Origin of the sequence: Streptomyces sp. NPDC048479, assembly GCF_040651435.1 — a bacterium.
Classification (GTDB): domain Bacteria; phylum Actinomycetota; class Actinomycetes; order Streptomycetales; family Streptomycetaceae; genus Streptomyces.
Genome location: NZ_JBEZKA010000001.1, coordinates 1 through 115,343, shown reverse-complemented (window position 1 = coordinate 115,343; position 115,343 = coordinate 1). Strand labels below are relative to the sequence as shown.

99 protein-coding genes, 1 tRNA gene and 4 pseudogenes (1 of these 104 running past the window's edge) are annotated in these 115,343 nt (G+C 70.3%); 70 read left to right on the top strand and 34 right to left on the bottom strand.

From position 1 onward, the window contains the following. From AB0D12_RS00520 to AB0D12_RS00455, 14 genes are all read left to right on the top strand, one after another. Positions 1 to 794, top strand: the 3' end of a protein-coding gene (locus tag AB0D12_RS00520; protein ID WP_362675409.1) for a penicillin-binding protein 2. 1,141 nt of this gene lie to the left of the window's left edge; 794 of the gene's 1,935 nt are visible here — the last part of the coding sequence; the start codon falls outside the window, past its left edge; its stop codon occupies positions 792 to 794. 16 nt (positions 795 to 810) lie between these two features. Then, on the top strand, positions 811 to 2,478 hold the full coding sequence (locus AB0D12_RS00515) for a UDP-N-acetylmuramoyl-L-alanyl-D-glutamate--2,6-diaminopimelate ligase (RefSeq protein ID WP_362675407.1): 1,668 nt from the start codon (positions 811 to 813) through the stop codon (positions 2,476 to 2,478). 4 nt (positions 2,479 to 2,482) lie between these two features. Then, a complete protein-coding gene (murF, locus tag AB0D12_RS00510) occupies positions 2,483 to 3,898 on the top strand; it encodes a UDP-N-acetylmuramoyl-tripeptide--D-alanyl-D-alanine ligase (protein ID WP_362675405.1) in 1,416 nt (471 codons plus the stop codon). Then, a complete protein-coding gene (gene mraY / locus AB0D12_RS00505) occupies positions 3,895 to 4,965 on the top strand; it encodes a phospho-N-acetylmuramoyl-pentapeptide-transferase (RefSeq protein ID WP_362675403.1) in 1,071 nt (356 codons plus the stop codon). The genes murF and mraY overlap by 4 nt, the downstream gene beginning before the upstream one ends. Next, the gene (gene murD / locus AB0D12_RS00500) at positions 4,962 to 6,389 is read left to right on the top strand and encodes a UDP-N-acetylmuramoyl-L-alanine--D-glutamate ligase (protein ID WP_362675401.1); all 1,428 of its coding nucleotides are present in this window, start codon (positions 4,962 to 4,964) and stop codon (positions 6,387 to 6,389) included. The genes mraY and murD overlap by 4 nt, the downstream gene beginning before the upstream one ends. 91 nt (positions 6,390 to 6,480) lie before the next feature. Then, positions 6,481 to 7,998 (top strand): putative lipid II flippase FtsW, encoded by a 1,518-nt coding sequence (gene ftsW, locus AB0D12_RS00495; protein ID WP_362675399.1) that lies wholly within the window; start codon positions 6,481 to 6,483, stop codon positions 7,996 to 7,998. 6 nt (positions 7,999 to 8,004) lie between these two features. Then, a complete protein-coding gene (gene murG, locus AB0D12_RS00490; RefSeq protein ID WP_362675398.1) occupies positions 8,005 to 9,099 on the top strand; it encodes an undecaprenyldiphospho-muramoylpentapeptide beta-N-acetylglucosaminyltransferase in 1,095 nt (364 codons plus the stop codon). Positions 9,100 to 9,114: 15 nt separating this feature from the next. Continuing rightward, positions 9,115 to 9,921, top strand: a complete 807-nt coding sequence (locus AB0D12_RS00485) for an FtsQ-type POTRA domain-containing protein (protein WP_362675396.1) — start codon at positions 9,115 to 9,117, stop codon at positions 9,919 to 9,921. A gap of 274 nt (positions 9,922 to 10,195) precedes the next feature. After that, on the top strand, positions 10,196 to 11,407 hold the full coding sequence (gene ftsZ / locus AB0D12_RS00480) for a cell division protein FtsZ (protein ID WP_362675394.1): 1,212 nt from the start codon (positions 10,196 to 10,198) through the stop codon (positions 11,405 to 11,407). After that, positions 11,404 to 12,147, top strand: a complete 744-nt coding sequence (pgeF, locus tag AB0D12_RS00475; RefSeq protein WP_362675392.1) for a peptidoglycan editing factor PgeF — start codon at positions 11,404 to 11,406, stop codon at positions 12,145 to 12,147. The genes ftsZ and pgeF overlap by 4 nt, the downstream gene beginning before the upstream one ends. 22 nt (positions 12,148 to 12,169) lie before the next feature. Next, entirely contained in the window at positions 12,170 to 12,889 is a 720-nt protein-coding gene (locus AB0D12_RS00470; RefSeq protein ID WP_362675390.1) for a YggS family pyridoxal phosphate-dependent enzyme, read from the top strand. Between the two features lie 129 nt (positions 12,890 to 13,018). Continuing rightward, positions 13,019 to 13,624 carry a cell division protein SepF gene (gene sepF, locus AB0D12_RS00465; protein ID WP_326649338.1) on the top strand — a complete coding sequence of 202 codons (606 nt, stop codon included), beginning with the start codon at positions 13,019 to 13,021 and terminating at the stop codon, positions 13,622 to 13,624. A gap of 69 nt (positions 13,625 to 13,693) precedes the next feature. Then, on the top strand, positions 13,694 to 13,990 hold the full coding sequence (locus tag AB0D12_RS00460) for a YggT family protein (protein ID WP_362675388.1): 297 nt from the start codon (positions 13,694 to 13,696) through the stop codon (positions 13,988 to 13,990). Positions 13,991 to 14,039: 49 nt separating this feature from the next. Then, complete coding sequence (locus AB0D12_RS00455) at positions 14,040 to 15,140, top strand: DivIVA domain-containing protein (RefSeq protein ID WP_362675386.1); 1,101 nt, start codon at positions 14,040 to 14,042, stop codon at positions 15,138 to 15,140. A 432-nt stretch (positions 15,141 to 15,572) separates the two neighbouring features. Here AB0D12_RS00455 and ileS read toward each other — a convergent pair whose 3' ends face one another. Continuing rightward, positions 15,573 to 18,710, bottom strand: a complete 3,138-nt coding sequence (gene ileS / locus AB0D12_RS00450) for an isoleucine--tRNA ligase (RefSeq protein WP_362675384.1) — start codon at positions 18,708 to 18,710, stop codon at positions 15,573 to 15,575. 570 nt (positions 18,711 to 19,280) lie between these two features. Between ileS and AB0D12_RS00445 the strand changes: the two genes are divergently transcribed. From AB0D12_RS00445 to AB0D12_RS00430, 4 genes are all read left to right on the top strand, one after another. Then, the gene (locus AB0D12_RS00445) at positions 19,281 to 20,297 is read left to right on the top strand and encodes a TraR/DksA C4-type zinc finger protein (protein WP_362675382.1); all 1,017 of its coding nucleotides are present in this window, start codon (positions 19,281 to 19,283) and stop codon (positions 20,295 to 20,297) included. Positions 20,298 to 20,369: 72 nt separating this feature from the next. Next, the gene (lspA, locus tag AB0D12_RS00440) at positions 20,370 to 20,930 is read left to right on the top strand and encodes a signal peptidase II (RefSeq protein WP_362675381.1); all 561 of its coding nucleotides are present in this window, start codon (positions 20,370 to 20,372) and stop codon (positions 20,928 to 20,930) included. Between the two features lie 17 nt (positions 20,931 to 20,947). Next, positions 20,948 to 21,889: an RluA family pseudouridine synthase gene (locus AB0D12_RS00435; RefSeq protein ID WP_362675379.1), complete on the top strand. Its 942-nt coding sequence runs from the start codon at positions 20,948 to 20,950 to the stop codon at positions 21,887 to 21,889. Next, positions 21,886 to 22,359, top strand: coding sequence for a GNAT family N-acetyltransferase (locus tag AB0D12_RS00430; protein WP_362675377.1), 474 nt, complete (start codon positions 21,886 to 21,888; stop codon positions 22,357 to 22,359). The genes AB0D12_RS00435 and AB0D12_RS00430 overlap by 4 nt, the downstream gene beginning before the upstream one ends. A 94-nt stretch (positions 22,360 to 22,453) precedes the next feature. Here AB0D12_RS00430 and AB0D12_RS00425 read toward each other — a convergent pair whose 3' ends face one another. Continuing rightward, positions 22,454 to 24,760, bottom strand: coding sequence for a glycoside hydrolase family 95-like protein (locus AB0D12_RS00425; RefSeq protein ID WP_362675375.1), 2,307 nt, complete (start codon positions 24,758 to 24,760; stop codon positions 22,454 to 22,456). Positions 24,761 to 24,943: 183 nt separating this feature from the next. Here AB0D12_RS00425 and AB0D12_RS00420 point away from each other — a divergent pair, with 183 nt between their 5' ends. Continuing rightward, positions 24,944 to 26,530: a Na+/H+ antiporter gene (locus tag AB0D12_RS00420; protein ID WP_362675373.1), complete on the top strand. Its 1,587-nt coding sequence runs from the start codon at positions 24,944 to 24,946 to the stop codon at positions 26,528 to 26,530. A 116-nt stretch (positions 26,531 to 26,646) separates the two neighbouring features. On the opposite strand, the gene AB0D12_RS00415 is transcribed toward AB0D12_RS00420, so the two are convergent. Next, positions 26,647 to 27,795: a mechanosensitive ion channel domain-containing protein gene (locus AB0D12_RS00415; protein WP_362675371.1), complete on the bottom strand. Its 1,149-nt coding sequence runs from the start codon at positions 27,793 to 27,795 to the stop codon at positions 26,647 to 26,649. A 40-nt stretch (positions 27,796 to 27,835) separates the two neighbouring features. On the opposite strand from AB0D12_RS00415, the gene AB0D12_RS00410 reads away from it, so the two are divergent. Next, positions 27,836 to 28,417, top strand: a complete 582-nt coding sequence (locus tag AB0D12_RS00410; protein WP_362675369.1) for a dienelactone hydrolase family protein — start codon at positions 27,836 to 27,838, stop codon at positions 28,415 to 28,417. 37 nt (positions 28,418 to 28,454) lie between these two features. Here AB0D12_RS00410 and AB0D12_RS00405 read toward each other — a convergent pair whose 3' ends face one another. The 5 genes from AB0D12_RS00405 to AB0D12_RS00385 form a co-directional block, all read right to left on the bottom strand. Continuing rightward, positions 28,455 to 29,417 carry a zinc metalloprotease gene (locus AB0D12_RS00405; protein ID WP_362675367.1) on the bottom strand — a complete coding sequence of 321 codons (963 nt, stop codon included), beginning with the start codon at positions 29,415 to 29,417 and terminating at the stop codon, positions 28,455 to 28,457. A gap of 346 nt (positions 29,418 to 29,763) precedes the next feature. After that, positions 29,764 to 31,416, bottom strand: coding sequence for an alkaline phosphatase D family protein (locus AB0D12_RS00400; protein ID WP_362675365.1), 1,653 nt, complete (start codon positions 31,414 to 31,416; stop codon positions 29,764 to 29,766). Between the two features lie 258 nt (positions 31,417 to 31,674). After that, on the bottom strand, positions 31,675 to 32,496 hold the full coding sequence (locus AB0D12_RS00395; RefSeq protein ID WP_362675363.1) for a DsbA family protein: 822 nt from the start codon (positions 32,494 to 32,496) through the stop codon (positions 31,675 to 31,677). 57 nt (positions 32,497 to 32,553) lie between these two features. Next, positions 32,554 to 33,240, bottom strand: a complete 687-nt coding sequence (locus tag AB0D12_RS00390) for a hypothetical protein (protein ID WP_362676345.1) — start codon at positions 33,238 to 33,240, stop codon at positions 32,554 to 32,556. Positions 33,241 to 33,318: 78 nt separating this feature from the next. Further along, the gene (locus tag AB0D12_RS00385; RefSeq protein ID WP_362675361.1) at positions 33,319 to 34,653 is read right to left on the bottom strand and encodes a DUF2252 domain-containing protein; all 1,335 of its coding nucleotides are present in this window, start codon (positions 34,651 to 34,653) and stop codon (positions 33,319 to 33,321) included. Positions 34,654 to 34,823: 170 nt separating this feature from the next. Between AB0D12_RS00385 and dnaE the strand changes: the two genes are divergently transcribed. Beyond that, positions 34,824 to 38,363 carry a DNA polymerase III subunit alpha gene (gene dnaE, locus AB0D12_RS00380; RefSeq protein WP_362675359.1) on the top strand — a complete coding sequence of 1,180 codons (3,540 nt, stop codon included), beginning with the start codon at positions 34,824 to 34,826 and terminating at the stop codon, positions 38,361 to 38,363. 120 nt (positions 38,364 to 38,483) lie between these two features. On the opposite strand, the gene AB0D12_RS00375 is transcribed toward dnaE, so the two are convergent. After that, complete coding sequence (locus AB0D12_RS00375) at positions 38,484 to 38,669, bottom strand: hypothetical protein (protein WP_362675358.1); 186 nt, start codon at positions 38,667 to 38,669, stop codon at positions 38,484 to 38,486. 243 nt (positions 38,670 to 38,912) lie between these two features. On the opposite strand from AB0D12_RS00375, the gene AB0D12_RS00370 reads away from it, so the two are divergent. The 4 genes from AB0D12_RS00370 (at position 38,913) to AB0D12_RS00355 (ending at position 42,776) form a co-directional block, all read left to right on the top strand. Further along, complete coding sequence (locus AB0D12_RS00370; RefSeq protein WP_362675356.1) at positions 38,913 to 40,157, top strand: NYN domain-containing protein; 1,245 nt, start codon at positions 38,913 to 38,915, stop codon at positions 40,155 to 40,157. Positions 40,158 to 40,238: 81 nt separating this feature from the next. Continuing rightward, complete coding sequence (locus AB0D12_RS00365) at positions 40,239 to 41,213, top strand: ABC transporter ATP-binding protein (RefSeq protein WP_362676343.1); 975 nt, start codon at positions 40,239 to 40,241, stop codon at positions 41,211 to 41,213. Between the two features lie 110 nt (positions 41,214 to 41,323). Beyond that, positions 41,324 to 42,052 carry an ABC transporter permease gene (locus AB0D12_RS00360; RefSeq protein ID WP_362676341.1) on the top strand — a complete coding sequence of 243 codons (729 nt, stop codon included), beginning with the start codon at positions 41,324 to 41,326 and terminating at the stop codon, positions 42,050 to 42,052. Between the two features lie 34 nt (positions 42,053 to 42,086). Then, the gene (locus AB0D12_RS00355; RefSeq protein WP_362675354.1) at positions 42,087 to 42,776 is read left to right on the top strand and encodes an ABC transporter permease; all 690 of its coding nucleotides are present in this window, start codon (positions 42,087 to 42,089) and stop codon (positions 42,774 to 42,776) included. A gap of 442 nt (positions 42,777 to 43,218) precedes the next feature. On the opposite strand, the gene ybaK is transcribed toward AB0D12_RS00355, so the two are convergent. The 4 genes from ybaK to AB0D12_RS00335 all read right to left on the bottom strand — a co-directional run bounded on the left by ybaK (position 43,219) and on the right by AB0D12_RS00335 (position 47,237). Next, positions 43,219 to 43,722, bottom strand: coding sequence for a Cys-tRNA(Pro) deacylase (gene ybaK / locus AB0D12_RS00350; protein ID WP_362675352.1), 504 nt, complete (start codon positions 43,720 to 43,722; stop codon positions 43,219 to 43,221). Between the two features lie 15 nt (positions 43,723 to 43,737). Beyond that, entirely contained in the window at positions 43,738 to 44,478 is a 741-nt protein-coding gene (locus AB0D12_RS00345) for an LON peptidase substrate-binding domain-containing protein (RefSeq protein WP_362675350.1), read from the bottom strand. Between the two features lie 11 nt (positions 44,479 to 44,489). Continuing rightward, positions 44,490 to 45,512, bottom strand: a complete 1,023-nt coding sequence (locus AB0D12_RS00340; protein WP_362675348.1) for a hypothetical protein — start codon at positions 45,510 to 45,512, stop codon at positions 44,490 to 44,492. Positions 45,513 to 45,629: 117 nt separating this feature from the next. Further along, a complete protein-coding gene (locus AB0D12_RS00335; protein ID WP_362675346.1) occupies positions 45,630 to 47,237 on the bottom strand; it encodes an oxidoreductase in 1,608 nt (535 codons plus the stop codon). Positions 47,238 to 47,415: 178 nt separating this feature from the next. Between AB0D12_RS00335 and hisD the strand changes: the two are divergent. From hisD to AB0D12_RS00290, 9 genes and pseudogenes are all read left to right on the top strand, one after another. Beyond that, positions 47,416 to 48,714: pseudogene (hisD, locus tag AB0D12_RS00330) on the top strand (histidinol dehydrogenase); the annotation flags it as partial. A gap of 128 nt (positions 48,715 to 48,842) precedes the next feature. Further along, positions 48,843 to 49,988: a histidinol-phosphate transaminase gene (locus AB0D12_RS00325; RefSeq protein WP_362675344.1), complete on the top strand. Its 1,146-nt coding sequence runs from the start codon at positions 48,843 to 48,845 to the stop codon at positions 49,986 to 49,988. Beyond that, a complete protein-coding gene (gene hisB, locus AB0D12_RS00320; RefSeq protein WP_362675342.1) occupies positions 49,985 to 50,578 on the top strand; it encodes an imidazoleglycerol-phosphate dehydratase HisB in 594 nt (197 codons plus the stop codon). Before AB0D12_RS00325 ends, hisB begins: the two co-directional genes overlap by 4 nt. 4 nt (positions 50,579 to 50,582) lie before the next feature. Further along, positions 50,583 to 50,750, top strand: a complete 168-nt coding sequence (locus AB0D12_RS00315; protein WP_327322992.1) for a hypothetical protein — start codon at positions 50,583 to 50,585, stop codon at positions 50,748 to 50,750. Then, on the top strand, positions 50,747 to 51,388 hold the full coding sequence (gene hisH / locus AB0D12_RS00310; protein WP_362675340.1) for an imidazole glycerol phosphate synthase subunit HisH: 642 nt from the start codon (positions 50,747 to 50,749) through the stop codon (positions 51,386 to 51,388). Before AB0D12_RS00315 ends, hisH begins: the two co-directional genes overlap by 4 nt. After that, positions 51,388 to 52,113 (top strand): bifunctional 1-(5-phosphoribosyl)-5-((5-phosphoribosylamino)methylideneamino)imidazole-4-carboxamide isomerase/phosphoribosylanthranilate isomerase PriA, encoded by a 726-nt coding sequence (priA, locus tag AB0D12_RS00305; protein WP_362675338.1) that lies wholly within the window; start codon positions 51,388 to 51,390, stop codon positions 52,111 to 52,113. Before hisH ends, priA begins: the two co-directional genes overlap by 1 nt. Further along, positions 52,110 to 52,526, top strand: coding sequence for a RidA family protein (locus AB0D12_RS00300; protein ID WP_327322989.1), 417 nt, complete (start codon positions 52,110 to 52,112; stop codon positions 52,524 to 52,526). The genes priA and AB0D12_RS00300 overlap by 4 nt, the downstream gene beginning before the upstream one ends. After that, positions 52,523 to 53,278, top strand: a complete 756-nt coding sequence (gene hisF / locus AB0D12_RS00295; RefSeq protein WP_362675336.1) for an imidazole glycerol phosphate synthase subunit HisF — start codon at positions 52,523 to 52,525, stop codon at positions 53,276 to 53,278. Before AB0D12_RS00300 ends, hisF begins: the two co-directional genes overlap by 4 nt. 87 nt (positions 53,279 to 53,365) lie before the next feature. Beyond that, positions 53,366 to 54,571: a cytochrome P450 gene (locus AB0D12_RS00290; protein WP_362675334.1), complete on the top strand. Its 1,206-nt coding sequence runs from the start codon at positions 53,366 to 53,368 to the stop codon at positions 54,569 to 54,571. A 710-nt stretch (positions 54,572 to 55,281) separates the two neighbouring features. Here AB0D12_RS00290 and AB0D12_RS00285 read toward each other — a convergent pair. Next, positions 55,282 to 55,914: a TIGR03085 family metal-binding protein gene (locus AB0D12_RS00285; protein ID WP_362675332.1), complete on the bottom strand. Its 633-nt coding sequence runs from the start codon at positions 55,912 to 55,914 to the stop codon at positions 55,282 to 55,284. A gap of 84 nt (positions 55,915 to 55,998) precedes the next feature. Between AB0D12_RS00285 and hisI the strand changes: the two genes are divergently transcribed. The 11 genes from hisI to lgt all read left to right on the top strand — a co-directional run bounded on the left by hisI (position 55,999) and on the right by lgt (position 65,122). Continuing rightward, a complete protein-coding gene (hisI, locus tag AB0D12_RS00280) occupies positions 55,999 to 56,364 on the top strand; it encodes a phosphoribosyl-AMP cyclohydrolase (RefSeq protein ID WP_327322984.1) in 366 nt (121 codons plus the stop codon). A gap of 11 nt (positions 56,365 to 56,375) precedes the next feature. Beyond that, a complete protein-coding gene (locus AB0D12_RS00275) occupies positions 56,376 to 57,878 on the top strand; it encodes an anthranilate synthase component I (RefSeq protein WP_362675330.1) in 1,503 nt (500 codons plus the stop codon). Continuing rightward, positions 57,878 to 58,522 carry a TIGR02234 family membrane protein gene (locus AB0D12_RS00270; RefSeq protein WP_362675328.1) on the top strand — a complete coding sequence of 215 codons (645 nt, stop codon included), beginning with the start codon at positions 57,878 to 57,880 and terminating at the stop codon, positions 58,520 to 58,522. Before AB0D12_RS00275 ends, AB0D12_RS00270 begins: the two co-directional genes overlap by 1 nt. 106 nt (positions 58,523 to 58,628) lie before the next feature. Then, the gene (locus tag AB0D12_RS00265) at positions 58,629 to 58,901 is read left to right on the top strand and encodes an HGxxPAAW family protein (RefSeq protein ID WP_362675326.1); all 273 of its coding nucleotides are present in this window, start codon (positions 58,629 to 58,631) and stop codon (positions 58,899 to 58,901) included. A 105-nt stretch (positions 58,902 to 59,006) separates the two neighbouring features. Next, positions 59,007 to 59,444, top strand: coding sequence for a DUF2752 domain-containing protein (locus tag AB0D12_RS00260; RefSeq protein WP_362675324.1), 438 nt, complete (start codon positions 59,007 to 59,009; stop codon positions 59,442 to 59,444). 114 nt (positions 59,445 to 59,558) lie between these two features. Then, positions 59,559 to 60,368 carry an indole-3-glycerol phosphate synthase TrpC gene (gene trpC / locus AB0D12_RS00255; protein ID WP_362675322.1) on the top strand — a complete coding sequence of 270 codons (810 nt, stop codon included), beginning with the start codon at positions 59,559 to 59,561 and terminating at the stop codon, positions 60,366 to 60,368. Between the two features lie 148 nt (positions 60,369 to 60,516). Next, complete coding sequence (locus tag AB0D12_RS00250; protein WP_327328275.1) at positions 60,517 to 60,723, top strand: hypothetical protein; 207 nt, start codon at positions 60,517 to 60,519, stop codon at positions 60,721 to 60,723. A gap of 300 nt (positions 60,724 to 61,023) precedes the next feature. Next, positions 61,024 to 62,322, top strand: coding sequence for a tryptophan synthase subunit beta (gene trpB, locus AB0D12_RS00245; RefSeq protein ID WP_362675320.1), 1,299 nt, complete (start codon positions 61,024 to 61,026; stop codon positions 62,320 to 62,322). Then, positions 62,319 to 63,134, top strand: a complete 816-nt coding sequence (trpA, locus tag AB0D12_RS00240; RefSeq protein WP_362675318.1) for a tryptophan synthase subunit alpha — start codon at positions 62,319 to 62,321, stop codon at positions 63,132 to 63,134. The genes trpB and trpA overlap by 4 nt, the downstream gene beginning before the upstream one ends. Positions 63,135 to 63,197: 63 nt before the next feature. After that, positions 63,198 to 64,034, top strand: a complete 837-nt coding sequence (locus tag AB0D12_RS00235; protein WP_362675316.1) for a thioredoxin domain-containing protein — start codon at positions 63,198 to 63,200, stop codon at positions 64,032 to 64,034. Between the two features lie 98 nt (positions 64,035 to 64,132). Next, on the top strand, positions 64,133 to 65,122 hold the full coding sequence (gene lgt / locus AB0D12_RS00230) for a prolipoprotein diacylglyceryl transferase (protein ID WP_362675314.1): 990 nt from the start codon (positions 64,133 to 64,135) through the stop codon (positions 65,120 to 65,122). A 119-nt stretch (positions 65,123 to 65,241) separates the two neighbouring features. Here lgt and AB0D12_RS00225 read toward each other — a convergent pair whose 3' ends face one another. From AB0D12_RS00225 to AB0D12_RS00195, 7 genes are read right to left on the bottom strand one after another with little or no spacing between them, the layout of a single operon-like run. Further along, positions 65,242 to 66,042 carry an aldolase/citrate lyase family protein gene (locus AB0D12_RS00225; RefSeq protein WP_362675313.1) on the bottom strand — a complete coding sequence of 267 codons (801 nt, stop codon included), beginning with the start codon at positions 66,040 to 66,042 and terminating at the stop codon, positions 65,242 to 65,244. Then, the gene (locus tag AB0D12_RS00220) at positions 66,039 to 67,229 is read right to left on the bottom strand and encodes a CoA transferase (RefSeq protein ID WP_362675311.1); all 1,191 of its coding nucleotides are present in this window, start codon (positions 67,227 to 67,229) and stop codon (positions 66,039 to 66,041) included. Before AB0D12_RS00220 ends, AB0D12_RS00225 begins: the two co-directional genes overlap by 4 nt. Beyond that, complete coding sequence (rbsK, locus tag AB0D12_RS00215; RefSeq protein WP_362675309.1) at positions 67,226 to 68,110, bottom strand: ribokinase; 885 nt, start codon at positions 68,108 to 68,110, stop codon at positions 67,226 to 67,228. The genes AB0D12_RS00220 and rbsK overlap by 4 nt, the downstream gene beginning before the upstream one ends. Continuing rightward, positions 68,107 to 69,699 (bottom strand): ADP-ribosylglycohydrolase family protein, encoded by a 1,593-nt coding sequence (locus AB0D12_RS00210; protein WP_362675307.1) that lies wholly within the window; start codon positions 69,697 to 69,699, stop codon positions 68,107 to 68,109. The genes rbsK and AB0D12_RS00210 overlap by 4 nt, the downstream gene beginning before the upstream one ends. Continuing rightward, the gene (locus AB0D12_RS00205; RefSeq protein WP_362675305.1) at positions 69,696 to 70,865 is read right to left on the bottom strand and encodes an ADP-ribosylglycohydrolase family protein; all 1,170 of its coding nucleotides are present in this window, start codon (positions 70,863 to 70,865) and stop codon (positions 69,696 to 69,698) included. Before AB0D12_RS00205 ends, AB0D12_RS00210 begins: the two co-directional genes overlap by 4 nt. Then, the gene (locus AB0D12_RS00200) at positions 70,825 to 72,195 is read right to left on the bottom strand and encodes an ADP-ribosylglycohydrolase family protein (RefSeq protein WP_362675303.1); all 1,371 of its coding nucleotides are present in this window, start codon (positions 72,193 to 72,195) and stop codon (positions 70,825 to 70,827) included. Before AB0D12_RS00200 ends, AB0D12_RS00205 begins: the two co-directional genes overlap by 41 nt. Then, positions 72,192 to 73,229: an ADP-ribosylglycohydrolase family protein gene (locus AB0D12_RS00195; RefSeq protein WP_362675301.1), complete on the bottom strand. Its 1,038-nt coding sequence runs from the start codon at positions 73,227 to 73,229 to the stop codon at positions 72,192 to 72,194. Before AB0D12_RS00195 ends, AB0D12_RS00200 begins: the two co-directional genes overlap by 4 nt. Positions 73,230 to 73,546: 317 nt before the next feature. Here AB0D12_RS00195 and AB0D12_RS00190 point away from each other — a divergent pair, with 317 nt between their 5' ends. The 6 genes from AB0D12_RS00190 (at position 73,547) to AB0D12_RS00165 (ending at position 82,745) form a co-directional block, all read left to right on the top strand. Then, positions 73,547 to 74,275, top strand: a complete 729-nt coding sequence (locus tag AB0D12_RS00190; RefSeq protein ID WP_362675299.1) for a VIT1/CCC1 transporter family protein — start codon at positions 73,547 to 73,549, stop codon at positions 74,273 to 74,275. A 428-nt stretch (positions 74,276 to 74,703) separates the two neighbouring features. Next, on the top strand, positions 74,704 to 79,263 hold the full coding sequence (gene gltB, locus AB0D12_RS00185; RefSeq protein WP_362675297.1) for a glutamate synthase large subunit: 4,560 nt from the start codon (positions 74,704 to 74,706) through the stop codon (positions 79,261 to 79,263). Continuing rightward, the gene (locus AB0D12_RS00180; RefSeq protein WP_362675296.1) at positions 79,256 to 80,716 is read left to right on the top strand and encodes a glutamate synthase subunit beta; all 1,461 of its coding nucleotides are present in this window, start codon (positions 79,256 to 79,258) and stop codon (positions 80,714 to 80,716) included. The genes gltB and AB0D12_RS00180 overlap by 8 nt, the downstream gene beginning before the upstream one ends. A gap of 229 nt (positions 80,717 to 80,945) precedes the next feature. Continuing rightward, positions 80,946 to 81,665, top strand: coding sequence for a VWA domain-containing protein (locus tag AB0D12_RS00175; RefSeq protein WP_362675294.1), 720 nt, complete (start codon positions 80,946 to 80,948; stop codon positions 81,663 to 81,665). Then, positions 81,662 to 82,267, top strand: coding sequence for a HutD family protein (locus AB0D12_RS00170; protein ID WP_362675292.1), 606 nt, complete (start codon positions 81,662 to 81,664; stop codon positions 82,265 to 82,267). The genes AB0D12_RS00175 and AB0D12_RS00170 overlap by 4 nt, the downstream gene beginning before the upstream one ends. A 4-nt stretch (positions 82,268 to 82,271) precedes the next feature. Beyond that, a complete protein-coding gene (locus AB0D12_RS00165; protein ID WP_362675290.1) occupies positions 82,272 to 82,745 on the top strand; it encodes a pyridoxamine 5'-phosphate oxidase family protein in 474 nt (157 codons plus the stop codon). A 7-nt stretch (positions 82,746 to 82,752) separates the two neighbouring features. On the opposite strand, the pseudogene AB0D12_RS00160 reads toward AB0D12_RS00165, so the two are convergent. The 3 genes and pseudogenes from AB0D12_RS00160 to AB0D12_RS00150 form a co-directional block, all read right to left on the bottom strand. Then, positions 82,753 to 83,283, bottom strand: a pseudogene (locus AB0D12_RS00160) (acyl-CoA dehydrogenase family protein); the annotation flags it as partial. A gap of 573 nt (positions 83,284 to 83,856) precedes the next feature. Beyond that, positions 83,857 to 84,309 (bottom strand): annotated as a pseudogene (locus AB0D12_RS00155) (acyl-CoA dehydrogenase family protein); the annotation flags it as partial. Then, on the bottom strand, positions 84,309 to 85,526 hold the full coding sequence (locus AB0D12_RS00150; RefSeq protein WP_362675288.1) for an acyl-CoA dehydrogenase family protein: 1,218 nt from the start codon (positions 85,524 to 85,526) through the stop codon (positions 84,309 to 84,311). The pseudogene AB0D12_RS00155 and the gene AB0D12_RS00150, both read right to left, overlap by 1 nt. Before the next feature lie 46 nt (positions 85,527 to 85,572). On the opposite strand from AB0D12_RS00150, the gene AB0D12_RS00145 reads away from it, so the two are divergent. The 5 genes from AB0D12_RS00145 to AB0D12_RS00125 all read left to right on the top strand — a co-directional run bounded on the left by AB0D12_RS00145 (position 85,573) and on the right by AB0D12_RS00125 (position 90,243). Then, positions 85,573 to 86,361, top strand: a complete 789-nt coding sequence (locus tag AB0D12_RS00145; RefSeq protein WP_362675286.1) for an SDR family oxidoreductase — start codon at positions 85,573 to 85,575, stop codon at positions 86,359 to 86,361. 15 nt (positions 86,362 to 86,376) lie between these two features. Next, positions 86,377 to 86,994: a TetR/AcrR family transcriptional regulator gene (locus AB0D12_RS00140; protein ID WP_362675284.1), complete on the top strand. Its 618-nt coding sequence runs from the start codon at positions 86,377 to 86,379 to the stop codon at positions 86,992 to 86,994. A 17-nt stretch (positions 86,995 to 87,011) separates the two neighbouring features. Beyond that, positions 87,012 to 88,169, top strand: a complete 1,158-nt coding sequence (locus tag AB0D12_RS00135) for an acetyl-CoA C-acetyltransferase (protein WP_362675283.1) — start codon at positions 87,012 to 87,014, stop codon at positions 88,167 to 88,169. A gap of 196 nt (positions 88,170 to 88,365) precedes the next feature. Beyond that, positions 88,366 to 88,569 carry a cold-shock protein gene (locus AB0D12_RS00130; RefSeq protein ID WP_003969786.1) on the top strand — a complete coding sequence of 68 codons (204 nt, stop codon included), beginning with the start codon at positions 88,366 to 88,368 and terminating at the stop codon, positions 88,567 to 88,569. 93 nt (positions 88,570 to 88,662) lie between these two features. Then, positions 88,663 to 90,243, top strand: a complete 1,581-nt coding sequence (locus tag AB0D12_RS00125) for a DEAD/DEAH box helicase (protein WP_362675281.1) — start codon at positions 88,663 to 88,665, stop codon at positions 90,241 to 90,243. Positions 90,244 to 90,419: 176 nt separating this feature from the next. Here AB0D12_RS00125 and AB0D12_RS00120 read toward each other — a convergent pair whose 3' ends face one another. The 4 genes from AB0D12_RS00120 to AB0D12_RS00105 are packed head-to-tail and all read right to left on the bottom strand — an operon-like array spanning position 90,420 to position 93,830. Beyond that, positions 90,420 to 91,490, bottom strand: a complete 1,071-nt coding sequence (locus AB0D12_RS00120; RefSeq protein ID WP_362675279.1) for a nitronate monooxygenase — start codon at positions 91,488 to 91,490, stop codon at positions 90,420 to 90,422. Beyond that, on the bottom strand, positions 91,490 to 92,221 hold the full coding sequence (locus AB0D12_RS00115) for a CoA-transferase (RefSeq protein ID WP_362675277.1): 732 nt from the start codon (positions 92,219 to 92,221) through the stop codon (positions 91,490 to 91,492). Before AB0D12_RS00115 ends, AB0D12_RS00120 begins: the two co-directional genes overlap by 1 nt. Further along, positions 92,218 to 93,069, bottom strand: coding sequence for a CoA-transferase (locus AB0D12_RS00110; protein WP_362675275.1), 852 nt, complete (start codon positions 93,067 to 93,069; stop codon positions 92,218 to 92,220). Before AB0D12_RS00110 ends, AB0D12_RS00115 begins: the two co-directional genes overlap by 4 nt. Then, entirely contained in the window at positions 93,066 to 93,830 is a 765-nt protein-coding gene (locus tag AB0D12_RS00105) for an enoyl-CoA hydratase family protein (protein ID WP_362675273.1), read from the bottom strand. Before AB0D12_RS00105 ends, AB0D12_RS00110 begins: the two co-directional genes overlap by 4 nt. A 56-nt stretch (positions 93,831 to 93,886) precedes the next feature. Between AB0D12_RS00105 and AB0D12_RS00100 the strand changes: the two genes are divergently transcribed. The 4 genes from AB0D12_RS00100 to AB0D12_RS00085 all read left to right on the top strand — a co-directional run bounded on the left by AB0D12_RS00100 (position 93,887) and on the right by AB0D12_RS00085 (position 96,491). Then, positions 93,887 to 94,639 (top strand): SDR family oxidoreductase, encoded by a 753-nt coding sequence (locus AB0D12_RS00100; RefSeq protein ID WP_362675271.1) that lies wholly within the window; start codon positions 93,887 to 93,889, stop codon positions 94,637 to 94,639. Between the two features lies 1 nt (position 94,640). Then, complete coding sequence (locus AB0D12_RS00095) at positions 94,641 to 95,531, top strand: SDR family oxidoreductase (RefSeq protein ID WP_362675270.1); 891 nt, start codon at positions 94,641 to 94,643, stop codon at positions 95,529 to 95,531. A gap of 165 nt (positions 95,532 to 95,696) precedes the next feature. Continuing rightward, on the top strand, positions 95,697 to 96,086 hold the full coding sequence (locus AB0D12_RS00090) for a ribonuclease (RefSeq protein WP_362675268.1): 390 nt from the start codon (positions 95,697 to 95,699) through the stop codon (positions 96,084 to 96,086). Between the two features lie 18 nt (positions 96,087 to 96,104). Further along, positions 96,105 to 96,491, top strand: coding sequence for a barstar family protein (locus AB0D12_RS00085; RefSeq protein ID WP_362675266.1), 387 nt, complete (start codon positions 96,105 to 96,107; stop codon positions 96,489 to 96,491). A gap of 6 nt (positions 96,492 to 96,497) precedes the next feature. On the opposite strand, the gene AB0D12_RS00080 is transcribed toward AB0D12_RS00085, so the two are convergent. Continuing rightward, complete coding sequence (locus AB0D12_RS00080; RefSeq protein WP_362675264.1) at positions 96,498 to 98,102, bottom strand: ankyrin repeat domain-containing protein; 1,605 nt, start codon at positions 98,100 to 98,102, stop codon at positions 96,498 to 96,500. A gap of 23 nt (positions 98,103 to 98,125) precedes the next feature. Continuing rightward, positions 98,126 to 99,025: a hypothetical protein gene (locus AB0D12_RS00075; protein WP_362675263.1), complete on the bottom strand. Its 900-nt coding sequence runs from the start codon at positions 99,023 to 99,025 to the stop codon at positions 98,126 to 98,128. A 236-nt stretch (positions 99,026 to 99,261) separates the two neighbouring features. Between AB0D12_RS00075 and AB0D12_RS00070 the strand changes: the two genes are divergently transcribed. Then, positions 99,262 to 100,020: a serine protease gene (locus tag AB0D12_RS00070; protein WP_362676338.1), complete on the top strand. Its 759-nt coding sequence runs from the start codon at positions 99,262 to 99,264 to the stop codon at positions 100,018 to 100,020. 94 nt (positions 100,021 to 100,114) lie between these two features. Here AB0D12_RS00070 and AB0D12_RS00065 read toward each other — a convergent pair whose 3' ends face one another. Further along, on the bottom strand, positions 100,115 to 101,863 hold the full coding sequence (locus AB0D12_RS00065) for a beta-galactosidase (protein ID WP_362675261.1): 1,749 nt from the start codon (positions 101,861 to 101,863) through the stop codon (positions 100,115 to 100,117). Positions 101,864 to 102,171: 308 nt separating this feature from the next. On the opposite strand from AB0D12_RS00065, the gene AB0D12_RS00060 reads away from it, so the two are divergent. From AB0D12_RS00060 to AB0D12_RS00035, 6 genes are all read left to right on the top strand, one after another. After that, a complete protein-coding gene (locus AB0D12_RS00060) occupies positions 102,172 to 103,050 on the top strand; it encodes an AraC family transcriptional regulator (RefSeq protein WP_327322945.1) in 879 nt (292 codons plus the stop codon). A 20-nt stretch (positions 103,051 to 103,070) separates the two neighbouring features. Continuing rightward, positions 103,071 to 103,376 (top strand): chorismate mutase, encoded by a 306-nt coding sequence (locus AB0D12_RS00055; RefSeq protein ID WP_362676336.1) that lies wholly within the window; start codon positions 103,071 to 103,073, stop codon positions 103,374 to 103,376. Between the two features lie 64 nt (positions 103,377 to 103,440). Then, positions 103,441 to 103,842, top strand: a complete 402-nt coding sequence (locus tag AB0D12_RS00050) for a type II toxin-antitoxin system VapC family toxin (RefSeq protein WP_362675259.1) — start codon at positions 103,441 to 103,443, stop codon at positions 103,840 to 103,842. Between the two features lie 70 nt (positions 103,843 to 103,912). Beyond that, the gene (gene pepN, locus AB0D12_RS00045) at positions 103,913 to 106,402 is read left to right on the top strand and encodes an aminopeptidase N (protein ID WP_362675257.1); all 2,490 of its coding nucleotides are present in this window, start codon (positions 103,913 to 103,915) and stop codon (positions 106,400 to 106,402) included. A gap of 294 nt (positions 106,403 to 106,696) precedes the next feature. Further along, entirely contained in the window at positions 106,697 to 108,097 is a 1,401-nt protein-coding gene (locus AB0D12_RS00040) for an aminotransferase class V-fold PLP-dependent enzyme (RefSeq protein WP_362675255.1), read from the top strand. Continuing rightward, positions 108,094 to 109,506, top strand: a complete 1,413-nt coding sequence (locus AB0D12_RS00035) for a SidA/IucD/PvdA family monooxygenase (RefSeq protein WP_362675253.1) — start codon at positions 108,094 to 108,096, stop codon at positions 109,504 to 109,506. The genes AB0D12_RS00040 and AB0D12_RS00035 overlap by 4 nt, the downstream gene beginning before the upstream one ends. Before the next feature lie 19 nt (positions 109,507 to 109,525). Here AB0D12_RS00035 and AB0D12_RS00030 read toward each other — a convergent pair whose 3' ends face one another. Beyond that, positions 109,526 to 111,331 (bottom strand): 5'-nucleotidase C-terminal domain-containing protein, encoded by a 1,806-nt coding sequence (locus tag AB0D12_RS00030; protein WP_362675251.1) that lies wholly within the window; start codon positions 111,329 to 111,331, stop codon positions 109,526 to 109,528. Positions 111,332 to 111,499: 168 nt separating this feature from the next. Between AB0D12_RS00030 and AB0D12_RS00025 the strand changes: the two genes are divergently transcribed. Together AB0D12_RS00025 and pyk are read left to right on the top strand one after the other, a co-directional pair. Beyond that, on the top strand, positions 111,500 to 112,213 hold the full coding sequence (locus AB0D12_RS00025) for an SIMPL domain-containing protein (RefSeq protein WP_327322937.1): 714 nt from the start codon (positions 111,500 to 111,502) through the stop codon (positions 112,211 to 112,213). A gap of 144 nt (positions 112,214 to 112,357) precedes the next feature. After that, on the top strand, positions 112,358 to 113,791 hold the full coding sequence (gene pyk, locus AB0D12_RS00020) for a pyruvate kinase (protein ID WP_362675249.1): 1,434 nt from the start codon (positions 112,358 to 112,360) through the stop codon (positions 113,789 to 113,791). 28 nt (positions 113,792 to 113,819) lie between these two features. On the opposite strand, the pseudogene AB0D12_RS00015 reads toward pyk, so the two are convergent. Together AB0D12_RS00015 and AB0D12_RS00010 are read right to left on the bottom strand one after the other, a co-directional pair. Further along, positions 113,820 to 114,340 (bottom strand): annotated as a pseudogene (locus AB0D12_RS00015) (hypothetical protein). 86 nt (positions 114,341 to 114,426) lie between these two features. Beyond that, positions 114,427 to 114,509 (bottom strand) — tRNA-Leu (locus AB0D12_RS00010). Between the two features lie 94 nt (positions 114,510 to 114,603). Here AB0D12_RS00010 and AB0D12_RS00005 point away from each other — a divergent pair. Further along, positions 114,604 to 115,257: a response regulator gene (locus AB0D12_RS00005; RefSeq protein ID WP_327322934.1), complete on the top strand. Its 654-nt coding sequence runs from the start codon at positions 114,604 to 114,606 to the stop codon at positions 115,255 to 115,257. Positions 115,258 to 115,343: the final 86 nt, after the last annotated feature.

The following is a 115,343-nucleotide window of genomic DNA, read 5'->3' as shown; positions in this document are numbered from 1 at the left end:
GCGACCGGCTCTTCAAGGACGACATCGACCACCCCACCTGGAACCTCACGCTCAACGGCGTACTGGCCAAGTCCAGCAACATCGGAACGATCCTGGCGACCGGCCAGCTCGGCAAGACCCAGCCCGCGGCGAATCAGGTGCTCTACACCTATCTGCGGAAATTCGGCCTGGGCAGCCCGAGCGGGATCGGCTACCCGGGCGAGACGCCCGGCATCCTTGCCAAGCCGCAGAAGTGGTCCACCTCGCAGCAGTACACGATCCCTTTCGGCCAGGGCCTCTCGCTCAACGCCATGCAGGCGGCCTCCGTCTACTCGACGATCGCCAACGGCGGCGTACGCGTCGAGCCCACCCTGATCCGCGGCACCAAGGGGCCCGACGGGCGCTTCACCCCCGCCCCCGCCCCCAAGAAGACCCGGGTGGTCAGCGAGCAGACCGCCAGGACGCTGGCCACCATGCTGGAGTCGGTCGTCGGTGACGAGGAAGGCACCGGCAGCAAGGGCCGTATCCCCGGCTACCGCGTCGCGGGCAAGACCGGAACGGCCAACCGTGTCGACCCGGAACTGGGCCGCTACAAGGGCTACACCGCCTCCTTCGCCGGCTTCGCGCCCGCCGACAAACCGCGGATCACCGTCTACTGCGCCATCCAGAACCCCACCAAGGGCAGCTACTTCGGCGGCCAGATCTGCGGGCCGATCTACCGGAAGGTCATGGAGTTCGCCCTCAAGACCCTCCAGGTCGCACCGACCGGCAGCGATCCCGCCCGGCTGCCCGTCACCTTCCAACCCGGCGAGTGACCCGGAGGAACAACCAGTGACAACCATCACCTCCGATTCCGGGAACCATCCGGAGAACCGCGCCGCAGCAGCCACCTCACTTCGCCCCGGGCCGGGTGCGCCCGGTACGCTCACCGCCGTGTCACACGCTGATCAGTACCGAACCACCGAGCCGGACGCCCCCGCGAAACACCCGGGAGCGCCCCGACCGGACCGGCCCCGCCCGACACCCCTGGGGAAGCTGGCCGCCCGGCTGGGTGTGAAGAGCCCTGGCGCCGGTGAGGTCACCGGCATCACCCACGACTCCCGGGCGGTACGCCCCGGTGACGTGTACGCCGCCCTGCCCGGCGCCCGCCTCCACGGCGCCGACTTCGTGGCGCAGGCCGCGGACCTCGGGGCGGCCGCGATCCTCACCGACCCGACCGGCGCCGAGCGCGCCGCCGAGACCGGCCTGCCGGTCCTGGTCACCGAGAATCCGCGCGGCCGCATGGGCGAACTCGCCGCCGAGATCTACGGCCGTCCCGGCGAGGACCTGCTCCAGATCGGCATCACCGGCACCTCCGGCAAGACCACCACGGCGTACCTCGTCGAGGGCGGGCTGAAGGCGGCGGGCCGCTCTACCGGCCTGATCGGCACGGTCGAGATGCGGATCGGCGAGGAGCGCATCAAGTCCGAGCGCACTACCCCCGAAGCCACCGACCTCCAGGCTCTGTTTGCCGTCATGCGCGAGCGCGGCGTCGATTCGGTCGCCATGGAGGTCTCCAGCCACGCCCTCGTGCTCGGCCGGGTCGACGGCTGCGTCTTCGACGTCGCCGTCTTCAACAACCTCAGCCCGGAGCACATGGAATTCCACTCCGACATGGAGGACTACTTCCAGGCGAAGGCGCAGCTCTTCACGCCGAGGCGGAGCAGGCTCGGAGTCGTCAACTTCGATGACGAGTACGGCCGCAGGCTGCTCAAGGAGGCGTCGGTCCCCGTTACCACCTTCTCCGCCGAGGGCCACCCGGACGCCGACTGGCGGGCCGAGAACGTTGAAATCAGCGCCGTCGGATCGACTTTCACCGCGGTCGGCCCCAAAGGCGAGCGCGTACGCGCCGAGGCCCCGCTGCCCGGACCGTTCAACGTCGCCAACACCCTGGCGGCTGTCGTCACCCTCGCCGTCGCCGGTCTCGACCCGCAGACCGCCGCCGACGGCATCGCCGCCGTCCCCGGCGTACCGGGCCGCCTCGAGCGCGTCGACGCGGGCCAGCCGTACCTCGCCGTCGTCGACTACGCCCACAAGACGGACGCCGTCGAATCGGTCCTGCGGTCCCTGCGCAAGGTCACCGAGGGCAAGGTGCACATCGTGCTCGGCTGTGGCGGCGACCGCGACCAGACCAAGCGCGGTCCGATGGGCGCCGCCGCCGCACGCCTCGCCGACACCGCCGTACTGACCTCCGACAACCCCCGGTCCGAGGACCCGCTCGCGATCCTCGCCGCCATGCTCGCGGGCGCCGCCGAGGTGCCGATCCACGAGCGCGGCGACGTCCTGGTCGAGGCCGACCGGGCCGCGGCCATCGCCGCGGCCGTGGCCCGCGCGCAGCCCGGTGACACCGTGCTGATCGCCGGCAAGGGCCATGAACAGGGACAGGACATCGCCGGAGTGGTCCGCCCCTTCGACGACCGTCAGGTACTTCGCGCAGCTATCCAGAACAGTCAGGGATGACCAAGTGATCGCCCTCCCTCTCGCCGAGATCGCCGAAATCGTCGGCGGGCAGTCGTACGACATACCGGATCCGGCCGTACGGATCAGCGGTCCCGTCGTGATCGACTCCCGCGCGGTTCAGCCCGGCAGTCTCTTCGCCGCCTTCGCCGGCGAACATGTCGACGGCCACGACTACGCACGGAGCGCCGTGGCGGCGGGTGCGGTGGCCGTGCTGGCCACCCGCCCCGTCGGGGTGCCCGCGATCGTCGTGCCGGACGTCACCGCCGCGCTCGGTGCCCTCGCGCGCACCGTCGTCGAACGCCTCGGCGCCACCACGGTCGCGCTCACCGGCTCGGCCGGCAAGACCAGTACCAAGGACCTGATCGCCCAACTCCTGGAGCGCAAAGGCCCCACGGTCTACCCGGCAGGCAATCTGAACAACGAGATCGGCCTGCCCCTGACCGCGTTGCGGGCCGGAGAGGACACCGAGCACCTCGTCCTCGAAATGGGCGCCCGCTACATCGGCGACATCCGCTACCTCACCGGCCTGGTCCCGCCGAAGGTCGGTCTCGTACTGAACGTCGGCACCGCCCACATCGGAGAGTTCGGCGGCCGCGAGCAGATCGCCGAGGCCAAGGGGGAGATCGTCGAATGCCTGCCCCCGGCGTCAGCGGGCGGCATCGCCGTACTCAACGCCGACGACCCTCTCGTACGCGCCATGTCCTCCCGTACCAAGGCCCGCGTGGTCCTGTTCGGCGAGGCCCAGGACGCCGACGTACGTGCCGAAAATGTCCGGCTCACAGCGAACGGACAGCCCGCTTTCAGGCTCCACACACCCTCCGGGTGCAGCGACGTGACCATGCGGCTGTACGGTGAGCACCACGTGTCGAACGCGCTCGCCGCGGCCGCCGTCGCCCATGAGCTGGGCATGTCCGTCGACGAGATCGCCCGCGCGCTCTCCGAGGCGGGCTCCCTCTCCCGCTGGCGCATGGAGGTCACCGAGCGTCCGGACGGCGTGACGATCGTCAATGACGCCTACAACGCGAACCCCGAGTCCATGAGAGCGGCGCTGCGTGCGCTGGCGGCCATGGGCCAGGGGCGGCGGACCTGGGCGGTGCTCGGCCATATGGCCGAGCTCGGCGACGAAGCGCTCGCCGAGCACGACGCTGTCGGACGGCTCGCCGTCCGACTCAACGTCAGCAAGCTCGTCGCAGTCGGGGGCAGGGAAGCGTCCTGGCTGCAACTGGGCGCATATAACGAGGGTTCGTGGGGTGAGGAGTCGGTGCACGTGTCCGACGCGCAGGCGGCGGTCGACCTGTTGCGCAGTGAGCTGCGTCCGGGAGACGTCGTGCTGGTGAAGGCTTCCAGGTCGGCCGGGCTCGAGCGGGTCGCCCAGGCACTGCTCGAGAACACCACCGAGGGTGAGGTCGCCGGCCGATGAGGCAGATCCTCTTCGCGGGAGCCATCGGGCTCTTCCTGACCCTGGTCGGTACCCCGCTGCTGATCAAACTCCTGGCCCGCAAGGGATACGGGCAGTTCATCCGGGACGACGGCCCGCGCAGCCACGGCAGCAAGCAGGGCACGCCCACCATGGGTGGTATCTCCTTCATCCTGGCCACGCTCATCGCATACGCCCTCGCCAAGGTGATCACCGGCGAAGACCCGACGTTCTCGGGTGTGCTGGTGCTCTTCCTGATGGCGGGCATGGGCCTGGTCGGCTTCCTGGACGACTACATCAAGATCGTCAAGCAGCGCTCACTCGGTCTGCGCGCCAAGGCGAAGATGGCCGGACAGCTGATCGTCGGCATCGCCTTCGCCGTGCTGTCACTGCAGTTCGCCGACAGCCGTCACCAAACCCCCGCCTCCACCAAGCTGTCGTTCATCACGGACTTCGGCTGGTCGATCGGCCCGGTGATCTTCGTCGTCTGGGCGCTGTTCATGATTCTCGCGATGTCCAACGGCGTGAACCTGACGGACGGTCTGGACGGCCTGGCCACCGGCGCGTCGGTGATGGTCTTCGGCGCGTACACCTTCATCGGGCTCTGGCAGTTCCAGGAGTCCTGCGCCAACGCGGTGACGCTGACCAACCCCAACGCCTGCTTCGAAGTGCGGGACCCGCTCGATCTCGCGGTCGTCGCCTCCGCCCTGATGGGCTCCTGCTTCGGCTTCCTGTGGTGGAACACCTCGCCCGCCAAGATCTTCATGGGTGACACAGGGTCGCTCGCCCTCGGCGGCGCGCTCGCGGGTCTGGCGATCTGCTCCCGTACAGAGCTCCTGCTGGCCCTTCTCGGCGGACTGTTCGTCCTGATCACCATGTCCGTGGTCATCCAGGTCGGTTCCTTCAAGATGACCGGCAAGCGTGTCTTCCGGATGGCTCCGCTCCAGCACCACTTCGAACTCAAGGGGTGGTCCGAGGTCCTTGTCGTGGTCCGCTTCTGGATTATCCAGGGCATGTGCGTGATCGTGGGTCTGGGGCTCTTCTATGCGGGCTGGGCGGCCGAGAAGTGAGTGCGCAGGACTGGCAGGGCAAGCGGGTCACGGTCGCCGGTCTCGGCGTCTCCGGGATCCCGGCCGCCCGGGTGCTGCACGGCCTCGGCGCCGTCGTCACGGTCGTCAACGACGGCGACGACGAGCGCTCCCGTACGCAGGCGGCCGAGCTGGAGGCGGAGGGAATCACCGTGCGCCTCGGCGACGGCGCGACGCTGCCCGCCGGCACCGAGCTCATCGTCACCGCGCCCGGCTGGAAGCCGGACAAGCCGCTCTTCCTGGCCGCCGCCGAGGCGGGCATCGAGGTCTGGGGCGACGTCGAACTGGCCTGGCGGCTGCGCGGGCGGGACGGCAGAAAAGCAGCGCCGTGGCTCACGGTCACCGGCACCAACGGCAAGACCACGACGGTACGGATGCTGGCCTCGATCCTTCAGGCCGCGGGCCTGCGCACGGCGGCCGTCGGCAACATCGGCGTCTCGCTGCTGGACGCGGTCCTCGGCGAGGAGACGTACGACGTACTCGCCGTCGAGCTCTCCAGCTACCAGCTGCACTGGGCGCCCTCGCTACGCGCCCACTCCGCCGCCGTGCTCAACCTGGCGCCGGACCACCTCGACTGGCACGGCTCCATGGAGGCGTACGCCGCCGACAAGGGCCGTATCTACGCAGGCAACACGGTCGCCTGCGTCTACAACGCCGCCGACAAGGCCACCGAGGACCTGGTGCGCGAGGCCGACGTGGAGGAGGGCTGCAGGGCCATCGGCTTCACCCTCGGTACGCCTGGGCCCTCCCAACTCGGAGTCGTCGAGGGCCTCCTGGTCGACCGCGCCTTCGTCGACAACCGGCAGAAGCAGGCCCAGGAGCTCGCCGAGGTCGCGGACGTCAATCCGCCGGCCCCGCACAACATCGCCAACGCCCTCGCGGCTGCCGCGCTGGCCCGCGCCTTCGGCGTCGCGCCCGCCGCCGTACGCGACGGACTGCGCAACTTCCGCCCCGACCCCCACCGCATCGAGCATGTCGCCGATGTCGCCGGCGTCTCGTACATCGACGACTCCAAGGCCACCAATACGCATGCCGCGGAGGCGTCCCTGGCCGCCTATGACCCGATCGTGTGGATCGCGGGCGGTCTGGCCAAGGGCGCGAGCTTCGACGAACTCGTCGAGAAGTCGGCAAAGCGACTGCGGGCTGTCGTTCTGATCGGCGCGGACCGAGCCCTGATCCGTGAAGCCCTCGCGCGACACGCCCCCGAGGTCCCGGTCGTCGACCTCGACCGGACAGACACTGGGGCGATGTCGGCGGTGGTCCAGGAAGCAGCACGACTCGCCCGGCCGGGGGACACGGTTCTGCTGGCCCCGGCCTGCGCCTCGATGGACATGTTCGCCAACTACAACAAGCGAGGCGAGGCGTTCGCGGACGCGGTCCGCGCACTCGCCGCCGAGCGCGCCTGAGCCCGACCCCGACCCCTGCGCCGTGCCGTGCACCGGGGCCGCCCCGGGACCGCGGCAGCCGCGCCAGGCACGACTGGAGGGGACAGCGACCATGCCGGCCGATGACACCGCCGCCGCGCGGAGCGCGGCCCGCCCGAAGCAGCGCACGGCTGAAATTCAGCCCCGCCGGCGTTTCAGGCGCGGAGTCCGGGGCGGAGCCCCGATCGGGCTCGGGCCTGCCTTTCTGCCCGCGGCCGTCCCTGCTCTCGCGGGCCCGGCGCCGGCCCGCACCGGACTCGCGCTGCGCAGCCGAGCCGCCGGGGGCGCCGTCCGCCGTCCGCCCGTCGGCCGTGGCGGAGGCCGCAGGCCGGCGGGCGCGTCGCGCCCGCCGCGGAGCAGGCGGCCACGGCGGCTGTACGAGCAGGCGCGCCGGGCCTGGGACCGGCCGCTGACGGCGTACTACCTGGTCCTCGGCAGCAGTCTCCTGATCACCGTGCTCGGCCTGGTCATGGTCTACTCCGCCTCGATGATCAAGGCGCTCGAGCTCTCGCTCCCTGCCTCGTACTTCTTCCGCAAGCAGTTCATCGCCGCCGTTCTCGGCACCTGTCTGCTGCTGGTCGCCTCACGGATGCCGGTCAAGCTCCACCGGGCACTGTCCTACCCGCTCCTGATGGGCACCGTCTTTCTGATGGTGCTCGTCCAGATCCCCGGGATAGGGCATGCGGTCAACGGCAACCAGAACTGGATCTATCTGGGCGGCCCGTTCCAGCTCCAGCCCAGTGAGTTCGGCAAGCTGGCGCTGATCCTCTGGGGCGCCGATCTGCTCGCCCGTAAGCAGGACAAGCGGCTGCTTACCCAGTGGAAGCACATGCTGGTGCCGCTCGTCCCGGTCGCCTTCCTGCTGCTCGGCCTGATCATGCTCGGCGGCGACATGGGTACGGCGATCATCCTCGCTGCGATCCTCTTCGGGCTGCTGTGGCTGGCCGGAGCCCCGACCCGGCTCTTCGCGGGTGTGCTCGGCATCGCCGGCTTCGTCGGCTTCGTGCTGATCAAGACCAACGAGAACCGCATGTCACGGCTCTCCTGCATCGGCGCCATCGACCTCGGCCCCCAAGGCGAGTGCTGGCAGGCCGTGCACGGCATCTATGCTCTAGCCTCCGGCGGATGGTTCGGTTCCGGCCTCGGTGCAAGTGTGGAAAAATGGGGTCAACTCCCCGAACCGCACACCGATTTCATCTTCGCCATCGCCGGGGAGGAACTGGGCCTGGCGGGGACGCTGTCGGTGCTCGCCCTCTTCGCGGCTCTAGGCTATGCGGGTATCCGCGTGGCCGGACGCACGGAGGACCCCTTCGTGAGGTACGCAGCGGGAGGTGTGACCACCTGGATCACGGCCCAGGCCGTGGTCAATATCGGTGCGGTGCTCGGTCTGCTGCCGATCGCCGGTGTCCCGCTCCCGCTGTTCTCCTACGGAGGGTCGGCCCTGCTGCCGACCATGTTCGCAGTAGGGCTGCTGATCGCCTTCGCGCGAGAGGATCCCGCCGCGAAGGCGGCCCTGGCCATGCGGCGGCCCGGGGTGAGATGGAAGACGATGAGACGGCGCGTCAAGAAGCGTCCGTCCGGAGAGCGGTGAATTTCGGTGCATGTCGTACTCGCCGGTGGGGGGACCGCCGGCCACATCGAGCCCGCGCTCGCCCTCGCGGACGCCCTGCGCAGGCAGGACCCGGCCGTGGGAATCACGGCCCTGGGCACGGAGAAGGGGCTCGAGACCAGGCTCGTACCCGAGCGGGGTTACGAGCTGGCGCTCATCCCCGCCGTTCCGCTGCCGCGCAAGCCCACCCCTGAGCTGATCACCGTCCCCGGACGGCTGCGCGGCACCATCAAGGCCGCCGAGCAGATCCTGGAGCGTACGAAGGCGGACTGCGTCGTCGGCTTCGGCGGCTATGTCGCGCTGCCCGGCTATCTGGCCGCCAAGCGGCTCGGTGTGCCGATCGTCGTGCACGAGGCCAACGCCCGTCCGGGCCTGGCCAACAAGATCGGTTCGCGGTACGCGGCCGGGGTCGCCGTTGCCACGCCGGACAGCAAGCTGCGCAACTCCCGCTACATCGGCATTCCGCTGCGCCACACCATCGCCACCCTCGACCGCGCCCGGGTGCGCCCCGAGGCGCGTGCCGCCTTCGGTCTCGACCCCAACCTGCCGACGCTGCTGGTCTCCGGCGGCTCGCAGGGTGCTCGCCGCCTCAATGAGGTGATCCAGCAGATCGCTCCGGTGCTGCAGCGCTCCGGTATCCAGATCCTGCACGCGGTCGGTCCGAAGAACGAACTGCCGCATGTGGACAACATGCCCGGTATGCCGCCCTACATCCCGGTACCGTACGTGGACCGGATGGATCTCGCGTACGCCGCGGCCGACATGATGCTCTGCCGCGCGGGCGCGATGACCGTCGCCGAACTCTCCGCCGTCGGGCTGCCCGCCGCATACGTACCGCTGCCGATCGGCAACGGCGAACAGCGGCTGAACGCTCAGCCGGTGGTGAAGGCCGGCGGCGGACTGCTGGTCGACGACGCCGAACTGACCCCCGAGTGGGTCCAGGGCAACGTCCTTCCGGTGCTCGCCGATCCGCACCGGCTGTACGAGATGTCCCGTGCGGCCGCCGAGTTCGGCCGCAGGGATGCCGACGACCTGCTCGTCGGCATGGTGTACGAGGCGATCGCTGCACACCGCAGGGCGTGAGAAGGGCAGGGGAGCGTGGCCGGACCGACCACCGCTGAACGCGGGGCAGGCAAGTCCCCCGGCGGGTACGCGGGGCCGGCCCGCCCCCGCGGCCAGGGCTCTCCTGGCCGCCGGCTGCGCATCCCCGGCCGCCGTTTCCTGCTGATCGTCGCTGCCTCGGTGCTGGTCGTCGCGGCCGGAATCTGGGTGCTCTACGGCTCCCACTGGCTGCGCGTGGAGAGCGTGACGACCACCGGAACCAAGGTTCTGACGCCGGAGGAGGTGCTGGCCGCGGCGGCGGTTCCGGTCGGAGCGCCACTGATTTCCGTCGATACGGACGCCATTGAGACCCGGCTGCGGCATAAGCTGCCCCGTATCGACTCGGTTGATGTCGTCAGGTCATGGCCCGACGGGATCGGACTGAATGTGACCGAGCGAAAGCCAATCCTGCTTATCGAAAAGGGCGCAAAGTTCATCGAAGTGGACGCGAAGGGCGTCCGGTTCGCCACGGTGGACAAGGCTCCCAAGGCTGTTCCGCGACTGGAATTGACCGTGGAACAGTCCCCGAGTCTGCGGCGCTTCGGCATGGACCGGCTCCTTGCGGAGGCGGTACGGGTCAGGGGTGAACTCCCTGGTGAAGTCGCGGCGGACACCAGAGTTGTGACAGTGCGCTCATACGACTACATCTCCTTGGAGTTGAGCCGGGACCGTACGGTGGTCTGGGGCAGCGCCGAGGAGGGGGAGGCCAAGGCGCGCGCACTCACCGCACTGATGAAAGCCGCGCCGAAGGCCCGGCACTTCGATGTGAGTGCTCCCACCGCCCCTGCCGCGGCAGGGAGTTGACGCACATTTGCGCTGGCCAGCACCCTGGTTGGTCATCGCTATGGGTGATCACATAGGGTGAAAAGAAAAACGGGAGGTTCGGCGTGTTCGTTGAACGTGCGCCACTTGTCGACTTAGTGTCCTGTTCGGAGAGTCCAAGAAGCAGACACACTGGTAACCCTAAACTTCAGCGTTAGGGTTTGGGTCGGCGTTCGGACCGTCCCATCGGCATCCGTCGTCGCGCCGCGACAACCGCGAAGCGACGACACGTAACTCGAGGCGAGAGGCCTTCGACGTGGCAGCACCGCAGAACTACCTCGCAGTCATCAAGGTCATCGGTGTCGGCGGCGGTGGTGTCAATGCCATCAACCGAATGATCGAGGTCGGTCTCAAGGGCGTCGAGTTCATCGCCATCAACACTGATGCGCAAGCACTGTTGATGAGCGACGCCGACGTCAAGCTCGACGTCGGCCGCGAACTCACCCGAGGCCTCGGCGCCGGAGCGAATCCGGCAGTCGGTCGTAAGGCGGCAGAGGACCACCGCGAGGAGATCGAGGAGGTCCTCAAGGGGGCCGACATGGTCTTCGTCACCGCCGGCGAAGGCGGCGGCACCGGCACCGGCGGCGCACCCGTCGTCGCCAATATCGCGCGCACGCTCGGCGCCCTGACGATCGGTGTGGTCACCCGGCCGTTCACCTTCGAGGGCCGCCGACGCGCCAACCAGGCGGAGGACGGAATCGCCGAACTCCGCGAAGAGGTCGACACCCTCATCGTCATCCCCAACGACCGGCTGCTGTCCATCTCGGACCGACAGGTCAGCGTGCTGGACGCATTCAAGTCCGCGGACCAGGTACTGCTCTCCGGTGTCCAGGGGATCACCGACCTCATCACCACGCCCGGTCTGATCAACCTCGACTTCGCCGACGTCAAGTCCGTGATGTCCGAGGCCGGATCCGCGCTCATGGGCATCGGCTCGGCCCGCGGCGACGACCGCGCGGTGGCCGCGGCCGAGATGGCGATCTCCTCGCCACTGCTCGAGGCGTCCATCGACGGCGCCCGAGGTGTGCTGCTCTCCATTTCCGGTGGCTCGGACCTCGGCCTCTTCGAGATCAACGAGGCCGCCCAGCTGGTGAGCGAAGCCGCGCACCCCGAGGCCAACATCATCTTCGGCGCGGTCATCGACGACGCTCTCGGCGACGAGGTACGGGTCACGGTCATCGCGGCGGGCTTCGACGGCGGACAGCCGCCGGCCCGCCGGGACAGGGACAATGTCCTCGGCGCCGGTGCGGGCAAGCGCGAGGAGCCGGCGACCTCGTCCCGTGGCACGGAGACCCAGCGTGCGGCCGGCGGACTCGGCACCGTACCGGCGCGCGAAGAGCCCTTGGCCCCGGCCGAGCCCGCTCCCGTGGCGAACGACCTGAACTCCGGGTCCGCGCAGGTTCCGCCGGCCCGCCCGTACCAGGACAGCCAGGCCGAAGAGCTGGACGTTCCGGACTTCTTGAAGTGACAGTGCGGCACGACGCGATACACGCGAGCGGCGCGCACTTCGCCTTCACCGACAGGTGGGGCGGGGTGAGCGCCGTTCCGTACGACGAGCTCAACCTCGGCGGCGCGGTCGGCGACGACCCCGCGGCCGTACTGACCAACCGCAAGATCGCGGCGAAGTCGTTCGATCTCGACCCGGACCGGGTCGTCTGGATGAACCAGGTTCACGGCAGGGACGTCGCCAAGGTGGACGGGCCGTGGGCCGCCGGGCCGACTCCGCCGGTGGACGGTCTGGTCACCGCGCGGCGCGAGCTGGCCCTCGCCGTACTGACCGCGGACTGCACCCCCGTACTGCTGGCCGACCCGGTCGCGGGTGTCGTGGCCGCCGCGCACGCGGGCCGTCCCGGGATGGTCGCGGGCATCGTGCCCGCCGCCGTCGAGGCGATGAAGACGCTGGGCGCGGAGCCGGCTCGCATCATCGCCCGTACCGGCCCCGCCGTCTGCGGACGCTGCTACGAAGTTCCCGAGCAGATGCGGGCCGAAGTGGCCGCGGTCGAGCCGGCCGCCTGGTCCGAGACCAGCTGGGGCACCCCGGCCGTCGATGTCACCGCCGGAGTCCATGCCCAGCTCGAAGCGCTCGGCGTGCGGGACCGGCAGGCTTCGCCGGTCTGCACAATGGAATCGGGCGACCACTACTCGTACCGTCGCGACCGCACCACCGGGCGGCTCGCCGGATACGTCTGGCTGGACGGACAGGAATGACGGACAGGAATGACGGACGGCAATGACGGACCGTAAGAGCGAACTCGCCAGGGGGCTGGCGATGGTGGAGGAACGTATCGCCTCAGCCTGCGCGGCCGCCGGCCGTAAGCGGGAGGAGGTGACCCTCATCGTGGTCACCAAGACCTACCCCGCGAGCGATGTGCGGCTCCTGCATGAACTCGGCGTGCGCCATGTCGCCGAGAACCGTGACCAGGAGGCGGCCCCCAAGGCCGCGGCCTGCTCGGATCTGGACCTCATCTGGCACTTCGTCGGACAGTTGCAGACGAATAAGGTCCGTTCTGTGGCGGGATATGCCGATGTGGTGCAGTCCGTCGACCGTCTCAAGCTCGTCTCGTCGCTCTCCGCCGCCGCTGTACGAGCGGAGCGTGAGCTCGGCTGCCTGATCCAGGTCGCGCTCGACGCGGAATCGGGCGAGCGCGGGGAGCGGGGCGGTGTCGCGCCCGACGGAATCGAGGAGTTGGCCGCGGCGGTGGCCGAATCACCAGGGCTGCGGCTCGACGGACTGATGACCGTCGCGCCGCTCGCCGGACCGTACGCGGGACGGCAACAGGCGGCGTTCGAGCGGCTGGTGGAATTCTCATCCAGCCTGCGCGCCGGGCATCCGGCTGCGAACATGGTGTCAGCAGGGATGAGTGCGGACCTTGAAGAAGCCGTGGCGGCCGGAGCGACACATGTACGCGTCGGCACTGCGGTACTCGGAGTCCGACCCCGGCTCGGGTAGCGTCGCTAAGCAAGTCGGACCACAGCAGAAAATATGGTCATTCCCGCCACAAAGCGGGCGGGCCGAGTGGATCGCGGGCACTTGGTCACGATGCCGATCCGATCCACCACAGAGCGGAGGACCCAGAGAATGGCCGGCGCGATGCGCAAGATGGCGGTCTACCTCGGCCTCGTGGAGGACGATGGCTACGACGGCCGGGGTTTCGATCCCGATGACGATTTCGAACCCGAGCCGGAGCCCGAGCGGGATCACCGGCGGCACCAGCCCCCGCACCAGGTGGAGCGGGAAGAGCCGGTGAGGATGGTGCAGCCGCCCGCGCAGCGCGAGCCGGTTCCGCTTCCCGCTGAAAGCGGACGTCCGGCACGAATCGCCCCCGTGGCATCCATCACACCTGAACGTCCGAGTCTGGAGAAGAACTCACCGGTGATCATGCCCAAGGTTGTGTCCGAGCGGGAGCCCTACCGCATCACTACGCTGCACCCGCGGACCTACAACGAGGCCCGTACCATCGGGGAACACTTCCGCGAGGGCACCCCGGTGATCATGAACCTCACGGAGATGGACGACACGGACGCGAAGCGACTTGTCGACTTTGCCGCGGGACTGGTATTCGGTTTGCATGGCAGCATTGAGCGGGTGACGCAGAAGGTGTTCCTGTTGTCGCCTGCTAACGTCGATGTCACGGCGGAGGACAAGGCCCGCATCGCAGAGGGCGGGTTCTTCAACCAGAGCTGAGAGACACGACACCGGAACGACCCGGCCGCAGGGCCGGATTATGAGAGCCAGGGGAGAGGGAAGCGCGGGATGGGCGTCGCACTACAGGTGGTCTACATCGCGCTGATGTGCTTCCTCATTGTGCTTATTTTCCGGCTGGTCATGGACTACGTCTTCCAGTTCGCCCGCTCATGGCAACCCGGCAAGGCGATGGTGGTCGTTCTGGAGGCCACCTACACTGTCACCGATCCACCGCTCAAGGTTTTGCGGCGGTTCATTCCGCCGCTGCGTCTCGGGGGCGTGGCACTCGACCTGTCCTTCTTCGTTCTGATGATCATCGTCTACATCCTGATCAGCATCGTGAACAACTTTGCGAGCAGCGTGTGAACGATACGGTCTTGCCGACTGCCGACGACTACGTAGAGGTGAAGAAGAGATGCCGCTGAGCCCCGAGGACGTGCGGAACAAGCAGTTCACGACCGTCCGCCTCCGAGAAGGCTATGACGAGGACGAGGTCGATGCCTTCCTCGACGAGGTCGAGTCCGAGCTGACCCGCCTGCTCCGTGAGAACGAGGACCTGCGCGCCAAGCTGGCCGCGGCGACCCGTGCGGCGGCGCAGAACCAGCAGCAGCAGGGCATGCGCAAGCCGCCGGAGCCGCAGGACGGCCGTGGACCGGGTGCGCCGGTGCCCGCCGCCATATCCGGACCGCCGGTCCAGCAGCAGCCCCCGCAGATGGGTCCGCCCCAGCTGCCCGGTGGTGCCCCGCAGCTGCCCGCCGGCCCCAGCCACGGTGGCCCGCAGGGTCCTGGCGGCCCGATGGGCCCCGGCCCGATGCAGGGCGGTCACATGGGTGGCCCGATGGGCGGCCCCATGGGCGGTCACGGCCCGCAGATGCCGCAGCAGGGCCCCGGCGGCGACAGCGCCGCGCGCGTGCTCTCGCTGGCGCAGCAGACCGCCGACCAGGCGATCGCGGAGGCCCGTTCCGAGGCCAACAAGATCGTCGGCGAGGCGCGCAGCCGCGCCGAGGGTCTGGAGCGCGACGCCCGTGCCAAGGCCGATGCGCTGGAGCGGGACGCTCAGGAGAAGCACCGCGTCGCGATGGGCTCGCTGGAGTCCGCGCGTGCCACGCTGGAGCGCAAGGTCGAGGACCTGCGAGGCTTCGAGCGCGAGTACCGGACCCGGCTGAAGTCCTACCTGGAGAGCCAGCTGCGTCAGCTGGAGACCCAGGCGGACGACTCCCTGGCCCCGCCGCGGACTCCCGCGACCGCGTCGCTGCCGCCGTCCCCGTCGATGGCTCCGGCCGGTGCGGGTGCGATGGGTCACACCATGGGCGGCAACCCGTCGATGGGTCAGTCCATGGGACAGCCGATGGGTGGCAACCCGTCCATGGGCGGTGGCCCGTCCTACGGCGGCCAGCAGCAGATGTCGCCGGCGATGACCCAGCCGATGGCACCGGTGCGGCCGCAGGCGCCGCAGCCGATGCAGCAGGCGCCGTCGCCGATGCGCGGGTTCCTGATCGACGAGGACGACAACTGACGGCGGGTCGCGCGTATCGCGCGTAGCCGTCGGCAGGCTGAAGGGCCGGGCCCGGGACATGACGTCCCGGGCCCGGCCCTTTGTTGTGCCCTGCGTGCGGCTCCGCCGCGTGTGGGGCTCCGCCCCAGCCCCGCGCTTCAATCGCCGGCGGGCTTGTTTGGGGGTTCTGTTCCGGGCCCTGTGCCTCGATCGCGGGCGGGGCTTGTTTCGGGGCTCCGCCCCGGACCCGCGCCTCAATCGTCGGCGAGGCTGAATCGTCCGGTCGGCGGGGCTGGACTTTGCCGCCGGACGGGCGGGAAAATCCAGCCCGTCCGGCGATTGAGGACACGCCCGAAGGGCGTCCGGGGCCTGGGGGCCTGCCCCCCACGCGGCGGAGCCGCAAAACCGGCACCGCGGAGAAGTGGCGGGCAGGGAACCCGCAGGCGGAAGGCGTTACACCTTGCGGAGGCGGAACGTCAGGGACAGGCCCTCGTCCGTGAAGGGGGCGCCGAAGCCGGCGTCCGCCTCGTCCGGTGTGAAGCTCGTCGCCAGAACCTCGTCCGCGATCAGAGCCGCATGCTCCGTCAGGGCCTCCGTCGTGGACGGGTCCGCCGAGGACCAGCGCACCGCGATCCGGTCCGCCACGTCCAGGCCGCTGTTCTTGCGGGCCTCCTGGATCAGCCGGATCGCGTCACGGGCCAGGCCCGCCAGGCGCAGCTCCGGAGTGATCTCCAGGTCCAGCGCGACCGTCGCGCCCGAGTCCGAGGCCACCGACCAGCCCTCGCGCGGGGTCTCCGTGATGATGACCTCCTCCGGAGAGAGGGACACCGTCTCGCCGTCGGCCTCGACCGTCGCCGTGCCCTCGCGCAGGGCCAGCGACAGCTCCGCGGCGTCCGCCTCGGCGACCGCCTTCGCCACCGCCTGGACGCCCTTGCCGAAGCGCTTGCCCAGCGCACGGAAGTTCGCCTTGGCCGTCGTGTCGACCAGGGAGCCGCCGACCTCGGAGAGGGAGGCCAGCGATGAGACGTTCAGCTCCTCCGTGATCTGGGCGTGCAGCTCGGGCGACAGGGCCTCGAAGCCCGCCGCCGCCACTAGCGCGCGGGAGAGCGGCTGGCGGGTCTTCACACCCGACTCCGCACGCGTCGCGCGGCCCAGTTCCACCAGGCGGCGGACCAGCGCCATCCGGGAGGACAGGGTCGGGTCGATGGCGGCGAGGTCGGCCTCGGGCCAGGTCGAGAGATGGACCGACTCCGGGGCGTCCGGTGTGACCGGGGCGATCAGGTCCTGCCAGACCCGCTCCGTGATGAAGGGGGTGAGCGGGGCCATGAGGCGGGTCACCGTCTCGACGACATCGTGCAGGGTGCGCAGCGCCGCCTTGTCGCCCTGCCAGAAGCGGCGGCGCGATCGGCGTACGTACCAGTTGGACAGATCGTCGACGAACGAAGACAGAAGCTTGCCGGCGCGCTGGGTGTCGTACGACTCCAGGGACGAAGTGACCTGGTCCACCAGCGCGTTGAGCTCGCTCAGCAGCCAGCGGTCCAGGACCGTGCGCTCCGCCGGCGCCGGATCCGCCGCGGACGGCGCCCAGTTGGACGTACGGGCGTAAAGCGCCTGGAAGGCCACCGTGTTCCAGTACGTCAGAAGGGTCTTGCGGACCACTTCCTGGATCGTGCCGTGGCCGACCCGGCGGGCGGCCCACGGGGAGCCGCCGGCCGCCATGAACCAGCGGACCGCGTCCGCGCCGTGCTGGTCCATCAGCGGGATGGGCTGAAGGATGTTCCCCAGGTGCTTGGACATCTTGCGGCCGTCCTCGGCGAGGATGTGGCCCAGGCAGACCACGTTCTCGTACGAGGACTTGTCGAAGACCAGCGTGCCCACGGCCATCAGCGTGTAGAACCAGCCGCGCGTCTGGTCGATGGCCTCCGAGATGAACTGCGCCGGGTAGCGCTTCTCGAAGAGCTCCTTGTTCTTGTACGGATAGCCCCACTGCGCGAACGGCATCGAACCCGAGTCGTACCAGGCGTCGATGACCTCGGGAACACGCGTCGCGGTCTCCTGGCAGGTCGGGCACGGGAACGTGACATCGTCGATGAAGGGACGGTGCGGGTCCAGCGCCGACTGGTCCGTGCCGGTCAGCTCGGTCAGCTCGGCGCGCGAGCCGACGCACGTGAGGTGGTTCTCCTCGCAGCGCCAGATCGGCAGCGGCGTCCCCCAGTAGCGGTTCCGCGACAGCGCCCAGTCGATGTTGTTGTTCAGCCAGTCGCCGTACCGGCCGTGCTTGACCGAGTCCGGGAACCAGTTGGTGTTCTCGTTCTCCTCGAGCAGCCGGTCCTTGACGGCGGTGGTGCGGATGTACCAGGACGGCTGCGCGTAGTAGATCAGCGCGGTGTGGCAGCGCCAGCAGTGCGGATAGCTGTGCTCGTACGGGACGTGCCTGAAGAGCAGACCGCGGGACTGCAGATCGTCCACGAGGGTCTCGTCGGCCTTCTTGAAGAAGACGCCGCCGACCAGCGGGACGTCCTCCTCGAAGGTTCCGTCCGGGCGGACCGGATTCACGACCGGCAGGCCGTACGCGCGGCAGACCTTGAGGTCGTCCTCGCCGAAGGCGGGGGACTGGTGGACCAGACCCGTACCGTCCTCGGTCGTCACATACTCGGCATTGACGACGTAGTGCGCTTCCGAAGGGAACTCGACGAGAGCGAAGGGACGGTCGTACGTCCAGCGCTCCATCTCGGCGCCCGTGAAGGACTGCCCGGTGGTCACCCAGCCCTCGCCCAGCGCCTTCTCGAGCAGCGGCTGCGCGACGACGAGCTTCTCCTCGCCGTTCGTCGCGACGACGTACGTGACATCGGGGTGCGCGGCGACGGCGGTGTTGGAGACCAGGGTCCAGGGAGTCGTCGTCCACACGAGGAGGGCCGCTTCGCCGGCCAGCGGGCCGGAAGTCAGCGGGAAGCGCACGAAGACGGACGGGTCCACGACCGTCTCGTAACCCTGCGCCAGCTCATGGTCCGAGAGGCCGGTGCCGCAGCGCGGGCACCAGGGGGCGACGCGGTGGTCCTGGACCAGCAGGCCCTTGTTGAAGATCTCCTTCAGCGACCACCAGACCGACTCGATGTACGACGGGTCCATGGTGCGGTACGCGTCGTCGAGGTCGGTCCAGTAACCCATGCGGGTCGTCAGCTCGGCGAACGCGTCCGTGTGCCGGGTCACCGACTCACGGCACTTGTCGTTGAACTCCGCGATGCCGTACGCCTCGATGTCCTTCTTGCCGGAGAAGCCGAGCTCCTTCTCGACGGCGAGCTCGACCGGCAGACCGTGGCAGTCCCAGCCGGCCTTGCGGGCGACGTGGTAGCCGCGCATGGTGCGGAAGCGCGGGAAGACGTCCTTGAAGACGCGGGCCTCGATGTGGTGTGCGCCGGGCATGCCGTTGGCGGTCGGCGGCCCCTCGTAGAACACCCACTCGGGGCGGCCCTCGGACTGCTCGAGGCTCTTGGCGAAGATCTTGCTCTCGCGCCAGAAGTCGAGCACGGCGTGCTCGAGCGCGGGCAGATCGACCTGGGCGGGCACCGGGCGGTACTGGGGTGGTGTCATCGACGAGCTCCTCCAACGGACAGGGTCTGTTCCGTCGGAGGGACGAGAGCGCGAGCTCCCGCGGTACCACCCTCCTTGGCCCGCCGGCCGTGGCCGGTGAGCCCCCTCATTGGGGTCGCGATGCCGGGTCTAGTCGCCCGCGGTCGTGCTGCGGGCTTTCTTCCGACGGCTCAGGGGTGATCCTTCACCTCGTGCTCGCCCCCGGGCTCTCACCGTCCCCGGGTCGCTCATGGCCGCGTACGAAGCTACTCGTCCCCATCCACGCCTTTCGCTCCGCCCAGTGTACGGGCCCGTACGGCGGGGGGCCGACCGCATTTCCCCGGGTCTTCCCCCGGGTCGCCCGCGGGCCGCGCCGTTGACCCGAATGGCCATACGGGGGCCGGCGGACTCCGGCTCCGCCCGGCCGGCGGATTACCGGGCGGGGAGCTGGGCACAACGGATGCAGGTTCGTCTTGCCCCGGCCGGGGCGGGCCGGACCGGCGGCGTGCCCCGTTTGCCGCGGGGCTGGGGTCGATTTATCGTCCCAGCACGATTCGCGCGCAAGATCACAGTATGTGAAGGGGCCGCGGCATGGTGGCGAAGAAGACTGCCGAGAAGTCGGCGTCCGCACGATCCACCGCCGCTGAGGCGGCGGCCAAGCACACGAGCGGGAAGAACAACGCCGTCGCGAGGAAGGCTGCGGCAGGTACCGGTGAGGGGGCCGCGAAGAAGACCGCGGCGGCGGAGAAAGCGGTGACGAAGAAGGCGTCGGCGGGTAAGGCACCCGCGAAGGAGGCGCCCGCGGAGAAGACGACGTCGGCGAAGAAGGCGACCGGGAAGAAAGCCGCGGCCAGGAAAGCGTCCGCCAGGAAGACGTCCGCCAAGAAGACGTCTGCGAAGAAGACCACCCCCAGCAAGACGACTGCGAAGAAGGCGACTGCCGTGCAGGAGACGGCCGCATCGGTGCCTCAGACAGCGCCGGTGAAGAAGGCACCTGCGAAGAAAGCCGCGGCCAGGAAGGCGGCGCCCGCTGGGGCGACCACCAAGAAGGCCGCCAAGAAGGCCGCACCTGCGGCCAAGGGGGCGGCCCAGGCCGCCGAGCAGACAGGAGCCAGAACGGTGGGAGCGAAGAAGACCGCGGGTGCGGCATCAGCTGCCGGCAAGAGCGCGACAGCGATGCCCACGGCCCGTACAGCGGCCGCGACACCGCCGGAGGAGCTCGCCGTACGGCCCGGCGAGGACCCGTGGACCCCGGAAGAGGTCGCCGAGGCGCGCGCCGAGCTGGAGAGCGAGGTGACTCGGCTGAACAGTGAGCTCACCTCCTCGGAGGCGGCGCTGGCCGGGCTGATGCGGGACTCCGGGGACGGTGCGGGCGACGACGACGCCGACACCGGCACAAAGAACATCACGCGCGAGCACGAGATGTCGCTCGCCGCCAACGCCCGGGAGATGCTGGAGCAGACCGAGCGGGCGCTGCTACGGCTCGACTCGGGGACGTACGGGCTCTGCGAGATCTGCGGCAAGCCGATCGGAAAGGCCCGTATGCAGGCGTTCCCACGCGCCACACTCTGCGTGGAGGACAAGCAGAAGCAGGAGCGGCGGAGCTGACCGCGGGCTGAGACTCCGCATGTGTGTGCCGTACCCTCGTGCTCAGTCAGGCACCTAGGTTGAGGGACTCACGTGGCAGAGGCGGAGCGCATCATCGGTACGCCAGATGTTGACGACGAGGCTGCGGCGCCCGCCGAGCAGCCCAAGGGCAGCCGCAAGATCGCTGTGCTGTTCGGCGTGGCGGTCGTGGCCTACCTGATCGACCTCGTCAGCAAGATGCTCGTGGTGGCCAAGCTGGAGCACCACGAGCCGATCAAGATCATCGGCGATCTGCTGAAGCTCGCGGCGATCCGGAACCCCGGCGCGGCCTTCGGCATGGGCGAGGCCTTCACCGTGATCTTCACCTGCATCGCGGCGACGGTGATCATCGTGATCGCCCGGCTGGCGCGCAAGCTCTACAGCCTGCCCTGGGCGATCGCCCTCGGGCTGCTGCTCGGCGGTGCGCTCGGCAATCTCACCGACCGGATCTTCCGTGCGCCGGGCGTCTTCAAGGGCGCGGTCGTCGACTTCATCGCGCCCGCGCACTTCGCCGTCTTCAACCTCGCCGACTCCGCGATCGTCTGCGGCGGCTTCCTGATTGTGATCCTGTCCTTCAGGGGGCTGGACCCCGACGGGACAGTCCACAAGGACTGACAAGGCATACTCGTCGGGTGAGTACAGTTCCCGAGATCCGCACCCTGCCCGTACCCGATGGCCTTGAGGGCGAGCGCGTCGACGCCGCCATCTCCCGGATGTTCGGGTTCTCCCGTACGAAGGCGGCCGAACTGGCAGCTGCCGGGAAGGTGCAGGTCGACGGTTCGGTCGTCGGAAAGTCAGAGCGTGTGCACGGCGGCGCGTGGCTCGAGGTGGAGATGCCTCAGGCGCCCGCGCCGGTGCAGATCGTGGCCGAGCCGGTCGAGGGCATGGAGATCGTGCACGACGACGACGACATCGTCGTGATCATGAAGCCGGTGGGCGTGGCCGCGCATCCGAGCCCGGGCTGGACCGGGACGACGGTGATCGGCGGTCTTGCGGCGGCCGGGTACCGGATCTCGACGTCGGGCGCGGCGGAGCGGCAGGGGATCGTGCACCGGCTGGACGTCGGCACGTCCGGGCTGATGGTCGTCGCCAAGTCGGAGCGGGCGTACACGCTGCTGAAGGCGCAGTTCCGGGACCGGGTCGTGGACAAGCGGTACCACGCGCTGGTGCAGGGGCACCCGGACCCGATGAGCGGGACGATCGACGCGCCGATCGGCCGGCACCCGAACCACGACTACAAGTGGGCGGTCACGGCGGAGGGCAAGCCGTCGGTGACGCACTATGACCTGATCGAGGCGTACCGGGCGGCGTCGCTGCTGGACATCAAGCTGGAGACGGGGCGTACGCACCAGATCCGGGTGCACATGGCGGCGCACAAGCACCCCTGCGTGGGCGATCTGACCTACGGCGCGGACCCGACGCTGGCGAAGCGGCTGGGACTGAGCAGGCAGTGGCTGCACGCGGTGCGGCTCGGCTTCGAGCACCCGTCGGACGGGCAGTGGGTCGAGTTCGGGAGCACGTACCCGGACGATCTGCAGGAGGCGCTGGACAAGATCGCGGCGGAGAGCGCGTGAGCGTTTTCCTGGTGCGGGAGGCGGTCGGCCCGGCCGACCGTGAGGCGTGTTTCGCGGTCCGGAAAGAGGTCTTCGTCGTCGAGCAGGGGGTGCCGGAGGAGATCGAGTACGACGCGTTCGACGCGGAGGACGCGGCCACGGTGCATGTCCTCGCGGTCGGCGCGGACGGGGTCTCGCTGGGCACGGGCCGCCTGCTGCACGGCCCGGCCGCGGCGGGCAGGACCGGCGGCGACGATTCGGTGGGCTCGCTGGGCCGGCTCGCGGTGAACAAGGCGGCGCGGGGACTCGGCGTGGGCGTGGCGCTGGTGCGGGGCATCGAGGAGGCGGCGCGGGAGCGCGGGCTGGCGTCGGTGGACCTGCATGCGCAGACGCAGGCGGTGGGGTTCTACGAGCGGCTGGGGTATCTGGCCTACGGGGCGGAGTTCTTGGACGCGGGGATCGGGCATCGGGCGATGCGGCGGGCGCTGTAACTGAGGCCGTTGCTCCCCTGGCCCGCCCCTTCCCGTTGTGTCGATGTGCGGCTCCGCCGCTGGTGGGGGCAGACCCCTCTGGGTGCCCCGCCCTTCAGCGCGGTAGGCCCCAGCGCGTCCAGGTGCCCAGCGGTGGGACCTCTCTCGGTGGGGACGGGTGCGTGTCCTTCGTCGTGATCACCGCCGTTGCGTGGCGCGGGAGTTGGATGGCTGCGCGAGTCGGTGTGAGGGCCCGCCAGGGCAGGGGACGGTCGTGTTCGTCGCGGACCGAGAGCATGCCCTTCATTCCGTGGTCCACCACCAGCGGTGCGCCCGATTCGCTGTGGATGCGGATCCAGCGGGTCGCGCCGGCCGCGCGGTCCGCGTCGATCAGGAACGCGCCCTGGGTGCGGAGGTTCGCGATCGAGGCGTCGGGCCAGCGTGTGGAGACCGACGGGAAGACCTTGACCACGCCCTCGTGGCTCTGGACCACCATGTCCAGCATGGACTGTGCGCCGGTCAGCGGGCTCTCCAGGGCGAAGTTATTGCCCTCGCGGTACATGGTGTTGACCGTCATCCGGCAGTTGTCGACGACGCCGAGGTCGGTGAAGAAGGTCAGCGAGTCCAACGCCTTCTCCGGGGCGTCCATCACCGAGTACATCGAGGACGCGACCGCGTAGCTGTAGCCGTGCCAGCGCTGCTGCATGTTCACCCAGTGGTCCACGCTGCGCCGCATCACGTCCCGGTCGCCCGCACGGTCCCAGCTCCGTTCGCGCAGCGGATAGAGCCACAGCAGATGGGAGTGGTGCCGGTGCGAGTCGGCGAGCGGGACGTCCTTGCCGATCATGACTCCGGCCGCCGGATCCTCCGCGTACGGCGTCAGACGCGCCCCGATGTCGCGCCAGCGCGGCGCGCGCGGATCGTCGATGTGCAGCAGTCGGGCCGACTCCAGCAGTGTGCGTACGCCCCAGCGGATGAGCGAGAGATCGTACGTACAGTCCGCGGCGTCCGCGTACTCGGGCGAGCGGGTCTTCAGCAGATGCAGCCGGCCGTCGCCGCCCTCGTGCAGGAAGTGGTCGTAGAAATGGATCGCCTTGGCGAGGATCGGGAACACGACGTCGCGCAGGATCGCGCGGTCCATGGAGTGGCGGTAGGCGAGCCAGACATTGTGCAGGGCCCAGGTCAGATTGCCGAAGTTGTCGGAGATCCGGCCCGAGCCGGGGATGCCGACGTCGTATGTGTCACCCGCGCGCAGCTGCCAGTCCGATGGGTGGCCCAGTGCGTAGCCCTTGCCGTCCCGGTAGTCCACGGGCACGGACAGCGGCAGATTCTGCTCGAAGCGGCGGAACGCGCCCGTCACCGAATCGAGTTCGGGGTGGTTGGAGCCATGGATCGGAGCCATGCCGATCTGGACGTTGAGGTTCCACCAGACCGCCGTCCAGTTGTTGCCGACCTCCGGGAACCACGGGCCCCACTCGGAGATCGTCGGACCGTCGGCGCGGGTGGCCGAGGCCAGTTTGTAGAGCTGGATGAGGTAGAAGGCCTGGAGGCGTTTGTCGGGTACGGAGAGGAAGCTGCGCCGGTAGTAGCGGTGCCACCAGTCGCGGTGACGGGCGATCAGGTGGCCGGTGTCGGTGGCGAGGGTGCGTTCGACGTTACGTATCGCCTGGTCCGTCGCCTCGGACAGCCGGCCGGGGAACCGGTACACCAGATGCGCGGCGAGCAGCCGGCCGGTGCCCGCGCGCCGTTCGCGCCAGGCCGTCGTCCAGCCGCCGCCCGCGAGCAGCGGCTGCTCGACATAGCCGTCGCCGACAACCGGGTCCGGGTTCGGGGTGTACTCGGCGGGCTTGCCGCTCGTGCGCGTGGTGGCCGCCTGCAGCCACTGGAAGGACCACGCGGCCTCCTCCTCGCCGGCGCTCGGCCGGGTCGAGACCAACAGTGCCGAGGTCTCGCTGTGGACGAGGGCGGAGAAGGTGACGCTGCCGCGAGTGGTGGTGATGGTGCCGCGCAATTCGGCGTCGTACAGCTCAAGGGTCCAGTCGACGGCCGTGATCCCGCCGGCGAAAGTGAGGGTGAAATAGCCGATGGGCAGGCGGGAGTAGCCGATGCCGCCGCGCCACTGGCCGCGCTGGTCCTGGACCTCGGAGTGGCTGAGCATCAGCTTCAGGGTGTTCGCCGTCCTGCCGGCGTAGAGCTGGGCGCCGAGGCGGCCGTTGGCGAAGAAGGGGCCTTCCTGCCAGGACGTGGGGAGCCTGCGCCAGACCATGGCGGCCGCCCTGACCGTCTCCTCGTACGGGTCGGCCTCCGCGGAGGAGTTGCGGTGGGGCGCGGATGCGGATGCGGGCGCGGCCCAGGCAGTGGGGGACGCCGCCAGCCAGAGAGCGGTGCCGGCCGCGGAACCGAGTACGTCACGTCGTCTCATGCCCGCATGGTGCCCGTGCCCCAGCAGAACCGGAAGGCCTCTCGCGTCACTAAACATCCGATGGCTGTTCAGGATGGTGAATCAGAGATCTTTGCCATAGGGGATGTTGGGAAGGTTGAGGTGCTTTGCGTGGCAGGCTTGAGGATCTGATCGTCGAGGTTTCCCACCGCCGGAGGGCACACCGTGGACCAATTGGCGCTGCTGTTCGCGCTGTTGCTGGGGGCCGTGGTGACGGTGCCGCTGGGCGAGCGTCTCGGCCTGCCCGCGCCCGTGCTGATGACACTGGCCGGGATCGGCCTGGCCTTTGTGCCGATCGTGCCGAACGTCGACCTGCCGCCGGATCTCATCCTTCCGCTCTTGCTGCCGCCGCTGCTGTACGCCTCGGTACAGCGCACCTCCTGGCGGCAGTTCACGGCCAACATCCGGCCGATCCTGCTGCTCGCGGTCGCTCTGGTGTTTGTGACGACGGCGGCGGTGGCGGCCGTCGCCAACGCGATCGTGCCGGGGCTGCCGATCGCCGCGGCGGTCGCGCTCGGCGCGCTCGTCGCGCCGCCGGACCCGGTCGCCGCGACCGCCGTCGCCGGGTCGCTCGGACTGCCACGGCGGCTGACCTCCATCCTGGAGGGCGAGGGGCTCTTCAACGACGTCACGGCCATCGTGCTCTACCACGTGGCGATCGCCGCCGCGGTGAGCGGGACGTTCTCCTGGCCGGCCGCGGTGGGGGAGCTGGTGCTCTCGGGCGTGGTGGCCGTGGCGGTGGGGCTCGCCCTCGGCTGGCTCTCCAACAAGCTGATGAGCATGCTCGGCGACGCCACACTGCAGATCGGCCTCTCGCTGATGGTGCCGTTCGTCAGCTATGTGCTCGCGGAGGAGCTGAAGGGGTCGGGCGTGCTCGCCGTCCTCACCACCGCGCTCTTCCTGGCCGAGCACACCGCCGACGCCGACGACGTGATGGGGCGGCTGGCCGGAAACACCTTCTGGCAGGTCGTCGACATGCTGGTGACCGGAGTCGCGTTCGGTCTCATCGGACTTGAACTGCACCATGTCTTCGGCACGGCCAACGGGCGCGAGGCGCAGATGCTGGAGTGGGGCGCGGTGATCGTCGCGGTCGTCGTGGTGGTACGGCTGCTGTGGCTGATGCCTGCGACCTGGCTCGCCAAAAGACTGCACAACCTGCGGGACTACAACGAGGAAATCCCCGTGAGCTGGCGGGAGACCGTCGTCATGTGGTGGTCGGGGATGCGCGGCGTGGCATCGGTCGCGCTGGCGCTCGCCATTCCACGGAAGACGGACAGCGGGGCGGACTTTCCGGCGCGGGACGAGATCATCTTCATCGCGTTCGCGGTCATCCTGGCCACGCTCGTTCTCCAGGGGCTGACGCTGCCAGGGCTGGTACGGCGGCTCGGCGTACGCGCGGACGCGGACGCCGAGCGGGAACTGGAGCGGAGCCTGGCCCGCCGCGCGGCGAAGGCGGCCAAGCACCGGCTGCGGGAGATCGAGGCGGTGGAGGAACTGCCGGAGGACATCAGCGATCGGCTGCTGCGCGGGGCGTACGACATGGGGGCGAGGATCAGCCCGGACATCGTCGACGACGAGCGGCGCGAGTGGTTCGCGAAGCGGGAGGAACGCCTCAGGACAGTGCAGCGGATCCAGCGGGAGATGATGTCGGCGGCGCGCCACGAGGTGCTCTCGGCCCGCAATGAACCGGGCGCGAACCCGGAGGTGGTGGACCGGGTCCTGCGACACCTGGACGTACGCAGCATGCGGTGACGGGGTGGTCGCGGCTCGCGGTGCGGTGCGTGGCGGTGCGTGGCGGTGCGTGGCGGTGCGTGGCGGTGCCTCGCGGTACATGGCGGTGCCTCGCGGTACATGGCGGCGACCGGACGTCAGCCCCGGCCCGTCCGCGGCTGCGTTTCCCCGTCGTGGTCTCCGTCGCCCTGCTCGGGCAGGTCCACACCTGGTGCGGGCTCCGCGCCCGCCGGCCACGATCCGTCCGGCGGCAGCACACCCGGCGACGTCGCGATCCGCGGCAGCGCGTACGGATGCTTCTCGGACAGCCACGCGATCATCTGCTCCCGTACGGCACACCGTGCCGTCCAGATGTCGTCGGCGTCCTTGGCCGTGACCACCGCCCGTACCTGCATCGTGGTGGGCGTGGTGTCCGTCACCGCCAGGCTCCAGTCCCGGCCGTCCCACGCCTCGCACTCCCGCAGAATGTCCTGCAGCTTCTCGCGCATCAGGGCGACCGGCGCCGAGTGGTCCAGATGGAAGAAGACCGTTCCGGTCATCTGCGCCCCGCCTCGCGACCAGTTCTCGAAGGGCTTGCTGGTGAAGTACGACACCGGCATGGTGATCCGCCGCTCGTCCCAGGTCCGCACCGCCAGAAACGTCAGCGTGACCTCCTCGATCACACCCCACTCGCCGTCCACGACCACCGTGTCGCCGATCCGCACCATGTCGCCGAAAGCGATCTGGAAACCGGCGAAGAGATTGCCGAGCGTGGACTGCGCGGCGACACCGGCGACTATGCCGATGATGCCCGCGGAGGCCAGCATCGAGGCGCCGACCTTCTCCATACCGGGGAAGGTCAGCAGCATCGCGGCGACCGCCACCACCACGACGACCGCGATGACGATCCGCATGATCAGCGTGACCTGCGTTCGCACCCGGCGTACCCGGGCCGGATCGCGGGTCGACGACGCGTAGCGGGCGTACGAGGACTCCACGGCGGCGGAGACCATCCGTACCACCAGCCAGGAGCCGGCACTGATCAGCACCAGCGACAGGGCATGTCCGATGCCGGCTTCGTACTCCTCGATGAGCTGCCACTTCGTCTCGCGGTAGGTCCCTCTCAGCAGGGCGGTGAGCAGGACGACCTGGAGGGGCAGCCGGCAGCGGCGCAGCAGCCCCCACAGGGGGGTCTCGGGGTGGCGGGCGTCCACGCGGCGCAGCAGCAGGTCGACGGCCCAGCCGAGCAGCAGGGTGAGCACGACCGAGCCACCGACCACGGTCAACGGGCGCAATGCGTTCTCCATGACTTCGATTGACTCCGACAGCAACTGGCAGGATGGCCGAATGAACATCATGCTCTTTCATTCGGTCTACGGTCTGCGTCCGGCCGTGCACGCGGCAGCCGAGCGGCTGCGCGCCGCCGGACACCAGGTTCGCGTGCCCGACCTCTTCGAGGGACAAACCGTCGAGACCGTCGAGCAGGGCAGGGAGCTCAAGGACAAGATCGGCCAGGAGGAGCTGCTGCGCCGCGCGATCCTGGCCGCCGCGCCCCACTCCGACGAGGGGCTGGTGTACGCGGGCTTCTCCCTCGGTGGCTCGATCGCGCAGAACCTCGCGCTGGGCGACGAGAAGGCCCGGGGGCTGCTGCTGATGCACGGCACGTCCGACATCGCGGAGGGTGCGAGCGTGGACGAGCTGCCCGTACAGCTGCATGTCGCGGACCCCGACCCGTTCGAGCCGCACGACTGGCTGAGCGCCTGGTATCTGCAGATGCAGCGGGCGGGCGCGGATGTGGAGATCTACCGCTATCCGGGGGCCGGGCATCTGTACACCGACCCCGATCTGCCGGACTACGACGAGGAGTCGGCCGAGCGGACCTGGCGGATCGCGCTGGGGTTCCTGGAGACGCTCCAGCAGGACCAGTGAACGGCTGCCCGCCGCGGGTGCGGCGGGCAGCGTGGCGTCAGCCCGCCCGGTAGGCGGTCCAGCTGTCCTTCATCCGCTGCACCTGACCCGCGGTGAACTGGTACATGCACGGGTCGTAGGTGTAATCCATGAAGTTGTGGATCGGGTCCACGCCGGTCTTGTTGGTGCAGCTGTCACGGCCGGTCGGGCAGGCGGTCGCGGCGGTCTTCTCGGCCGGGGTGTCCGAGACATAGTCGCCGCTGCCGGTGCAGCCGCCCTGGAAGGTGTGGTACAGCCCCATCCAGTGGCCGATTTCGTGGGTGGCGGTGTCGCCCTCGTTGTAGTTGGTCGCGGAACCGCCGGGCAGCGAGGTGTCGAGGACCACCACACCGTCGTCGGACGCGTCGGAGGCATACGAGGAGGGGAAGGTGGCCCAGCCGAGCAGGCCGTCACCGAGGCTGGCGGTGTAGAAGTTGAGCGCGCCGGCGCCGCCCTTGCGCAGCTGCGACTTCATGGCCGTCTCGGCGGAGGAGTCCGGCTGGATGCCGTTGTACCAGGTGGCGTTGTCCGTGTAGTCCGTGCCGGCCAGCGAGAACTGGAAGCTCGAGTTGGTGTTGCCGGTGCCCTGGCCTGCGTAGGCCGTGTTGAGGACCGAGATCTGCTTGGCGATGTCGGTGGCGGTGAGCTTGCCGGTCGAACCGCTGTGGATGACGTGGAAGTAGACCGGAATGGTGGTCGCGGCGGCGACCGACAGTCTGCGGCCGTCGGTCCGGGCCGCCTCGACTCTCTTCTTCAGATCCGCGTCCATGGCCTTGGCCTTGGCGGCGGTGACCTCATTGGGCTCGTGGGCCTGGACGCCGCCGATGGGGCGGGCCTTGCGGGCGGCGGCGCTCGTGCCGGTGTCCTCGGCACACTCGTCGGAGGCGTTGGACACGTTGGAGACGGCCTTGGCGGCGGGTGCCTTGGTGGCGGCGATCCCCGTGGGGGCGGAGAGCGGCGAGAGGGCCAGGGTTCCGGCCATGATTGCTGTACCGAGTACGCGGTTACGCAAAAGCGGCGATATTCGGGCAAGAGTCCGCACGGTGTCTCCTCGCGTGGGGGTGGGGGAGTGGCCTTTTTCTGGCCACCGCGGGGAGATTACGGGTGCATGACAGGGCTTGATGAGAGGCGATCAAGCCCAATCAACCCGCGTAGAACTGCGGACAACCGGGATAAACGCCCGCGCCCTGTTCGGGGGTTGAGATCCTCACGTAACAAGTGGGGCTACAGAGACGGGTGGTGTGTCCGCTTTCAAGCCACGGATCACACCACCCGTCGTCTCGATGTGATCACTGGTTAACACATCGCGGAGTGGCTGAAATTCGGCGTCAGCGCACCGGCTGGTTCACCCGCTCGACCTTCTGCGTCCCGCTGAGCGTCCGGTAGGAGCGAGCCCACTTCGAGGTCGCGTCCTGCTTCGTCTTGTCGGACAGGACGTAGTAGTCCATCTGCGAGCGCTCGGCGGTGACGTCGAGGACGCCGTAGCCGTGGTTGTCCATGTCGATCCACTTCACATGGCGGTTGGCCGCCTTGACGGCGGCGGAGGCCACCAACGAGACCGTGCCCGGCGCGACATGGAGGATGTCGTCCAGGTTGTCGGAGGTCACCGACGTCACCACGAACTCGGTCGCGGCGGACTCCGAGAAGGGATACGTCGCGGCCTTGACCGGGACGTCGTTGGCCCAGGCCATGTGGATGTCGCCGGTGAGGAAGACGGTGTTCTCGATGCCGCGCTGCGTCAGATGCGCGAGCAGTTCCTTGCGGTCGTCCGTGTAGCCGTCCCACTGGTCGACGTTGACCGCGAGGCCCTCCTTGGGCAGGCCGAGCAACTCCGCTATCGGCTCCAGCAGATGGGCCGGTACGGAGCCGAAGGCGACCGGCGAGATCATCACCGAGGTGCCGACCAGCTTCCATGCCGCGTCGGATCCGGCCAGGCCGGACTTCAGCCAGTCCAGCTGGGCGCGGCCGGTGATCGTACGCTCCGGGTCGTCCACGCTGCCGTTGCCGACCTTCGTCTGCTGCGAGCGGAAGGACCGCAGATCGAGCAGGTGCAGATCGGCGAGCTTGCCGAAGCGCAGCCGGCGGTAGACGGTGCCCTCGGTGGAGGCACGTACGGGCATCCACTCGAAGTAGGCCTGGCGGGCGGCGGCGGCGCGGGCCGCCCACTCGCCCTCGGTGCCCGGGGTGTGGTTCTCCGCGCCGCCCGACCAGGCGTCGTTCGCGAACTCGTGGTCGTCCCAGATCGCGATCACCGGATGCGCGGCGTGCAGCGTCTGCAGGTCGGTGTCCGTCTTGTACGTGGCGTGGCGGGTGCGGTAATCGGCGAGTGTGGTGATCTCGTTCTTCGGCGAGTGCTGCCGTACGACGTACTTCGGCTCCGGGTAGCCGCCGGTGGCGTACTCGTAGATGTAGTCGCCGAGATGGAGGATCGCGTCGAGGTCGGCACGGGCGGCCAGATGCCGGTACGCGGAGAAGTAACCGGACTCCCAGTTGGCGCAGGAGACCACACCGAAGCGGACACCGGGTGTGGCGGCGTCGGTGGCCGGGGCGGTGCGGGTGCGGCCGACGGGGGAGAGGGCGGTACCGGCGGTGAAGCGGAAGTAATAGGCGGTCGCCTGGCGCAGGCCCCTTACGTCAACCTTGACGGTGTGGTCGGAGGCGGCCTTCGAGGTGGTGGTGCCGCGGGCGACGACACGGGTGAATCCCTTGTCCTCGGCGACCTCCCAACCCACCGCGGTGTCCGGGCCCTTGCCCGAGCCGGGCACGGCATCGGGGGTGGGCGTGATGCGTGTCCACAGCAGCACGCCGTCGGGCAGCGGGTCGCCGGAGGCCAGGCCGTGCAGGAAGGCGGGGGCCTCCTGGGCGGAGGCGGCGTTTGCGGAGGTGGCGGCCGCGAGGGCGGGAGCGGCGACGGCAGCGGTGGCGGCGACGGCCTTGACGACCGTGCGGCGGCTGGGAGTTGAGGAGAGTCGACTGGTCACGGCCGATCAGACTACTGATCGGTAAGGCGAATGGGTGAGCGAACGGGGAAAGTTCGCCGGGTGATGGGGAACGGTCTACCGGGGTGTTGCTTGTGGGTCGGGTGGGGGCGTGGTGGTAACCGGGCGGAATTGGGCGAAGGGGGGTGTTCCCCCCACTCCGCCCCTTCCCTGAACTGAGGGCGAGCCCCCCCAAAAAAGAGGTGGGGTGTGGGGGCTGCCCCCCACACCCCACGCTCGCGCCGTCAGGTCGTCAGGTCGTCAGGCCTTCAGCGCCTTGGTGATCGCCGCGTTGAACTGTTCCACCGTCATCGGCGGGTTCTTGCTGCCCTGCGCCGTGACCGTCTTGCCGTCCATCTTCAGCGTCGGCGTGCCCGTGACCCCGCTCTTGCTGAACGCGTCCGTCATCTTCATCGCCCAGCCGTCGAACGTCCCGTCCTCCACGTTCTTCTTGAACTCGCTGTTGCCCTTCAGCGCCGGCACGGTGTCCGCGATCTCGAGCAGGTACGAGTCCTTGGAGAACTTGTCGTCCGTCTCGTTCGGGTGGAACTTCGCCGAGTACAGCGCGGTCTTGTACTCGGCGAACGCCTCCGGGCTCACATTCAGCGCCGCGCCCAGCGCGCTCAGCGCGTTCTTCGAGCCCTGGCCGTTGATGGACTTCTCGCCGTCGATGAACGTGGCGCCGATGTACTTGATCTTGTACTTGCCGGCGTCGACGTCCTTCTTCACCGTCGCGCCCACCGTCTGCTCGAAGCTCGCGCAGACCGGGCAGCGCGAGTCCTCGTACAGCTCCAGGGTCTTCTTCGCGGTCGGCTTGCCGATGACGACGGTCGTCCCGTTCTCGCCCTCGGTGTTCTTCGGCGCGGTGACGTTCTTCTCGTCCTTCACCGACTCCCAGTGGGTCGGCTTGTTGGCCTGCATGATCGCGTAACCGATGCCACCCGCGATCGCGAGAACCACGACCGTCGAACCGATGACGATCAGCTGCCGGCGGGTCTTGTCCTTCTTGGCCTGGCGCTCACGCTCCTGGCGCAGCCGCTCGCGGGCCGCCGCCTTGTTGGCCTGGCTGTTGCGTGCACTCATGCTGATTCACTCCGTGTGATGTCGTATCAGGAGATACGGAAAATGGGGACTGCGGGCTCAACCGAAAACTGCGGCCGAGCGCGGCGGTCCTCGCCGTCCGACGGAGTGCACCAGCAGACACGTGCGGGAGGTACGGGGCCGGCGGGGCGCGGGGCGCGCTCCGCGGCCCACCGAACGGTGGGCCGTGCCCACCGCGATGACCGCGAGCAGCAGCGGCCGGAACGCGAACGCGCCGACCGCCCGCACCAGTGCGGCCAGCGCCGACTCGCCGCGCCGCAGCCAGGCCGCGGCGAGCAGCCCGAGCGACACATGCGCGGCGAGCAGCAGCCAGGGCAGGGCAGGGTCCGTGGAGTGCAGCAGAGTTGCCGCGCCCCGCTCGGGGACGGCCACCCCGGGCAGCGCCGTGCCGACACGGCCGCCGCACAGCACATCGAAGCCGACCGAGCGCAGCGAACCGGCGACCGGTCCGCCGCCTGGGCCGTAACAGACGTCCTGACCGGTGGTGAAGACGGTGTCGGCGGCCAGCTCCAGCGGAACGAGCAGACCCGCGATCCGCCAGAAGCCGCGCTCCCGACGCGACAGCGCGTACGCCACGGCGAAGACACCCGCCGCGAGTCCGGCGACGGTCGTCAGCGGAAGCGGGACCCGCGACAGCAGGACATGGGAGGCAGCGGACAGCGTCACGACCAGTGCCGTGAAGATCGCTGCCCGCAGCCCCCTGAGCCGCGCCTCGCTCATGTCCATCACCGGGGAGTGTCCCATGCGTCTCTATAAGCGATACCTAAGGATCCTGCCCGGCTCCCGGCCCGGCTCCGGCCGACCCTAGAGACCCGGAATCCTTCCGTTACGGAAGAGGTCCACGAAGATCTGGTGGTCCGCCCGCGCCCGCGTGCCGTAGCAGTGCGCGAACTCCACCAGCAGCTCGCCGAAGCTGTCCTCGTCGGCCGCGATCGCCGCGTCGATGGCCCGCTCCGTGGAGAACGGCACCAACGAGTGACCGCTCTCGTAGTCCGCCGCGCCGTGCATCGTGGCCGTCGCCCGGCCGAGGTCGGCGACGACCGCCGCGATCTCCTCCGGATCGTCGATGTCCGACCAGTCCAGATCCACCGCGTACGGCGAGACCTCGGCCACCAGCTGGCCCGAGCCGTCCAGCTCGGTCCAGCCCAGCCACGGGTCGGCGTGGTCCTGGAGCGCGCGCTGCGAGATCACCGTGCGGTGACCCTCGTGCTGGAAGTAGTCACGCACGGCGGCGTCGGTGATGTGCCGGGAGACCGCCGGGGTCTGCGCCTGCTTCATATAGATCACGACATCGTTCTCGAGGGCGTCGCTGTTGCCCTCGAGCAGGATGTTGTACGAGGGCAGGCCGGCCGAGCCGATGCCGATGCCACGCCGTCCCACGACGTCCTTGACCCGGTACGAGTCGGGCCTGGTCAGGCTGGATTCGGGCAGGGTCTCCAGATAGCCGTCGAAGGCGGCGAGCACCTTGTAGCGGGTGGCCGCGTCCAGCTCGATGGAGCCGCCGCCGGGCGCGAAGCGCCGCTCGAAGTCACGGATCTCGGTCATCGAGTCCAGCAGCGAGAAGCGGGTGAGCGAGCGGGCGTCGCGCAGCGCCTCGAGGAGCGGGCCCTCGGCGGTGTCCAGCGTGAAGGGCGGCACCTCGTCGTTCTTGGCGCCGGTGGCCAGGGCGTGGATGCGCTCCCGGTAGGCCGCGGCGTAGATCCGCACCAGCTCGGTGATCTGGTCGTCGCTGAGCGCCTTGGTGTAGCCGATCAGCGCCAGCGAGGCGGACAGCCGCTTCAGGTCCCAGGTGAAGGGGCCGACGTACGCCTCGTCGAAGTCATTGACGTTGAAGATCAGTCGGCCGTTGGCGTCCATGTACGTGCCGAAGTTCTCGGCGTGCAGATCGCCGTGGATCCACACCCGGCCGGTGCGGTCGTCGAGGAACGGCCCGCCGTGCTGCTCCCGCTCCAGGTCGTTGTAGAACAGGCAGGCCGTGCCCCGGTAGAAGGCGAAGGCCGAGGCGGCCATCTTCCGGAACTTCACCCGGAACGCGGCCGGGTCGGCGGCCAGAAGCTCGCCGAACGCGGTGTCGAAAACGGTGAGAATCTGCTCGCCGCGCTCTTCAGCTGTGACCTCGGCGGGTCGCGGTACCGACATCGCTGGGTGCCTCCTGGTGCATGACAAATGGGGCGGGCAGTTCCGCCCCTTCAACGGACGAAGGTACTCGGGAGTGCCCGCCGACTGTCAGCGCGGAGACGTAGACTTCCACGCTGTCCCCCCAGACTGCCCGCAGCCTGCCGCCCACCGTTCTCCGGAGGCATTCCGCCGTGACCAAGCCGCCTTTCACGCACCTTCACGTCCACACCCAGTACTCCCTGCTGGACGGTGCCGCGCGGCTCAAGGACATGTTCGATGCCTGCAACGAGATGGGCATGTCGCACATCGCCATGACCGACCATGGCAACCTCCACGGCGCGTACGACTTCTTCCATCAGGCCAAGAAGGCGGGCGTCACACCGATCATCGGCATCGAGGCGTACGTCGCCCCCGAGTCCCGGCGGAACAAGCGGAAGATCCAGTGGGGCCAGCCGCACCAGAAGCGGGACGACGTCTCCGGTTCCGGTGGCTACACCCACAAGACGATCTGGGCGGCCAACAGGACCGGTCTGCACAACCTCTTCCGGCTCTCCTCCGACGCGTACGCCGAGGGCTGGCTGCAGAAGTGGCCGCGGATGGACAAGGAGACCATCGCCCAGTGGTCGGAGGGGCTCGTCGCCTCCACCGGCTGCCCCTCCGGCGAGCTCCAGACGCGGCTGCGCCTCGGCCAGTTCGACGAGGCGCTCAAGGCGGCCTCCGAGTACCAGGACATCTTCGGCAAGGACAAGTACTTCCTGGAGCTGATGGACCACGGCATCGAGATCGAGCGCCGGGTCCGCGACGGCCTCCTGGAGATCGGCAAGAAGCTCGGCATCCCGCCGATCGTCACCAACGACTCGCACTACACCTACGCGCACGAGGCCGGCGCCCACGACGCCCTGCTCTGCATCCAGACCGGCAAGAACCTCTCCGATCCGGACCGCTTCCGCTTCGACGGCACCGGCTACTACCTGAAGTCCACGGACGAGATGTACGCAGTGGACTCCTCGGACGCCTGGCAGGAGGGGTGCGCCAACACCCTCCTGGTCGCGCAACAGATTGACACCGAGGGCTGGTTCGAAGAGCGCAACCTGATGCCGAAGTTCGAGGTGCCCGAGGGCTACACCGAGGTGACCTGGTTCCGCGAGGAGACCATGCGCGGCATGGCCCGGCGCTACCCCGGCGGCATCCCGGACGACCGGCTCAAGCAGGTCGAGTACGAGATGGGCATCATCATCGACATGGGCTTCCCGGGGTACTTCCTCGTGGTCGCCGACTTCATCATGTGGGCCAAGAACAACGGCATCGCGGTGGGCCCGGGCCGAGGCTCCGCGGCCGGCTCGATCGTCGCGTACGCCATGGGCATCACCGACCTCGACCCGATCGAGCACGGCCTGATCTTCGAGCGCTTCCTCAACCCCGAGCGCATCTCCATGCCCGATGTCGACATCGACTTCGACGAGCGCAGGCGCGGTGAGGTGATCAGGTACGTCACCGAGAAGTACGGCGCCGACAAGGTCGCCATGATCGGTACGTACGGCAAGATCAAGGCAAAGAACGCCATCAAGGACTCCGCGCGAGTGCTCGGCTACCCGTACGCGATGGGCGACCGGCTCACCAAGGCGATGCCCGCCGACGTCCTCGGCAAGGGCATCGACCTCAACGGCATCACCGACCCGAAGCACCCGCGCTTCAGCGAGGCCGGCGAGATCCGCGGGATGTACGAGAACGAGCCGGACGTGAAGAAGGTCATCGACACCGCCAAGGGCGTCGAGGGCCTGGTCCGGCAGATGGGCGTGCACGCGGCCGGCGTGATCATGTCCAGCGAGACGATCACCGACCATGTCCCGGTCTGGGTCAGGCACAGCGACGGCGTGACCATCACGCAGTGGGACTACCCGAGCTGTGAGTCGCTCGGCCTGCTGAAGATGGACTTCCTGGGCCTGCGGAACCTGACCATCATGGACGACGCCGTCAAGATGGTGAAGGCGAACAAGGGCGTCGAGCTCGACCTGCTCGCTCTCCCGCTGGACGACCCCACGACGTACGAACTGCTCTGCCGCGGTGACACGCTCGGCGTCTTCCAGTTCGACGGCGGCCCGATGCGTTCGCTGCTGCGGCTGATGAAGCCCGACAACTTCGAGGACATTTCCGCCGTTTCGGCCCTGTACCGGCCAGGCCCGATGGGCATGAACTCCCATACGAACTACGCGCTGCGCAAGAACGGGCAGCAGGAGATCACGCCGATCCACCCGGAGCTGGAGGAGCCGCTCAAGGAGGTCCTCGGCCTCACCTACGGCCTGATCGTCTATCAGGAGCAGGTGCAGAAGGCCGCCCAGATCATCGCCGGGTACTCACTCGGCGAGGCCGACATCCTCCGCCGCGTGATGGGCAAGAAGAAGGCCGACGAGCTGGCGAAGAACTTCGTCCTCTTCCAGGCCGGTGCCAAGAAGAACGGCTTCAGCGACCAGGCCATCCAGGCGCTGTGGGACGTGCTGGTCCCCTTCGCCGGATACGCCTTCAACAAGGCGCACTCCTCCGCGTACGGGCTGGTCACCTACTGGACCGCATATCTCAAGGCCAACTACCCGGCCGAGTACATGGCCGCGCTGCTCACCTCGGTCAAGGACGACAAGGACAAGTCCGCCGTCTATCTGAACGAGTGCCGCCGCATGGGCATCAAGGTGCTGCCGCCCAATGTGAACGAGTCGCAGTCCAACTTCGCGGCCCAGGGCGACGATGTGATCCTTTTCGGTCTCTCCGCCGTGCGGAACGTCGGCACGAACGTCGTCGACTCGATCATCCGCTGCCGTAAGTCGAAGGGGAAGTACGCGACCTTCCCGGACTTCCTCGACAAGGTCGAGGCGGTCGTGTGCAACAAGCGGACCGTCGAATCGCTCATCAAGGCCGGCGCCTTCGACGAGATGGGCCACACCCGTAAGGGGCTGGTCGCGCACCACGAGCCGATGATCGACAACGTGGTCGCGGTCAAGCGCAAGGAGGCCGAGGGCCAGTTCGACCTCTTCGGCGGGATGGGCGAGGAGGACAGCACCGAGCCGGGCTTCGGGCTCGACGTCGAGTTCTCCGACATCGAATGGGACAAGTCGTATCTGCTCGCGCAGGAGCGCGAGATGCTCGGTCTCTACGTCTCCGACCATCCGCTCTTCGGTATCGAACACGTCCTGAGCGACAAGACGGACGCGGCGATCTCCCAGCTCACCGGCGGTGAACATGCGGACGGCGCGGTCGTCACCATCGGTGGCATCATCTCCGGCCTGCAGCGGAAGATGACCAAGCAGGGCAACGCCTGGGCGATCGCCACCGTCGAGGATCTGGCCGGCTCCATCGAGTGCATGTTCTTCCCGGCGACGTACCAACTGGTGTCGACACAGCTCGTCGAGGACACCGTGGTGTTCGTCAAGGGGCGGCTCGACAAGCGCGAGGACATCCCGCGCCTCGTCGCCATGGAAATGCAGGTCCCTGACATCTCCTCGGCAGGCACCAACGCCCCGGTGGTCGTCACCATCCCGACGGTGAAGGTCACCCCGCCGATGATCAGCAGGCTCGGTGAGATCCTCAGCCATCACAAGGGCAACACCGAGGTGAGGATCAAGCTGCAGGGCCCCCGCAAGACCACGGTGCTCCGGCTCGACCGGCACCGCGTCCAGCCGGACCCGGCTCTCTTCGGCGATCTGAAGGTGCTGCTCGGCCCGTCCTGCCTGGCCGGCTAGTGCCCGTGTGCTCGTGAGCCGTAAGTCGGTGGGCCCGTAAGTCCGTCGGCCTGTACGCACAAACGCCGCAAGGGGCGCGCCCGTCGTCACGGGCGCGCCCCTTGCGTCTTTACGGTGCGATCAGTTGTGGCCGAAGCGCCGCTGGTGTTTGCGGGCAACATCCGCCGGACTTCCCTGGGCCTGCGACTGAGGCTGCGCCTGGGACTCGTAGGCGGTGGACTTGGCCTGCTCGCCACCGCGCTCGGCGGCGGAAGAGGAGCGGTCCTGCTGCTGGGTGCTCTGCTTGCGGTTCTTGTTCTTGGCCATGGTGATGCCTCCTGTGGGATTTCTCGGGGCCAGGGCCGCTGTCAGACTCACATACCCGCAGAACTGCCGCATTTTGGATCATTGCGGTGGGTAAAGGGCCCATGTCGCGCCCTGTGCCGGGCCTCCGCCACGCCGATGATCGAGTTCCGGCCGTTAACCCTCTTGCGGTCGGGCAGACTCGAAGGAAACCCGGAACAATCCCCGATCCGGAACATTCCCCGATCCCGAAGTTCCCGAAAGAGGGTGGAACGCGTGGACCGCTGCGTTGTCCTGGTGGACGCCGGATATCTGCTGGGCGCCGCCGCGAGCCTTCTCGCCGGAGAACCGGCGCGTTCCCGGATCACCGTCGACCACGCCGCCCTCATCCAGGGCCTTCGCGACCTCGCCGAAGCCGATACGGAGCGACCGCTGCTGCGTATCTACTGGTTCGACGGCGCCCCCGACCGCGTACCGCAGCCCGAGCACCGGCGGCTGCGCGTCATGCCGCGGGTGACGGTCCGGCTCGGCGCACTGACCCGGAGCGATGGCCGCTGGGCGCAGAAGGGCGTGGATGCGGCGATGCATGCCGAGCTCACCGAACTGGCCAGAAATCGCGCTTGCTCGGACGTCGTGCTGGTGACCGGCGACGGAGACCTGCTCCCCGGGCTGATGTCCGCCAAGGAGCACGGCGTCGCCGTGCATCTCTGGGCGGTGCAGGCCGCCGACGGTGACTACAACCAGTCCGAGGACCTGGTTGCAGAGGCCGACGAGCGGCGGGTGCTCGACCGGGTGTGGATCACCCGGGCCGTGCGGCCCAAGGAGCTCACCGGCATCTGCGCGCCACCGCCCGTGCCGCGCCCCGAGATCGCGGCGATTCTCTCCGCGCCGCTGCCCGAGTCGGCGCTCGCCGCGTCGCAGGAGCGGGCGGCCGAGGCCGTACACAACGGATCGCCCGCGACCTCCGAGAACGGGGTCGAGGCCGTCCCCGTCCCCGCCTCCACCAAGGGCGTCCCCACCCCCAAGGATCTGGCGGGCCTGCGCGCCCCCGGCCCGCACACCGGTCCGCACCCGACGAGTGCCACCCTGCGCTGGTCCTCCGACAAGGGCTGGGTCGAGCGCCCCGGCGGCAACGGCGGGGCGCTGGGCGAACCGCCGGAGACCGCGTCGCTGCCGACACTGGCTCAGCTCACCAGCGCCGAGCAGCGCTGGGCCGACCGCGAGGAGGACATCACCACGGTCGGCGGCGACTCCTTCGAGGTCGGCCAGGTCTTCGCCCGCCGCTGGATGGAACGGCTGCCGGAATCCAGCCATGTGCAGAAGCTGTCCACCATGTACCCGCGGATCCCGCACCGCATCGACGGTGAACTGCTGCGGTACGCGGCCCGCTTCGGGCTGCTCGCGCACAAGGACGATCAGATCGACGAGCACGACCGCTATGCGATCCGGGCGGGATTCTGGCGCGAGATCGACGTACGGGCGGCCGCCGAGCAGGCCCCGGCCGGTGAGTAGAGCGGCAACAGCAAGGGAGTAGCCGGGGCCCGAGGGCATTCCGGGCGTCCGGACCCCGTAGTCTCGTACCTCGTGAGTACGGTGTGCGTGGTGCGGGATCTCGTCAAGACGTACCCCGCCGTGCGCGGCAGGCGGGGGACGCCGGGGACCCCTGAGGTGCGTGCCACCGACGGGATCGGTCTCGATGTCCGACGCGGGGAGATTTTCGGCCTGCTCGGGCCCAACGGCGCCGGTAAGTCCACCCTCGTACGACAGCTCACCGGGCTGATGCGCCCGGATGCCGGCAGCGTCGAGGTGCTCGGCCACGATCTCGTACGTCATCCGGAGCGGGCCTCCCGGCTCATCGGCTATCTCGGGCAGGAGTCCACCGCGCTCGACGAGCTGACCGTCGCACTTGCCGCCGAGACGACGGGGCGGCTGCGCGGACTGTCCGTACGGGACGCACGGGCCGAGCGTGACGCCGTACTGGAGGAGCTCGGGCTGACCGGGCTCGCCGCACGCCCCCTGAAGAAGCTGTCCGGCGGGCAGCGACGGCTGGCCTGCTTCGCGACGACACTGGTCGGAGAGCGGCCGGTTCTGGTACTGGACGAGCCGACCAGCGGCATGGACCCCGTCGCACGGCGCGCGGTATGGGCCGCGGTCGACCGGCGGCGCGCGGAGCACGGGGCGACCGTGCTGCTCGTCACCCACAACGTCATCGAGGCCGAGACCGTCCTCGACCGGGTTGCTGTACTGGAACGGGGCCGCGTCATCGCCTGCGACACCCCGACCGGGCTGAAGGAACGGGTCGCGGGCGAGGTACGGGTCGAGCTGGTGTGGCGCGAGCGGGCACCGCTGGATGTGCCCGAGGTCGCCGCGCTGTGCGGGTCCGCGCAGGAGTCCGGGCGCCGCTGGGTGCTCAGGCTCGCACCGGACGAGGCACGGGCGGCGGTCGCGGCGGTGACGGGTGGCGCGGCGTTCGCGGCTCTCGACGACTTCACGCTGGCCACGCCCAGCCTGGAGGACGTGTACTTGGCACTCGGCGGGAACGCGACGAAGGGGCTGGTCAAGGCGTGAGCACCGTGCCCGCGGAGGCGGTGGCCGAACAGGCGGGACGGGCCGGACGGGCCGGAGCGGATGGCGGGGCCGAGGCTGCGGCCGCCGCGCCGCTCGCGCCGCGGGCGCGGCTGCTGCCGGCGCTCGGCGCCGTGTACCGCGCGCAGCTGTCCCGGGCACGGGTCGCCCGGATCCCGCTGCTCTTCGTGGCGACCTTCCAGTCGATCGGGATCATGGTCCTGATGCGCGGGGTCGTCGACGGGGGCGCGGAGGCGCGCGCTGTCGTCGCGGGGTCGAGTGTGCTCGTCGTCGCCTTCGTCGCGCTCAATCTGCTCGCCCAGTACTTCGGGCAGCTGCGGGCCAGCGGCGGCCTCGACCACTACGCCACGCTGCCGGTGCCGCCGGCCGCGGTGGTGCTCGGCGCTGCCGGTGCGTACGCCTCCTTCACCGTGCCCGGCACGGTGGTCACGGCGGTCGCGGGCAGCGTGCTGTTCGAGCTGCCGCTGACGCATCTATGGGTGCTGGCCGCGGTGATCCCGCTCGCCGGTGCGGCTCTCGCCGGGCTGGGCGCGGCGCTCGGGCTGCTCGCGCCCCGCCAGGAACTTGCCACGCTGCTCGGCCAGTTGGGCATGTCCGCGGCGCTGCTGCTGGGGGTGCTGCCGGCCGACCGGCTGCCCGGGCCGATCTCGTACGCACGTGATCTGCTGCCCTCCACGTACGGCGTCGAGGCCCTCGCGCGGACCTTCGACGCGCGTCCGGACTGGGCGGTCGTCGGGCTGGACCTCGCGGTCTGCGCCTTGGTGGGTGTCGTCTCGCTGACGGTCGCGACGTGGGCGTACCGGCGGGCGGCAGTCCGGTGAGGCGGCGTTCCGGCACGCCTGGCACGATGGCGGTGTGACCGCACCTCTGACACCGCCGCACCAGCCTCATCAGCATTCGCCGAACGACGACCCTTGGCAGTCGCCGCCGAAGGGCCACGCGTCCATGCACGCGAAGGATGCGAAGGACGCCGAGGACGCGGAGAGCCCCGAACTGAAGGCCGACCTGCGGGACGCGGCCGTGGTGCTGGTGGCCGTGGCGGTTCTGGGCGTGGCACTGGGGCTGCTGTGGCTGTGGCTGGCGCCGCGCGTGCCGCTGATCTCGAACGACAGGGCGGTCTTCCTCAAGGACACGGAGGGCGAGGAGGCGGTGGGCGCGGACGGAACTTTCGTGCTGCTGGCACTCGCTTTCGGCGCGGTGAGCGCGGCGGCGGTCTTCTGGTTCCGCAGGCGCGGGGGCATCGCGCTGGTGGGGGCGCTGGCCGTGGGCGGACTGCTGGGCTCGCTGCTGGCGTGGGGGATCGGGGGGTGGTTCGGCCCCACGCAGGATGTGGTCGCGCATGCGCGGGAGGTCGGCCAGGGGGTGACCTTCGACGCGTATCTGGAGCTGAGGGCGAAGGGGTCGCTGCTGGCGTGGTCGGTGGCGGCGATGGTGGTACACCTGGCGCTGACGGCCCTGTTCGGTCCGCGGGACCCGGAACCGGAGTGGCCGCCGCAGTACGGGGCGCCGGGGACGGAGCAGCCGCCGGGGCCGGGCACGGCCTGACGCCTGCGGCGGGCCTTCCCCTACCCGCCCTTCCTCATGACTGGGGGCAAGCCCCCAGATCCCCGGATGCGACCTTCGGCCGCGTGTCCTCAATCGCCGGACGGGCTGGAGTTTTCAGCCCCGCCGGCGATTGGGGCGCGGGGTCCGGGGCCCCGTGACTGGGGGCTCCGCCCCAGACCCCCGTACACCCTTCAGGGGTCCCCCACGCCCGCAGGGCGTAGGAGGCACGTCCTCACTCGCCGGACGGGCTGAAAGATTCAGCCCCGCCGGCGATTGAGGCGCGGGGTCCGGAGCCCCGGGATCACGCCGGGCGGCGGCCGTGGTTGGCCCGGTGCTTACGGATGCGCCACTTCCGTTTGCGGGTTCGTTTGGACATGCGCCGTCCTCTCCCCGTCGGAGTGTTCCTACGGTCGTAGCCGAGGACAGCCGCCCCGTCGAGCCCCTACGCCCGCCCGATCGGTGCAAGTACCGCCGACGTCAGCGTCGCCAGGTCCGTCGGGGAGAGTTCGACCTCCAGGCCGCGGCGGCCCGCCGAGACGCAGATCGTGGCGTGGACGGAAGCCGACGCGTCCAGGACCGTACGCAGACGCTTCCGCTGGCCCAACGGCGAGATACCGCCCCGTACATAACCTGTCGTACGTTCCGCCGCCGCCGGGTCCGCCATCGTCGCGCGTTTGCCGCCGACCGCCGCTGCCAGCGCCTTGAGGTCCAGCTGGCCGGCCACCGGGACCACCGCCACCGTCAGTTCGCCGTCGACGTCCGCGACCAGGGTCTTGAAGACCCGGTCGGGGGAGACGCCGAGGGCCTCGGCCGCCTCATCGCCGTACGAGGCGGACGCGGGATCGTGGTCGTACGCGCGCACAGTGAACTCCGTGCCCGCCGCGGTCAGCGCGACCGTGGCGGGCGTGCCCCCGGGGCCGCCGGACTTCTTGGCCTTCTTCGGCACCGCAAGCTACTCCCGTCAGTTGGGGCTCGTCGGCGCCCTGGTCAGATCGACCGCGGGCAGCGACGGAAGATGGCGGATCACCGCGGTCTCCGCGCGCAGGAGCGTCAGCTCCTCCCGCAGTCGGGTCACCGTGTCCGGGGCCTGCAGCAGCCGTTGTTTCGCGGGAGTGTCCAGTACGGTCGCCGCGGCGACCAGGTACGAGACCACCGAGGGCTCGTCCGGCAGATCCGCACTGGTGGACAGCGAGCGCTCACGCGCGCCCGCCAGCCGCTTCTGGTAGCTGCGGAAGGCCCGCAGCACGCCCTCGGCGAGCGCGCCCGCGCCGTCCCCCGACTCCTCCGGGATCTCCTCGAGCTCGGCCGTCAGATACGGGCCGCTCGCGTCGACCGAGAGAAGCTTGACCCGCGTCGTACCGGTCGCGAGCACCTCGAAGCTGCCGTCCGCGCGCTCGCGGATCGTTGCCGCGTCCGCGATACAGCCCACGTGGTGGAAGGCCTGGATCGGATCGGAGCCGAAGCCCGCCGCCGGCCCGCGTTCGGGCAGCGCGGTCGGGTCCGGCATGCCGGGCGCGGTCGGCGCGACCTCGCGGCCGTCGCGGATGGCGACCACGGCGAAACGGCGAGGCTCGGACTCGTCCGTCTTCAGCAGCTCGCGCATCATGGCGCGATAACGCTCCTCGAAGATGTTCAAGGGCAGGACGAGGCCCGGGAACAGCACCGAGTTCAGCGGAAAGAGGGGGAGACGTGCAGTGGTCACAACGGTCAAGCCTAATGGCCGAAGGACCAGCTTCGTCCGGCCCGTCCACGCAGTGGCATCGAAGAGGCGATCTGGATCCGTACGCCGTCCCTCGTATCGAGGAACTGACCCAGCGGATCGTCGGTCACGTAGGTCCAGGGGAAGGACGTGGCGTACGGGCCGATCAGCCGGAACTGCTCCAGCGCCTCCACCCACCGCCCCCGCCCCACCAGCACGTACACCAGCAGATTGCGTACCTCGGCCGGCCATGGATCCCCGACCGGGTAGTCCGTCGAGAGGGCGATCGCGAGATCCGCCGCCGCGTCGATCCGGTCGTCCTGTACGGAGGTGGTCTCGCCGGTCAGCAACTGCGTGAAGGCCGCGCGCACCGGCAGCGCCTGCACCAGTGAGCCCGGCAGCGCGTCCGCCGCCGCCTGCTCGGCGAAGTCGAAGCACTCGCGGTGCGAGCCGTACCACTGGGCGGACAGGTACTGCAGCGCCGCGACATGGCAGCCGTAGTGGTGAGAGGAGCGGCGCACTGCCTGCTCCCAGAGCGACTCGAAGGCCGTGTGCGTGGCATGCGTACCGCGCGCGTGGTCCAGCGAGATGCGCCACGGCACCGGGTCGTTCGCATCGCCGTCCGCCGCCGCGTCGATCAGCGGCCCGATCTCCCGCAGCCGCTCGGCGCGTGCGGGCGACTCCCAGGCCCTGCGGACGGCGAGTTCGGCCTTGAGGACCAGCGCGTCGGGGTCGCGGGGCGCCGCGGCGAGCCAGCTCGTCAGCCACTCGTCGCGGTTCAGCGCAAAGGTCGCGAGGCGTGTGACGTACCGGTCGCGGTTCTCCCACTCGGCCCCCTCGCGCGTGATCGCGAGCAGCTTGGCGGCCGGCTCGTACTCACCGAGCGCGGCCGCGACCAGCGCCGGGCCCAGCCGCCCGTCGGGGGCGTCGAGCAGCACCGCGGTGTCCGGCGGCAAGCCGTCGGTGAGCTGCGGCGTATGACGGATCATGCGCGCGGTGCGGATCATGGCGCGGAGCAATGGCATGGTGTGGACCATTGAAAGCTGCGGCTCGAAGACGCGCCAGAGGACGGCTGTGAAGCTTTCGTAGCGGCAGAATGGTTGTCCTGGCGAAAGCCAAGAGAGCGTAAAGAAAGAGGTCGTACGACAGGTGGTTCAGCTGCGTCTGAGCAGGCGGGACGCGCCCGCCGCGACCGTCGTCGCGAGGATCCAGCCGAGCAGGATCAGCACGGCCGAGGCCCACTGCCAGTGGCCGTCCAGCCGCCAGTAGCCGTCCTGGCCGAGATTGATCACCGGCACCAGCAGATCCAGGGCGTACAGCGCGGCATTCCACTCCGGATGCTCGTCCGCCTTGATCGGCGCCGGTTCCACCTGCGCGAAGGCGAGCGCGCCCAGCGCCCAGAGAACCGCCATCCACAGGGCCGCCCGGCCGGGCCGGTAGCCGTATGCCACCGTCCAGTCCTGGAGATAGCCCCAGAGCTTCGCGGCCAGCGGAAGCGTCTCACGGCGGCGGCGCTGCTTGGCGAGCAGCACCTCCCGCGCGTCCGCGTCCTCGCCGCTGTTGCGCAGCACGGTCGCCAGCCGTTCGTACGGCTCCGGTGAGTACTCCGGGGTCGCCGACGCCACCCACTCCAGGCGCCGCCCGAGCGGGAACTCCTCGTACGGGACGAGGTTTTCGTACACGAAGCCGCCCATCGCAAGCCCGCCAGGACCCGGCCAGCTCGCCGCCATGTCGATCAGCGTCACCACCTTCGCGCCGTTCAGCACGACGCGCCCCTCCTCCGGGCGCTCCGCGTTGAACCGCAGCTCCGGCGTGGCGATCCGGCGCAGCGACAGCTCCTCGCGCGAGCTCAGGACGAACCGCGCACGGTGGAGGTCGACCGCGTCGCCGAACCGCCCGTCGTCCAGCCGCACCCCGCCGTGGCACTCGAAGGGCTGCAGCCGCGTGCCGCGCGACGGCGTGGCCGCATTGCCGATGCCGATGCCGAAAGGGGGCGTGGTGCCCTGATTGCCCGTGGACTCGCTCACCCACGCGCCCGTCATATAGAGCGTCCGCTCCACACTCAGTTGCGGGGCATTGAGTGCACGCCGTTCCGCCGCCGCCCGCAGCCGGCTGCCGCGCAGGCTCAGCGAGACCCCGACCTTCGCGCCGCGCAGACTGAACTCGCCGTACGTCTCGATCAGTTCGGCCTGCAGATCCTGCGCGACCGACATCCCGTCCGCGGTGATCGCGCGGCCGCGCCGGTCCGGCCTGACATTGATCTGGTTGATCAGCAGATCCGTGCCGATCTGCGCGTCGGTGAGCCGGATGCCGTGCTCCACCCGGCAGCGCGGCAGATGCAGATCGCCCTCGGTACGCAGCCGCGCCGCCTCGAGCCGTGGGATCGCACAGCCCACCATGCGCACCGTGGTGAAGTGCGCCTCGGGCATCAGCACTTCGCTGTCGAAGCGGCAGCCGTTCAGCTCGACGTAGGGGGCGATGCTGCCGCCCGCGAGCTTGAGCGTCCCGGTGATCTGGACCCCGCGGAGCTTGAGCGCGGCGACCCGGCCGGGCCGCGCGGCCGGGCCGCTGAGCAGCAGTCGGGCGACGATGCCGGCGCGCACACTGCGCTCGGGGCCCCAGGGGCGCGGTGAGAAGGGATCGTTCAGCAGGGGATTGGCGTCGCTCAGGTCGTGCGTACTCCCGTTTCGGAATGCGTTCCACATTCGCAGCTCGGTCGGGCGCAGCCCGTCCGGAGCCCCGTCGTCCAGCGGCTCGGTCACTGCCGCTCCTCCGCTTCCTTGGCTCGTACAGCTGTTCTTCCCGCTGAGTGACGGACTGAACGCTAGTGGTCATGAACATGTACTGGGGCATGTATCAGCCAGTGACATGTACTGGGGCATGTATCAGCCAGTGATACGGGAGACCAGCGGCCGATTCCGGTCTGAGAGAATTGGTTCCGTGATCTCACGAATCGACCTGCGTGGCGACGCCCTCCCCGAGGGTGCCGCCCTGCGCGACCTGCTGCCCCGTGCCGAGTTCGACGTGGAAGCCGCCCTGGAGAAGGTGCGGCCCATCTGCGAGGCCGTGCATCATCGTGGCACGGCGGCGCTGATCGACTACGCGGAGAAGTTCGACGGAGTGAAGCTGGAGCAGGTGAGGGTGGGTGCGAAGGCCCTCGCCGACGCACTGGAGCAGCTCGACCCCGAGGTCAGGGCCGCTCTGGAGGAGTCGATCCGGCGCGCCGGAATCGTCCACCGCGCGCAGCGCCGCAGGGAGCACACCACACAGGTCGTCCCCGGCGGCAGCGTCACCGAGAAGTGGGTGCCGGTCGAGCGCGTCGGTCTGTACGCACCGGGCGGCCGCTCCGTCTACCCCTCATCCGTGATCATGAACGTGGTTCCGGCCCAGGAGGCGGGTGTCGACTCGATCGCGCTGGCGTCCCCGCCGCAGAAAGAGTTCGGGGGCCTTCCGCACCCGACGATCCTCGCCGCCTGCGCGCTGCTCGGCGTCGACGAGGTGTACGCCGCCGGTGGCGCACAGGCCGTCGCGATGTTCGCGTACGGCACCGAGGAGTGCGCCCCCGCCAATATGGTCACCGGGCCGGGCAATATCTGGGTCGCCGCTGCCAAGCGGTACTTCACCGGCCGGATCGGCATCGACACCGAGGCGGGGCCGACCGAGATCGCGATCCTCGCTGACTCCACCGCCGACCCGGTGCACGTCGCTGCCGACCTGATCAGCCAGGCCGAGCACGACCCGATGGCCGCCGCCGTACTGGTCACCGACTCCACGGAGCTGGCGGACGCGGTCGAGAGGGAGCTCGAAACGCAGGTCGCGGCCACCAAGCACATCGAGGACCGGATCGTCCCGGCGCTGAGCGGCAAGCAGTCCGCGATCGTCCTGGTCGACGGCGTCGAAGAGGGCCTGCGGGTCGTCAACGCGTACGGTGCCGAGCACCTGGAGATCCAGACCGCCGACGCCTCCGCCGTCGCCGCCCGGGTCCGCAACGCCGGCGCGATCTTCGTCGGCCCGTGGGCGCCGGTCTCGCTCGGCGACTACTGCGCGGGCTCCAACCATGTTCTGCCGACCGGCGGCTGTGCCTGCCACTCCTCGGGCCTGTCCGTGCAGTCCTTCCTGCGCGGCATCCACATCGTGGACTACACGAGAGACGCTCTCGCCGAGGTGACGCACCACGTGGTGACGCTCGCCGAGGCCGAGGACCTGCCCGCGCACGGCGCCGCCGTGAAGGCGCGTTTCGCCGGAGGCGAACTGGGTCAGCGCAGCGCCGGAGGCGAGCTGGGTCAGCGCAGCGCCGGAGGCGAGCTGGGTCGGCGCAGCGCCGGAGGCGAACCGGACCGGCACACCGAGGGGGAGGTGCCCGGCAAGTGACCTTCGGTATCGACGACCTGCCCATCAGGGACGAGCTGCGTGGCAAGTCCCCGTACGGCGCGCCCCAACTCGACGTGCCCGTACGTCTGAACACCAATGAAAACCCCTACCCGCTGCCCGAGCCACTGGTCGAGCGCATCGCCGACCGCGTCCGCGAGGCCGCCCGCGAGCTGAACCGCTACCCCGACCGGGACGCGGTCGAGCTCCGCACCGAGCTGGCCCGCTATCTCACCCGCACCGCCGGTTACGAGGTCTCTCTCGCCAATGTCTGGGCGGCCAACGGCTCCAACGAGGTCATCCAGCAGCTGCTGCAGACCTTCGCCGGACCGGGCCGTACCGCCATCGGCTTCGAGCCCTCGTACTCCATGCACGGCCTGATCTCGCGCGGCACCGGCACCGGCTGGATCTCCGGGCCGCGCGGGGAGGACTTCACCATCGACGTGGCGGCCGCCGAGGCTGCCATCGCCGAGCACCGGCCGGACGTCGTCTTCATCACCTCGCCCAACAACCCCACGGGCACCGCGGTCGAGGCCGACACCGTCCTCGCCCTGTACGAGGCGGCGCAGGCGGCCAGGGCCGGCACTGCCGGGGCGATAGTCGTGGTCGACGAGGCGTACGTCGAATTCAGTCACCGCCCCTCGCTGCTGCCGCTGATCGAGGGCCGGCCGAACCTGGTGGTCTCGCGCACCATGTCCAAGGCCTTCGGCGCGGCCGGTCTGCGCCTGGGCTATCTGGCCGCGCACCCGGCGGTCGTCGACGCCGTCCAGCTGGTGCGCCTGCCGTACCACCTGTCCGCCGTCACACAGGCCACCGCGCTCGCCGCGCTGGAGCACACGGATACGCTGCTCGGGTATGTCGAGCAGCTGAAGACCGAGCGGGACCGCCTGGTCGGCGAGCTGCGGGCGATCGGCTACGAGGTCACCGAGTCCGACGCCAACTTTGTGCAGTTCGGACGCTTCGACGGCGAAGGGGCCGCCCACGAGGTCTGGCAGCAGATCCTCGACCGGGGCGTCCTGGTCCGTGACAACGGCGTACCGGGCTGGCTGCGGGTCACCGCGGGAACCCCGGCAGAGAACGACGCGTTCCTCGAGGCGGTACGCGCCCTCATGAAGGAACGCAGCGAGAAGGAGCAGAGCGCATGAGCCGCGTAGGACGGGTCGAACGCACCACCAAGGAGACATCCGTCGTCGTCGAGATCGACCTCGACGGCCACGGAAAGGTCGATGTGTCGACCGGGGTCGGCTTCTACGACCACATGCTCGACCAGCTCGGCCGCCACGGCCTGTTCGACCTCACCGTGAAGACCGAGGGCGATCTGCACATCGACTCGCACCACACCATCGAGGACACGGCCCTCGCGCTCGGCGCCGCCTTCAAGCAGGCGCTCGGCGACAAGGTCGGCATTTACCGCTTCGGCAACTGCACCGTGCCGCTGGACGAGTCGCTGGCCCAGGTCACCGTGGACCTCTCCGGACGTCCGTACCTCGTGCACACCGAGCCCGAGAACATGGCGCCGATGATCGGCTCGTACGACACGACGATGACCCGGCACATCCTGGAGTCCTTCGTCGCGCAGGCCCAGATCGCGCTGCACGTCCACGTCCCGTACGGCCGCAACGCGCACCACATCGTGGAGTGCCAGTTCAAGGCGCTGGCCCGCGCCCTGCGTTACGCCTGTGAGCGCGACGCGCGCGCCGCCGGCATCCTCCCCTCCACGAAGGGCGCCCTCTAAACTCATGACCGGCCTCTCCACCATCCTGATCGTCGTCGGTCTCTTCCTCGCCGGCGGCGTGTACTCCTTCTCCAAGCAGAAGATGCCCATGGGCCTGATCGGGCTTCTCGGTATCGCCTCCGCGATGTGCCTGGTCGCCGGTGTCCTGCGGATTCAGGGGATCTGGGAATGACCGTGCCCAAGAAGGTCGTCGTCTTCGACTACGGATTCGGCAATGTCCGCTCGGCCGAGCGAGCCCTCGCCCGGGTCGGCGCGGACGTCGAGATCACCCGTGATTACGACAAGGCCATGAACGCCGACGGGCTGCTCGTCCCCGGCGTCGGAGCCTTCGCCGCCTGCATGGACGGCCTCAGGAAGGCCCGTGGCGAGTGGATCATCGACCGCAGGCTCTCCGGCGGCCGGCCCGTCATGGGCATCTGCGTCGGCATGCAGATCCTCTTCGCACGCGGCATCGAGCACGGCGTCGAGACCGAGGGCCTCGACGAGTGGCCCGGCACGGTCGGCCCGCTGAAGGCCCCGATCGTGCCCCACATGGGCTGGAACACCGTCGAGGCGGCCGCCGACAGCCGGCTCTTCGCCGGAGTCGACGCCGACGCCCGGTTCTACTTCGTGCACTCCTACGCCGTGCACGAATGGGACCTGGAGGTCACCAACCCCGCCATCCGCGCGCCCCAGGTCACCTGGGCCACGCACGGCGAGCGCTTTGTCGCCGCCGTGGAGAACAGCGCGCTGTGGGCCACCCAGTTCCACCCCGAGAAGTCCGGCGACGCCGGCGCCCAGCTGCTGACCAACTGGATTGAGACGCTGTAATGCCGAAGCTTGAACTCCTCCCCGCAGTCGACGTCCGCGACGGCCAGGCCGTACGCCTCGTCCATGGCGAGTCCGGTTCGGAGACCTCGTACGGCTCTCCGCTCGAAGCCGCTCTGACCTGGCAGCGATCGGGCGCCGAGTGGCTGCATCTCGTCGACCTGGACGCGGCCTTCGGCACCGGCGACAACCGCGCGCTGATCGCCGAGGTCGCCGACGCCATGGACATCAAGGTCGAGCTGTCGGGAGGCATCCGCGACGACGCTTCGCTCGCGGCCGCGCTGGCCACCGGCTGCACCCGGGTCAACCTGGGCACCGCCGCGCTGGAGACCCCCGAGTGGGTCGCCAAGGTCATCGCCGAGCACGGTGACAAGATCGCGGTCGGCCTCGACGTACGCGGTACGACGCTGCGCGGCCGCGGCTGGACCCGCGACGGCGGCGACCTCTACGAGACGCTCGCCCGCCTCGACTCCGAGGGCTGCGCCCGCTACGTCGTCACCGACATCGCCAAGGACGGCACCCTCCAGGGGCCCAACCTGGAGCTGCTGCGCAATGTCTGCGCGGCGACCGACAAGCCCGTCGTCGCCTCCGGCGGCGTCTCCTCACTCGACGATCTGCGGGCGATCTCCTCGCTCGTCCCCGAGGGCGTCGAGGGCGCGATCGTCGGCAAGGCGCTGTACGCCGAGGCGTTCACCCTGGAAGAGGCTCTCGCGGCGGTGTCGGAATGACCGATTCCTTCTCCGATTCTCCTGCCGTACGGCGCATCGGCTCCGACGGACCGTGGGAGGACGCCTTCGGCTACTCCCGCGCGGTCGAGCTGCCGAACGGCCTGGTCCTGGTCTCCGGCTGTACCTCGGTCGCCGGCGGCGAGATCGCCGCGGGCGGCCCCTACGACCAGACGGTCACCGCGTTCGGCGTCGCCTTCGACGCCCTGAAGGAACTCGGCCTCGGCCGGGAGGATGTGGTGCGTACGCGGATGTACCTCTCCCACGCCCGGGACGTGGACGAGGTCGGCCGTGCCCACAAGGAGCTGTTCGACACGGTCCGCCCGGCCGCGTCGATGCTCATCATCTCCGGCTTCGTCGACCCGAGCCTGGTCGTCGAGGTCGAGGTCGAGGCGTACCGAGGAGGTGCCGGATGACTCTCGCGGTCCGAGTGATCCCCTGCCTGGACGTGGACAACGGCCGGGTCGTCAAGGGCGTCAACTTCCAGAATCTGCGCGACGCGGGTGACCCCGTGGAGATGGCCAAGCTGTACGACGCCGAAGGCGCCGACGAACTGACCTTCCTCGACATCACGGCCTCCTCCGGCAACCGTGAGACGACCTACGACGTGGTGCGCCGCACCGCCGAGCAGGTCTTCATCCCGCTGACCGTGGGCGGCGGCGTGCGCAGCGCCGACGACGTCGACAAGCTGCTGCGGGCCGGCGCCGACAAGGTGGGCGTCAACACCGCGGCGATCGCCCGTCCCGAGCTGATCCGCGAGATCGCCGAGCGCTTCGGCCGCCAGGTACTGGTCCTGTCGGTCGACGCCCGTCGTACTCCGGAAGGCTCCTTCGAGGTCACCACGCACGGCGGCCGCAAGGGCACCGGCATCGACGCCGTCGAATGGGCGCACCGGGCCGCCGAGTTGGGCGCGGGCGAGATTCTGCTCAACTCGATGGACGCGGACGGCACGAAGGACGGCTACGACACGGAGATGATCGCCGCGGTACGGAAGCACGTCACCGTCCCGGTCATCGCCTCCGGCGGCGCAGGCAAGCTCTCCGACTTCCCGCCGGCCGTCGCGGCGGGCGCGGACGCGGTCCTGGCTGCCTCGGTCTTCCACTTCGGCGATCTGCGGATCTCCCAGGTCAAGGACACCCTCCGTGAGGCGGGCCACCCCGTCCGCTGACCATCGTGGACAACTGACCTGAAACTGGCGTTCGTTGGGAGACGGGCCGGGTAGCGTGCCGTTCGACCCTAGGAACGGGGGAACGGCATGGCGGCCCGGCCCATCGTCGATCTGCTCGAGCTCAGCCCGGATTTCGTTCGCGATCCCTACCCTGTCTACGCCCGGCTGCGCGCCGGTGGTCCCGTCCACCAGGTACGCGCTCCGGACGGCGAGGAGCTCTGGCTCGTCGTCGGACATGACGCCTGCCGCGCCGCCTTCACCGACCCGCGGCTCAGCCGGGCCTGGATGAAGTCCGGGAGCATCGGCCAGATCATCAACACCGATCAGGACCAGCCCGCCCTCGCGCACATGTTGATGTCGGACCCGCCGGACCACACGCGATTACGCCGGCTGGTCGCCCGGGAGTTCACCCCGCGGCGTATCGACACCCTGGCCCCGCGCATCCAGCAGATCACCGACGGACTGCTCGACGCGATGCTGGCGGAAGAGGAGCGGCGGGCCGATCTGATCGACTCCTTCGCCTTCCCGCTGCCGATGACCGTCATCTGCGAACTGCTCGGCGTGCCCGAGCTGGACCGGGACGCCTTCCGCGGCTGGTCCAACGAGATGGTCGCGCGCACCAGCCCGGAGGCCGAGGCCCGTGCGTACGAGGAAGTGCCGGCGTACCTCGGCGAGCTGATCGCCGCCAAGCGGGCCGCGCCCGGCCAGGACCTGCTCAGCGCGATGATCCACGCAGTGGACGAGGGCGGCGACCGGCTCTCGCCGCGCGAGCTGATCGGCATGTCCGTACTGCTGCTGATCGCCGGTCACGAGACCACGGTCAATCTGATCGGCAACGGCATGCGGGCCCTCTTCACGCACCCAGGTCAACTCGCCGCCCTGCGCGCCGACTACGGTCTGCTCGACGGGGCGGTCGAGGAGATGCTCCGCTACGACGGACCGGTCGAGACCTGCACCCAGCGCCTCGCCCTGGAGGACGTGGAGATGGGCGATGCGGTCATCCCGGCGGGCTCCACCGTCCTGATCGCCATGGCCGACGCCGACCGCGACCCGGAGCGCTTCAAGGACCCGGACCGGTTCGACATCCGCCGGGACGCCCGCGGCCATATCGCCTTCGGCCACGGCCTCCACTACTGCCTGGGCGCGCCGCTGGCCCGGCTCGAGGGACGTATCGCGATCCGCACACTGTTGGAGCGCTGCCCGGACGTCGCGCCGGACGCCGACGAGGCCGGGCTGCCATGGATGCCCGGAATGCTGATCAGGGGCGTACGGAAGCTGCCCGTGCGCTGGTGACCTGTGGCCCCCTGGCTCGACAGGGCGGCCGAGCGGCAGAGCTAGGACGGTTGTGGCGTTGGTGGCAGGTCGCCACCAACAGGCTGAGCATCCGCGACGAGGACTTCCAGGACGCACCCGAGAAGATCGCCACCCATGCGGACGTCACCCGGATGTCCTTGGAGCAGCGCGTCGAGCTCCACCGCCGCTACCTCGACGCGCAGTCGCCTGGGGGCCGGAATGGCGTGGGCCGACTTCAGCTGCGAATATCTGCCGCGCTGACCGCCGAGGAGACCGGTACGGGGCCGGATCGCGCACGCCGGACTCGTCCAGGGACTCGGGCTGATCGTCGGCGCCGGGGCGATCGCCGCTCTCGCCGTGGTGGCGCACATCGCCGCCGCGGTCGGTGCCGCCCTGGTGATCGGACTGCTCGCGGGGCTGAGCGGCGCTGTGCAGCGCGCTCGTGCAGACCCGGACCGATCCGGCCTATCTCGGCCGGGTCACCTCGGTCTCGACCTTCTTCAGCCTCGGCGTCGCACCGCTCAGCTACCCGGTGGCCCGGCGCGGCCGTCGGCCTGTGGGGCCCGTGCCGGTCGTCACCGCCAGCGCGGCCGTCCGCGCGGCCGTCCGCGCCCTCGGGGCGGTCCACGGAGTGTGCTCGAAGGGGCTGCGCAGCGTCGGGCTGCCGCGCGGAGCCGCCGGCGGCCCGGCACGCTCAGGCGCCGCCGGGGCTACAGCCCCAACTCGGCCTCGTGCAGCCGGGTGATCGCGTCCTTGTCGCCCTCGAGGTCCACCTGCGCCGCTTCCTGCCGCCCGAACATGAAGATCGTCAGCTCGCTCGGCTCCCCGGTCACCGTCACCACCGGGGTGCCGCGGTGACCGACCGCCGTCTGGCCGTTCGAACGGCGCAGCACCAGCCCGACCGGGGACCTGCGGCCCAGCAGCCGGGACGCCTTCTCCAGCCGTGACCACAGGGCGTTCTCGAAGATCCGGTCCGGTTCGCGCGGCGTCCAGTCCGGCTGCGCCCGCCGTACATCCTCGGCGTGGACGAAGAACTCGACGGTGTTCGCTGCTTCGTCGATCTGCTTGATCGCGTACGGGGACATCCGCGGCGGTCCCGTACGGATCAGCTGGATCAGCTCCTCGTACGGCTTCTCGGCGAACTCCGCCTGCACCCGGTCGAGGCGGCTCTTGAGCGCGCTCAGCACGATCCCGCCCGCCGCGTCCACCCGCCGCTCGCGGACCACCACGTGGGCGGCGAGCTGCCGGGTGTTCCAGCCGTCGCACAGGGTCGGAGCTTCGGGGCCCGCCGCCTCCAACAGGTCGGCGAGCAGAAGTCGTTCACGCCTTGCATGGGTCGACATGACTGCCAGCGTACGGCCGCGGCGCCGGGTCCGCCCAGTGGACGCACCGCCCGGCGACCCCGGCGGACACGGCACAATGGCCGTATGACCAGCAGTGTCCCCACAGGTTCCCTCGATCCCGCCGTCGCCGCCCGCCTCAAGCGCAGCGCCGACGGCCTGGTTCCGGCCATCGCGCAGCAGTACGACACCGGTGAGGTGCTGATGCTCGGGTGGATGGACGACGAGGCCCTGCACCGCACCCTGACCACCGGCCGCTGCACCTACTGGTCCCGCAGCCGCCAGGAGTACTGGGTCAAGGGCGACACCTCCGGCCATGTCCAGCACGTCAAGTCCGTCGCCCTGGACTGCGACGCCGACGCGGTGCTCGTCAAGGTCGACCAGGTGGGGGCCGCCTGCCACACCGGGGACCGCACCTGCTTCGACGCCGACGTCCTTCCTCTGGGCCAGTAGGGTCGGGCGCCATGGATCTCGACACCTTCCGCAAGCTCGCCGCCGACCGCCGTGTCATCCCCGTCAGCCGCAAGCTCCTCGCGGACGGCGACACCCCGGTCGGGCTCTACCGCAAGCTCGCCGCCGAACGTGAGGGCACCTTCCTGCTGGAGTCCGCCGAGAACGGGCGCTCCTGGTCCCGGTACTCCTTCATCGGCGTACGCAGCGCCGCCACCCTCACCGAGCGCGAGGGCCAGGCGCACTGGCTCGGCACCCCGCCCGTCGGCGTCCCGGTCGAAGGCGACCCGCTCCAGGCCCTGCGCACCACCGTCGAGACGCTGCACACGCCGAAAGACCTCGCCTCCGGCATGCCGCCCTTCACCGGCGGCATGGTCGGCTATCTCGGCTACGACGTCGTGCGCAGGCTCGAGAAGATCGGGCCCGGCGAGCGCGACGACCTGCGGCTTCCCGAGCTGACCATGCTGCTCACCTCGGACCTCGCGGTGCTCGACCACTGGGACGGCACTGTCCTGCTGATCGCCAACGCCATCAACCACAACGACCTCGACACCGGCGTCGACGAGGCGTACGCGGACGCAGTCGCACGCCTCGACGCCATGGAGTCGGACCTCGCGCGTCCGCTGGCCTCCGCGCCCGCCGCGCTGCCGCCCTCCGAGCTGCCGGAGTTCTCCGCGCTCTGGGGTGGCAAGGACTACCAGGACGCCGTCGAGGACATCAAGGAACGGATCAGGGCGGGCGAGGCCTTCCAGGTCGTACCGTCGCAGCGGTTCGAAACGCCTTGCCACGCAAGCGCGCTGGATGTCTACCGGGTGCTCAGGGCCACCAATCCGTCGCCGTACATGTACCTCTTCCGCTTCCACGGCTTCGATGTCGTCGGCTCCAGCCCGGAGGCCCTGGTCAAGGTCGAGGACGGGCGGGCCATGGTGCATCCGATCGCGGGCACCAGGCCGCGCGGCGCGACGCCGCAGGAGGACCAGGCCCTCGCCGACGAGCTGATGGCCGACCCCAAGGAGCGCGCCGAGCATCTGATGCTCGTCGACCTCGGCCGCAACGACCTGGGCCGGGTCTGCGAGCCCGGCAGCGTCGAGGTCGTCGACTTCATGTCGGTCGAGCGGTACTCCCACGTCATGCACATCGTCTCGACCGTGACCGGCCGGGTCGCCGCGGGCCGTACCGCCTTCGACGTACTGACCGCCTGCTTCCCGGCCGGCACGCTCTCCGGCGCCCCCAAGCCCCGGGCGATGCAGATCATCGACGAGCTGGAGCCCTCGCGGCGCGGACTGTACGGCGGCTGCGTCGGCTATCTCGACTTCGCCGGCGACTCCGACACCGCGATCGCCATCCGCACCGCGCTGCTCCGCGACGGCACGGCATTCGTACAGGCCGGAGCGGGTGTGGTGGCCGACTCGGACCCGGTCGCCGAGGACACCGAGTGCCGTAACAAGGCGGCCGCGGTGCTCCGCGCCGTCCACACCGCGAACCGCCTCAACAACCGACGGGACGGTAAGGGATAGTGGGGTACGTGAGTGCTGTACCCGTACCCCAGCCCCGTGCCGAAGCCGCCTCCGCCACAAGCAGCCGCCGCAGCCTCGCCGCCGCCCTGTTCCTCGGCGCCGTCGGCGCGGCCGTCGTGCTCATCGCCGCCGGTCAGATCTGGGCCGAGGGCAAGGCCGCCGTCGGTGGCGGCAGCCTTCCGCTCGAGGCGGCGGGCAGCGATGTCACCGGTGTTCCCACGGCGCTCGCCATCGTCGGCCTGGCCGCTCTCGTCGCCGTCTTCGCCGTACGCAGCGGAGGCCGGCTGCTCGTCTCCGCGCTGCTGGCCCTGAGCGGTGCGGGCGCGGCACTCGCCGCCTTCATCGGGGCCTCCGACAGCGCGGCTCTCGACGAGAAGGCCGCGCAGACCACCGGGGACACGGCCGCCACGGTGGACGCGCTCACCCACACCGCCTGGCCCTACGCGACCGCGGCCGGCGGCCTGCTGATCCTGCTCGCCGGGCTGCTCGCGCTGCGCTACGGCAAGCAGTGGCCCGCCATGTCGGGCCGTTACGAGCGCGACGGCACCCCACGGCCCCGCAAGGCCGCGGTGGTGGACCCGGACCGGCCCGAGGATCTGTGGAAGGCTCTGGACCGCGGCGAGGACCCGACGCGCGAGGCGTGACGGACCCCACGTCATGCCACGGCACGGCATACGGGACAATGAGCGTTGAGCTCAGTGCTCACCACCGAACAACAGCTCACCCAGCACATCGACGAGGAGCGCATTAATGTCGGGCACCAGCCACGGACACACCCCGGCCGCCTGGACCGGTGTCACCATCGCCTTCATCGGCTTCTGCATCGCAGGCCTCTTCATGGTGGCGGCCAACCCCCTCGGCTTCTGGGCCGGTATCGGCGTCATCGCGCTCGGCGGTGTGGTCGGCGCGGCCATGAAGGCCGCCGGCCTCGGCATGCCGAAGGAGTCCGAGGCCTCGGTGCGGGCCAGGCACCACGCCGCCCAGGCGACGGCGCAGCCCGCGCAGGCGCAGAGCACCGCCTGACGCCGCGGTTCAGCTCCACGAGGCGCAGTCCGGCGCACCGGGCTGCGCCTTTCTGTATGAGCTGCGCCTTTCCGCAGGAACGGAGAGAATCACGGGGTGGACGCCATGCCTTCCTCCACCACACCGGCCCGCGAGCCCGGCCAGGCCCCGCTCGCGCGGCGCCTGGCCACTCCGCTGGCGACCCTCGCCGGGGTCGCGGCGTCCTTCGCGTACGTCGGCACGGTCGATCCCAATGAACCGGGCCACTACCCGGTCTGCCCGCTGTTCCGCTTCACCGGGATCTACTGCCCCGGCTGCGGCGGGCTGCGCAGCGCCCACGCGTTCATCCACGGCGATCTGGGGACTGCCCTCGGGTCCAACGCGGTGGCCGTCGTGGGCTACGGAATCTTCGCCGCGGTGTGGGTGATGTGGCTGATTCGCGCGGTACGGGGAGTGCCCCTGCGGATTACCCTCGGGCCCGCGTGGTGGTGGTCGCTCGGAGGTGTTCTGCTGATCTTCAGCGTGGTCCGGAACCTGCCATTCGGCTCCGCGCTGGCTCCGTAAAGTCCCAGGTAGTGGGACAGCCGTCCACCGGATGTGAGCCCGAGGCCATCCTGCGGATACCATCGACATGGCTGATCCTGATCCATCTCCACGTCCCGGAAGGGGGCCGCTCGCGTGAGTGTGCTCGACGAGATCATTGAAGGCGTACGCGCCGACCTCGCAGAGCGGCAGGCGCGTGTCAGCCTCGACGAGCTCAAGGAGCGTGCCGCCAAGGCTCCTGCGGCCAAGGACGGCGTCGCCGCGCTGCGCGGCGAAGGCGTCCATGTGATCTGCGAGGTCAAGCGCTCCAGCCCGTCGAAGGGCGCGCTCGCCGCGATCGCCGATCCGGCCGGGCTCGCCGCCGACTACGAGGCGGGCGGCGCGGCCGTCATCTCCGTGCTGACCGAGCAGCGCCGCTTCGGAGGATCGCTCGCCGACCTCGAAGCCGTTCGCGCCAAGGTCGACATCCCCGTGCTGCGCAAGGACTTCATCGTCACCGCGTACCAGCTGTGGGAGGCCAGGGCCTACGGCGCCGACCTCGTGCTGCTGATCGTGGCCGCCCTCGAGCAGGAGGCGCTGGTCTCGCTGATCGAGCGCGCCGAGTCGATCGGGCTCACCCCGCTGGTCGAGGTGCACGACGAGGACGAGGCCGAGCGCGCGGTCGAGGCAGGTGCGAAGATCATCGGCGTCAACGCCCGCGATCTGAAGACGCTCAAGGTCGACCGCTCCGTTTTCGAGCGGGTCGCCCCCGAGATCCCGGCGCATATCGTCAAGATCGCCGAGTCCGGTGTACGTGGTCCGCACGATCTGATCGCCTACGCCAACGTCGGCGCCGATGCGGTGCTCGTCGGCGAGTCCCTGGTCACCGGCCGTGACCCGAAGTCGGCCGTCGCCGACCTGGTCGCCGCGGGCGCCCACCCGGCTCTGCGGCACGGCCGGAGCTGACCGCCCCATGACCGCCGCCGCCCGCACTGTCGCACCGCCGTACCGGACGCCCTCGCGCCCGGCGACGGCGGACGCGGCCCTGTGCGTATCGGCGGCAGACTTCGGCGCCCCTCGGGGCACGAGGACCGGCACGGTTTCCCGCGGCGCGGTGCTCGCCGCGGCGCCGGGGACGAGCCTGGCGGCGAGCGCCGCGCGTGACCCCTACGCCAGGCTCGCCCGTGGCTGCAAGCCCCGCGGCTGCCGGGCCCCGGCCCGCCGGGTGCACGGCCGCCGGGTGCGCTATGTCATCGGGTCCGAGCCGGGACAGGTCAACGGCATGCGATGGCGCGCGGTCCGCGCGTGCGACTGCCACTAGGCGGTCTCCGGCGGGTGCTTTCCCCTACCCGCCCCCTTCCTGAACCGGGGCTCCGCCCCGGACCCCGCGCCTCAATAGCCGGCGCGGCATGGGTTCCGCCCGTCTGCGGAAACTCAAGCCCGTCCGGCGATTGAGGACACGCCCGAAGGGCGTACGGGGGTCTGGGGCGGAGCCCCGGGTTACGGGAAGGGGTGGGTGGGGGAGCAACGCACGCCCCGCCAGTCACCCGCGCACGCGCATACGGTGACCCATGTCAGCCAGACTTCTGGGGCATACGGCCCCGACAAGGAGCACGTCGCAATGTCGAGCGACTTCTTCATCCCGGACCCGGAGGGTCAGGTTCCCAGCGCCGAGGGCTACTTCGGCGCGTTCGGCGGCAAGTTCATCCCCGAGGCGCTCGTCGCCGCGGTCGACGAGGTAGCCGTCGAGTACGACAAGGCCAAGGCCGACCCCGCCTTCGCCGCCGAGCTCAACGACCTGATGGTCAACTACACGGGCCGCCCGAGCGCGCTCACCGAGGTGCCCAGGTTCGCCGAGCACGCCGGCGGTGCGCGGGTCTTCCTCAAGCGGGAGGACCTCAACCACACCGGATCGCACAAGATCAACAACGTGCTCGGCCAGGCGCTGCTCACCAAGCGGATGGGCAAGACCCGGGTCATCGCCGAGACCGGCGCCGGACAGCACGGCGTCGCGACCGCGACAGCCTGCGCCCTCTTCGGCCTCGAGTGCACGATCTACATGGGCGAGATCGACACCCAGCGCCAGGCCCTGAACGTGGCCCGGATGCGGATGCTCGGAGCCGAGGTCATCCCGGTGGCCTCCGGCAGCCGGACCCTGAAGGACGCCATCAACGAGGCGTTCCGCGACTGGGTCGCCAACGTGGACCGTACGCACTATCTCTTCGGCACGGTCGCCGGACCGCACCCCTTCCCCGCGATGGTCCGCGACTTCCACCGGGTCATCGGCGTCGAGGCCCGTCGCCAGATCCTGGAGCGAGCCGGCCGGCTGCCGGACGCGGCCGTCGCCTGCGTCGGCGGCGGATCCAACGCGATCGGGCTGTTCCACGCCTTCATCCCGGACGCGGATGTACGCCTCGTGGGCTGCGAGCCCGCGGGCCACGGCATCGAGACCGGCGAGCACGCGGCCACCCTGACCGCGGGCGAGCCCGGCATCCTGCACGGCTCGCGCTCGTACGTCCTGCAGGACGAGGAGGGCCAGATCACCGAGCCGTACTCGATCTCCGCAGGGCTCGACTACCCCGGCATCGGCCCCGAGCACTCGTACCTCAAGGACAGCGGCCGGGCCGAGTACCGTGCGGTGACCGACGACGAGGCCATGCAGGCGCTGCGCCTGCTGTCCCGTACCGAGGGCATCATCCCGGCGATCGAGTCCGCGCACGCGCTGGCCGGGGCTCTGGAGGTCGGCAAGGAGCTGGGCAAGGACGGACTGATCGTGATCAATCTGTCCGGCCGCGGCGACAAGGACATGGACACCGCCGCCCGATACTTCGGGCTGTACGACGGCGAGGGGGACGCGAAGGTCGCCGCCGACGCCTCCGCGGAGAACGGCTACGCCGAGATCAGGAGGGACGCGAAGTGAGCGGCAACATCCAGCTGTTGAGCGACACCCTGGCGCAGGCCAGGAACGAGAACCGGGCCGCGCTCATCGCGTACCTCCCGGCCGGCTTCCCGACCGTCGACGGCGGGATCGAGGCCGTCAAGGCCGCCTTCGAGGGCGGCGCGGACGTGGTGGAGGTCGGGCTGCCGCACAGTGACCCCGTCCTCGACGGCCCCGTCATCCAGACGGCCGACGACATCGCGCTGCGCGGCGGCGTCAAGATCGCCGATGTGATGCGTACGGTCCGGGAGACGCACGAGGCCACCGGCAAGCCGGTCCTCGTCATGACGTACTGGAATCCGATCGACCGGTACGGCATCGAGCGCTTCACCGCCGAGCTGGCCGAGGCGGGCGGCGCGGGCTGCATCCTGCCCGACCTGCCGGTCCAGGAGGCGGGCGGATGGCGCGAGCATGCCGAGAAGCACGGCCTCGCCACCGTCTTCGTCGTCGCGCCGAGCAGCCAGGACGCACGGCTGGCGAAGATCACTGAGGCCGGTTCCGGCTTTGTGTACGCGGCCTCGCTGATGGGTGTCACGGGCACCCGCGAGTCCGTGGGCGCGCAGGCTCAGGACCTGGTGCGGCGTACCCGGGCCACCACCGAACTGCCGGTCTGCGTGGGCCTCGGGGTGTCCAACGCCGAGCAGGCCGCGGAGGTCGCCTCGTTCGCGGACGGCGTGATCGTCGGCTCGGCGTTCGTGAAGCGGATGCTCGACGCACCGGACCGTGCCGCGGGCCTTGAGGCGGTACGGGAGCTGGCGGGCGACCTCGCCAAGGGTGTACGCAGGGGCGAGTAGCTCATACGGGTGGAAATGGGACCGGGGAGGCATGCACATGCCTCCCCGGTTCGTTTGCGGGATGTGAGCGAGAAGAACCAGGGACAGAAGCAGACCGCGCGCGAGCGGCTTCAGCAGGAACGTGAGCGGGACAAGGCGCGGGAGAAGCGCCGGCGGACCCTGATCGTGGCGGCGGCGGTGGTGGGCGTACTGGGCCTCGCCGCCGTGGTCGGCGTGGTCGCCGCCAATTCCGGGAAGAAGGGCAGCGGCTCCGATGCCGGTCCTCTCCTTGCGCCCGCGGGAGTGCAGGGCAAGGACCAGCTCGCGATCCCGGTGGGCGCGAGCGACGCCCCGTCCACGCTCACGGTGTGGGAGGACTTCCGCTGCCCGATCTGCGCGAAGTTCGAGAGCGTCGCCCGGGGCACCCTCCACGAGCTGGAGCAGACGGGTCAGGCCAAGATCGAGTACCACCTCGCCACCATCATCGACGGGAACATGGGCGGCACCGGCTCGCTTCGCGCAGCGAATGCCGCGGCATGCGCACAGGACGTCGGGAAGTTCGCCCCGTACCACGATGTCCTCTACCAGAACCAGCCTGCGGAGACGGACGACGCCTTCGGCAAGAACAGCAGGCTGATCGAGCTCGCCGGGAAGGTCGAGGGACTCGACACCCCGGAATTCCGCAGTTGCGTCGAGGACGGCAAGCACGACGCCTGGGTGGCGAAGTCGAACACCGCCTTCCGCAACAGCGGCTTCCGCGGTACACCGACCGTGCTGCTCAACGGGGAGTCGATCTTCCCGGACAAGGGCGGCGAGCCGATCACCACAGCCAATCTGAAGAAGTGGGTCGAAGAGGCGAACAAGGGCAAGAAGCCGGGCACCAAGCGGTCGACGCCGAGCCCGACTTCGCCTGCCTCCTGACGCGGCCTGACGGACTGCCTCGAGCCGCGGCTCGTTACCCAGACGTTGCCGGGTGGGTTGCCGCACGTCCCACCCGGCAGGGTAGCGTCGGTCCTGCCATGGATATCGCCTACATTCCCAGCCCGTCGACCGGAGTGCTCCATCTCGGACCGCTCCCGCTGCGCGGCTACGCGTTCTGCATCATCATCGGTGTCTTTGTGGCCGTCTGGTACGGCAACAAGCGCTGGATCGCGCGGGGCGGCAAAGCCGGCACCGTGGCCGACATCGCCGTCTGGGCGGTGCCCTTCGGTCTCGTCGGCGGCCGGCTCTACCATGTGATCACCGATTACCAGCTGTACTTCAGCGAGGGTGAGAACTGGGTCGACGCCTTCAAGATCTGGGAGGGCGGCCTCGGTATCTGGGGCGCGATCGCGCTGGGCGCGGTCGGTGCCTGGATCGGCTGCCGCCGCCGCGGGATCCCGCTGCCGGCCTGGGCGGACGCCCTGGCACCCGCCGTCGCCTTCGCGCAGGCGATCGGCCGCTGGGGCAACTGGTTCAACCAGGAGCTGTACGGCAAGCCGACGGATCTGCCGTGGGCCCTCAAGATCACCGAGGGCACCAACCGCGAGGCCGGCCTCTACCACCCCACATTCCTGTACGAGTCCCTGTGGTGCGTCGGCGTCGCGGTGCTCGTCATCTGGGCCGACCGCCGCTTCAAGCTGGGACACGGCCGGGCGTTCGCGCTGTATGTCGCGTCGTACTGCGTGGGCCGGGGCTGGATCGAGTACATGCGCGTCGACGAGGCGCACCACGTACTGGGGCTGCGCCTCAATGTGTGGACCTCGATCGTCGTCTTTGTGCTGGCGGTGACCTACATCGTGATCTCGTCGCGGGTGCGGCCGGGGCGCGAGGAGATCGTGGAGCCGGAGACGGCGAAGTCGGAGGTGGCGAAGCCCGCGGCGGACGCCGGAGGCGACGACTCTGCGGCAGACGGGTCGGAAGGCACGTCGGAAGGCGCGTCGGAAGGCACGTCGGACGGGACGTCGCAGGACCCCGCAGACGGGGACGAGAAGACTGACGCGGACGCGGAGTCGGCCAAGAAGGGCTGACGGCACGAGCCGTACGCAGGGGCCGCCGGAATCGAAAGGATTCCGGCGGCCTTTGCCTGTCGGGGGATGAACACGACGCGCCCGGAGGCCGGACGACGAGTACGCCGAGCCGTACGGAATCAGGGTTCCTCGCGTCGCGCGAGGGCGAGGGTGCGCTGCGCCGCGGCCACGACCGCCGCGTCGACGAAGCGGCCGTCCGGCAGGGCCAGCGCGCCCTCGTCCGTGGCGGCCGCTTTGACGATCTCCTCCGCCGCCTCGATCTCCTCGGGCGTGGGGCGGAACGCCCGCTCGATGACCGGGAGCTGGTCGGGGTGGATGGCCGCCCGGCCCAGGAAGCCGAGCGAGCGGCCGTGGGTGCAGGAGGCGTAGAGGGCGTCCAGGTCGCGGATGTCGGGGAAGACGGACTGGGCGGGTGGTGGGAGTTGCGCGGCACGGGCGGCGATCACGATGCGGGTGCGTGGCCAGTCGAGGCCGGTGCCGTCCCGTACACCGAGATCGGCCCGGAGATCGGACTCGCCGATGGCGATGCCGCGGACGGCGGGGTGGGCGGTGGCGATCGTGTACGCGTGCTCCACGGCGAGCGCGGATTCGAGGAGCGGGTAGAGCGGGACGCCCGGGGCCCGGGCCGCGATCCGCTGAATGTCAGAGGCGTGTGCGACCTTGGGGATACGCAGCGCACAGAGGCCCGGAAGTCCGGTGAGGGCCTTGATGTCATGGGGGGTGTTGATACGGACATGGACCGGGAGGGGATGGCGGGACGCGAGGAGTTCGACGGTGGCGGCCAGCGCGTACTTCTTGCGGCCCGGGGACACCGCGTCCTCCAGATCGACGATCACGACATCGGCGGCGGAGGCGAGTGCTTTGTGCACGACCTCGGGTCGGTCCCCGGGGGCGTACAGATAAGTGAGGGGGATGGTCATACGGCGCCCTGGGTGCGGAGAGCGGTGATATCGGCCAGGGACAGACCGAGTTCGGTGAGCACCGCGTCCGTGTCGGCGCCGTGCGGGCGGCCTGCCCAGCGGATGGTGCCGGGGGTGTCGGAGAGGCGGAAGAGGACGTTCTGCATACGGAGGGGGCCGAGCTCGGGGTCGAGGACTTCGGTGATGGTGTCCAGCGCCCGGTACTGGGGATCTTCCATGACATCGCGGATGTCGTAGATCGGAGCGATCGCAGCTTCGGCCTTCTCGAATGCGGACATGGCTTCGGAGCGGGTGCGGCGGGCGATCCAGTTGCCCACCGCATCGTCGAGTTCGTCCGCGTGCTCCGCGCGGCCGCTGCCGGTGGCGAACCACGGCTCGTCGATCAGCTCGGGGCGGCCGACCAGATGCATGACGCGTTCGGCGATGGACTGGGCCGAGGTGGAGACGGCCAGCCAGCAGCCGTCGGCCGTGCGGTAGGTGTTGCGCGGTGCGTTGTTGCGGGAGCGGTTGCCGGTGCGCTGCTGAATGTAGCCGAGCTGGTCGTACCAGAGGGGCTGCGGGCCCAGCACGGTCAGGATCGGCTCGATGATCGCCATGTCGACGACCTGGCCGCGGCCCGTCGCGGTGCGGGCGGTGAGCGCGGTCATCACGGCGTAGGCGGTGGCGAGCGCCGCGATCGAGTCGGCGAGGCCGAACGGAGGGAGGGTCGGCGGACCTTCGGGCTCGCCGGTGATGGAGGCGAAGCCGCTCATTGCCTCGGCGAGGGTGCCGAAGCCGGGGCGGTGGGAGTACGGGCCGAACTGCCCGAAGCCGGTGACGCGGGTGAGGACGAGTCGGGGGTTGGCCGCGCTCAGTTCGTCCCAGCCGAGCTGCCACCTCTCCAGGGTGCCGGGGCGGAAGTTCTCGATGATCACGTCGGCGGTGCTCGCGAGGAGGAGGAGGGTCTCGCGGCCACCGGGGCTGGACAGATCGAGGGTGACGGTGCGTTTGTTGCGGCCGAGCAGCTTCCACCAGAGGCCGACGCCGTCCTTGGTGGGGCCGTGGCCGCGGGAGGGGTCGGGCCGGGTGGGGTGCTCGACCTTGATGACCTCCGCGCCGAAGTCGCCGAGCATCGTGGCGGCGAGCGGGCCCGCGAAGAGAGTGGCCAGGTCGAGGACGCGCAGTCCGTGCAGGGGAGTGGGGGTCATGAGGCGTCGATCTCGGAGCGGTACGGCATGGAGGTGGATGCGCCCGCGCGCTGGACACACAGGGCTGCGGCGGCCGAGGCCCAGCTGAGGGCCTGCTGTACGGGGCGGCCCTCGACGAGCGCGACGGCGAGAGTGCCGACGAAGGTGTCGCCCGCCGCGGTGGTGTCCACGGCGGTGACCCGGGGTGCCGGGACGGTGAGGGGCGCGGCCCCTCTCCGCGCGTAAAGGCTGCCTGCCGCGCCGAGCGTGATCACGACCTCGGGGACCTGACGCAGCAGCGCCTCGGCCGCGGCATGCGGGTCGGCGATGCCGGCCAGGGTGGCTGCCTCGTGCTCGTTGGGGACCAGCAGATCGGTGGCGCCGAGGAGTGCGGGAGGGAGGGGCTGGGCGGGGGCGGGGGTGAGGACGGTCCGTACACCGTGGCGGCGGGCGGCTTCGGCGCCGTCGAGCACGGCGCTCAGCGGGAGTTCGAGCTGGAGCAGCAGCGCGTCGGCGGTGGCGATGAGGGCCTCGTCGCCGGGGACGAGGTGGGTGACGGTGCCGTTCGCGCCGGGGATCACGACGATCGAGTTGCCGCCTTCGTCGTCGACGACGATGTGCGCGGTGCCGGAGGGGACGTCGGCGGTCCGCAGGAGGTCGGTGTCGACGCCGGAGGAGACGAGCGTCTGCCGCAGGCGTACACCGAAGTCGTCCGAGCCGACCGCGCCGATCATCGCGACGTCGCCGCCGGCGCGGGCGGCGGCTACGGCCTGGTTGGCGCCCTTGCCGCCGGGGATCGTACGGAACTCACGTCCCGTGACGGTCTCTCCGCGTTTCGGCGCGTGCGCGACGTACGCGACCAGGTCCATGTTGGTGCTGCCGAGCACCACGATTCCGGTCATGGGCGGAGTGCCTCCTGGTGGGTGAGGTGGGCGAGGGTGTCGAAGCCGATGCCGTCGAAGCCGGCGACGGAGGTGGCGAGACGGTTCTTGAGCGGTGCGGTCCAGCGGTGGGGGATGGCGTCGGGGTGGCCGGCGAGCAGCCCGGCGATGGAGCCTGCGGTCGCGCCGGTGGAGTCGGTGTCCCAGCCCCCGGACACGGCTCGGCAGATGGAGCCGGTGAAGTCGCCGTCGGCGTGAGTGAGAGCGGCGGCGAGAAGGGCGATGTTGGGGATGACATGGACCCAGTGGTGGTGGCCGTAGGCGGCGTGGAGCCGGTCGACTGCCTGGTCGAAGTTCGGTTCCTTGTGCGCGGTGTCGATACCGAAGCGGACGGCTTGGGCGAGGCGGGAGCGCGGGGGGACGACGCGCAGGCCGGTCCGCAGGCACTGGTGGATGTCGCTCCGGCCGCCGGCCGCGGTGGCGATGGTGGCTGCGATGAACATCGCACCGTAGACGCCGTTGGCGGTGTGGGTGAGCACGGCATCGCGGTGGGCCTGCGCGGCGGCGGCCGCGGGGTCGCCGGGGTGCGTCCAGCCGTGGACATCGGCGCGGATGGCGGCGCCGATCCACTCCCGGAAGGGGTTGCGGTGGCGGGCGGTGAGCGGGGGCTCGATGCCGGAGAGGAGGTTGCGGTAGGCAACGCGTTCGGCGGTGAAGGTCCGGCCGGCCGGAAGCTCGTCGAGCCAGAGCCGGGCGACGTGGTCGGTGGTGAAGCTCCTTCCGTGGCGCTGGAGGAGGACCAGATTGAGGAGGGGGTAGTTGAGGTCGTCGTCCTCGGGCATGCCGTCGATGTTCTCGGCGAGGGAGGTGGCGGCGGACCGGCGGTTCCAGGGGTGGGCGGCGGCGAGCTCGGCGGGGAGGCCTTTGGCGGTGAACCAGGTGTTGAGGGGCCAGTTGCCGGTGGCGCGGGCGAGGTCGCGGATGGCGGTGAGGGGGAGCTTCTCGACGGGCTTGCCGAGAAGACACCCGACGGCACGGCCGAGCCAGGCGGCCTGCAGGGCGTGGGGGTGGGCGTGGGCATTGGCGTGGGGGTGGCTTTCCCCCGACCCGCCCGTTCCCGGAGTGGGAGGCGGGCCCCCGGACCCCGTCCATGCTGCTTCGCGCGAGCCGGGCGCGGGTGGGCTGCCTTCGGGTTCGAGCGCACACCGTGCCTCGAACGAGTCCTGTGGGGGCGGGCCGTCGGGCGGTTGCGCCGGCTCATGGGGTGGGCCGGTCGGCGCCGGGCCGGCAAGGCTTCCCGCTGCGTGCGGGGCCGGCGGTGTCGGCCAGGTGGGGCAGGCCGTGGCGATCGTGGGCAGGTCCGTTGGTTCCGCGTCCTTCAACGGGGAAGACAGTCGGGCCAGTTCGGCCAGGAGCTCGACCGCCAAGGCACGGAGATGCGGCGGGGCCGGGGTCGGGGAGGCTCCCGCGTGAGGTGGGGTTTCGGGGCCGCCCGCCGTCTGCCAGCGGGTACGGATCTCCGTCGCGTCGCGGCCGTCCTCCTCCGCCTGGCGCAGTTCGTGGCCCAGCAGGTCCTCCGGCTGGACCCAGGTGAGGCGCAGGCTCGTCATCGTGCCTCCATCAGGCGCGCGAACGCCGACTCGTGGGATCGGTATCGTTCCGTGTCGCGGGTGAAGACCTCGCGGGTGACCGCCGCCAGTTCCCGCGCCGGCGCGTGCAGGTCGATGCGGCTCGCCTCGGCCACCGTCTTCGCCCAGTCGCGCGGCACCGCGGACTCGCCGTGGAGCGCCCCCGCGATCGCTCCGGCCATTGTCGCGATCGAGTCGCAGTCGCGGCCGTAGTTGACGGCGCCCAGGACCGTACGGCGGTAGTCGCCCCCGCCCACCAGCAGCATTCCGAGCGCGATGGGGAGTTCCTCGATGGAGTGCAGCCGAGAGGGCCGGCGGGCCGCCAGGGACGGGGTGCGGTAGTCCGGACCGACCGTGTCGAAGGGAGCGACCGCCGTACGAAGAGGAACGAGGGCCGATTCGAAGTCCGAGTAGCCGGCTGCGGCTTCGGCCACCGCCTCGATCGCCGACTCCGTGCCGTCCTTGGCCAGTGGGAGCACCGTGTCGACGACCGAGGTGGGGGTGGCGTCGGGCAGGCAGGCAGCGGAGACTGCCGCCGCGAAGACGCCCGCCGCCTCTCGCCCGTACGAGGACTGGTGCGCGCCCGCGATGTCGATGGCCTCGGCATAAGCGGCCTCGGGATGCGCCGCGTTGACCAGGCCCACCGGCGCCATGTACATCGCCGCGCCGCAGTTGACGATGTTGCCCGCGCCTGCCTCGCGCGGATCGTTGTGCCCGTAGTGGAGGCGGGTCACCATCCACTTCTCGGCGAGGAAGACGCGTTGCAGGGGCAGCGCCTCCGCCTCGAGCTCCGGGATCCAGCGGGGGGTCGACATCAGGTCGGGGACCAGGTGGTCGGCGACGGCGTACGCGTCGAGATGGTCGCGTACGGTCGCGTACACGCGGATCAGCGCGTGCGTCATGAGGGTGTCGTCGGTGATGTGGCCGTCGCCCTTGTGGTACGGCGCGATGGGGCGGGCGGTGCGCCAGGCCCCGCCGCTCCACGGGCCGACGATGCCGTGGACGCGGCCGCCGTGCCGTTCCACGATCTGCTCCGGGCTGTAGCCCTCGACCGGGCCGCCGAGCGCGTCACCGACAGCCGCTCCGATGAGGCTGCCGGCGATCCGGTCATCGAGTGCGAGCGTCGTCTCGAGTGTCGTCGTCGTCATGTCGGAATTGTCCACCCGGGGCGGTCAGTTCCGTGTGTGCGAGCAGCCCGGCGAGTTCGACCAGATCCGTGCCGGCGAGCCGGGGGAGCGCGCAGCCCGCGAGGGTGCGGCAGGCGTCGCGCCAGGTGGCGGGGACGGAATCGCCGCCGCCGAGCGCGCCGGTCAGCGCGCCGGCGAGGGCGGGGGCGGAGTCGGCGACGCGGGAGAGGCAGGCGGCCGCGGGCACGGCCTCGGCGACCCGGCCGCGGGCGGCGGTGGCGAGGGCGAGGGCGACCGGGACGGTTTCGGCGGCGGCGATGCCGTAGCTGTAGACGTGGTCGACGATCTGGTGCTCGAGGAGCGGTACGAGTTCGAAGGCGCCGTTCGCGTCGCGGGCGAGTTTCACGGCGTGCTGGGCGTTGCGGCCGATCTCGGTGGCGTCGGGGAGCTCGGCGAGGGCGGCGTCGACCGCGTCGTCGACGGACGCGCCGCCGAGCGCCGCGGCCACGGCGGCGGCCATGGCGCGTGCGCCGTGCACTCCGTCGCCGTCCTGGGTGTAGCGCGCGTCGAACTCGGCGAGCGTGGCGGCGGCGAGCGGGTCGCCGGGGTGGACGACGGCGAGAACGGCGGCGCGTACGCAGGCGGCGTCGTCGAAGTAGTGCGGGTTGTCGTGGCCGGTGGCGGGCGGGCGGAGGCCGGTGGCGAGATTGCCGAGTCCGGCGCGTACGGAGATCCGGGCGCGGAGTTGGAGTACGGCGGACTCGACCTCTGGGGCGCGCTCGGCGGCTGCCGCGATCTCGCTGGCGAGGGAGTTCCAGGCGAGGTCGACGGCGGCGCGAATACGGCGGCCGGGGGGCAGGCCGGTGAGGAGGTCACCGGCGGCGGTGAGCACGGTCTCGGCGGCGAAGGCGGCCCACTCGGCGTCGTCGGAAGGGCCGAGGAGGAGGGGTTCGGGGGGCTGGTTGAGGGCGATGGGGACGGGGAGGGTGGTGGTGGCGTTCTGCTCGGCGAAGGTGTCGAGCTCACGGGTGAGACGGCGGGTCCACTCGGGCATCCGGGCGGCGCGGTGCCGGGCGGCGGGCCACCCGGCGGCGTCACCGGCGGCGAGGCCGAGGAGGAGACCTTCGATGGGGCGGGGCGCGGGGTCGTGCGGTCCTGCTGGATTCGGGGCTTCGCGTGAGCCCGGGCGCCTGTCGGGCGGGAGGCCCCGCAGCCCTCCGGGGCTCGGTGCTTCGCGCGAGAGCAGGGGGCTGTCGGGGCCTCCGGGACTCTGCGCTTCGGGCCTGGCCCGTGTGGGCTCCCGGCGGCTCGTCGCGGGTTGCCCGGCCGCCGCCTGGTGCTCGGGTGTCATGACGCCGCCTGCGGGTCGTCGTCCGGGGTCAGGAGTTCCGCGATGTCCAGCACGTGGTAGCCGCTCATCGACGGGAGGCAGCTCCCGCGGACCGGGCCGATCACCGAGGACCATTCGGCGGGGATCGCCGTGGCGCCCGACACCGCTCCCGCCAGCGCGCCCGCCACCGCCGCCGTCGTGTCCGCGTCGCGGCCCATGTTGACCGCCGTCAGGACCGACGTACGGAAGTCTCCGCGGGCCGCCGCGAACGCGCCGAACGCCAGGCCCACCGCCTCCGGGGCCAGGTCCGTCCACGGGTAGCCGCCGATGACGACCGCCGAGCGGACCGCCCGTTCCTTGGAGAGCGCATCCGCGTAGGTGTGCTGGGCCGCGACGACCGCGCGGCGCAGCGAGCGGGCCGTCCAGGAGTCCATGGGGACCACGGACAGGGCCGCGCCGATCACCCCGGCCGGCCCCGCTCCCGCCATCGCCGCGGCCACGCCTGCCGCCACCGCCTGGCCGCCGTAGATGCCCTCGCCGTCGTGGCTGACGCTGCCGTCGATCGCGACCAGCCGCGCCGCCTCCGCCGGGTGGCCCGCCGCGAAGACGCCGAACGGCGCCGCGCGCATCGCCAGGCCATCGCTCCAGGCGTGCCGGTGCTGCGCCGAGATGGGGGCGGCGAGCCCGCGCCGCAGATTCTCGAGCGTGCCGCGTTCGCTGAACCCCGCGCCCCGGAACGGGCCTTCGTCGAGGTCCGCGATCCATTGGTGCCACGCCTTCTCCACATGGGCCACGGTCAGGGCCGAGCCGTGCCGGGCGAGGAGGAGGCCGGAGAAGATGGCGTACTCCGTGTCGTCCGTGCCCGCCGGATGCTCGCTCACAAAGCCCTCGATACGGCCCCACCGGCGGCGGATCTCGGACGGCCGCATGTTCTCGGCGGGAGCGCCGAGCGCGTCGCCCACCGCGAGACCGAGCATTGCGCCGCAGGCCCGCTCGCGGATGTCGGCGGAGGAGGGGCCGGTCGGATCAGCGGGATTGCATGCAATCAACTCCATGGGGCGGGCCCCTTTCGCGCGCACCGAGCCTGTTCCTCCATCTGTGCCACATGTGACGCGCGAGGAGTCTGAGAAACGTGTCTGTCACCCGGACCGCCCTCCGGCTCCGGAACCCGGACCGCCCTCCGGCTCCGGCGCCGGACCGCCCTCCGGCTCTGGAACCCGGACCGCCCTCCGGCTCCGGCGCCGGACCGTCTCCCGCCCGGCGGCCAGGTAAGTACGGCCTGCCTTGCTGGCGGACCCCTTACATCGTGCGTATTTTCAAGGGTGAAGGGGGAGCGGGACCACCGGGCCCGCTGCAGGAAAAGGGGAGAACTGTGTCCATCATCGAAACCGAAGCGACGCTCCACGAAGCGCACCGCGACAATCACACGCACCGTGATGTGAACGGCGGCTGGCTGCGCCCCGCGGTCTTCGGCGCGATGGACGGACTGGTCTCCAACCTGGCGCTGATGACCGGTGTCGCGGGCGGCTCGGTCTCCCAGCAGACCATCGTTATCACCGGCCTGGCCGGCCTCGCGGCGGGCGCCTTCTCCATGGCGGCCGGCGAGTACACCTCCGTCGCCTCCCAGCGCGAGCTCGTACAGGCCGAACTGGACGTCGAGCGGCGGGAGTTGCGCAAGCACCCCGTCGACGAGATGGAGGAGCTGGCGGCGCTGTACGTCGCGCGCGGCGTGGAGCCCGCGCTCGCCCGCGAGGTGGCGATGCAGCTCTCCAGGGACCCCGAGCAGGCGCTGGAGATCCATGCCCGCGAGGAGCTCGGCATCGACCCGGACGACCTGCCGTCGCCGACCGTCGCCGCGATCTCGTCCTTCGGTTCGTTCGCGCTGGGCGCGCTGCTGCCCGTACTGCCGTATCTGCTCGGCGCAACCGCTCTGTGGCCGGCGGTGCTGCTGGCGCTCGTCGGACTCTTCGCCTGCGGTGCGCTCGTCGCCCGCGTGACGGCGCGCAGCTGGTGGTACAGCGGGCTGCGCCAGCTGGTCCTCGGTGGCGCGGCGGCGGCCCTCACCTACGGGCTCGGAGCGCTGTTCGGCGCCGCGGTCTGACACCTTCCGGCAGTCACCCCGCCCCTCCTCCGACACCTGCGCACCGGCCCCTCGCCAGGGGCCGGTGCGCTGTCGCAATGCGCGCCGGTCCCGCAAGTTGTGACGTACGTCCTCTCTGCGGATCCGGCGAGGAGTGAGACACTATGCGAGACGCCACATAAGTAGCCGTTTACTCGACGGTTTCGAGTCCTTAACCACCGGGCATGAGCCGTAGACACTGCGGGCAATGAGGCCTGCTCTGCGACGGGCTTGCGGACATCGATCTGTCCGACTTGACCCATCTCCACCGCTTCGCGCGGTGTCCGCATGCTGGAACCAGCTATCCACTTTTCGAGAAGCACTCCATCATGTAATCTGCACGAAATTTCGCGGAGGGCCAACGTCGTCCCTCGGCAGCTGTATTTGCCACGACGACGACGGGAGAGCCGATGCGTTCCGACGCCTGGTCGCCCATGGACGGTCGCCCCACCCCCCAGGGGATGTACGACCCCCGTAACGAACACGACGCCTGCGGCGTCGGGTTTGTGGCCACCCTTACCGGTGTTCCCAGCTATGAGCTGGTCGAGCAGGCGCTGACCGTACTGCGGAATCTGGAGCACCGCGGTGCCACCGGCTCCGAGCCCGACTCGGGTGACGGCGCCGGCATCCTGCTTCAGGTCCCGGACGCCTTCCTGCGCGAGGTCAGCGGTTTCGACCTCCCCGAGGCCGGTGCGTACGCCGTCGGAATCGCCTTCCTGCCGGCCGGCGACAGCACCAACGCCGTCTCACACATTGAGACGATCGCCGCCGAGGAAGGCCTGAACGTCCTCGGCTGGCGCGAGGTCCCGGTCACCCCGGATCTGCTCGGCAGCGGCGCCCGCGCCACCATGCCGGCCTTCTCGCAGCTCTTCGTCTCGGACGGTACGAGCACGGGTATCGCGCTGGACCGCAAGGCCTTCGTGCTGCGCAAGCGCGCCGAGCGCGAGGCCGGGGTCTACTTCCCGTCGCTCTCCGCCCGCACGATCGTCTACAAGGGCATGCTGACCACCGGCCAGCTGGAGCCCTTCTTCCCGGACCTCTCCGACCGGCGCTGCGCCACGGCCGTCGCGCTCGTCCACTCGCGGTTCTCCACGAACACCTTCCCGAGCTGGCCGCTGGCCCACCCGTACCGTTTCGTCGCGCACAACGGCGAGATCAACACGGTCAAGGGCAACCGCAACTGGATGCGCGCCCGCGAGTCGCAGCTCGTGTCCGACCTCTTCGGAGCCGAGAAGCTGGAGCGGATCTTCCCGGTCTGTACGCCGGACGCCTCCGACTCCGCCTCCTTCGACGAGGTCCTCGAGCTCCTCCACCTCGGTGGCCGCTCGCTGCCGCACTCCGTGCTGATGATGGTCCCCGAGGCGTGGGAGAACCACGATTCCATGGACCCGGCCCGGCGCGGCTTCTACCAGTACCACTCCACGATGATGGAGCCCTGGGACGGTCCGGCCTGCGTCACCTTCACCGACGGCACCCAGGTCGGCGCGGTCCTCGACCGCAACGGTCTGCGACCCGGCCGCTACTGGGTGACCGACGAGGGACTCGTCGTCCTGTCCTCCGAGGTCGGCGTCCTCGACATCGACCCCGCGAAGGTCGTCCGCAAGGGCCGCCTCCAGCCCGGCAGGATGTTCCTCGTCGACACCGCCGAGCACCGCATCATCGAGGACGACGAGATCAAGTCCTCCCTCGCCGCCGAGCAGCCTTACCAGGAGTGGCTGGAGGCCGGCGAGATCGAGCTCGAGGACCTTCCCGAGCGCGAGCACATCGTCCACACCCATGCCTCGGTCACTCGCCGCCAGCAGACCTTCGGGTACACCGAGGAGGAGCTGCGCGTCATCCTCGCGCCGATGGCCCGTACCGCCGGTGAGCCGCTCGGCTCCATGGGTACGGACTCGCCGATCGCGGCCCTGTCCCAGCGCCCCCGGCTGCTCTTCGACTACTTCACCCAGCTCTTCGCGCAGGTCACCAACCCGCCGCTGGACGCCATCCGCGAGGAGCTCGTCACCTCGCTGCGCTCCTCGCTCGGCCCGCAGGGCAACATCCTGGAGCCGACCGCCGCGACCTGCCGCAGCGTCACCCTGCCCTTCCCGGTGATCGACAACGACGAGCTGGCCAAGCTCATCCACATCAACGCCGACGGCGACATGGCGGGCATGACCGCCGCGACGCTCTCCGGTCTCTACCGGGTCAGCGGCGGCGGTGACGCCCTCGCCGCCCGTCTCGAGGAGATCTGCGCCGAGGTCGACGCGGCCATAGAGGACGGCGCCCGACTGATCGTCCTCTCCGACCGGCACTCGGACGCCGAGCACGCGCCGATCCCGTCGCTGCTGCTCACCTCCGCCGTGCACCACCACCTCATCCGCACCAAGCAGCGCACACAGGTCGGTCTGCTGGTCGAGGCCGGTGATGTCCGCGAGGTGCACCATGTCGCGCTCCTCATCGGCTACGGCGCCGCCGCCGTCAACCCGTACCTGGCGATGGAGTCCGTCGAGGACCTGGTCCGCGCCGGTACGTTCATCCAGGGCCTGGAGCCCGAGCAGGCCATCCGCAACCTCATCTACGCCCTCGGCAAGGGCGTCCTGAAGGTCATGTCCAAGATGGGCATCTCGACGGTCGCCTCCTACCGCGGCGCGCAGGTCTTCGAGGCCGTCGGTCTCGACGACGCCTTCGTGGAGAAGTACTTCAACGGCACCGCCACGAAGATCGGCGGAGCCGGTCTCGAGGTCGTCGCCAAGGAGGTCGCCGCCCGGCACGCCAAGGCCTACCCGGCCTCCGGTATCTCCGCCACGCACCGTGCGCTGGAGATCGGGGGCGAGTACCAGTGGCGCCGCGAGGGCGAGCCGCACCTGTTCGACCCGGAGACGGTCTTCCGGCTGCAGCACGCCACGCGCTCGCGCAGCTACGACATCTTCAAGAAGTACACGGACCGGGTCAACGAGCAGTCCGAGCGCCTGATGACGCTGCGCGGTCTCTTCGGCTTCAGGTCCGACCGGGAAGCGATCTCCATCGACGAGGTCGAGCCGGTCTCCGAGATCGTCAAGCGCTTCTCCACCGGCGCCATGTCGTACGGCTCCATCTCCCGCGAGGCGCACGAGACCCTCGCCATCGCGATGAACCGGCTGGGTGGCAAGTCCAACACCGGTGAGGGCGGCGAGGACGCGGACCGGCTGTACGACCCGGAGCGCCGTTCCTCCATCAAGCAGGTCGCCTCCGGCCGCTTCGGTGTGACGAGCGAGTACCTGGTCAACGCGGACGACATCCAGATCAAGATGGCGCAGGGCGCGAAGCCCGGCGAGGGCGGCCAGCTGCCCGGTCACAAGGTCTACCCGTGGGTCGCCAAGACCCGGCACTCCACCCCGGGTGTCGGTCTGATCTCGCCGCCGCCGCACCACGACATCTACTCCATCGAGGATCTGGCTCAGCTGATCCACGACCTCAAGAACGCCAACCCGGCCGCGCGTATCCACGTGAAGCTGGTCTCCGAGGTCGGTGTCGGCACGGTGGCCGCGGGTGTCTCCAAGGCGCACGCGGACGTCGTCCTCATCTCCGGCCACGACGGCGGTACCGGCGCCTCGCCGCTCACCTCGCTGAAGCACGCGGGCGGCCCGTGGGAGCTCGGCCTCGCCGAGACCCAGCAGACCCTGCTGCTCAACGGCCTGCGCGACCGCATCGTCGTACAGACCGACGGCCAGCTGAAGACCGGCCGCGATGTCGTCATCGCCGCGCTGCTGGGCGCCGAGGAGTTCGGTTTCGCGACCGCGCCGCTCGTTGTCTCCGGCTGCGTCATGATGCGTGTCTGCCATCTGGACACCTGCCCGGTCGGCATCGCCACACAGAACCCGGTGCTGCGCGACCGGTTCTCCGGCAAGGCCGAACACGTCGTCAACTTCTTCGAGTTCATCGCCGAGGAGGTCCGCGAGCTCCTCGCCGAGCTGGGCTTCCGTACGATCGAAGAGGCCGTCGGCCACGCCGAGCTGCTGGACACCGAGCGGGCCGTGGACCACTGGAAGGCGCAGGGCCTCAACCTCGAGCCCCTCTTCTACGTCCCCGAGCTGCCGGACGGCGCCGTACGCCACCAGCTGGTCGAGCAGGACCACGGTCTGGAGAAGGCGCTCGACAACGAGCTGATCGAGCTCGCCGCCGAGGCTCTGAACGCCGCCTCCGCCGAGGACGCCCAGCCGGTGCGTGCCCAGGTCGCGATCCGCAACATCAACCGCACCGTCGGCACGATGCTCGGCCACGAGGTGACCAGGAAGTTCGGCGGTGCGGGCCTGTCCGACGACACCATCGACATCACCTTCACCGGATCGGCCGGCCAGTCCTTCGGCGCGTTCGTGCCGCGCGGTGTGACGCTGCGGCTGGAGGGCGACGCCAACGACTACGTCGGCAAGGGCCTCTCCGGCGGCCGCATCATCGTCCGCCCGGACCGGGGCGCCGATCACCTCGCCGAGTACTCCACCATCGCGGGCAACACCATCGCCTACGGTGCGACCGGCGGCGAGCTGTTCCTGCGCGGCCGGACCGGCGAGCGGTTCTGCGTCCGAAACTCCGGTGCCACGGTCGTCTCGGAGGGCGTGGGCGACCACGGCTGCGAGTACATGACCGGCGGTCACGCGGTGGTGCTCGGCGAGACCGGACGTAACTTCGCGGCCGGTATGTCCGGCGGCGTCGCGTACGTCATCGACCTCGACCGCGACAACGTCAACGTGGGCAACCTCGGCGCTGTCGAGGCCCTCGACGACTCCGACAGGCAGTGGCTGCACGATGTCGTGCGCCGCCACCAGGAGGAGACGGGCTCGACCGTCGCGTCGAAGCTGCTGGCCGAGTGGTCCATTGCGGTGGATCGCTTCAGCAAGATCATCCCGACCACGTACAAGGCAGTGCTCGCCGCCAAGGACGCCGCTGAGCTCGCCGGTCTCTCCGAGCAGGAGACCACCGAGAAGATGATGGAGGCGGCGACCAATGGCTGACCCCAAGGGCTTCCTGACCACCGGCCGAGAGGTCGCCGAGACCCGCCCCGTCGCGGATCGCGTCAAGGACTGGAACGAGGTCTACGTTCCCGGTTCGCTGCTGCCGATCATCAGCAAGCAGGCCGCGCGCTGCATGGACTGCGGCATTCCGTTCTGCCACAACGGCTGTCCGCTGGGGAACCTCATCCCCGAGTGGAACGACTACGCGTACCGCGAGGACTGGTCGGCGGCGAGCGAGCGGCTGCACGCGACCAACAACTTCCCGGAGTTCACCGGGCGGCTGTGCCCGGCGCCCTGCGAGTCGGCCTGCGTCCTCGGCATCAACCAGCCGGCCGTCACCATCAAGAACGTCGAAGTCTCGATCATCGACAAGGCGTGGGACACCGGCGACGTCAAGCCGCAGCCGCCGGAGCGTCTGTCCGGCAAGACGGTCGCGGTCATCGGCTCGGGCCCGGCGGGCCTCGCCGCCGCCCAGCAGCTGACCCGGGCGGGTCACACGGTCGCCGTCTACGAGCGCGCGGACCGCATCGGAGGCCTTCTCCGGTACGGCATCCCCGAGTTCAAGATGGAGAAGGTGCACATCAACCGCCGTATCGAGCAGATGCGCGCGGAGGGCACCAAGTTCCGCACCGAGATCGAGATCGGCCGTGACGTCGACGCCGCGAAGCTGCGCAAGCGGTACGACGCGGTGGTCATCGCGGCCGGCGCGACTGTCTCGCGCGACCTGCCGGTCCCGGGCCGTGAGCTGAACGGCATCCACTTCGCCATGGAGTACCTGCCGCTCGCCAACAAGGTGCAGGAGGGCGACTTCGTCGCTCCTCCGATCACCGCGGAGGGCAAGCACGTCGTGGTCATCGGCGGCGGTGACACGGGCGCGGACTGTGTCGGTACGGCCCACCGTCAGGGCGCGGCCTCCGTAACGCAGCTGGAAATCATGCCGCGACCGGGCGACGACCGTCCGGCGGGTCAGCCGTGGCCGACCTTCCCGATGCTCTACAAGGTCACCTCGGCGCACGCGGAGGGCGGCGAGCGGGTCTACTCCGTCTCCACCACCCACTTCGAGGGCGACGAGGACGGCAACGTCCAGTTCCTGCACCTCGTGGAGGTGGAGTTCAAGGGCGGCAAGCTGGAGCAGAAGCCGGGCACGGAGCGGAAGATCCCGGCGCAGCTGGTCACGCTTGCGATGGGCTTCACGGGCACGGACCAGGAGAACGGGCTGGTCCAGCAGTTCGGCCTGGCGCTGGACGAGCGCGGCAACATCGCGCGGGACGCGGACTTCGCGACCAGCGTCGGCGGCGTGTACGTCGCCGGTGACGCGGGCCGCGGCCAGTCGCTGATCGTGTGGGCGATCGCCGAGGGCCGCTCGGCGGCGCGCGGTGTGGACCGCTTCCTGACCGGTGTCAGTGAGCTGCCGGCCCCGATCCGCCCGACGGACCGTTCGCTGACGGTCTGATCACCGCTTCAACCCCTCATACGGTCCCGTACAACGGCGTACGGAACTCAACGCGGCGCCTGCCCTGTCCCCGACCGGACACTGGGTGGGCGCCGCGGCACGTTCAGCCGGGGGCGGCATACGAGAGGAAGTCGCTCCATGCGGCGGGGCACGCTGCCGAGCGCGAAGGGCCCCCGTACGGGTGACGTAACCTCAACTCTCCCGTCCCGGTGAACGAACGGAGCCCCGCATGGCGGCCATCAGTCTCCGCAAGATCGAGGAGACCGCGCCCGCGCTCGTCAGCCTCTACAAGAGCGCCGGTGTCTCCTTGGAGAAGCACCGGTTGAACGAGGAGCGCGCCGCCGTCTATCTGGTGCTCGACTACTCCGGCTCCATGAAGGAGTACTACAAGGACGGCAGCGTGCAGGCCCTCGCCGACCGGGTGCTCGGCCTGTCCGCCCATCTCGACGACGACGGCCGGGTGCCCGTCGTCTTCTTCTCGACGGACGTCGACGCAGTCACGGACATCGCCCTGGACAACCACCACGGGCGGGTCGACCGGATCGTGGCGGGCCTCGGGCACATGGGCAGGACGAGCTACCACCTGGCCATGGACGCTGTCATCGACCACTACCTCGACAGCGGCTCGACCGCGCCCGCGCTCGTCGTCTTCCAGACGGACGGCGGTCCGATCAGCAAGCACGCCGCGGAACGCTATCTGTGCAAGGCGGCGAAGCTCCCGCTGTTCTGGCAGTTCATCGGCTTCGGCAACAAGCGCAGCTCGCAGTTCGACTTCCTGCACAAGCTCGACGAGCTGGCCGTACCCGCCAGGCGGGCCGTCGACAACGCCGGCTTCTTCCACGCCGGACTCGATCCGCGCCAGGTCCCGGACGCCGAGCTGTTCGACCGGCTGGTCGCCGAGTTCCCGCTCTGGCTGGCGGCGGCGCGTGCGCAGGGCATCGTGCGATGACGGTACGGGTGCTGCGCGCGGCCGACCGTACGGCCGTGCCCTGGAAGAACGGCGGCGGCGTCACCCGCGAAGTCGCCGCCTCGCCCGAAGGCGCGCCCATGGACGCCTTCGACTGGCGGATCAGCCTCGCGGACGTGGGCGCGGACGGACCGTTCTCCGCGTTCCCGGACGTGGACCGGACCCTGACCGTGGTCGAGGGCGCGGGGATGGACCTCACGGTCGGCGGGAAGCGCATGCTCGCGGACGAGCGGTACCGGCCCTACGACTTCCCCGGCGATGTGGAGACCGACGGCGGGCTTCTCGCCGGGCCCGTCGTCAACTTCAACGTCATGCGCCGCAGGAGCCGTACGGCGTGCCTGACCTCGGTGGTACGGGGAGGACTGCTGGTCATGGTCCCGTCCGGCTCGACAGTGGTGATCGTCGCGCTGGAGGGGACGACGGTCCTCAAGGAGGCGCGTGTGACGCTCGGGCAGTACGACGCCGCGGTGCTGGACGCCTCGCCCGGCTCGCTGCACACGGAGGGGCACGCGGCGGTTGTCACACTGTCCGAGCCACGCACAGAGAATCCCGACAGAAGATGTCGGGATTTCGCGGTTCGATAGCGTCATGACATCAAGCACATGGGCAGATTTCCGGGCGGCGGAGCCGGACTTCGCCGAAACCGTTCAGCGGCGGTTCCAGCAGTACAAGCACCATGTCGTGGCCACCCTCCGCAAGGACGGATCCCCGCGGGTGACCGGACTCGAAGTGGACTTCCGCTTCGGCGAGCTGTGGCTCGGCATGATGCCGAACTCCCGCAAGGCGCAGGACCTCCAGCGCGATCCGCGCTTCGCGGTACAGGCGAATCCCGGCCCCGACGACTCCATGGCCGGCGGCGACGTCCGGATCGGCGGGCGTGTGGTGGAGGTGACGGATCCTGCGGTGCTCGGGCGATTCGTGGCTGAGGTCAAGCCGCCGGAGCCGTTCCATCTGTTCCGGGTCGAGCTGGGCGAGGTGGTGCAGACGTCCGTCGACGGAGATGAGCTGGTCGTACGGTCCTGGCGGCCGGGCGGAGCCGTACACACCGTCCGGCGTCGCTGAGCCCCGCTCATGCCGCCAGCACCCGCGCCCGGCACTGGGCGGCGGTGCCCCAGGCGTCCCGCAGCGGTCGTGCCTTGCGCAGCCAGAGCGAGAGGTCGAGCTCATCGGTGTAACCGACCGCGCCGTGCAGCTGCAGAGCGGTGCGGGCGGCGGCGTACGCGGCCTCGCCCGCGGTGGCCTTGGCCGCGGCGATATCGGCGGTAGCCATCGAGAGGGCGGCTCCGTAGAGGAGCGGCCGGGCGAATTCGAGGCCGATCAGAGTGTCGGCCAGCCGGTGCTTGACCGCCTGGAAGGAGCCGATGGCCGCGCCGAACTGATGGCGCCGCTTGGCATGGGCAACGGTCCGGTCGAGCAGCGCGAGCCCGACGCCGAGGGCCTGCGCGGCGGTGGCAAAGGCGGCGACATCCGCCGCATACGCGGCGGCGGCGGCCACGTGGGGCCCTTCGGCAAGAACCTCGCCCCCGGCGCCGGGTCTCGCCAGCCGCCGCGCGGGGTCGGCGGACGTGTGTACGGGGCCGTGCCCGGGGGCGATGAGCAGCTGCGCGTACGGAGAGCCGTCTGTCGCGTCCGCGCGGGGACTGGCCGGCCCGGGGCGGGCGCTCATGCCCGCGCCGGTGCGGTCACCTGTACCGGCGCCGACGGCGGCTGTCGCGTCCGCGAGGGGGGTGGCCCGCCCGGAGCCGGCGCCCCTGCCCGTACCGGTGTCCGCGGCGGCGGCCGGCGTCGTGCCTGTGCGGGCTGTCGCCCGGTCGGGGCCGGTGGCCGTGTCGCCGAACACGCCCGTCGCGTCCGCGCGGGGAGTGGCCGGCCCGGGGTCGGTGCCCCTGCCCGTACCGGAACGGTCACCCGTACCGGTGTCCGCGGCGGCGGCTGGCGTCGTGCCTGTGCGGGCTGTCGCCCGGTCGGGGCCGGTGGCCGTGTCGCCGAACACGCCCGACGGGTCCGCGCGGGGAGTGGCCGGCCCGGGGCCGGTGCCCCTGCCCGTACCGGAACGGTCACCCGAACCGGTGTCCGCGGCTGGCTCCGGCTTCGCGCCCGCGCCGGCCGTCGCCGGGCCGGGGACGGTCGCCGTGTCGCCGAACACGCCCGACGGGTCCGCCGCGTCCCCTCCCGACACCACCAAAGTCACCGTCGCCGCGTCCGCGTCCAGCGCGTACGGACCGCACCCCGTCAGCGGCAGCGTCATCGCCAGCGTCGCCGTCGACTCGCCCGTCGCCAGCCCCGGCAGCAGCCGCTTCCCCGGTGACGCGTCGCCGTGCTCGGCCAGATGCGTCAGCAGCGCGGCCGTCGCGACCGTCTCGACCACCGGGCCCGGCACCGCATGGCGGCCCAACTCCACGAAGGCAACCGCCAGTTCCACCGGCAGCAGCCCTACGCCCTCGTACGCCTCCGGGGCCGCAAGCGCGAAGACCCCCGCCTCCGCGAGGCGCGACCACAGCGCCCGGCCCGGGGCGTGGTCGCCCGCCGACCACGCCCGTACCGCCGACGGTGTGTCCGCGGCGGTCAGCATCGCGTCCAGCGAGCGCGCGAACGCCTGTTGCTCATCGGTGAGCAGAAAACGCATCAGCGGCGGCCCTTCGGGAGGCCGAGCAGACGCTCGGCGATGATGTCGCGCTGGATCTCGTTCGTACCGGCGTAGATGGGGCCCGCCAGCGAGAAGACATAGCCCTCGGACCAGTCGGAGCCGGCCAACTCCCCCTCCGCGCCCAGCAGATCGAGCGCGGTCTCGTGCAGCGCGATGTCGTACTCGGACCAGAAGACCTTGTTCAGGCTGGACTCGGCGCCGATGCGCTCGCCCGCCGCGAAGCGCGACGCGTTGGCGTAGGTGAAAAGCTGATAGGCACGCGCGCCGATCACCGCGTCCGCCACCCGGTCGCGCAGCGCGGTGTCGTGGCCTTCCGGCCGGTCGGCCGACGCGCGCCACTGCCGTACGAGACGCTCCGCCGCGGCCAGGAAACGGCCGGGCGATCTCAGGGTCAGCCCCCGTTCGTTGCCGGTCGTGGACATCGCGATCCGCCAGCCCTGGCCCGGCTCGCCGATCACGTCCTCGTCGGGGACGAAGACATCGTCGAGGAAGAGCTCGGCGAAGGCGGGCTTGCCGTCGAGCCTGCCGATCGGCCGGACCGTCACACCCGGCGCCGACAGGTCGAACATCAGATACGTCAGACCCTGATGCGGCCGCGACGCCTCGGGACCGGCGACCCGCGCCCCCGGACCGGCGACCCGCGCCCCCGGACCGGCGACCCGCGCCTCCGAACCGGTTCGGAAGATGCCGAACGCGCGGTCGGCGAAGGCGGCCCGCGAGGACCAGGTCTTCTGGCCGCTGAGCAGCCAGCCGCCGTCCGTCCGTACGGCCCGCGACGTCAGCGACGCGAGGTCCGAGCCGGACTCCGGCTCGGACCAGGCCTGTGCCCAGACGACCTCGCCGCTCGCCATCGCGGGCAGCACCCGGGCGCGCTGCTCCTCGGTGGCGTGGTCGAAGAGCGTCGGGGCGAGGAGGTTGATGCCGTTCTGCGAGACCCGTCCCGGCGCGCCCGCCGCGTAGTACTCCTCCTCGAAAGCCAGCCAGCCGAAGATGTCGACGCCCCGGCCGCCGTACTCCCGCGGCCAGGAGACGACCGACCAGCGGTCCGCGTACAGCCGCGCCTCCCACGCGCGGTGGGCCGCGAAGCCCTCCTCGGTCTCCAGGGAGGGGAGGGGCTCGGCGGGCACGTTCGCGGCGAGCCAGGCGCGGGCCTCGGTCCGGAAGGCTTCCTCGCCGGCGGAGTGGTCCAGGTCCATTCGCGCATCCTTCCCTAACAAGTGTTTGGTAGGTTAACGTGCCGCTGTGACGAACAACAGGGCGCAGTACGTACCCGGTCATGGCCTTCTGAAGGGCCGTACCGCCGTCATCACCGCCGCGGCCGGAGCCGGGATCGGCGGAGCGACCGCCCGCAAATTCCTGGAGGAGGGCGCGCGCATCCTCATCAGCGACGCGCACGCCCGCCGCCTGAAGGAGTCGCAGGAGGCGCTCGCGGAGGAGTTCGGCGCGGCGGCCGTGACCTCACTGCCCTGCGACGTCACCGACGAGGCCCGGGTCCAGGCGCTGTTCGACACGGCCGTACGGCAGCACGGCGGCCTCGACATCGTCGTCAACAACGCCGGCCTGGGCGGCACCGCGGCCCTCGTCGACATGAGCGACGACCAGTGGGGCAAGGTCCTCGACGTCACCCTGAACGGCACGTTCCGCTGCACCCGCGCCGCCCTGCGCTCCTTCAGGGCAACCGGGCGCGGCGGAGTGATCGTCAACAACTCCTCCGTCGTCGGCTGGCGCGCCCAGGCCGGTCAGGCCCACTACGCCGCCGCCAAGGCCGGAGTCATGGCGCTCACCCGGTGCGCGGCGGTCGAGGCGGCCGAGTACGGCGTACGCGTCAACGCTGTCGCCCCCAGCCTCGCCATGCACCCGCACCTGGTGAAGGTCACCTCGGCCGAACTGCTGACAGAGCTGACCGCCAAGGAGGCCTTCGGGCGGTACGCCGAACCCTGGGAGATCGCCAACGCCATCGTCTTCCTCGCCAGCGGCTACTCCTCGTATCTCACCGGCGAGGTCGTCTCCATCAGCAGCCAGCATGCGTAGGACGAGAATGGTCCCGTGCCGACCAACAGCAGGAAGAAGAACCAGGTGAGCGCCACGCCCGAGCGCCGCCGCGAGCTCCTCGACACCGCCGCCGAGGTGTTCGCCGCGCAGGGTTACAACGCCACCACCGTCCGCAAGATCGCGGACCAGGCCGGAATGCTCGCCGGCAGCCTCTACTACCACTTCGATTCCAAGGAATCGATGCTCGACGAGATCCTCTCCACCTTCCTGGACGAGCTCTGGCAGGGCTACGACGCCGTGCTCGCCGCCGGGCTCGGGCCAAGGGAGACCATCGAGGCGCTCGTCACCGAGTCCTTCCGGGAGATCGACCGGCACCGCGCCGCCGTCGCCATCTACCAGAAGGAGTCCAGGCATCTGGCGGCTCAGCCGCGCTTCCACTACCTCACGGACTCGCAGCAGAAGTTCGAGAAGGCGTGGCTGGGGACGCTGGAGCGCGGGGTCGCGGGCCAGGTCTTCCGCGCCGACCTGGACATTCGCCTCACGTACCGGTTCGTCCGCGACACGGTGTGGGTCGCGGCGTCCTGGTACCGGCCGGGCGGGCAGCACAGCCCGGAGGAGATCGCCCGTCAGTACCTGTCGATGGTGCTGGACGGTATCGCCGTACGCAGCTGACCGATCGAGGAGCCGTCATGGCCGAGGCATACATAGTCGAAGCGGTACGCACGCCGGTGGGCAGGCGGGGAGGGGGACTGGCCGGTGTCCACCCGGCCGACCTCGGCGCGCATGTCCTCAAGGCCCTGGTCGCACGGACCGGTGTGGACCCCGCGGCGGTCGAGGACGTCGTCTTCGGCTGCCTGGACACGGTGGGCCCGCAGGCCGGCGACATCGCGCGTACGGCATGGCTCGCGGCCGGTCTGCCCGAGGAGGTGCCGGGCGTGACGGTCGACCGGCAGTGCGGCTCCTCGCAGCAGGCGGTCCACTTCGCCGCACAGGGAGTGCTCTCCGGCACCCAGGACCTGGTGGTCGCCGGCGGCACCCAGAACATGACGCAGATCCCTATCGCCTTCGCGTCCCGGCAGGCAGCCGAACCGCTCGGGCTGACGGTGGGCCCCTTCGCGGGCAGTGAGGGCTGGCGTGCCCGCTACGGCGACCTGCCGGTCAACCAGTTCCACGGCGCGCAGCTGATCGCAGAGAAGTGGGGGATCTCGCGGCGCGACATGGAGGAGTTCGCGCTCCGTTCCCACCGGCGGGCGGTCCGCGCCGCCGACGAGGGCCGTTTCGAACGGGAGCTGGTGGCGTACGGAGAGGTCACGGCGGACGAAGGGCCGCGCCGCGACACAACGCTGGAGAAGATGGCGGGCCTGAAGCCCGTCATGGGGGGCGGCACCATCACGGCGGCCTGCTCCTCCCAGGTCTCGGACGGCGCGGCGGCGATGCTGATCGCGAGCGAACGGGCCGTCGCCGAGCACGGCCTTGTGCCGCGCGCCCGTATCCACCACCTCTCGGTACGCGGCGAGGATCCGATCCGGATGCTGTCGGCCCCGATCCCGGCGACGGCGTACGCGCTGAAGAAGACCGGCATGTCGATCGGCGACATCGACCTGGTCGAGATCAACGAGGCCTTCGCGCCCGTGGTGCTCGCCTGGCTGAAGGAGACCGGAGCCGACCCGGACAAGGTCAATGTGAACGGCGGAGCGATCGCGCTGGGGCATCCGCTGGGCGCTACGGGCGTGAAGCTGATGACCACGCTGCTGCATGAACTCGAGCGCACCGGTGGGCGGTACGGACTGCAAACGATGTGTGAAGGCGGAGGCCAGGCGAACGTGACGATCATCGAGCGGCTGTGATCACGGGCCTTCTGGGCCCGGTCGTGCTACGGTAGCGGCGTTGCAGTTTTGGTACCCATGAACTTCGTGTGCGCCTGACGGGAATGCTTCCTCAGGCGCACATTTTGTTTCCGGATTCTCCGGATGGGGCTCAATACAACAACGGGAAATTCGCGAAGTGTGAGTTTCCGGCTTGCCCCTGTTTTAGGAGAATGACATGGCTACTGGAACCGTGAAGTGGTTCAACTCGGAAAAGGGCTTCGGCTTCATTGAGCAGGACGGCGGCGGCGCCGACGTCTTCGCCCACTACTCGAACATCGCCACCTCGGGCTTCCGTGAGCTCCAGGAAGGCCAGAAGGTTTCCTTCGACGTCACGCAGGGCCAGAAGGGCCCGCAGGCGGAGAACATCGTCCCGGCCTAACATCCGGACGCGAACCTCGCAGCCGGGGCCCGCACCGTCAAGGTGCGGGCCCCGGCTTGTGCTGTCTCACATGCCCAGGAGGGCAATATCCGCATGACTCGCTCCGAACGCCCGGCCCGCCCGACTCGAAAGCGCCCGGTCAATTCCCGCGCCAATGGCCCTGCGAAGGGCTCCGCCAAGGCTCCCGCCCGCAAGGTGGCGGCCCCGCAGGAATTCACGCTGCCGGAATCCATCACCCCCGCGCTGCCTGCCGTCGAGGCGTTCGACGAGCTGGACATGCCGGCCGCCCTGCTGAAGACCCTCGTGGCGCAGGGCGTGACCGAGCCCTTCCCGATCCAGGCCGCCACGCTGCCGAACTGTCTCGCCGGCCGGGACATCCTCGGCCGCGGGCGCACCGGCTCGGGCAAGACCCTGGCCTTCGGGCTTGCACTGCTCGCCCGCACCGCGGGCCGGCGGGCCGAGCCGCGGGCACCGCTCGCGCTCGTTCTCGTACCGACCCGTGAGCTGGCGCAGCAGGTAACCGACGCACTCTCGCCGTACGCGACCTCGGTGCAGCTGCGGCTGGCCACGGTCGTCGGCGGTCTGTCGATAAGCAAGCAGGCGGGCACGTTGCGGCGCGGCGCCGAGGTGCTCGTGGCCACGCCCGGGCGGCTCAAGGACCTCATTGAGCGCGGCGACTGCGCGCTCGACCGGGTGTCGATCACCGTCCTCGACGAGGCCGACCAGATGGCCGACATGGGCTTCATGCCGCAGGTCACGGCGCTGCTCAAGCAGGTCGAGCCGGACGGTCAGCGGATGCTCTTCTCGGCGACGCTGGACAAGAACATCGACCGGCTCGTACGGATGTTCCTGACCGACCCCGTCGTGCACTCCGTCGACCCGTCGGCGGGTGCGGTCACCACGATGGAGCACCATGTGCTGCACGTCGCGGACGAGACCGACAAGAAGGCCGTGGCCACGCGTATCGCGGCCCGTGACGGCCGGGTGATCCTCTTCGTGGACACCAAGCGCGCGGCGGACCGTTTCGCCAAGCGGCTGCTGTCCAGCGGCGTACGGGCGGCGGCGCTGCACGGCGGCCGTTCGCAGCCGCAGCGCAACCGCACCCTCGACCAGTTCAAGAGCGGGCAGGTCACCGCGCTGGTCGCCACCAACGTGGCGGCCCGCGGCATCCATGTCGACGATCTCGACCTGGTCGTGAACGTCGACCCGCCCGTCGACCACAAGGACTATCTGCACCGAGGCGGGCGCACCGCCCGGGCCGGAGAGTCCGGCAGCGTCGTGACGCTGGTGCTGCCCGAGCAGCGCCGCGAGATGACCCGGCTGATGTCGGACGCGGGCATCAGCCCGCGCACGGCCAGGGTCAAGTCCAGCGACGAAGAGCTCAGCCGCATCACCGGGGCGCGCGAGCCCTCCGGTGTCGCCATCACCATCGAGGTGCCGCAGCCGGTCGTGCAGCAGCAACAGCGGCCGCAGCGGCGTCGTGCGCAGGTTCCGGGCCAGGGGGGCCGGTCCGCGCAGGGCGGTGGCAGTGGCGGTGGCAGTGGCAGCGGCCGCAGCCGTGGGCGGCGTGGTGGACAGGGCGGGCAGGGTGCTCAGGGCGCTCAAGGCGGACAGGCTCGTCAGGGCGGTCGTCCGGCGCGGGGCGGTCAGGGCGGTCGCCGCACCGCGGCGTAGCGCCGCCGGTCCCGCCCCGAACCCCGCGCCTCAAACGCCGGAGGGGCTCTTGTTGGGGCTTCGCCCCGAACCCCGCGCCTCAAACGCCGGAGGGGCTGGGATGGGCGGGAACCCAGCCCGTCCGGCGATTGAGGACACGGCCGAAGGCCGTACGGGGGCTGGGGGCTTGCCCCCAGTCACGGGGCGGGGCGGGGTGGGGGAGCAGCCCGCCCCAGCGCGTCGAGTACCCGCGCCGCCTCGGTCATCACCCGGGCGACCAGCTCCTCGCAGCTAGGAAGGTCCTCGATCAGCCCCGCCACCTGCCCCGATGCCATCACGCCGAGGTCCGTGCGGCCGTCGACCATCGAAGCCTTCAGCAGCATCGGGGTGTTGGCGGCCAGCAGGACCTGGCTCCAGCTGAGCTCCCTGCCGTGCTTCATCGCCAGACCGTCGCGGATCATCTGTGACCAGGACAGACCCGAGAGCTTCTTGAAGCCGGCGGCACGGCGTACGGCCTGCGTCAGCGCTCTTGTACGGCCTGCCCGCTCGAGCGAGTCGACCAGCTCCGTACGGAGCATGCGGTGCGGGAGCCCGTCGACGGCCGTGGTCACCGTGATGTCCTTGACGGTCGCTGCGAGGTAGCGGGCCTTGACCGCGTCCGGCACCGTCGAGTCCGAGGTGAGCAGGAAGCGGGTGCCCATGGCGATGCCCGCCGCTCCGTAGGCGAGCGCCGCGACCAGTCCCCGCCCGTCGTGGAAGCCGCCCGCCGCGATCACCGGAATATCGACCGCGTCGACAACTTGCGGCAGCAGTACGGTCGTTGCGACATCGCCGGTATGGCCGCCGCCCTCACCGCCCTGGACGATCACCGCGTCCGCGCCCCAGGCCGCCACCTTCTCCGCGTGCCGGCGGGCCCCGATGGACGGGATCACGACCACGCCCGCGTCCTTCAGCTCGGCGATCAGCTCGCGGGACGGTGCGAGGGCGAAGGAAGCGACTTTCACGCCCTCGTCGATGATGATCCGGACCCGGTCGCGGGCATCCCCGGCGTCGGCGCGGAGATTGACCCCGAAGGGCGCGTCCGTACGGGACATGACCTCGCGGACGGCCTGGCGCAGCTGGTCGGTGGTCATCGTCGCGGAGGCGAGGATGCCGAGTGCGCCTGCGTTGGCGGTGGCGGAGACCAGGCGGGGCCCTGCGACCCAGCCCATGCCGGTCTGCACGATGGGATGCCGGACACCGGTGAGTCCGGTGAGGGCCGTCTCCACTATGCCGGGACCTCGCGCTCGCGCGTGCCCTTCGGGTCGATCACCTCGCGGATCAGCCGCAGCTCCGCAGCGGTGGGCTCGCGGGTGTACGGGACGTCGGCGGAAATCGTGAGCGCGAAGCCGGTCGCCTGCTGGACCTGCTCGACCGTGACACCCGGGTGCAGGGACGCGAGCCGCATCGAGCGGTCGGGGGTCGCGAAGTCGAAGACGCCCAGATTGGAGACGACGCGCGGGATGCGGTGGTAGCGGGCCGCGGACGGGCCCGCGGCGGCCGCGTTGTCGTAGCCGACGCCGCTGACCATGTCGACGCGCTCGACGAAGACGCGGGCGGAGTGCCTGGGCACCCAGTAACTGACCGGATTGTTGAGGGTGTTGACGGGTGCCCCGCGTACGCCGAGCAGCTGGCGGGCGGGCCGCTCCCAGTCGCCGATGCAGGAGATGTTCTGGTTGCCGAAGCGGTCGATCTGGCTCGCGCCCATCATGACGTGCCGCTTTCCGCCGGTGACCATGGCCAGGTGCCGGCGGTACGGCAGCCAGCCCTCCGTCGCGCCGTCGAGGTCGACGAGCATCGCCTCGCCGTCCGTGAGAAGGAGGTCGGGGGAGAAGGTGCGCTTGGCCAGCCGGGCGCCGAAGGAGGAGACGGGGGCCATGGTGGCGGCCAGTACTTCGCCGTTCTCCCGCCAGGCCTCGGCGCAGGCGACGACGCAGTACTCGGAACGGCTGACGGTCACTGCTGCTCCTTGTGCCAGGTCCGGACGGCGGACTGGTAGTCACGCTCGGTCGTGCCGGAGAGGAAACGCTCGGCGAACTCCGGCCAGGGGGTGGACGCGTACAGCTTCTGGAAGGCCTCGTCGCGGTTGTAGTCGGGGTCGCAGGAGGTGAAGTGCGCGCCGTTCGGTGTCTCGACCACGCCGGTGACCGAGTGACGTCCGACCAGCAGGGTCTGCGGTGCGGCGTCCTTGGTGAGCTCGGCGGTCTCGACGAGCTGCTCGCAGCAGACGTACGCGGAGTCGGCGGCCTCGCAGAACAGATCGTCGAAGTACGGATCGGGGCCCAGATACTGGCCGTTGCCGAGCCGGTCGGCGCGGTTGAGGTGGACGAGCGCCGCGTCCATCCGCAGGGCCGGTACGGCGACGAATTCCTCGCCGTCCTCGTACGGTGAAGTGACCGTCCGCAGGCCGTGGTTGACCCGCATGACGTCGGATCCGATACCGGCCCGGACCGGGAGGAACGGCAGCCGGTTGGCGGCCGCGTGCAGCCCCCACATGAACATCGCCTCGTCGATCTCGGTGAGCGCGAAATCGCCGCGCTCGCGGGCGGCGCGGAAATGCGGTTCGAGCGGGATCGAGTCGAGGGTGACGAACGCCGTGACGAGTCTGCGGATCCGGCCGGCGGCGGCGAGGAGGCCGATATCGGGGCCGCCGTAGGACACGACGGTGAGATCAGTGATCTCGGTACGGAGCAGTGCCCGCACCAGCGCCATCGGCTTGCGGCGCGAGCCCCAGCCGCCGATGCCGATCGTCATTCCGCTGCGGAACCCGGACACCGCCTCGTCGGGCGTCATGGTCTTGTCGGTCACGCTCGGTCCTCCTCGCCGAAGGTGTCCTTGCCGAAGGTGTCGCGGACGCGGTCGGCGACACCGCTGAGGTTGGCCTCGAAGGTGAAGCCCTGCTCGAAGCGGTAGCTGCGGCGTACGTCGACGGGGTCGATGCCGTTGATGGCGGCCTTGGCCAGCCGGATGAGACAACCGTCCTTCCGGGCGATCTCCCGCGCCAACTCCTGGGCTGCGGCTGCCAGTTCCTCGCGCGGGACGACCTTCCAGACCGAGCCGTGGGCGTGCAGCTCCCGCGCGGTCGCGGTGCGCGAGGTGTAGTAGAGGGCGCGCATCAGATGCTGGGGTACGAGACGGGCGAGATGGGTGGCCGCGCCGAGCGCGCCCCGGTCCAGCTCCGGCAGGCCGAAGGTGGCGTCGTCGGAGGCGACGATCGCGTCCGCGTTGCCGACAAGGCCGATACCGCCGCCCAGGCAGAAGCCGTTCACCGCCGCGACGACCGGCACCTCGCACTCGTAGACGGCGGCGAAGGCCTCGTAACAGCCGCGGTTGGCGCCGACGAGCGCGGTGTGTCCGGTGTCGCGCTGCATCTCCTTGATGTCGACGCCCGCGTTGAAGCCGCGGCCCGCGGCGGCCAGGACGACACAGCGGATCCCGGGGTCGCGGCCGGCCGCGCGGAGGGCGTCGGCGAGGTCGTACCAGCCCTGTACGGGAAGGGCGTTGACGGGTGGGAAGTCGGCCGTGACGACACAGATGCCCTTCTCGGGGCGTGCGGTGGAGACACCCATGAGCGGATCAGCTACCTTTCCACCAAACATTTGTTAGGTGAGGAAGGTAGCAGCCGATGGAGCTGGACGGGAGGGTCGCCGTCGTCACCGGCGGCACGCGGGGCGTGGGCGCGGGCATCGCGCGGGCCTTCCTGCGGGCGGGCGCCGAGGTGGTGTTCTGTGCGCGCAGACCGCCGGAAGTCCCCGTCACCGGAGCCGAGTTCGTACCGCTCGATCTGCGCGATCCCGCCGCGGTGGGGGAGTTCTTCGACTTGGTCGTGGCGCGGCACGGCCGGCTCGACGCTCTCGTCAACAACGCGGGCGGGACACCGTACCGGCTGCTCGGCGAGGGCGACGCGGCCCGCCATGCCCGCGTGATCGAGCTCAATCTCACCGCGCCACTGACCGCCTCGCTCGCGGCGTACGGACATCTCAAGGCGGCCGGCGGATCGATCGTGATGATCGGCAGCGTCAGCGGCGGCCGGCCGTCCCCGGGCACGGCGGCGTACGGGGCGGCGAAGGCGGGACTGGAGAACCTGGCCCGGTCCATGGCCGTGGAGTGGGCGCCCGAGGTGCGCGTGAACACGCTTGTCCTCGGGATGGTGCGTACCGAACAGTCCCATCTGCACTACGGGGACGAGGAGGGCATCGCGGCGGTCGGCCGCACCGTGCCGCTGGGGCGGCTGGCCGAGCCGTCGGAGGTCGGTGACGCGGCCGTCTTCCTCGCCTCGGAGCGGGCGGCGTATGTGAGCGGAGCCTCGCTGCTGGTGCACGGGGGCGGGGAGCGCCCTGCCTTCCTCGATGCCGCAACTGTCAACAAGGAGGCGTGAGATGACTGGGACAGCCGGAATCTGCGAAGGACGCGTCGTCATCGTCACGGGTGCCGGGCGCGGTCTCGGCCGGGCCCATGCGCTCGCCTTCGCCGCCGAGGGGGCGAAGGTCGTCGTCAACGACCTCGGCGTCGGACCGGACGGGGCGGGCTCCTCCGCGGGCCCGGCCCAGCAGGTCGTCGACGAGATCACGGCGGCGGGTGGTGCCGCGGTGGCGCACGGCGGCGACATCGCCACGACCGACGGTGCCGCTTCTCTCGTCGCCGCCGCGCTGGAGTCGTACGGCCGCCTCGACACCCTCGTCAACAACGCCGGGTTTCTGCGCGACCGGATGCTCGTCAACCTCGACGAGGACGACTGGGACGCCGTCGTGCGGGTGCATGTGAAGGGCCACTTCCTGCCGCTCAAGCATGCCGCCGCGCACTGGCGTTCCGAGGCAAAGGCGGGTCGGCCGGTGGCGGCCCGGGTGGTCAACACCACCTCCGGAGCCGGGCTGTTGGGCAGTGTCGGCCAGGGCAACTACGCGGCCGCCAAGGCCGGGATCATCGGCCTGACGCTGGTCGCCTCGGCGGAGATGGGCCGGTACGGAGTCCAGGTCAACGCCATCGCGCCGGTGGCCCGTACCCGTATGACCGAGGAGACCTTCGCCGGCCTCTCCGCCCTGCCCGAGGATGTCTCGCCGCTCGTCGTCTGGCTCGGCTCCGCCTCCAGTACGGGTGTGACCGGCCGGGTCTTCGAGGCCGAGGCGGGCCGTATCACCGTCATGGAGGGCTGGCGGCCGGGACCCACCGCGGACAAGGGAACGCGCTGGACTCCGTCCGAGGCGGGCGAGGCCGCGCTGAAGCTGCTGGCGGACGCCGAGACTCCGCAACCGGTCTACGGGGCTCGGTGATGGTGCGGGCAGGAGCGGTGACGATGCCGCCGGCCCGGGGCGTCGCCGAGCCGCGCGCCAGGTCCTTCACAGCCCCGGAGTCCGGAGTCCACCCAGGTTAACTTGTAGAAAACTCAAGGCCGTTGGGGTTGACGCGTTCATGTCTACGCGCGTCATGATGTCGGTATGCGAATCCCCCCACGTATCGCCACTCTCGGCGGCATCGCCGCCCTCGCCTCCATCCTCCTCATCGGCGGACAGGCCACGGCCGCGCCCACGACCGTGGCCACGGTCGGTGACATCTGCTACTCCGGCCTTCCCTCCCAGGCGCACGACACGCTCGACCTGATCGAGTCCGGAGGGCCGTTCCCGTACAGCCAGGACGGCACCGTCTTCTCGAACCGCGAAGGCGTCCTGCCGTCACACTCGTCCGGCTACTACCACGAGTACACCGTCAAGACGCCGGGCTCCTCCACCCGCGGCGCCCGCCGTATCGTCACGGGCAACGCGGCCCAGGAGGACTACTACACCGCCGACCACTACGCCTCGTTCGACCTCGTCGACTACGGCTGCTGAGCCGGTATCCTCCGCCCCGTGACGAAGACCTATGTGATCGACGGGGCGGAGGTCACCGGCCTGGAGAGCTTCTGGCGGGTGATCGGCGAAGCCGTGAACGGGACCGGCGGATACTTCGGCCGCAATCTGGACGCCTTCGCCGACTGCCTCAGCGGTGGCTTCGGCACGCCGGACGACGGCGACTTCGTCATCGAGTGGCGCGACCACGAACTCTCCCGCCGGGCGCTCGGGCGCGACGAAACCGTACGCCAGCTGCGGCTGCGGCTGGAGCGCGGCCATCCGCTGAACAGGACGGCCATCCAGGCGGAGTTGGACGAGGCGGAGGCCGGTCGTGGCACGACCGTCTTCGACTGGCTGGTGCAGATCATCGAGGAGCGGCTACCCGGCGGGCTACGGCTGCGCTGAACCGGGTCAGCGGCAGCGCGGTGACGTCTGTTCCAGCCGACGCCTGAGCGGTACGTCCTGCAGATGCCGCACCGCGTCCACCGCCGTGTCCCGGGCATATCCGTCCGGATCCTCGTCCGCGAGAATCCTGGCCAACGCCGCAGCCGCACGCGGATCCTGACGCATCGCCAGGCCCCGGGCCGCCTCCGCGGCCGTGTCCGCGTCCGGGTCGTTGAGCCGTGCCGCCAGTGCCTCGCGGATCTCGTGGGTATCGGCCTCAATGCCCGCCAGTGCCATTGTCGCCCAGTCCCTGACATGGGTGTCCGCGTCCCGGCTCAGCGCGATCACCGCCTCGATGCCCTCCGCATGGCCGCCGGGAACCAGCCCGCACAGCGCCAGCGCCACCCGGTGGCGCACCTCCGCGTCCGGATGCCCGGCATGCCGCAGGATCTCGGGCAGCGCGGCCGGATCCCCGTGGTGCCCGAGACCGAGGACGACCGCCTGGATCAGCTCTGGATCCCGCGCCTCCCGGGACAGCTCGCGCAGCAGCGGCAACGCCCGCGCGGCGAACGGCCGCCGCGGGCCGGACCCGTCGGGCCGGGCGTCCGCATCCAGCCCGGGGTCCGCATCCCGCCCGGCGGCCCCGTCCCGCCCGGCGTCCTCATCCGGCCCCGGACCCACGAACCCCAGTTGCGCCAGCACGTCCGCCGCGAACGCCTGCCGCAACGGATCGTCGCTCGCGCACCACGCGGCCGCCGCCTGGAAGGTCTCCTCGTCTCCCCGGCTCCACAGCGCCGTCACCGACTCGACCCAGTCGTCCTGATCGGGATCCCCGCAGCGCAGGGCCCGTTCGGCCAGTTCCGCATACGGAGTCAGGATCCCCAGCTCGCCTTCCAGCAGCGTCGCGATCGCACCGTGGCCGGTCTGCTGCTCAGTGCCGGCCAGCGGCCTGCCCTCCCGCAGCAGCTCGACGACGACGGTCACCCCGCCGTCCTCCTCGACCCGGCGCGCGAAGGTCTCGTACTCCTCGCTGTCCCGCACCCCGTATGCCTGCAGCAGGCCCTCCCGCAGCTCCCGCTCCACATCCCGTACGAGCCACTGCCTGGCCTCCGCCAGCGCCGCCTCCGTCGCGCCGGCGCCGCGCCGCAGCAGGGCCCGCACCGTCGAAGGAGAGCCGCGCCGGGTGGCGAGCACCAGCGGCGGCTCGCCGCTCGGGCCCGGCAGATCGGGGTCGGCACCGTATTCCAGCAGCACCTCCACCGTCCCGGCGTGCCCCTGCCCCACCGCCCAGACCATGGCCGTGAAGCCGTACGCCTCCGGAAGATCGGGCCTGGCGCCCGCGGCGAGCAGCGCCCGTACCACCTCGGTGTGTCCGCCGACCGCGGCCCCGCACAGCGGCAGGTCCCCGCCCTCGGGGCCGCCCGCGCGCTCGGGTGCGGCTCCCGCGGCCAGCAGCAGCCGCACGATGCCCACCTCGTCGCTCACCGCCGCCAGATAGAGCGGCGTCTGCCCGTCCTCGTCGGTCACATCGGCGGGGGTCCCGGCCCTCAGCAGCCCTACGACAGCGTCTTCCGCGCCGCCGTGCACCGCCTCGAACAGTTCGCGGGCGCCCGCTGTCGGCTCTTTCGTCATGGTTCGACACTACGGAAGATCGGTCAGGTGTCGCATTCCAGAATCGTGCGGCACAGCCCGCAGCGGACCCGCACCCGTCCCCGTACGGGAACCCGGATGCGCTGATGGCAGGTGGGGCACGAGAAGGAGACGAGCAGCCCGTCAGGCCCGCGCTCGAAGGCATACGCGGACGACTCGGCAGCCGCGTGGGCGGGGCCCGGATGCTCCCGGGCGTAGCGCCGGTCCTTGGCGTAGCGATGGCGGCCCGTCCAGCCTGCGGTCGTGAGAGGCGGCTGCTGTGCGTCCCGCAGTGCCTGGGCGCGGCCCTTGGTGTAGGCGGTGTATCCCTGCGGGCTGGTGAACCAGGGGGAGGGGTCCTCGTCGAAGGCGATCGCCCGCTTGGCGAGGACGTAGCCGAACTCCTCCGGGGTGAGGTAGCCGAGCTTCTGGCTGGAGACGCTGTCCTCCCGGAACGCGTCGAGGAGCAGCCAGCCCGCGCCGAGATACGTGGTCGCGGTGTCGGTGAGGATCTCGTTGTCGCGGGTGCCGGGGAAGGACAGGTCGATCCGGTGCAGCAGCACATGCATGATCTCGTGGGCGAGGGCCGCGCCGATGTCCCTGCGATGAGTGCGGAAGCGGTCGTTGAGCTCGATGAAGTACTCCGGTCCCGCGGCCAGTTCGACGCTCGCGGCATGGTGCATCTCGCGGAAACTCACAATCATCCGGGCGTCCGGCAGCCGCAGATGCTGGACCAGGGCGCGGGCGACGCGCTGCGCGCCGAGATGCAGATCGTCCTGGTCGGAGAAGGCCACATCGGCCGGGACGACGCTCGGGGCGTAGGAGAGCACGGTCTCCCGCGAGAGGCGTCTGTAGAGCGCGGTGATCGCCGCCCGCACCGTGTCGAGGTGCGGAAAGCCGTGTACGACCTCGTTGCCGTTCGCCACCACTGCCCGTACCCCCCATACACGACGGTCGGCCCGATTCAACTGTACGGGGAGGCGAGGTCGAATCCTCGCTGGTGACATGGCCGAAAACTGCTCCTTGTGGCGTGGTGATCCACTCTTCATAATCCGGATCACGCTTGTCCGGCTCATGACAGCGCGCGCGATGCTGAGGTGGACTCCGGCGCAGGCGTAAATCTCAACCCCCCACGAAAGGCAGTCCGTTGAACAAGCAGTTTGTGCGAGTGCTCCAGAGATGCGCCGCCGCCGGCGCTGTCGTCCTCGCCGCCATCAGCCTTCAGCCCACCTCGTCCTCGGCCGCCACGGCGCCCGTCGTCGGCGGAACCCGCGCCGCTCAGGGCGAATTCCCGTTCATGGTCCGGCTCTCCATGGGCTGTGGCGGCGCGCTGTACGCCAAGAACATAGTGCTGACCGCCGCCCACTGTGTGAACGGTTCCGGCAACAACACCAGCATCACCGCGACCGCCGGTGTCGTCGACCTGCAGAGCTCCAGCGCCATCAAGGTCAAGTCGACCAAGGTCCTGCAGGCCCCCGGCTACAACGGCACCGGCAAGGACTGGGCGCTGATCAAGCTCGCCAAGAACATCGACCTCCCGACCCTGAAGATCGCCGACACGAAGGCGTACGACAACGGCACCTTCACGGTCGCCGGCTGGGGCGCGGCCACCGAGGGCGGCGGCCAGCAGCGCTACCTCCGCAAGGCCCAGGTGCCGTTCGTCTCCGACGCCAGCTGTAAGCAGGCGTACCCCGAGCTCGTGTCCGGCGAGGAGATCTGCGCCGGGCTCAAGCAGGGCGGCGTGGACACCTGCCAGGGTGACTCCGGCGGCCCGATGTTCCGCAAGGACAACAACAACGCGTGGATCCAGGTCGGCATCGTGAGCTGGGGCGAGGGCTGCGCACGGCCCAACTTCCCGGGTGTCTACACCGAGGTGTCCGCCTTCGCCGCCGCCATCAAGTCCGCGGCGGCAGGCCTCTAGTTACCGGGCTTTGCTGGTTGCCGGGGCTCCGCCCCGGACCCCCGTACGGTCTTCGGCCGTGCGCGGGGTCCGGGGCGGAGCCCCAGGGGAGAGGTCACCCCAGACAGACGGACGTCCCCGCCGCCTCCAGCTCCAGCACCCACACCTCGTTCATGCCCACGCGCAGCACCGGCCCGGGAACGTACAGCGTGTGCTGCGGGCCCGCCGACCAGTACCGGCCGAGGTTGAAGCCGTTCACCCAGACGAAACCCCGTGTCCAGCCCGGCAGTTCCAGCGACGCGTCGCCAGGCTCGCTCACCTCGAACGAGGCCCGGTACAGGCCCGTCGACCCCTCCTCGGCCGGCGCGCGGAACGGCACCTTCGCGACCGCGACCGCCTCCTCGAAGGCATCCAGCCGCAGCCCCCGCGCCCGTACGCCGTGCAGATACTGCCGCTCGTGCAGTACACCTCCGGCAATGCCCTTGGGCTCGCCCGTACGCGGCCCGTAGTTGACGCGCCCCAGCGACTCCACCCACAGCTCCACCGCGGCGGGCCCGGCCACCGGCTCCTCGAGCGCGGCGTCCTCGCCGCTCAGCACCCCGGCCCGCACGCCGTCGACATACACGACGGCCAGGTCCCGCAGGCCGGACACGCCCAGCGGGTACGGCTGCCGCGGGCCCGGAACACCGACCCGGTAGCGGACCAGACCGCGGTCCACGCCCAGCTCCTCGAACGTGGGCGGAACAGGCCCCTCCGACTCATCGTCGCCGAGCGTCTCCAGTACCTCGTCGAGCGGCGACCACTCGGTGAGCTCCACCCGCACCGGCGCACCCAGAGCGGCGGGCGCCGGCGGCAGCTCCGGCAGCGGACCCGCCTGGAACAGCGCGAGCACGTCCCGGAACAGCCGGAACTTCTCCGTCGGCCGCCCGTACTCGTCGATCGGCGCGTCGTAGTCGTACGACGTGACGTCCGGCTGGAGCCCGCCCATGTGCAGCGCGCCGCCACCCCGGTTGGCCCCCGCCCAGCCGGCGAAGTTCGTGCCGCCGTGCGCCATATAGACATTGACCGAGGCGCCGCACTCAAGGATCTCGCGCAGCGCCGCCGCGGCATCCGCCGGGTCCCGTACGACATGCTCCCCGCCCCAGTGGTCGAACCAGCCGCACCAGAACTCCATGCACATCAGCGGCCCCTGCGGCTGATGGCGGCGCAGCGTCCGGAAGCTCTCACGGGCCCCCGCCCCGAAGTTCACCGTTGCCAGCACCCCCGGCACCGAGCCGCCGGTGAGCATATGGTCCTCGGGCCCGTCGGAGGTGAACAGCGGCACGGTCACCCCGCAGCCCCTCAGCAGATCCACGAGATGGCGCAGATAGCCCTGGTCACAGCCGTAGCTGCCGTACTCGTTCTCGACCTGCACCATGATCACCGGGCCGCCGAGCCCGATCTGCCGCTCCACCACCTGCGGCAGCAGCCGGGTGAACCACCGCTCCACATGCCCCAGATACTCGGCGTCGTCCGTGCGCACCCGCCGTCCGAGCCGTCCGGTCAGCCAGTGCGGCAGCCCGCCGTTCTCCCACTCGGCGCAGATGTACGGCCCCGGCCGCACGATCGCCGACAGGCCTGCCGCCTGTGCGGCGTCCAGGAACCGGCCCAGCGCGTCGGCGTCCGCGTACCGGCCGGGCTCCGGCTCATGCAGATTCCACGGGACGTACGTCTCGACGCAGTTGAGGCCCATGGCCCGCAGCATCGCCAGCCGGTGGTCCCACTGCGCCTCGTGCACCCGGAAGTAGTGCAGCGCTCCCGACAGCAGCCGCACGGGCCGCCCGTCCACCAGGAAGTCCGTATCACCCACAGTGAACTCAGCCACCGTCCACCCCCCTTTTGCGCTCGGTTCACCTCCGGGCGCTCGTACCCGTTGTCGACGTTCCTCGACACTGCGCTCGCTCGTTCCTCGCTCGCCGGGTCTCGTCGCTTTCGCCGTGTCCATCAGCGGCCTTCGGCTGCGGGCGGCGCGCCCTTCGGCTCACTCGCTGGACCGGGCGAACCCGGAGAGAAACCCGCGCCCACCATCGCCCCCTGGCGGCGAGCCGGTCCATGGACAAAGATCGGCGCTGTTTGGACGCAATGTCGGACGCAAGGTTCGGCACCCGGCGCCCAGGGAGAGGACAGAGGCGGATGTACCACACCTGGATGCGCTATTTCACCCCGAGTCCCGTCCAGCACCGCCTCGGTCTGGCCTGTCTCGGCGTCGGCCTCCAGCACGGTGTCCTGCCCACCGTCGGACCCCGAACCCTCGACCACCATGTCGCCGTCGTGATCAGTGCCGGCCGCGGCTGGTTCCGCGGCCCCGACGGACGGCGCGCCACTGTGACCGCGCCCGCTCTGATCTGGCTCACGCCGGGCGTTCCGCACCACTACGGTCCCGATCCGGCAGGCGGCTGGGACGAGAGTTTCGTCGACTTCACCGGGCCCGCGACCGCCACCTACACCGAACTCGGCTACATCGAGCCGGACCGGCCCGTCGTCCCGCTCTCCGACGCCGCCGGGGCACGCGCCGCCGTCGGCCGAATCGCCCGCGCCGCACGCCGCGGCAACCCGCTCCTGGAGGTCGAGACCGGCGCCGCCGTCCATGAACTCCTGGTCGCCCTGCGCCGCGCCCGCGCCGACACCAACACCGAGGGCGACCCGGTGCTCACCGCACTCGCGCGCGACGCCTTCCAGCCGCTGTCCGTCGCCGAACACGCGGCCCGGCACGGGATGACCCCCGCCGAACTGCGCAGCGCCGTTCGCCGCGGCGCGGGCTGCAGCCCCAAGGACTACCTGCTCGGCATCCGCCTCGGCCGCGCGAAGGAACTGCTCGCGGCCACCGAACTGCCCGTCGCCGCCGTCGCCCGCCGCATCGGCTACGAAGACCCGGCCTACTTCTCCCGGCTGTTCACCCGCCGTGTCGGCATCGCGCCCATCCGCTTCCGTGAGCAGCAGGGCCGCACCGTCCCCGGCGGCTGGAGCAACCAGATCCCGGACCCCGAACACCCCCCGACGATCACCACGTGATCGACGTAAGCTCGCTGACCATGACCACGAGGGACACCGACGAGACCGTACGCGCCGAACTGAACAGGCTGCGCGAGAGCATCGACAACATCGACGCGGCGGTCGTCCATATGCTCGCCGAGCGCTTCAAGTGCACCCAGCAGGTCGGCCACCTCAAGGCACGGCACCACCTGCCGCCCGCCGACCCGGCCCGCGAGGCCCGCCAGATCGAGCGGCTGCGGCAGCTGGCGGAGAGCGCCAAACTGGATCCGGCGTTCGCCGAGAAGCTGCTGAACTTCATCATCGCCGAGGTCATCCGCCACCACGAGACGATCGCCCGCTCCTGACCGCATCGCCCCTGCGTACTTCGTACGGGCGAAAGCGCCGCACGCTGCTGGTGGAAGAGGACCGTTGATCCACCTCGATACCCGCGCGCTGCTGAAGCTGCTCCTCCCCGAGCCTGAGACGGGCGCGCTGCGCACCTTTCTGGCCGCACGGGCCGCGGAAGGCCATGTCACCGCCGCGCTTACCCAGACCGAGGTGGCCCGCTCACTCGTACGCGTAGGGGCGGACCCCGAAGTGGGGGACGTCGCAGAGGAGATGCTCGACCGCGTACTGCGCATCCGTCTCACCGACCCGATCCTGCGCGCAGCCGGCCAGTTCCCGCAGCGCCACCTGCACAGCCTCGACGCGATCCACCTCGCGTGTGCCGAACACCTCGAACAGGCGCTGACCGCGTTCGTCACCTACGACAAGCGGCTGGCTGCGGCGGCCACTGAGCGGGACCTGCCGGTCGAGGCCCCCGGCGCGTAGAAGCGCGTGCGCTGACAGCGCAATCAATACCCCGTGTGCGGAGCAGGACCCATCGGGCAGCATGGCCCCCATGCCCGTACTGACGCGCGACGAAGCGCAGACCCGAGCCCAGCTCCTCGACGTCCAGCGGTACACGATCGACCTCGATCTCACCACCGGCGAGGAGACCTTCGACTCCCGAACCGTCATCCAGTTCACCGCACGCGCGGCCGGGGACACCTTCGTCGAACTCAAGCCCGCCGTACTGCGCTCCGTCACCCTCGACGGGCAGCCGCTCGACCCCGAGAAACTGGCCGAGAACCGGCTCGCGCTCACCGGCCTCACCCCCGGCGAGCACGAGCTGCGCGTCGAGGCGGACATGCGCTACTCCCGCACCGGCGAAGGCATGCACCGCTTCACCGACCCCACCGACGGTGAGACGTACGTCTACACCCAGCTCTTCATGGAAGACGTCCAGCGCGTCTTCGCCGCCTTCGACCAGCCCGACCTCAAGGCCGTCTTCGAGCTCTCCGTCACCGCGCCCGAGGGCTGGAGCGTGCTGGGCAACGGCATCTCCACCCCGAGCGGCGAAGGCCGCTGGACCTGCGCGGAAACGCCGCCGCTCGCCACCTACTTCGTCGCCGTCGCCGCCGGCCCCTGGCACTCCGTGCGCAGCGAGCACGCCGGACTGCCCTTCGGCATCCACTGCCGCCGCTCGCTGGCGCCGTACCTCGACGCGGACGCCGAGGAGATCCTCGAGATCACGCGCCAGTGCTACGACCGGTACCACGAGAAATTCGAGGAGCCGTACCCCTTCGACTCGTACGACCAGGCCTTCGTGCCCGAGTTCAACGCCGGCGCGATGGAGAACCCGGGCCTGGTCACCTTCCGCGACGAGTTCATCTACCGCTCCGCCGTCACCGACACCGAGCGGCAGACCCGCGCCATGGTCATCGCCCACGAGATGGCCCATATGTGGTTCGGCGACCTCGTCACCCTCAAGTGGTGGGACGACATCTGGCTGAACGAATCCTTCGCCGAGTACATGGGCTACCAGACCCTCACCGAGGCCACCCGCTTCACCGACACCTGGGTCGACTTCGGCATCGGCCGCAAGTCCTGGGGTTACGACGCCGACCAGCGGCCCTCCACCCACCCGGTCGCGCCAGACCCGGAAGCCGTCCCCGACACCGCGTCCGCGATGCTCAACTTCGACGGCATCTCCTACGCCAAGGGCGCCTCGGCGCTGCGCCAGCTGGTGGCCTGGCTGGGCGAGAAGGACTTCCTCGCCGGTATCAACACCCACTTCGCCCGGCACAAGTTCTCCAACGCCACCCTCGCCGACTTCATCGACTCACTCGCGCATACCACCGACCGTGATGTGCACGGCTGGGCCGAGTCCTGGCTGCGAACGACAGGCGTGGACACCCTCACCCCGGCGATCGCCGAGTCCGAGGGCGGATGGTCGCTGACGGTCGCGCACGACGGCAGCCGCCCGCACCGCATCGCCGTGGGCACGTACGACGCCGACCCGGTGGACGCGGGCCGGCTGGTGCTGCGCGACCGCATCGAACTGGACATCCCGCAGAGCCGGAACGGCGCCCACCCCGGCCGCCGCCCGGCCCTCGTCGTCCTCAACGACGGCGACCTCAGCTACGCCAAGGTCCGGCTGGACGCCGCCTCCTGGGACACGGCCGTACGTTCCCTCTCCGGCATCCCGGACCCGCTGACTCGCGCCGTCGTCTGGAACGCCGCGCGCGACATGGTCCGCGACGGCGAGCTCGCCCCCACCGCCTATCTGGAGGCGGCCCGCACCCACCTCCCGCGCGAGTCGGACCTCGCGGTCGTCCAGGGCATCCTCACCTTCGCCGCGACGCAGCTCGCCGACCGCTACCTCCCCGCTGAGAACCGGCCCGCCGCCCTCGCCGCACTCAGAGACATCTGCCGCGCACTGCTGCGCCGCACCGAGGACGGCAGCGACCAGGGTCTGCGCCTCACCGCCGTACGCCACTTCATCGACGCCGCCGCCCAGCCGGAGACGCTCCAGGAGTGGCTCGGCGACGGCAGCGTGCCCGGCGGCCCGGAGCTCGACCCGGAGCTGCGCTGGCGCATCCTGTACCGCCTCGCCGTCCTCGGCGCGACCGACGACAAGGCGATCGCCGCGGAACTGGACCGGGACCCCAGCGCCACCGGCCAGGAAGGGGCGGCCCGCTGCCGCGCCGCGCTGCCCACTCCGGAGGCGAAGGCGGCCGCCTGGGAACGTCTCTTCACCTCCGACACCCTCTCCAACTACCTCTTCACCGCCACAGCCCAGGGCTTCTGGCAGCCCGAACAGGCCGATCTGGTACGCGAGTACGTGCCCCGCTACTACCCGGACTCGGTCGCGCTCGCCGCCCGCCGCGGACCCGCGATAGCGGATGCCGCGGGCCGCTACGCCTTCCCGCTGCACGCCGTGGACGCGGAGACGCTGGGGCTGGGCGAGGAGTGTCTGCGCGACGCGGAGATGATCCCGGCGCTGCGCCGCAAGCTCGTCGACCAACTCGACGATCTGCGCCGGGCGTTGGCGGTACGCGGCGGGTAGCCGGTGAGCCGGGGGCTGCCGCCCCCGGACGCCCATCGGGCGTGTCCTCAATCGCCGGGCGGGCTGCATTGCGGCCCGCCCGGCACGCGGCGGAGCCGCACATCAGCACTGAGGGAAGGGGCGGGACGGGGAAACGGAACCTCGTCCGCCATAGCAGCGACCTCCACCCCAACTCCCCCCTTCCCCAACGCGGTACCACTTTCGGGTTCGGATCGTTGAGCTCTGCGGACACCCCACGGGATCACGCGTACACCCTGGGGTTGTGCCACCTCCGCGCTCCCCGAAGGACCCCGCATGAGTACGCCGCCCCCTGACCCGGCCCTCGCCGGAGGCACCGCAGGACCCGACGCCCTGCGGCCGCTGCTCGCCGTCGTGCTCGACGCACTCCACGACGGCGCGGCGGAACGCGGCGGGCCGCTCCCGGCAGGCGGCCCCGAGACCGTCGCCGCGCGGCTGCGCGAGGCCGCCGAGCCGCTGCTCCCCGAGCGCGGCACCGGCGCCGAAGAGGCCCTCCGCAGCCTCGTCCACGCCGTCGCGCAGGGCGCGGCCGACCCGGCGGACCCGCTGTGCGCGGCCCATCTGCACGCCCCGCCACTCGCACTCGCCGTCGCCGCCGATCTCGCGGCGTCCGCGCTCAACCCCTCCATGGACTCCTGGGACCAGGCCCCCGCCGCCTCCGAGCTGGAGGCCGCCGCCACCCGCACCCTCGCCGCCGAGGTCTACCCGCGCGGGGCCGACCCCGACGCCCTGGTCACCACCGGCGGCACCGAGTCCAACCTGCTCGCCCTGCTGCTGGCCCGCGAACGCCACGGCGCCGTCCAGGTCGTCTGCGGAGCCGGCACCCACCACTCCGTACGCCGCGCCGCCTGGCTGCTGGGCCTGCCCGAGCCGGTCACCGTCCCCGTCCCCTCCGGCACCATCGACCTCGCCGCCCTGGACGACGCCCTCACCGATCTGCACGGCCCGCTCCTCGTCGCCGCCACCGCGGGGACCACCGACACCGGGCGAATCGATCCGCTGCCCGAGATCGCCGACCTCTGCGAGCGGCACGGCGCCGAGCTCCATGTCGACGCGGCCTACGGCGGACCGCTGCTCTTCAGCGCGTCCCGCCGCTCCCTGCTGAACGGCCTGGACCGCGCCCACTCCGTCACCATCGATCTGCACAAAATGGGCTGGCAGCCGGTCGCCGCAGGTCTGTTCGCCGTACCGGACCGGGCCCGCCTCGCCCCACTCGGCCACACCGCCGACTACCTCAACGCGGACGACGACACCGAAGCCGGCCTGCCCGACCTGCTGGGCCGCTCCCTGCGTACGACCCGACGCCCCGACATCCTCAAGATCGCCGTCACCCTCAGAGCGCTGGGCCGCACCGGCCTCGGCGCACTCGTCGACCGCACCTGCGCCGCCGCCCACCTCCTCGCCGACCTCATCGAGAAGACCCCCGGCCTCGAGCTGTACGAGCGGCCCACGCTCTCCACCGTCCTGTTCCGACCGGCCACGGCCACCGACGAACGGACTGCCGACATCCGCCGCACGCTCCTCGCCGAAGGCCGCGTGGTCCTCGGCCGGGCCCGCGCGGACGACCGCCTCTGGCTCAAGGCCACCCTCCTCAACCCCCATGCCACCCCCGGCGACCTGGCAGCTCTGATCCAAGAAGTCCTGATCGAACTCGCGGAAGGCAGCACCCCCCGATGACCGGCACGCCCCCGACCGAACTCGCTCAGCCCCAAGACCTCGTGGGCATCGGTATCGGCCCGTTCAACCTCTCCCTCGCCGCGCTCGCCGACCGCGTCCCCGGCGGTATCGCCGCCACCTTCTACGAGCAGCGGCCCGCCTTCCACTGGCATCCCGGCCTGCTGATCGAGGGCGCGACGCTCCAAGTCCCCTTCCTTGCCGACCTGGTGACCCTCGCAGACCCGGCCAGCCCCTGGACGTTCCTCAACTACCTGCGCGCCCGGGACCGGCTCTTCCCCTTCTACTTCGCCGAGCGGTTCCACATCCAGCGCTCCGAGTACGACGACTACTGCCGCTGGGTCAGCGGCCAACTCCCGAGCCTGCACTTCGGCCACCAGATCGACGCCGTCCGCTGGAACCCCGAACGCTCCCTCTTCGAGGTCGACTTCACCCAGCTCGACGCCGACGGCGGGGCGGAGGCGCTGGGCCGCGCGTACAGCCGGCACATCGCGCTCGGCGTCGGCACCGAGCCGTACATCCCCGAGCCGCTCAAGCCCCTCGCCGAAGCCCCCGCCGTCCCGGTCATCCACTCCGCGGACTATCTCGACAACCGGCAACGGCTGCTGGCCGCCGAACACATCACGATCATCGGCTCGGGACAGTCGGGCGCCGAGGTCTTCCTCGATCTGCTGCGCGCCCGGCCCGAGGGAGCCGAGAAGATCCACTGGCTGGCCCGTTCCGAGGCGTTCGCACCGATGGAGTACTCCAAACTCGGCCTGGAGCACTTCACGCCCGACTACACCCGCTACTTTCACGCCCTGCCCGAGCGGACCCGCGACACGCTGGTCCCGCGCCAGTGGCAGCTCCACAAGGGCATCGACGCCGACACCATCGCCGCGATCCACGCCGAGCTCTACCGCCGCACCCTGCACGGCGGCTGGCCGGACGCCGTCCTCACGCCCGGCGTCTGTGTACGCACCGCGGGCCGCGTCGCCACCACCAAGGTCGAACTCCACCTCGAGCACGCCCAGCAGGGCACCCGCTCCCGCCTCACCACCGACGCCGTGGTCCTCGCCACCGGCTACCGCGAGCGCCCGCTCGACCGGATGCTCGCCGGCATCGACCCGTATGTGCGCCGCGACGCGGCGGGCCGACCGCACATCGACGACCACTTCCGGCTCGTCCTCGACGGGTCGGTCACCGGCTCCGTATACGTACAGAACGCCGAACGGCACACGCACGGCGTCGGCGCCCCCGACCTCGGCCTCGCGGCCTGGCGCAGCGCGAGCATCCTCAACTCCCTCACCGGCAAGGAGCCCTACCCGCTGCCGCGCCGCACCGCCTTCACCAGCTTCGGCCTGGAACGACGCGAGGCGCCCGGCATCCCCGCACCGGCGCCGGAGCTGACGCCCCTCGCCCGGGGAATCTGAACGCCTCGCGACGAAACCGCTAGAAGACGGGCGCGCCGTCCCGGGTCAGCTTCCAGCCCACCGTCGCGAACTGCGCGGGGTCGACCGTGCCCTTCGCCTTCACCCAGTTGATGATCGTGTTCCGGATCTCCTCCGAATTCGCCCACAGCTGCTGGGTCTTGGCGACATGCGGGAAGTTCCCGCCGCCACTCGCCCGGTAGTTGTTGACGGCCAGCACGAACTGCGCCGCCGCGTCGATCGGCTTGCCGTCGAAGGACAGATTCACGATCCGCGAACCCGTCGGCTTGGCGATGTCGATCTCGTACGTCAGACCCGAGACCGCGTCGTAGTTGTAGTCCGGAGTGTTGTCGGCGTTGGTCAGCTTGGCGGTGTCGACGGGACCGCCGGCCGGCGTCTGCACGTAGTACCGCGCCGAGAACTCCAGATAGTCCTTGAGCTGCCCGCCGGTCAGCAGCCGCGCCTCCAGGGTGTTCTCGAAGACATAGAGCCCGGCCGCGTCCCTGATGGTCACCTGGCCGGCCGGGATCGCCGCGGTGCGCGAGAAGCAGGACGCCTGCGAGAGGACGGGCAGCGCCGCGTACTGGCCGCCGGCCAGCGCCGCCTTCACCGTCTCCGCCTGGACGTGATTGATCAGATCGATGATCGGCTCGTCCTTCCACGGCGCGTCGGCCGTGGTCATCGCGGTGGTGGAGGTGCCGATGACCTGATTGACGTACGCGACGACCTTCTTGTGCTCGTCGCCGAGCAGCCCGGTGATCTTCGGGTCCTCGTCGGCCGTGTTGGAGTTGAGGACCTGCGCGCCGACCTTCTCGAGCGTCCAGCGGCCCTTCTCCCACACCAGGTCGAAGTCGAACAGCGTGAGCCGCTGGCCCCACTTCAGCGGCTCGGAGAGCACGACCTTCTTGCCGGTCTCCTTGTTGGCGACGAAGTACTCGGCGATCTCGGTGTGCGCGTGGCCGACGAGTATCGCGTCGATACCGGGCACCTGCTCCGCCACCAGACCGGCGGCGTTCTCGATGTACGGGAGCTGGTCACCGTAGGAGGAGGTGCCGCTGGAGCCCGAGTGGGCGGAGACAATCACCACGTCCGCGCCCATGGAGCGCAGCTTCGGCACCCACTTCGCGGCCTGCTCCTCCAGACCCGGGAAAGTCATCTTCCCCTGGACGTTGGCCTTGTCCCAGATGGCGATGCCGGGGTTGGTGAGGCCGAGGACGGCGACCTTCACATCGCGGCCGCAGGGCGTGCGCAGCCGGTGCATGCTGTACGGGCGGAAGGCCGGCCGGAGCGTCTTGGCGTCCAGCGCGTTCGCACCGAGCAGCGGGAAGTCGCACTGCTCCTCGAACTTGCGCAGCACCGGAATGCCGTAGTTGAACTCGTGGTTGCCGAGCGCCGCGGCGTCATAGCCGATCGCGTTCATGGCCTGCGCCATCGGGTGCACGGGACCGCGCTTCGCCGTGATCGGGTCGACCTTGGCGTAGTAGTACGAGAGCTGGGTGCCCTGGATGGTGTCACCGGCGTCGATGAGGAGCGTGTTGCGCCGGCCCTTCTCCTTGCGGATCTTCTCCACGAGCGTCGAGATCTTCGCCAGGCCCACGTCGTTGTGGGTCTTGTCGTCGAACTCCTTGTCCGTGAAGTAGTCCCAGTTGAAGACATTGCCGTGCAGGTCCGTGGTGCCCATGACGGTGAAGGAGTACCGCTTCGGCGGACGCCCGTGGCTGTGGCCCTGCTCTGCCGCTCCGGCGGGCAGGGCGGTGGCGCCCGAGACGGCCACGCCGGCCCCGGCGGCGGCCGACCGCTCCAGGAACGTCCTACGGTTCAGCGGCATTTCGTCTCCCTCGTATCGGTGCAGAACGCGCGTAGATTCTGACGCAGGAGCAGTATCCGGCAACACCCCTCGCGGGTTTCGATCTGGTGTCCGCCGGTTGTCCCGCCCGGGATGCGAGAGTGTCCATGACGTCCGCCGGCACAACCGCGAAGTACGAGGGAGCCTCCCGTGACCACCGACGCACCCAACACCGCCGCGCCGTACGGCACACCGGAGACGCCGCGCGTCGCCGTGCGCGGCGAGGCGCGACTGGAGTTCGACCCCGAGATCGCCAGGATCGGCGTCGCGGTCAGCGCGCGCGGCACGGACCGGCGCAGCGCGCTGGAGGACCTCACCCGCCGCAACTCCGCGGTCCTCGACCTGATCAAGTCCTACGGCGAATCGGTGGAGAAGCTTGAGACCGGCGCCTTCTCGATCACTCCGGAGCTCACGCGGCACGGCCGCGGCGAACGCGTCCGCGCCTACTACGGCCGCGTCCACATCACCGCCGAGCTCAGCGACTTCACCGCGCTCGGCGAGCTCACCACACGCCTCGCGGATCTTGAGCTGACCCGAGTGGACGGCCCCTGGTGGGCCCTGCGCCCGGACTCGCCGGCCCATGGCGAGGCCCGCCGCCAGGCGGTGAAGGAGGCCGTCCAGCGGGCCCGCGAGTACGCCGAGGCCCTGGGTGCGCGGCTGGCCGCTCTGGTAGAGCTGGCCGATCTCGGCGCGGAGAACGCCGTCGCGTACGGACTGCCTCCGACGCCCGGTGGCATGCGCATGGCCGCATACGGCGGCACCGACAGCGCCGAGATGGCCCCGGCCCTCGATCTGGAGCCGCAGCGCCAGACCGTCTACGCCCAGGTCAACGCCCGCTTTACGATGACGCCGCCGCAGCTGTGACGGGGGCGTGCTCCGGCGACTGAAATGCTCATCGGAGCGCCCCCGCGCGCAATTCAACACTTGTCAATAAGGCTTCACGTAAAGGTTGTTGAGTAGTCATGCGCGGCCAATTCTCTACCGGCCGGTAAGCCCTACGCTCGAATCATGCGCCGAGCAAAGATCGTCTGTACTCTTGGGCCCGCCACCGACACATACGACCAGATCAAGGCACTGGTCGAAGCCGGAATGGACATCGCCCGCTTCAACCTCAGCCACGGCACCTACGCCGAGCACGAGGAGCGCTACCAGCGCGTACGCAAAGCCTCCGACGAATCGGGCCGCAGTGTCGGTGTACTCGCCGACCTTCAAGGTCCGAAGATCCGACTCGGACGCTTCCGCGAAGGACCCGTACTGCTTGAACGCGGCGATGAATTCACCATCACGGTCGAGGAGACGGAAGGCGACCGCGAAATCTGCGGCACCACCTACCAGGGCCTCGCCGCCGATGTCACCACCGGAGAGCGCATCCTCGTCGACGACGGCAAGGTCGCGCTCCTGGTGACCGCGGTCGACGGCCCCCGGGTCCGCACCACCGTCGTCGAAGGCGGCATGGTCTCCGACCACAAGGGCCTCAACCTTCCCGGCGTGGCCGTCTCCGTGCCGGCGCTCTCCGAGAAAGACATTGAAGACCTCCGCTGGGCCCTGCGTATCGGCGCCGACATCATCGCCCTCTCCTTCGTACGCAGCGGACGCGACGTCGACGACGTGCACCGCATCATGGCGGAGGAGGGCCGCCGGCTTCCCGTGATCGCCAAGATCGAGAAGCCCCAGGCCGTCGAGAACATCGACGACATCGTGGCCGCTTTCGACGGCATCATGGTCGCCCGCGGCGATCTCGGCGTGGAAATGCCCCTCGAGCAGGTGCCGATCGTCCAGAAGCGCGCCATCAAGCTCGCCAAGCGCAACGCCAAGCCGGTCATCGTCGCGACCCAGATGCTCGACTCGATGATCGACAACTCCCGCCCCACGCGCGCGGAGGCGTCCGACGTCGCCAATGCCGTCATCGACGGCACCGATGCCGTGATGCTGTCGGGCGAGACGAGCGTCGGGAAATACCCCGTCGAGACGGTGAGGACGATGAGCCGCATCGTCGAGGCGGCCGAGGAGGACGTCCTCGCCAAGGGCCTGCCGCCGCTGACCGAGCGCAACAAGCCCCGTACACAGGGCGGCGCGGTGGCCCGAGCGGCAGCCGAGATGGGCGACTTCCTGGGTGCGAAGTTCCTGGTCGCCTTCACACAGTCCGGCGACACCGTCAGGCGGCTCTCCCGCTACCGCTCGCCGATCCCGCTGCTGGCCTTCACACCGGACGCGGCCACCCGCTCCCAGCTCAACCTCACCTGGGGCGTGGAGACCTTCCTCGGTCCGCACGTCGGCTCCACCGACGCCATGGTGGCCCAGGTCGACGAGGAGCTGCTGAAGATCGGCCGCTGCGAAAAGGGCGACATCGTGGTCATCACGGCCGGCTCCCCGCCCGGGGTTGCGGGCTCAACGAACCTCGTACGGGTACACCACATCGGCGAGGACGACAGCCCCAAGTAGGCGGCGTACGCCTCTCGGGCCGGGGTGGTCAGTACTTCGGCCCGACGTGGGCGTCCATGAGCGCGACGGACGCGCGCTTGGCGACGGAGATGTTGACGGCTTTCCTGCGCGGGTGCAGTGCTTCCACTCGACGCCGAGCTTGTCGAGACCTTCACGTTGCGGCACCCGACCCTGCGGACGCGGCAGACCGAGTTGTCCGGGAAGATTGCGCGCATCGCGCGCTCACACTCGTCCATCAGGCCTGGCCAGGACTCGGCGCAGGTGATCATGAGGCTGGGGACTCTGTGTCCTGAGTACTGGATGATGTGCCCGTCCCCGAGGTAGAGCCCGGTAGGAGTATGCGGCCTCAACGAGGTCTCGGCCATCGCACCGAGGGCACTTGGGGTCGTGTTTGCCTGGACACTCTCCGCGTGTGCCGCGATCCATGTGCAGCCGATAACTGACGGTGCCGGGCGGGACGTCCAGCTGGCGCGCCACCTCCGCATTCCTCGTCCCGCCTCGTAGCAGCGTGAGGGCTTGCTGTCGCACCTCTGTGCCATGGAAGTTCATGCTGCCACTCTGTGTGACTGACTGTGGCGACGCGCAGCAGGAAGCGGATGTTCACGAGAATGTGAACATCCGCTTCCTGGACGAAGTACCGGGTGCGGGATTCGAACCCGCAAGCCCTCTCAGGCAGAGGTGTTTGAGACCTCCGTGTATACCCTTCCACCAACCCGGCGCGATCAGCTGCCCGGAAGTGTACCGGGTCACCGTAGGCCGCTGCTGCTGGGTAGGCTCATGGTGCGCACCCTGCCTTTGAATGAGGAGCCTCCGTGACCGCCCCCGACTCGCCCCAGCCCGTCGCCGATGACGACAAGTCGCACGTCCCTCCGCTGACGACCCGCGTCGTGATCGCCGAGGACGAGGCGCTCATCCGGCTCGACCTCAAAGAGATGCTCGAGGAAGAGGGCTACGCGGTCGTCGGCGAGGCCGGTGACGGTCAGCGGGCCGTCGAGCTCGCCCGGGAGCACCGCCCCGACCTGGTCATTCTCGATGTGAAGATGCCCGTCCTCGACGGCATCTCCGCGGCCGAGAAGATCGCCGAGGAGTCCATTGCCCCCGTCCTGATGCTGACCGCGTTCTCGCAGCGCGATCTCGTGGAGCGGGCCCGGGACGCCGGAGCCATGGCGTACCTGGTGAAGCCGTTCAGCAAGAGCGACGTCGTGCCGGCGATCGAGATGGCCGTCTCCCGGTTCGCCGAGCTGAAGGCGCTGGAGCAGGAGGTCGCGGACCTCTCCATGCGGCTGGAGACGCGGAAGCTGGTCGACCGTGCGAAGAGCATTCTGCAGACGCAGTACGGGCTGACGGAGCCCGCGGCGTTCCGGTGGATCCAGAAGACCTCGATGGACCGGCGGCTGTCGATGCAGCAGGTCGCCGAGGCGGTCATCGAGGACGCGGAGGAGAAGAAGGCCGCGAAGGGCGAGTAGGGCATACGGAGAGGCCCGCACCCCGAGCTCGGGGTGCGGGCCCAAGCCCGAAGAGAAGGGAAAAAACAAACACAAAGAAAAGAAAA

Excerpts from the sequence above, each read along its gene's own strand:
- mraY (WP_362675403.1), top strand. The coding sequence starts at position 3,895 with ATGAGGCAGATCCTCTTCGCGGGAGCCATCGGGCTCTTCCTGACCCTG.
- ftsW (WP_362675399.1), top strand. The coding sequence starts at position 6,481 with ATGCCGGCCGATGACACCGCCGCCGCGCGGAGCGCGGCCCGCCCGAAG.
- AB0D12_RS00470 (WP_362675390.1), top strand. The coding sequence starts at position 12,170 with ATGACGGACCGTAAGAGCGAACTCGCCAGGGGGCTGGCGATGGTGGAG.
- sepF (WP_326649338.1), top strand. The coding sequence starts at position 13,019 with ATGGCCGGCGCGATGCGCAAGATGGCGGTCTACCTCGGCCTCGTGGAG.
- AB0D12_RS00460 (WP_362675388.1), top strand. The coding sequence starts at position 13,694 with ATGGGCGTCGCACTACAGGTGGTCTACATCGCGCTGATGTGCTTCCTC.
- AB0D12_RS00455 (WP_362675386.1), top strand. The coding sequence starts at position 14,040 with ATGCCGCTGAGCCCCGAGGACGTGCGGAACAAGCAGTTCACGACCGTC.
- ileS (WP_362675384.1), bottom strand. The coding sequence starts at position 18,710 with ATGACACCACCCCAGTACCGCCCGGTGCCCGCCCAGGTCGATCTGCCC.
- AB0D12_RS00445 (WP_362675382.1), top strand. The coding sequence starts at position 19,281 with ATGGTGGCGAAGAAGACTGCCGAGAAGTCGGCGTCCGCACGATCCACC.
- AB0D12_RS00425 (WP_362675375.1), bottom strand. The coding sequence starts at position 24,760 with ATGAGACGACGTGACGTACTCGGTTCCGCGGCCGGCACCGCTCTCTGG.
- AB0D12_RS00415 (WP_362675371.1), bottom strand. The coding sequence starts at position 27,795 with ATGGAGAACGCATTGCGCCCGTTGACCGTGGTCGGTGGCTCGGTCGTG.
- AB0D12_RS00410 (WP_362675369.1), top strand. The coding sequence starts at position 27,836 with ATGAACATCATGCTCTTTCATTCGGTCTACGGTCTGCGTCCGGCCGTG.
- AB0D12_RS00405 (WP_362675367.1), bottom strand. The coding sequence starts at position 29,417 with ATGGCCGGAACCCTGGCCCTCTCGCCGCTCTCCGCCCCCACGGGGATC.
- AB0D12_RS00395 (WP_362675363.1), bottom strand. The coding sequence starts at position 32,496 with ATGAGTGCACGCAACAGCCAGGCCAACAAGGCGGCGGCCCGCGAGCGG.
- AB0D12_RS00390 (WP_362676345.1), bottom strand. The coding sequence starts at position 33,240 with ATGGACATGAGCGAGGCGCGGCTCAGGGGGCTGCGGGCAGCGATCTTC.
- AB0D12_RS00385 (WP_362675361.1), bottom strand. The coding sequence starts at position 34,653 with ATGTCGGTACCGCGACCCGCCGAGGTCACAGCTGAAGAGCGCGGCGAG.
- AB0D12_RS00375 (WP_362675358.1), bottom strand. The coding sequence starts at position 38,669 with ATGGCCAAGAACAAGAACCGCAAGCAGAGCACCCAGCAGCAGGACCGC.
- AB0D12_RS00340 (WP_362675348.1), bottom strand. The coding sequence starts at position 45,512 with ATGGTCCACACCATGCCATTGCTCCGCGCCATGATCCGCACCGCGCGC.
- hisB (WP_362675342.1), top strand. The coding sequence starts at position 49,985 with ATGAGCCGCGTAGGACGGGTCGAACGCACCACCAAGGAGACATCCGTC.
- AB0D12_RS00315 (WP_327322992.1), top strand. The coding sequence starts at position 50,583 with ATGACCGGCCTCTCCACCATCCTGATCGTCGTCGGTCTCTTCCTCGCC.
- hisH (WP_362675340.1), top strand. The coding sequence starts at position 50,747 with ATGACCGTGCCCAAGAAGGTCGTCGTCTTCGACTACGGATTCGGCAAT.
- priA (WP_362675338.1), top strand. The coding sequence starts at position 51,388 with ATGCCGAAGCTTGAACTCCTCCCCGCAGTCGACGTCCGCGACGGCCAG.
- AB0D12_RS00300 (WP_327322989.1), top strand. The coding sequence starts at position 52,110 with ATGACCGATTCCTTCTCCGATTCTCCTGCCGTACGGCGCATCGGCTCC.
- hisF (WP_362675336.1), top strand. The coding sequence starts at position 52,523 with ATGACTCTCGCGGTCCGAGTGATCCCCTGCCTGGACGTGGACAACGGC.
- AB0D12_RS00290 (WP_362675334.1), top strand. The coding sequence starts at position 53,366 with ATGGCGGCCCGGCCCATCGTCGATCTGCTCGAGCTCAGCCCGGATTTC.
- AB0D12_RS00285 (WP_362675332.1), bottom strand. The coding sequence starts at position 55,914 with ATGTCGACCCATGCAAGGCGTGAACGACTTCTGCTCGCCGACCTGTTG.
- hisI (WP_327322984.1), top strand. The coding sequence starts at position 55,999 with ATGACCAGCAGTGTCCCCACAGGTTCCCTCGATCCCGCCGTCGCCGCC.
- AB0D12_RS00275 (WP_362675330.1), top strand. The coding sequence starts at position 56,376 with ATGGATCTCGACACCTTCCGCAAGCTCGCCGCCGACCGCCGTGTCATC.
- AB0D12_RS00265 (WP_362675326.1), top strand. The coding sequence starts at position 58,629 with ATGTCGGGCACCAGCCACGGACACACCCCGGCCGCCTGGACCGGTGTC.
- AB0D12_RS00260 (WP_362675324.1), top strand. The coding sequence starts at position 59,007 with ATGCCTTCCTCCACCACACCGGCCCGCGAGCCCGGCCAGGCCCCGCTC.
- trpB (WP_362675320.1), top strand. The coding sequence starts at position 61,024 with ATGTCGAGCGACTTCTTCATCCCGGACCCGGAGGGTCAGGTTCCCAGC.
- lgt (WP_362675314.1), top strand. The coding sequence starts at position 64,133 with ATGGATATCGCCTACATTCCCAGCCCGTCGACCGGAGTGCTCCATCTC.
- AB0D12_RS00225 (WP_362675313.1), bottom strand. The coding sequence starts at position 66,042 with ATGACCATCCCCCTCACTTATCTGTACGCCCCCGGGGACCGACCCGAG.
- AB0D12_RS00220 (WP_362675311.1), bottom strand. The coding sequence starts at position 67,229 with ATGACCCCCACTCCCCTGCACGGACTGCGCGTCCTCGACCTGGCCACT.
- rbsK (WP_362675309.1), bottom strand. The coding sequence starts at position 68,110 with ATGACCGGAATCGTGGTGCTCGGCAGCACCAACATGGACCTGGTCGCG.
- AB0D12_RS00210 (WP_362675307.1), bottom strand. The coding sequence starts at position 69,699 with ATGACGAGCCTGCGCCTCACCTGGGTCCAGCCGGAGGACCTGCTGGGC.
- AB0D12_RS00205 (WP_362675305.1), bottom strand. The coding sequence starts at position 70,865 with ATGACGACGACGACACTCGAGACGACGCTCGCACTCGATGACCGGATC.
- AB0D12_RS00200 (WP_362675303.1), bottom strand. The coding sequence starts at position 72,195 with ATGACACCCGAGCACCAGGCGGCGGCCGGGCAACCCGCGACGAGCCGC.
- AB0D12_RS00195 (WP_362675301.1), bottom strand. The coding sequence starts at position 73,229 with ATGGAGTTGATTGCATGCAATCCCGCTGATCCGACCGGCCCCTCCTCC.
- gltB (WP_362675297.1), top strand. The coding sequence starts at position 74,704 with ATGCGTTCCGACGCCTGGTCGCCCATGGACGGTCGCCCCACCCCCCAG.
- AB0D12_RS00180 (WP_362675296.1), top strand. The coding sequence starts at position 79,256 with ATGGCTGACCCCAAGGGCTTCCTGACCACCGGCCGAGAGGTCGCCGAG.
- AB0D12_RS00175 (WP_362675294.1), top strand. The coding sequence starts at position 80,946 with ATGGCGGCCATCAGTCTCCGCAAGATCGAGGAGACCGCGCCCGCGCTC.
- AB0D12_RS00170 (WP_362675292.1), top strand. The coding sequence starts at position 81,662 with ATGACGGTACGGGTGCTGCGCGCGGCCGACCGTACGGCCGTGCCCTGG.
- AB0D12_RS00165 (WP_362675290.1), top strand. The coding sequence starts at position 82,272 with ATGACATCAAGCACATGGGCAGATTTCCGGGCGGCGGAGCCGGACTTC.
- AB0D12_RS00150 (WP_362675288.1), bottom strand. The coding sequence starts at position 85,526 with ATGGACCTGGACCACTCCGCCGGCGAGGAAGCCTTCCGGACCGAGGCC.
- AB0D12_RS00135 (WP_362675283.1), top strand. The coding sequence starts at position 87,012 with ATGGCCGAGGCATACATAGTCGAAGCGGTACGCACGCCGGTGGGCAGG.
- AB0D12_RS00130 (WP_003969786.1), top strand. The coding sequence starts at position 88,366 with ATGGCTACTGGAACCGTGAAGTGGTTCAACTCGGAAAAGGGCTTCGGC.
- AB0D12_RS00125 (WP_362675281.1), top strand. The coding sequence starts at position 88,663 with ATGACTCGCTCCGAACGCCCGGCCCGCCCGACTCGAAAGCGCCCGGTC.
- AB0D12_RS00105 (WP_362675273.1), bottom strand. The coding sequence starts at position 93,830 with ATGGGTGTCTCCACCGCACGCCCCGAGAAGGGCATCTGTGTCGTCACG.
- AB0D12_RS00100 (WP_362675271.1), top strand. The coding sequence starts at position 93,887 with ATGGAGCTGGACGGGAGGGTCGCCGTCGTCACCGGCGGCACGCGGGGC.
- AB0D12_RS00095 (WP_362675270.1), top strand. The coding sequence starts at position 94,641 with ATGACTGGGACAGCCGGAATCTGCGAAGGACGCGTCGTCATCGTCACG.
- AB0D12_RS00090 (WP_362675268.1), top strand. The coding sequence starts at position 95,697 with ATGCGAATCCCCCCACGTATCGCCACTCTCGGCGGCATCGCCGCCCTC.
- AB0D12_RS00080 (WP_362675264.1), bottom strand. The coding sequence starts at position 98,102 with ATGACGAAAGAGCCGACAGCGGGCGCCCGCGAACTGTTCGAGGCGGTG.
- AB0D12_RS00060 (WP_327322945.1), top strand. The coding sequence starts at position 102,172 with ATGTACCACACCTGGATGCGCTATTTCACCCCGAGTCCCGTCCAGCAC.
- AB0D12_RS00055 (WP_362676336.1), top strand. The coding sequence starts at position 103,071 with ATGACCACGAGGGACACCGACGAGACCGTACGCGCCGAACTGAACAGG.
- pepN (WP_362675257.1), top strand. The coding sequence starts at position 103,913 with ATGCCCGTACTGACGCGCGACGAAGCGCAGACCCGAGCCCAGCTCCTC.
- AB0D12_RS00040 (WP_362675255.1), top strand. The coding sequence starts at position 106,697 with ATGAGTACGCCGCCCCCTGACCCGGCCCTCGCCGGAGGCACCGCAGGA.
- AB0D12_RS00035 (WP_362675253.1), top strand. The coding sequence starts at position 108,094 with ATGACCGGCACGCCCCCGACCGAACTCGCTCAGCCCCAAGACCTCGTG.
- AB0D12_RS00030 (WP_362675251.1), bottom strand. The coding sequence starts at position 111,331 with ATGCCGCTGAACCGTAGGACGTTCCTGGAGCGGTCGGCCGCCGCCGGG.
- pyk (WP_362675249.1), top strand. The coding sequence starts at position 112,358 with ATGCGCCGAGCAAAGATCGTCTGTACTCTTGGGCCCGCCACCGACACA.